At 68.3% G+C, this 113,608-nt stretch carries 102 protein-coding genes and 1 other RNA gene (1 of these 103 cut by a window edge); 50 read left to right on the forward strand and 53 right to left on the reverse strand.

Features of this window, described 5'->3' with window-relative positions; all coding sequences use genetic code 11:
• Nucleotides 1-209: 209 nt before the first annotated feature.
• Genes lptM through F2Q65_RS04095 form a run of 7 tightly spaced genes read left to right on the forward strand, consistent with a single transcriptional unit; the run spans nt 210 to nt 4,682 of the window.
• The gene (lptM, locus tag F2Q65_RS04070) at nt 210-473 is read left to right on the forward strand and encodes an LPS translocon maturation chaperone LptM (RefSeq protein WP_150090705.1); all 264 of its coding nucleotides are present in this window, start codon (nt 210-212) and stop codon (nt 471-473) included.
• Between the two features lie 11 nt (nt 474-484).
• Nucleotides 485-1,732 (forward strand): diaminopimelate decarboxylase, encoded by a 1,248-nt coding sequence (gene lysA / locus F2Q65_RS04075; protein ID WP_150090707.1) that lies wholly within the window; start codon nt 485-487, stop codon nt 1,730-1,732.
• Complete coding sequence (locus tag F2Q65_RS19395; RefSeq protein WP_170265506.1) at nt 1,729-1,875, forward strand: hypothetical protein; 147 nt, start codon at nt 1,729-1,731, stop codon at nt 1,873-1,875. Before lysA ends, F2Q65_RS19395 begins: the two co-directional genes overlap by 4 nt.
• On the forward strand, nt 1,875-2,705 hold the full coding sequence (dapF, locus tag F2Q65_RS04080; protein ID WP_150090709.1) for a diaminopimelate epimerase: 831 nt from the start codon (nt 1,875-1,877) through the stop codon (nt 2,703-2,705). Before F2Q65_RS19395 ends, dapF begins: the two co-directional genes overlap by 1 nt.
• Entirely contained in the window at nt 2,702-3,442 is a 741-nt protein-coding gene (locus F2Q65_RS04085; protein WP_150090711.1) for a DUF484 family protein, read from the forward strand. Before dapF ends, F2Q65_RS04085 begins: the two co-directional genes overlap by 4 nt.
• 9 nt (nt 3,443-3,451) lie before the next feature.
• On the forward strand, nt 3,452-4,417 hold the full coding sequence (gene xerC / locus F2Q65_RS04090) for a tyrosine recombinase XerC (protein WP_150090712.1): 966 nt from the start codon (nt 3,452-3,454) through the stop codon (nt 4,415-4,417).
• Nucleotides 4,418-4,424: 7 nt separating this feature from the next.
• Nucleotides 4,425-4,682 (forward strand): glutaredoxin family protein, encoded by a 258-nt coding sequence (locus F2Q65_RS04095; protein WP_170265508.1) that lies wholly within the window; start codon nt 4,425-4,427, stop codon nt 4,680-4,682.
• Between the two features lie 3 nt (nt 4,683-4,685).
• Here F2Q65_RS04095 and F2Q65_RS04100 read toward each other — a convergent pair whose 3' ends face one another.
• A complete protein-coding gene (locus F2Q65_RS04100; RefSeq protein ID WP_150090716.1) occupies nt 4,686-5,645 on the reverse strand; it encodes an MBL fold metallo-hydrolase in 960 nt (319 codons plus the stop codon).
• A 323-nt stretch (nt 5,646-5,968) separates the two neighbouring features.
• Between F2Q65_RS04100 and hslV the strand changes: the two genes are divergently transcribed.
• The gene (hslV, locus tag F2Q65_RS04105; protein ID WP_150090718.1) at nt 5,969-6,511 is read left to right on the forward strand and encodes an ATP-dependent protease subunit HslV; all 543 of its coding nucleotides are present in this window, start codon (nt 5,969-5,971) and stop codon (nt 6,509-6,511) included.
• A gap of 50 nt (nt 6,512-6,561) precedes the next feature.
• On the forward strand, nt 6,562-7,899 hold the full coding sequence (hslU, locus tag F2Q65_RS04110; protein WP_150090720.1) for an ATP-dependent protease ATPase subunit HslU: 1,338 nt from the start codon (nt 6,562-6,564) through the stop codon (nt 7,897-7,899).
• A gap of 40 nt (nt 7,900-7,939) precedes the next feature.
• Here hslU and F2Q65_RS04115 read toward each other — a convergent pair whose 3' ends face one another.
• Both F2Q65_RS04115 and F2Q65_RS04120 read right to left on the reverse strand, forming a co-directional pair.
• Nucleotides 7,940-8,191, reverse strand: coding sequence for a DUF6489 family protein (locus tag F2Q65_RS04115; protein ID WP_150090722.1), 252 nt, complete (start codon nt 8,189-8,191; stop codon nt 7,940-7,942).
• 81 nt (nt 8,192-8,272) lie between these two features.
• Nucleotides 8,273-8,755 carry a hypothetical protein gene (locus F2Q65_RS04120; RefSeq protein ID WP_150090724.1) on the reverse strand — a complete coding sequence of 161 codons (483 nt, stop codon included), beginning with the start codon at nt 8,753-8,755 and terminating at the stop codon, nt 8,273-8,275.
• A 152-nt stretch (nt 8,756-8,907) separates the two neighbouring features.
• Between F2Q65_RS04120 and F2Q65_RS04125 the strand changes: the two genes are divergently transcribed.
• The 10 genes from F2Q65_RS04125 (at nt 8,908) to speD (ending at nt 17,935) form a co-directional block, all read left to right on the forward strand.
• Nucleotides 8,908-9,747: a metallophosphoesterase family protein gene (locus F2Q65_RS04125; protein WP_150090726.1), complete on the forward strand. Its 840-nt coding sequence runs from the start codon at nt 8,908-8,910 to the stop codon at nt 9,745-9,747.
• Nucleotides 9,748-9,810: 63 nt separating this feature from the next.
• A complete protein-coding gene (hslO, locus tag F2Q65_RS04130; RefSeq protein WP_150090728.1) occupies nt 9,811-10,686 on the forward strand; it encodes an Hsp33 family molecular chaperone HslO in 876 nt (291 codons plus the stop codon).
• Nucleotides 10,687-10,770: 84 nt separating this feature from the next.
• On the forward strand, nt 10,771-11,379 hold the full coding sequence (gene wrbA, locus F2Q65_RS04135) for an NAD(P)H:quinone oxidoreductase (RefSeq protein ID WP_150090730.1): 609 nt from the start codon (nt 10,771-10,773) through the stop codon (nt 11,377-11,379).
• Between the two features lie 40 nt (nt 11,380-11,419).
• On the forward strand, nt 11,420-12,247 hold the full coding sequence (gene hda, locus F2Q65_RS04140; protein WP_170265510.1) for a DnaA regulatory inactivator Hda: 828 nt from the start codon (nt 11,420-11,422) through the stop codon (nt 12,245-12,247).
• 62 nt (nt 12,248-12,309) lie between these two features.
• Nucleotides 12,310-12,894, forward strand: a complete 585-nt coding sequence (locus tag F2Q65_RS04145) for an anthranilate synthase component II (RefSeq protein ID WP_150090734.1) — start codon at nt 12,310-12,312, stop codon at nt 12,892-12,894.
• A gap of 78 nt (nt 12,895-12,972) precedes the next feature.
• Nucleotides 12,973-13,992, forward strand: coding sequence for an anthranilate phosphoribosyltransferase (trpD, locus tag F2Q65_RS04150; protein ID WP_150090736.1), 1,020 nt, complete (start codon nt 12,973-12,975; stop codon nt 13,990-13,992).
• A gap of 71 nt (nt 13,993-14,063) precedes the next feature.
• Nucleotides 14,064-14,867: an indole-3-glycerol phosphate synthase TrpC gene (trpC, locus tag F2Q65_RS04155; protein ID WP_211353945.1), complete on the forward strand. Its 804-nt coding sequence runs from the start codon at nt 14,064-14,066 to the stop codon at nt 14,865-14,867.
• A gap of 70 nt (nt 14,868-14,937) precedes the next feature.
• Entirely contained in the window at nt 14,938-15,354 is a 417-nt protein-coding gene (locus tag F2Q65_RS04160; protein WP_150090740.1) for an OsmC family protein, read from the forward strand.
• Complete coding sequence (locus F2Q65_RS04165; protein ID WP_150090742.1) at nt 15,347-16,933, forward strand: DUF885 family protein; 1,587 nt, start codon at nt 15,347-15,349, stop codon at nt 16,931-16,933. Before F2Q65_RS04160 ends, F2Q65_RS04165 begins: the two co-directional genes overlap by 8 nt.
• A 162-nt stretch (nt 16,934-17,095) precedes the next feature.
• A complete protein-coding gene (speD, locus tag F2Q65_RS04170; RefSeq protein WP_150090744.1) occupies nt 17,096-17,935 on the forward strand; it encodes an adenosylmethionine decarboxylase in 840 nt (279 codons plus the stop codon).
• A 33-nt stretch (nt 17,936-17,968) separates the two neighbouring features.
• Here speD and coq7 read toward each other — a convergent pair whose 3' ends face one another.
• Both coq7 and F2Q65_RS04180 read right to left on the reverse strand, forming a co-directional pair.
• Nucleotides 17,969-18,613 (reverse strand): 2-polyprenyl-3-methyl-6-methoxy-1,4-benzoquinone monooxygenase, encoded by a 645-nt coding sequence (coq7, locus tag F2Q65_RS04175; protein WP_150090746.1) that lies wholly within the window; start codon nt 18,611-18,613, stop codon nt 17,969-17,971.
• Between the two features lie 28 nt (nt 18,614-18,641).
• Entirely contained in the window at nt 18,642-19,943 is a 1,302-nt protein-coding gene (locus tag F2Q65_RS04180; protein WP_246155960.1) for a (Fe-S)-binding protein, read from the reverse strand.
• Between the two features lie 176 nt (nt 19,944-20,119).
• On the opposite strand from F2Q65_RS04180, the gene F2Q65_RS04185 reads away from it, so the two are divergent.
• Nucleotides 20,120-20,443, forward strand: a complete 324-nt coding sequence (locus tag F2Q65_RS04185; protein ID WP_150090749.1) for a (2Fe-2S) ferredoxin domain-containing protein — start codon at nt 20,120-20,122, stop codon at nt 20,441-20,443.
• Nucleotides 20,444-20,602: 159 nt separating this feature from the next.
• On the opposite strand, the gene F2Q65_RS04190 is transcribed toward F2Q65_RS04185, so the two are convergent.
• The gene (locus F2Q65_RS04190; RefSeq protein ID WP_150090751.1) at nt 20,603-21,643 is read right to left on the reverse strand and encodes an esterase/lipase family protein; all 1,041 of its coding nucleotides are present in this window, start codon (nt 21,641-21,643) and stop codon (nt 20,603-20,605) included.
• A gap of 592 nt (nt 21,644-22,235) precedes the next feature.
• Nucleotides 22,236-22,391: a hypothetical protein gene (locus F2Q65_RS19400; protein ID WP_170265512.1), complete on the reverse strand. Its 156-nt coding sequence runs from the start codon at nt 22,389-22,391 to the stop codon at nt 22,236-22,238.
• 337 nt (nt 22,392-22,728) lie between these two features.
• Between F2Q65_RS19400 and F2Q65_RS04195 the strand changes: the two genes are divergently transcribed.
• From F2Q65_RS04195 to speE, 8 genes are all read left to right on the forward strand, one after another.
• Nucleotides 22,729-23,451 (forward strand): response regulator, encoded by a 723-nt coding sequence (locus F2Q65_RS04195; protein ID WP_150090752.1) that lies wholly within the window; start codon nt 22,729-22,731, stop codon nt 23,449-23,451.
• A gap of 5 nt (nt 23,452-23,456) precedes the next feature.
• Nucleotides 23,457-24,794, forward strand: a complete 1,338-nt coding sequence (locus F2Q65_RS04200; protein ID WP_246155961.1) for an ATP-binding protein — start codon at nt 23,457-23,459, stop codon at nt 24,792-24,794.
• A 128-nt stretch (nt 24,795-24,922) separates the two neighbouring features.
• On the forward strand, nt 24,923-25,405 hold the full coding sequence (locus tag F2Q65_RS04205; protein WP_150090756.1) for a peroxiredoxin: 483 nt from the start codon (nt 24,923-24,925) through the stop codon (nt 25,403-25,405).
• Nucleotides 25,406-25,660: 255 nt separating this feature from the next.
• Nucleotides 25,661-26,278, forward strand: coding sequence for an OmpA family protein (locus F2Q65_RS04210; protein WP_150090758.1), 618 nt, complete (start codon nt 25,661-25,663; stop codon nt 26,276-26,278).
• 140 nt (nt 26,279-26,418) lie between these two features.
• Entirely contained in the window at nt 26,419-28,863 is a 2,445-nt protein-coding gene (locus tag F2Q65_RS04215) for an ATP-binding response regulator (protein ID WP_150090760.1), read from the forward strand.
• Complete coding sequence (locus F2Q65_RS04220; protein ID WP_150090762.1) at nt 28,860-29,735, forward strand: ATP-binding response regulator; 876 nt, start codon at nt 28,860-28,862, stop codon at nt 29,733-29,735. The genes F2Q65_RS04215 and F2Q65_RS04220 overlap by 4 nt, the downstream gene beginning before the upstream one ends.
• The gene (locus tag F2Q65_RS04225) at nt 29,735-30,067 is read left to right on the forward strand and encodes an ArsR/SmtB family transcription factor (protein ID WP_150090764.1); all 333 of its coding nucleotides are present in this window, start codon (nt 29,735-29,737) and stop codon (nt 30,065-30,067) included. Before F2Q65_RS04220 ends, F2Q65_RS04225 begins: the two co-directional genes overlap by 1 nt.
• A 58-nt stretch (nt 30,068-30,125) precedes the next feature.
• Nucleotides 30,126-30,992, forward strand: coding sequence for a polyamine aminopropyltransferase (gene speE, locus F2Q65_RS04230; protein WP_150090766.1), 867 nt, complete (start codon nt 30,126-30,128; stop codon nt 30,990-30,992).
• Between the two features lie 27 nt (nt 30,993-31,019).
• Here the strand turns inward: speE and F2Q65_RS04235 are convergent, their stop codons facing one another.
• Entirely contained in the window at nt 31,020-31,466 is a 447-nt protein-coding gene (locus F2Q65_RS04235) for a hypothetical protein (RefSeq protein WP_150090768.1), read from the reverse strand.
• Nucleotides 31,467-31,771: 305 nt separating this feature from the next.
• On the reverse strand, nt 31,772-33,517 hold the full coding sequence (ilvB, locus tag F2Q65_RS04240; RefSeq protein ID WP_150090770.1) for a biosynthetic-type acetolactate synthase large subunit: 1,746 nt from the start codon (nt 33,515-33,517) through the stop codon (nt 31,772-31,774).
• A gap of 173 nt (nt 33,518-33,690) precedes the next feature.
• Here ilvB and F2Q65_RS04245 point away from each other — a divergent pair, with 173 nt between their 5' ends.
• Nucleotides 33,691-34,563 (forward strand): M90 family metallopeptidase, encoded by an 873-nt coding sequence (locus F2Q65_RS04245; RefSeq protein ID WP_150090772.1) that lies wholly within the window; start codon nt 33,691-33,693, stop codon nt 34,561-34,563.
• Between the two features lie 23 nt (nt 34,564-34,586).
• Here F2Q65_RS04245 and F2Q65_RS04250 read toward each other — a convergent pair whose 3' ends face one another.
• Complete coding sequence (locus tag F2Q65_RS04250) at nt 34,587-35,303, reverse strand: retropepsin-like aspartic protease family protein (protein ID WP_170265513.1); 717 nt, start codon at nt 35,301-35,303, stop codon at nt 34,587-34,589.
• A 503-nt stretch (nt 35,304-35,806) separates the two neighbouring features.
• Here F2Q65_RS04250 and F2Q65_RS04255 point away from each other — a divergent pair.
• The gene (locus F2Q65_RS04255) at nt 35,807-36,982 is read left to right on the forward strand and encodes an aspartate aminotransferase family protein (protein ID WP_150090776.1); all 1,176 of its coding nucleotides are present in this window, start codon (nt 35,807-35,809) and stop codon (nt 36,980-36,982) included.
• Between the two features lie 46 nt (nt 36,983-37,028).
• Nucleotides 37,029-37,949, forward strand: a complete 921-nt coding sequence (gene argF, locus F2Q65_RS04260; protein WP_150090778.1) for an ornithine carbamoyltransferase — start codon at nt 37,029-37,031, stop codon at nt 37,947-37,949.
• Between the two features lie 33 nt (nt 37,950-37,982).
• Here argF and F2Q65_RS04265 read toward each other — a convergent pair whose 3' ends face one another.
• The 4 genes from F2Q65_RS04265 to F2Q65_RS04280 form a co-directional block, all read right to left on the reverse strand.
• Nucleotides 37,983-39,215, reverse strand: a complete 1,233-nt coding sequence (locus F2Q65_RS04265; protein ID WP_150090780.1) for an SUMF1/EgtB/PvdO family nonheme iron enzyme — start codon at nt 39,213-39,215, stop codon at nt 37,983-37,985.
• Between the two features lie 31 nt (nt 39,216-39,246).
• Nucleotides 39,247-39,588 (reverse strand): chaperone modulator CbpM, encoded by a 342-nt coding sequence (locus F2Q65_RS04270; protein ID WP_150090782.1) that lies wholly within the window; start codon nt 39,586-39,588, stop codon nt 39,247-39,249.
• Nucleotides 39,589-39,591: 3 nt separating this feature from the next.
• Nucleotides 39,592-40,551: a DnaJ C-terminal domain-containing protein gene (locus tag F2Q65_RS04275; RefSeq protein WP_150090784.1), complete on the reverse strand. Its 960-nt coding sequence runs from the start codon at nt 40,549-40,551 to the stop codon at nt 39,592-39,594.
• A gap of 110 nt (nt 40,552-40,661) precedes the next feature.
• Nucleotides 40,662-42,173 (reverse strand): AAA family ATPase, encoded by a 1,512-nt coding sequence (locus tag F2Q65_RS04280; protein WP_150090786.1) that lies wholly within the window; start codon nt 42,171-42,173, stop codon nt 40,662-40,664.
• 72 nt (nt 42,174-42,245) lie between these two features.
• On the opposite strand from F2Q65_RS04280, the gene F2Q65_RS04285 reads away from it, so the two are divergent.
• On the forward strand, nt 42,246-43,439 hold the full coding sequence (locus tag F2Q65_RS04285; protein WP_150090788.1) for a class I SAM-dependent rRNA methyltransferase: 1,194 nt from the start codon (nt 42,246-42,248) through the stop codon (nt 43,437-43,439).
• Between the two features lie 9 nt (nt 43,440-43,448).
• Here F2Q65_RS04285 and sat read toward each other — a convergent pair whose 3' ends face one another.
• Nucleotides 43,449-44,660: a sulfate adenylyltransferase gene (gene sat / locus F2Q65_RS04290; protein WP_150090790.1), complete on the reverse strand. Its 1,212-nt coding sequence runs from the start codon at nt 44,658-44,660 to the stop codon at nt 43,449-43,451.
• A gap of 384 nt (nt 44,661-45,044) precedes the next feature.
• Between sat and F2Q65_RS04295 the strand changes: the two genes are divergently transcribed.
• Both F2Q65_RS04295 and F2Q65_RS04300 read left to right on the forward strand, forming a co-directional pair.
• Nucleotides 45,045-45,263, forward strand: coding sequence for a hypothetical protein (locus F2Q65_RS04295; RefSeq protein ID WP_150090792.1), 219 nt, complete (start codon nt 45,045-45,047; stop codon nt 45,261-45,263).
• Between the two features lie 9 nt (nt 45,264-45,272).
• Nucleotides 45,273-46,292 carry a glycosyltransferase gene (locus F2Q65_RS04300; protein WP_150090794.1) on the forward strand — a complete coding sequence of 340 codons (1,020 nt, stop codon included), beginning with the start codon at nt 45,273-45,275 and terminating at the stop codon, nt 46,290-46,292.
• 127 nt (nt 46,293-46,419) lie between these two features.
• On the opposite strand, the gene F2Q65_RS04305 is transcribed toward F2Q65_RS04300, so the two are convergent.
• Entirely contained in the window at nt 46,420-47,142 is a 723-nt protein-coding gene (locus tag F2Q65_RS04305; protein WP_150090796.1) for a transglycosylase SLT domain-containing protein, read from the reverse strand.
• Nucleotides 47,143-47,808: 666 nt separating this feature from the next.
• Here F2Q65_RS04305 and mepK point away from each other — a divergent pair.
• Nucleotides 47,809-48,345, forward strand: coding sequence for a peptidoglycan L,D-endopeptidase MepK (mepK, locus tag F2Q65_RS04310; RefSeq protein ID WP_150090798.1), 537 nt, complete (start codon nt 47,809-47,811; stop codon nt 48,343-48,345).
• Between the two features lie 69 nt (nt 48,346-48,414).
• On the opposite strand, the gene gltX is transcribed toward mepK, so the two are convergent.
• Nucleotides 48,415-49,830, reverse strand: a complete 1,416-nt coding sequence (gltX, locus tag F2Q65_RS04315; protein WP_150090800.1) for a glutamate--tRNA ligase — start codon at nt 49,828-49,830, stop codon at nt 48,415-48,417.
• A 267-nt stretch (nt 49,831-50,097) separates the two neighbouring features.
• On the opposite strand from gltX, the gene F2Q65_RS04320 reads away from it, so the two are divergent.
• The 4 genes from F2Q65_RS04320 to F2Q65_RS04335 all read left to right on the forward strand — a co-directional run bounded on the left by F2Q65_RS04320 (nt 50,098) and on the right by F2Q65_RS04335 (nt 52,971).
• Entirely contained in the window at nt 50,098-51,192 is a 1,095-nt protein-coding gene (locus tag F2Q65_RS04320; protein ID WP_150090802.1) for a ligand-binding sensor domain-containing protein, read from the forward strand.
• On the forward strand, nt 51,189-52,007 hold the full coding sequence (locus tag F2Q65_RS04325; RefSeq protein WP_150090804.1) for a sirohydrochlorin chelatase: 819 nt from the start codon (nt 51,189-51,191) through the stop codon (nt 52,005-52,007). Before F2Q65_RS04320 ends, F2Q65_RS04325 begins: the two co-directional genes overlap by 4 nt.
• A gap of 233 nt (nt 52,008-52,240) precedes the next feature.
• The gene (locus F2Q65_RS04330) at nt 52,241-52,435 is read left to right on the forward strand and encodes a hypothetical protein (protein ID WP_150090806.1); all 195 of its coding nucleotides are present in this window, start codon (nt 52,241-52,243) and stop codon (nt 52,433-52,435) included.
• 116 nt (nt 52,436-52,551) lie between these two features.
• The gene (locus F2Q65_RS04335; RefSeq protein ID WP_150090808.1) at nt 52,552-52,971 is read left to right on the forward strand and encodes a hypothetical protein; all 420 of its coding nucleotides are present in this window, start codon (nt 52,552-52,554) and stop codon (nt 52,969-52,971) included.
• A 29-nt stretch (nt 52,972-53,000) separates the two neighbouring features.
• On the opposite strand, the gene F2Q65_RS04340 is transcribed toward F2Q65_RS04335, so the two are convergent.
• From F2Q65_RS04340 to F2Q65_RS04355, 4 genes are all read right to left on the reverse strand, one after another.
• Nucleotides 53,001-54,014 (reverse strand): Nudix family hydrolase, encoded by a 1,014-nt coding sequence (locus tag F2Q65_RS04340; protein WP_150090811.1) that lies wholly within the window; start codon nt 54,012-54,014, stop codon nt 53,001-53,003.
• Nucleotides 54,015-54,027: 13 nt separating this feature from the next.
• Nucleotides 54,028-55,257 carry a bifunctional glutamate N-acetyltransferase/amino-acid acetyltransferase ArgJ gene (argJ, locus tag F2Q65_RS04345; RefSeq protein ID WP_150090813.1) on the reverse strand — a complete coding sequence of 410 codons (1,230 nt, stop codon included), beginning with the start codon at nt 55,255-55,257 and terminating at the stop codon, nt 54,028-54,030.
• Nucleotides 55,236-58,070: a preprotein translocase subunit SecA gene (gene secA, locus F2Q65_RS04350; protein WP_150090815.1), complete on the reverse strand. Its 2,835-nt coding sequence runs from the start codon at nt 58,068-58,070 to the stop codon at nt 55,236-55,238. Before secA ends, argJ begins: the two co-directional genes overlap by 22 nt.
• 144 nt (nt 58,071-58,214) lie before the next feature.
• The gene (locus tag F2Q65_RS04355; RefSeq protein WP_246155962.1) at nt 58,215-59,168 is read right to left on the reverse strand and encodes a M23 family metallopeptidase; all 954 of its coding nucleotides are present in this window, start codon (nt 59,166-59,168) and stop codon (nt 58,215-58,217) included.
• A gap of 121 nt (nt 59,169-59,289) precedes the next feature.
• On the opposite strand from F2Q65_RS04355, the gene F2Q65_RS04360 reads away from it, so the two are divergent.
• The gene (locus F2Q65_RS04360; protein WP_170265515.1) at nt 59,290-59,766 is read left to right on the forward strand and encodes a DciA family protein; all 477 of its coding nucleotides are present in this window, start codon (nt 59,290-59,292) and stop codon (nt 59,764-59,766) included.
• Between the two features lie 31 nt (nt 59,767-59,797).
• Here the strand turns inward: F2Q65_RS04360 and lpxC are convergent, their stop codons facing one another.
• The 17 genes from lpxC to mraZ all read right to left on the reverse strand — a co-directional run bounded on the left by lpxC (nt 59,798) and on the right by mraZ (nt 78,988).
• Nucleotides 59,798-60,709, reverse strand: a complete 912-nt coding sequence (gene lpxC, locus F2Q65_RS04365; RefSeq protein ID WP_150090819.1) for a UDP-3-O-acyl-N-acetylglucosamine deacetylase — start codon at nt 60,707-60,709, stop codon at nt 59,798-59,800.
• 266 nt (nt 60,710-60,975) lie between these two features.
• On the reverse strand, nt 60,976-62,133 hold the full coding sequence (gene ftsZ, locus F2Q65_RS04370) for a cell division protein FtsZ (protein WP_150090821.1): 1,158 nt from the start codon (nt 62,131-62,133) through the stop codon (nt 60,976-60,978).
• A gap of 74 nt (nt 62,134-62,207) precedes the next feature.
• Nucleotides 62,208-63,431: a cell division protein FtsA gene (gene ftsA, locus F2Q65_RS04375; RefSeq protein ID WP_150090823.1), complete on the reverse strand. Its 1,224-nt coding sequence runs from the start codon at nt 63,429-63,431 to the stop codon at nt 62,208-62,210.
• 5 nt (nt 63,432-63,436) lie between these two features.
• A complete protein-coding gene (locus tag F2Q65_RS04380) occupies nt 63,437-64,261 on the reverse strand; it encodes a cell division protein FtsQ/DivIB (RefSeq protein ID WP_150090825.1) in 825 nt (274 codons plus the stop codon).
• Nucleotides 64,261-65,205 carry a D-alanine--D-alanine ligase gene (locus F2Q65_RS04385; RefSeq protein WP_150090827.1) on the reverse strand — a complete coding sequence of 315 codons (945 nt, stop codon included), beginning with the start codon at nt 65,203-65,205 and terminating at the stop codon, nt 64,261-64,263. The genes F2Q65_RS04380 and F2Q65_RS04385 overlap by 1 nt, the downstream gene beginning before the upstream one ends.
• Nucleotides 65,195-66,121 carry a UDP-N-acetylmuramate dehydrogenase gene (gene murB, locus F2Q65_RS04390; protein ID WP_246155964.1) on the reverse strand — a complete coding sequence of 309 codons (927 nt, stop codon included), beginning with the start codon at nt 66,119-66,121 and terminating at the stop codon, nt 65,195-65,197. The genes F2Q65_RS04385 and murB overlap by 11 nt, the downstream gene beginning before the upstream one ends.
• Nucleotides 66,118-67,548, reverse strand: coding sequence for a UDP-N-acetylmuramate--L-alanine ligase (gene murC / locus F2Q65_RS04395; protein WP_150090829.1), 1,431 nt, complete (start codon nt 67,546-67,548; stop codon nt 66,118-66,120). The genes murB and murC overlap by 4 nt, the downstream gene beginning before the upstream one ends.
• On the reverse strand, nt 67,545-68,708 hold the full coding sequence (gene murG, locus F2Q65_RS04400; RefSeq protein ID WP_150090831.1) for an undecaprenyldiphospho-muramoylpentapeptide beta-N-acetylglucosaminyltransferase: 1,164 nt from the start codon (nt 68,706-68,708) through the stop codon (nt 67,545-67,547). The genes murC and murG overlap by 4 nt, the downstream gene beginning before the upstream one ends.
• On the reverse strand, nt 68,693-69,946 hold the full coding sequence (gene ftsW / locus F2Q65_RS04405) for a putative lipid II flippase FtsW (RefSeq protein WP_150090833.1): 1,254 nt from the start codon (nt 69,944-69,946) through the stop codon (nt 68,693-68,695). Before ftsW ends, murG begins: the two co-directional genes overlap by 16 nt.
• Nucleotides 69,943-71,349 carry a UDP-N-acetylmuramoyl-L-alanine--D-glutamate ligase gene (gene murD, locus F2Q65_RS04410; protein ID WP_150090835.1) on the reverse strand — a complete coding sequence of 469 codons (1,407 nt, stop codon included), beginning with the start codon at nt 71,347-71,349 and terminating at the stop codon, nt 69,943-69,945. Before murD ends, ftsW begins: the two co-directional genes overlap by 4 nt.
• The gene (gene mraY / locus F2Q65_RS04415; protein ID WP_150090837.1) at nt 71,346-72,428 is read right to left on the reverse strand and encodes a phospho-N-acetylmuramoyl-pentapeptide-transferase; all 1,083 of its coding nucleotides are present in this window, start codon (nt 72,426-72,428) and stop codon (nt 71,346-71,348) included. Before mraY ends, murD begins: the two co-directional genes overlap by 4 nt.
• Nucleotide 72,429: 1 nt before the next feature.
• A complete protein-coding gene (locus F2Q65_RS04420) occupies nt 72,430-73,824 on the reverse strand; it encodes a UDP-N-acetylmuramoyl-tripeptide--D-alanyl-D-alanine ligase (RefSeq protein WP_150091082.1) in 1,395 nt (464 codons plus the stop codon).
• Complete coding sequence (locus F2Q65_RS04425; protein WP_150090839.1) at nt 73,824-75,386, reverse strand: UDP-N-acetylmuramoyl-L-alanyl-D-glutamate--2,6-diaminopimelate ligase; 1,563 nt, start codon at nt 75,384-75,386, stop codon at nt 73,824-73,826. The genes F2Q65_RS04420 and F2Q65_RS04425 overlap by 1 nt, the downstream gene beginning before the upstream one ends.
• Nucleotides 75,383-77,140, reverse strand: a complete 1,758-nt coding sequence (locus F2Q65_RS04430) for a peptidoglycan D,D-transpeptidase FtsI family protein (RefSeq protein WP_150090841.1) — start codon at nt 77,138-77,140, stop codon at nt 75,383-75,385. The genes F2Q65_RS04425 and F2Q65_RS04430 overlap by 4 nt, the downstream gene beginning before the upstream one ends.
• A gap of 22 nt (nt 77,141-77,162) precedes the next feature.
• Nucleotides 77,163-77,540, reverse strand: a complete 378-nt coding sequence (gene ftsL, locus F2Q65_RS04435; protein ID WP_342782215.1) for a cell division protein FtsL — start codon at nt 77,538-77,540, stop codon at nt 77,163-77,165.
• Nucleotides 77,537-78,481, reverse strand: a complete 945-nt coding sequence (rsmH, locus tag F2Q65_RS04440; protein ID WP_150090843.1) for a 16S rRNA (cytosine(1402)-N(4))-methyltransferase RsmH — start codon at nt 78,479-78,481, stop codon at nt 77,537-77,539. Before rsmH ends, ftsL begins: the two co-directional genes overlap by 4 nt.
• A gap of 54 nt (nt 78,482-78,535) precedes the next feature.
• A complete protein-coding gene (mraZ, locus tag F2Q65_RS04445) occupies nt 78,536-78,988 on the reverse strand; it encodes a division/cell wall cluster transcriptional repressor MraZ (protein WP_150090845.1) in 453 nt (150 codons plus the stop codon).
• Between the two features lie 462 nt (nt 78,989-79,450).
• Here mraZ and F2Q65_RS04450 point away from each other — a divergent pair, with 462 nt between their 5' ends.
• Entirely contained in the window at nt 79,451-81,532 is a 2,082-nt protein-coding gene (locus F2Q65_RS04450) for an AMP-dependent synthetase/ligase (protein ID WP_150090847.1), read from the forward strand.
• Nucleotides 81,529-84,426 carry an AMP-binding protein gene (locus F2Q65_RS04455; RefSeq protein ID WP_150090849.1) on the forward strand — a complete coding sequence of 966 codons (2,898 nt, stop codon included), beginning with the start codon at nt 81,529-81,531 and terminating at the stop codon, nt 84,424-84,426. Before F2Q65_RS04450 ends, F2Q65_RS04455 begins: the two co-directional genes overlap by 4 nt.
• Before the next feature lie 6 nt (nt 84,427-84,432).
• On the opposite strand, the gene F2Q65_RS04460 is transcribed toward F2Q65_RS04455, so the two are convergent.
• From F2Q65_RS04460 to rsmI, 3 genes are all read right to left on the reverse strand, one after another.
• Nucleotides 84,433-85,674: a site-2 protease family protein gene (locus F2Q65_RS04460; protein WP_246155967.1), complete on the reverse strand. Its 1,242-nt coding sequence runs from the start codon at nt 85,672-85,674 to the stop codon at nt 84,433-84,435.
• Between the two features lie 5 nt (nt 85,675-85,679).
• An RNA gene (gene rnpB, locus F2Q65_RS04465) (RNase P RNA component class A) lies at nt 85,680-86,060 on the reverse strand.
• A gap of 58 nt (nt 86,061-86,118) precedes the next feature.
• Nucleotides 86,119-87,009 (reverse strand): 16S rRNA (cytidine(1402)-2'-O)-methyltransferase, encoded by an 891-nt coding sequence (gene rsmI, locus F2Q65_RS04470; protein ID WP_246155968.1) that lies wholly within the window; start codon nt 87,007-87,009, stop codon nt 86,119-86,121.
• Nucleotides 87,010-87,164: 155 nt separating this feature from the next.
• Here rsmI and F2Q65_RS04475 point away from each other — a divergent pair, with 155 nt between their 5' ends.
• The 4 genes from F2Q65_RS04475 to F2Q65_RS04490 are packed head-to-tail and all read left to right on the forward strand — an operon-like array spanning nt 87,165 to nt 91,489.
• Nucleotides 87,165-89,060 carry a penicillin-binding protein activator gene (locus F2Q65_RS04475; protein WP_170265516.1) on the forward strand — a complete coding sequence of 632 codons (1,896 nt, stop codon included), beginning with the start codon at nt 87,165-87,167 and terminating at the stop codon, nt 89,058-89,060.
• Nucleotides 89,057-89,428, forward strand: a complete 372-nt coding sequence (locus tag F2Q65_RS04480; RefSeq protein WP_150090855.1) for a YraN family protein — start codon at nt 89,057-89,059, stop codon at nt 89,426-89,428. The genes F2Q65_RS04475 and F2Q65_RS04480 overlap by 4 nt, the downstream gene beginning before the upstream one ends.
• Nucleotides 89,425-90,093 carry a BON domain-containing protein gene (locus F2Q65_RS04485; protein WP_246155970.1) on the forward strand — a complete coding sequence of 223 codons (669 nt, stop codon included), beginning with the start codon at nt 89,425-89,427 and terminating at the stop codon, nt 90,091-90,093. The genes F2Q65_RS04480 and F2Q65_RS04485 overlap by 4 nt, the downstream gene beginning before the upstream one ends.
• Nucleotides 90,086-91,489 (forward strand): FAD-binding oxidoreductase, encoded by a 1,404-nt coding sequence (locus tag F2Q65_RS04490; RefSeq protein ID WP_425473412.1) that lies wholly within the window; start codon nt 90,086-90,088, stop codon nt 91,487-91,489. Before F2Q65_RS04485 ends, F2Q65_RS04490 begins: the two co-directional genes overlap by 8 nt.
• Here F2Q65_RS04490 and feoB read toward each other — a convergent pair.
• From feoB to F2Q65_RS04505, 3 genes are all read right to left on the reverse strand, one after another.
• Entirely contained in the window at nt 91,452-93,815 is a 2,364-nt protein-coding gene (feoB, locus tag F2Q65_RS04495) for a Fe(2+) transporter permease subunit FeoB (RefSeq protein ID WP_150090857.1), read from the reverse strand. The genes F2Q65_RS04490 and feoB overlap by 38 nt on opposite strands.
• Nucleotides 93,812-94,156 carry a FeoA domain-containing protein gene (locus tag F2Q65_RS04500; RefSeq protein WP_150090859.1) on the reverse strand — a complete coding sequence of 115 codons (345 nt, stop codon included), beginning with the start codon at nt 94,154-94,156 and terminating at the stop codon, nt 93,812-93,814. The genes feoB and F2Q65_RS04500 overlap by 4 nt, the downstream gene beginning before the upstream one ends.
• Nucleotides 94,157-94,234: 78 nt before the next feature.
• Nucleotides 94,235-94,660, reverse strand: a complete 426-nt coding sequence (locus F2Q65_RS04505; protein WP_150090861.1) for a globin domain-containing protein — start codon at nt 94,658-94,660, stop codon at nt 94,235-94,237.
• Nucleotides 94,661-94,981: 321 nt separating this feature from the next.
• On the opposite strand from F2Q65_RS04505, the gene F2Q65_RS04510 reads away from it, so the two are divergent.
• Nucleotides 94,982-96,940, forward strand: coding sequence for an SLC13 family permease (locus tag F2Q65_RS04510; protein ID WP_150090863.1), 1,959 nt, complete (start codon nt 94,982-94,984; stop codon nt 96,938-96,940).
• Here F2Q65_RS04510 and F2Q65_RS04515 read toward each other — a convergent pair.
• The gene (locus tag F2Q65_RS04515) at nt 96,865-97,485 is read right to left on the reverse strand and encodes a hypothetical protein (RefSeq protein WP_150090865.1); all 621 of its coding nucleotides are present in this window, start codon (nt 97,483-97,485) and stop codon (nt 96,865-96,867) included. The genes F2Q65_RS04510 and F2Q65_RS04515 overlap by 76 nt on opposite strands.
• 152 nt (nt 97,486-97,637) lie before the next feature.
• Complete coding sequence (locus tag F2Q65_RS04520; protein ID WP_150090867.1) at nt 97,638-98,687, reverse strand: SAM-dependent methyltransferase; 1,050 nt, start codon at nt 98,685-98,687, stop codon at nt 97,638-97,640.
• Nucleotides 98,688-99,040: 353 nt separating this feature from the next.
• Between F2Q65_RS04520 and idi the strand changes: the two genes are divergently transcribed.
• The gene (gene idi / locus F2Q65_RS04525) at nt 99,041-99,634 is read left to right on the forward strand and encodes an isopentenyl-diphosphate Delta-isomerase (RefSeq protein ID WP_150090869.1); all 594 of its coding nucleotides are present in this window, start codon (nt 99,041-99,043) and stop codon (nt 99,632-99,634) included.
• Nucleotides 99,635-99,729: 95 nt separating this feature from the next.
• Nucleotides 99,730-100,287: a ubiquinone anaerobic biosynthesis accessory factor UbiT gene (ubiT, locus tag F2Q65_RS04530; RefSeq protein WP_150090871.1), complete on the forward strand. Its 558-nt coding sequence runs from the start codon at nt 99,730-99,732 to the stop codon at nt 100,285-100,287.
• Here ubiT and F2Q65_RS04535 read toward each other — a convergent pair.
• From F2Q65_RS04535 to F2Q65_RS04545, 3 genes are all read right to left on the reverse strand, one after another.
• Nucleotides 100,284-101,663, reverse strand: a complete 1,380-nt coding sequence (locus F2Q65_RS04535; RefSeq protein WP_150090873.1) for a c-type cytochrome — start codon at nt 101,661-101,663, stop codon at nt 100,284-100,286. The two genes, ubiT and F2Q65_RS04535, sit on opposite strands and share 4 nt — an antisense overlap.
• A 72-nt stretch (nt 101,664-101,735) precedes the next feature.
• Nucleotides 101,736-102,950: a BPSS1780 family membrane protein gene (locus tag F2Q65_RS04540; protein WP_170265518.1), complete on the reverse strand. Its 1,215-nt coding sequence runs from the start codon at nt 102,948-102,950 to the stop codon at nt 101,736-101,738.
• 40 nt (nt 102,951-102,990) lie between these two features.
• Nucleotides 102,991-104,850 carry an SEC-C domain-containing protein gene (locus tag F2Q65_RS04545; protein ID WP_150090877.1) on the reverse strand — a complete coding sequence of 620 codons (1,860 nt, stop codon included), beginning with the start codon at nt 104,848-104,850 and terminating at the stop codon, nt 102,991-102,993.
• 155 nt (nt 104,851-105,005) lie between these two features.
• Between F2Q65_RS04545 and F2Q65_RS04550 the strand changes: the two genes are divergently transcribed.
• Nucleotides 105,006-110,141, forward strand: coding sequence for an nSTAND1 domain-containing NTPase (locus F2Q65_RS04550; RefSeq protein ID WP_150090879.1), 5,136 nt, complete (start codon nt 105,006-105,008; stop codon nt 110,139-110,141).
• 104 nt (nt 110,142-110,245) lie between these two features.
• Here F2Q65_RS04550 and F2Q65_RS04555 read toward each other — a convergent pair whose 3' ends face one another.
• From F2Q65_RS04555 to F2Q65_RS04570, 4 genes are all read right to left on the reverse strand, one after another.
• Entirely contained in the window at nt 110,246-110,617 is a 372-nt protein-coding gene (locus F2Q65_RS04555) for a hypothetical protein (protein WP_150090881.1), read from the reverse strand.
• Nucleotides 110,618-110,620: 3 nt separating this feature from the next.
• The gene (locus F2Q65_RS04560) at nt 110,621-111,745 is read right to left on the reverse strand and encodes a phytoene/squalene synthase family protein (RefSeq protein WP_150090883.1); all 1,125 of its coding nucleotides are present in this window, start codon (nt 111,743-111,745) and stop codon (nt 110,621-110,623) included.
• Nucleotides 111,723-113,264: a phytoene desaturase gene (locus F2Q65_RS04565; RefSeq protein ID WP_150090885.1), complete on the reverse strand. Its 1,542-nt coding sequence runs from the start codon at nt 113,262-113,264 to the stop codon at nt 111,723-111,725. The genes F2Q65_RS04560 and F2Q65_RS04565 overlap by 23 nt, the downstream gene beginning before the upstream one ends.
• Before the next feature lie 169 nt (nt 113,265-113,433).
• Nucleotides 113,434-113,608, reverse strand: partial view of a GTPase/DUF3482 domain-containing protein gene (locus F2Q65_RS04570; protein ID WP_150090887.1) — the 3' portion only. Its footprint extends 1,277 nt past the window's final position; 175 of the gene's 1,452 nt are visible here — the last part of the coding sequence; the start codon falls outside the window, past its right edge; its stop codon occupies nt 113,434-113,436.

The raw sequence follows: 113,608 nt of genomic DNA on the forward strand, positions 1-113,608 counted from the left end.
CGCCACAGGCCACAACGGCGGATGCGCTTCGCTTATCCGCCCTACAGTGTTCACCTTGTTTTGGGCGCGTTCCTAAGCCAGCCCTGAGCCAGCCGTCCGATCCCTGGGCGCGCTATACTGTCGTGCAGTCGCGCGCTTCCGGTACGCGATATCGGCAAGACAGCCAGACGCTTCATCCGCGGCCTCGCCGCCCCAACCAGACCGACGCCATGCACTGCTGGGCCCGTACCCTGTTCTATTCCATCGTTGCCGTCCTCGCCATCGGTCAGATGGTGGTCGCCTGCGGCCAGAAGGGCGACCTCTACCTGCCAGAACGCCCGCCCGCCACGCAGGCGGACGCCAGCCAGTCTCGCACTGGCCAGGCCGACACCCCCGTGCCGGCGCCGGACGCCAGCGGCGACGCCCTCGAGGCCCTGGACGATGTGCCGTCCACCAACCTGCCGATGCTGCCGACGGACGCGGCAGGCCTGTAGCGGATAGCGCCATGGATCACTTCAACTACCGCGGCGACACACTGTACGCCGAGGATGTGCCCGTCGCGGACATCGCCGAGCGCTTCGGCACCCCCTGCTACATCTACTCCCGCGCCACCCTGGAGCGCCACTGGCACGCCTTCGACCACGCCTTCCGCGGGCGGCCGCATCTCATCGGCTTCGCCGTCAAGGCCAACTCCAACCTGGCCGTGCTCGACGTGCTGGCCCGGCTGGGCTCCGGCTTCGACATCGTCTCGGTGGGCGAGCTTGAGCGCGTGATCAGCGCTGGCGGCGATCCGGGCCGCATCATCTTCTCCGGCGTCGGCAAGCGCGCCGACGAGATCCGCCGCGCCCTGACGGTGGGCATCCGCTGCTTCAACGTGGAGTCCGAGCCCGAGCTGGAGCGCATCGCCCGCATTGCCGCCGAGGCCGGCGTGCAGGCGCCGGTGTCACTGCGGGTCAACCCGGACGTGGACGCCCGCTCGCATCCCTACATCTCCACCGGCCTGCGCGAGAACAAGTTCGGCATCGACATCCATGCCGCAGAGGCCGTGTACCGGCGCGCGGCGTCGCTGCCGCAGATCCGCGTCGCCGGTATCGACTGTCACATCGGCTCGCAACTGACCAGCCTGTCGCCCTTCCTCGACGCGCTGGAGCGGGTACTGGCCCTGGCGGACCGGCTGCACGCCCAGGGCATCGACATCGGTCACCTCGACCTTGGCGGCGGACTCGGCATCCGTTACACCACCGAGCAGCCGCCGGAGCCGGCGGACTATGCCGAGGCACTGGAACACCGCCTGGCGGACCGGCCGTACGAGATCATCCTGGAGCCCGGCCGCGCCATCGCCGGCAATGCCGGCATCCTGCTGACGCGGGTGGAATACCTGAAGCCCACGGCAACGCACCACTTCGCCATCGTCGATGCGGCCATGAACGACCTGCTACGTCCGGCGCTGTACCAGGCGGAGCAGGAGATCGTGCCGGCGCGGCGCGACAGCGGCGGCGAGTCGCGGGACTGGGACATCGTCGGCCCGGTCTGCGAGACCGGCGACTTCCTGGGCAAACGGCGACGCCTGACGCTGGCGGAGGGCGACCTGCTGGCCATCCGCTCCAGCGGCGCCTACGGCTTCACCATGAGTTCCAACTACAACAGCCGCCCCCGCGCCGCCGAGGTCATGGTGGACGGCGAGCGCATGCACCTGGTGCGCCGCCGCGAGACTCCGCGAGAGCTGTTCGCCGACGAGATGGTGCTGCCATGAAACGCGACTTTCTCAACCCGCTGCATGCCGCCTTCGAACCCGCCAAGCTCCAGGCCCAGCTGCATAACGCGGGCCTGGACGACCGGCTCGGCGTCAACCTGGTCAGCGACCGCCATGTCGCGGTCCGAGGAGGGCTCCACTGATGCGGCTGCACTTCACCAAGATGCACGGCCTGGGCAACGACTTCGTGGTCATCGATGCCATCTCCCAGCGCCTGGACATGACCCCGGAGCTCAGCCGCCGGCTGGCGGACCGCCGCTTCGGCATCGGCTGCGACCAGGTGCTGCTGGTGGAGGCCGCCCGCCTGCCGGGCACGGAGTTCCATTACCGCATCTTCAACGCCGACGGCTCCGAGGTGGAACAATGCGGCAACGGCGCGCGCTGTTTCGCCCGCTTCGTCCGTGACCAGGGGCTGACCCGCAGCGACGACATCGCCGTCGGCACGGCGGCCGGCCCGATCCGGCTGAAAGCGCAGCCGGACGGCCAGATCAGCGTCGACATGGGCGTGCCGCAACTGGACCCGGCGGCGATCCCGTTCCAGGCCCGACGGCGGGCCGCCGCTTACGACCTGTGGCAGGGCTGCAGCGCCCTGCGCATCGGTGCGGTGTCCATGGGCAATCCCCATGCGGTGCTGCATGTGGAAGACATCGCGCAGGCGCCGGTGGCGGAACTCGGGCCCCGAATCGAGTGCGACCCGCGCTTTCCGCGGCGGGTCAATGTCGGCTTCATGCAGATCATCGATGCCGCCCACATCCGGCTGCGGGTGTGGGAGCGTGGCGTCGGCGAGACCCTGGCCTGCGGCACCGGGGCCTGCGCCGCGGTGGTCATCGGGCGGCTGTGGGGCGAACTGGACGAGGCCGTCGAGGTGACATTGCCCGGCGGTGCCTTGCAGATCCAGTGGGCCGGCGAGGGCGCGTCGGTGACCATGACCGGCCCCGCCGCCCGTGTCTTCGAAGGAGACATCGAGCTGTGAGCGCCTCCCCGGAGGCCGGTCCCGTGGTCGACGCGCTGCAGGATCAGGCGGTGGCGGACTATCTGCGCCAGCACCCGGATTTTCTGCAGCGCCACCCGGACGTGCTGGCCGCGCTGTCCCTGGTCCACGGCGTCGATGGCGCGGTATCGCTGCTCGAGCGTCAGGTGCGGGTGCTGCGGGAGCAGCTCAGCGCGGAACAGGCCCGGCTCGACCAGCTGGTGGCCCGCGCCCACGACAACCAGCGGCTGGCCAACCGGCTGCACGAGCTCACCCTCAGGCTCATTCTTGCCCGCGACCTGCCCCAGGCCCATGCCGCGCTGGAGGAGTCCCTGCGGGCGGAGTTCAGCGCCGACGCTGTGGTGTTGAAGCTGTTTCCAGTGGATCTCGCGCAACATGCCGGCGACCCGCTGGTCAGCGCCTTTCTCGACTTCATCGACCAGGACCGCTGCCTGTGCGGACCGCTGCAGGGGCCGCAGTTCGAGCAGCTGTTCGGCGATGCGCCCGCCCCCATCCAGTCCGCCGCGCTGATCCCCCTCAGGGGGCGCGGCCAGAGCGGCGTGCTCGCCATCGGCAGCCGCGACCCGGCGCATTTCAGCCACGACATGGGCACTGACTTGCTGGAGCGCCTGGGCGCCATCGCCAGTGCCCGGCTGGCGGCTTTGGTCGAGGACGACACCGGAACCCGGGGCGGGCCGGAGACGCAACCGGCGGTGGCGCCCGGGGCCGCAGACAACTAGACCCGCGTCATGGACAGCTCCCCCCCATGCCCCGAAACCGCCAGCGCAGCGCAAGCTGACCCGGCGCTGGAGGCGTTCTTGCGCCACATCGCCCACGAGCGGCGCCTGTCGCCCCACACCGTCAGCAATTACCGCCGCGATCTGCAACGCCTGCTGGCCTGGCGGCGGGACCAGCGCATCGCCGACTGGACCGACCTGCGGGACGGCGACCTGCGCCGCTACATCGCCTGGCGGCATCGCCGCGGCATCGGCGGCCGCACCCTGAGCCGGGAGCTGTCGGCGCTGCGCCGGTTGTTCGACTACCTGCAACGCGAGGGGCAGGCGCGGCAGAATCCCGCCCGCGGGGTGCGCCCGCCGAAGAGCCCGCGACCGCTGCCCGACACCCTGGATGCCGACCGGCTCAGCGCCCTGCTCGACGCCGACGCCGCCCAGGGGGCGGAGACCGACCCGCTGGGGTTGCGGGATACCGCCATGGTGGAGCTGTTCTACTCGTCCGGGCTGCGCCTGGCGGAACTGGCGGCGGTCGACCTGCACCAGGTGCAGGGTCTGGATCCCGCCGACGCCACGCTGACCGTCATCGGCAAGGGGGCCAAGACACGGCGCGTGCCGGTGGGCTCGGCGGCACTGTCGGCCATCCGCGCCTGGATGCAGGTCCGCGGCCTGCTGGCGTCGGACGATGAGCCGGCCCTGTTCGTCAGCCAGCGGGGCCGACGCATCCACCCGCGCACGGTGCAGCAACGCCTCGCGCGCTGGGCCCGGGTCCGCGGCGCCACGGATCACCTGCATCCGCACCAGTTGCGGCATTCCTTTGCCAGCCACCTGCTGGAGTCCTCCGGCGATCTGCGGGCGGTGCAGGAGCTGCTGGGGCACAATGACATCAGCACCACCCAGATCTACACCCATCTGGACTTCCAGCACCTGGCCCAGGTCTACGACCAGACCCATCCACGCGCCCAGCGCAAGCGCAAGGAGTGACAGGCAGATGCCCGGTGCCGGACAAAGACAACGCAAACAGGTCACGCTCTACAGCGCACCGTCCTGCGCCCACTGTCGCCGCGCCAAGGCCTTCATGCGCGCCCGCGGCATCGCGTTTCGCGAGCTGGACGTCAGCCGCAGCAGCCGTGCGCGCAAGGAGCTGGAGCGCATGGGCGCCCGCGGCGTGCCGGTGATCCTGATCGGCGGCGAGCGCCTGGAGGGCTTCTCGGAGCAGCGCTTCCTGCGGCTGTACGGCGCCGGCTAGGGACTAGTGGCCGCGCGCGCGCCGCTGCAGCCAGACCTCCAGCCCCTGGGCATTCAGCTCCAGGTCCACCTGCAGCAGGTCGAGCATCTCGGCCTCGGACAGATCGCAGCCGTGGCGACGCGCGTCCGCCAGCAGCAGATCGGTAACCGCCTGCTTGATGCGCGCCTTGCGGCCCTCCGTTTGCGCCTCCTCGGCCAGGGCGATGGCGGCCAGATCGCGGATGCTCTGCCGCAGGCCGTCCACCAGGCGCTCGGGGGCGTCGACCCGGCAGTAATGGGTCAGGAACATGGCCTCGGGGGCATAGGCCATCATCCGCTCCAGGCTGTTCAGCCAGACCTCCGGGTCGAAGGCCACCGGCGTGGTGGGTGCAAACAGCCAAGGCCCGGCGGCGGTGTCAAAGGCGCGGTAGGAGATACCGAAGGTGTCGCCGGTGAACATGCCGCGGCTGCCCGCGTCGAAGATGCAGCCGTGGTGGTTGGCGTGCCCGGGCGTGTCGATGAAGGTCAGGCCCCGCCCGGCGAGGTCGAAGCGCTGGCCGTCCTCGGCCACCACCACGCGCTCCTCGGGCACCGGCGTCAACGCACCGAAGGAGCGCGCGAACTCCGCCTCGCCGTAGACTGCGGTGGCCCCGGCGGTCAGTCGGGCCGGGTCGATCAGGTGCGGCGCCCCCTTGGCATGGGCCACCAGCGTGGCGTTCGGGCAGGCGGCCATCAGCGCCCCGGCGCCGCCGGCGTGGTCCAGGTGCACATGCGTGGGGATGACGTAGTCTACATGGCCCGGCGTCAGGCCCAGCGCGTCGATGACACCGAGCAGGCTGGGCACGGTATTGGTGGGGCCGGTATCGACAAAGGCCAGCCGGTCACCGGAGCGGACCAGGTAACAGGCGGCGAGCCCGGTGCGGTAGAGCCCGGTCTCGATGCAATGGACGCCGTCGGCGACGACTTGGTAAGGGGCAGCAGACATGGTGATCGGGGTCCGTTGAACTGAAGGGCCGGCATCTATACCGCAGCCGGCAAGCGCCTCGCAAGCCGAAGCCGCGGCGATCAGCATTTTCAAATTTGCCGCTTTGCCGCAGCTCGATTAACCGCAGAGCCACAGAGAACGCAAAGCGCACGCAGAGAAGCTGACGAAAATGCTGACTGGTCTCTGCGTTCTCTGGGCCTCTGCGGTTTGAATTTGGAACTGCTGTGCGGCGACGGGATTCGGGTCCGGGACGGGCCGGGACTGCGTAAGCAGCGGCTAAGGGCGTAGAATGGGGGTCCGACAATCAAGCTCACGGGTACGCGATGGAACAGTTTCACGGCACCACCATCCTCTCCGTCCGCCGCAACGGCGCAGTGGTCATCGGCGGCGACGGCCAGGTGTCCCTCGGCCAGACGGTGATGAAGGGCAATGCGCGCAAGGTGCGGCGCCTGTACCAGGGGCGAGTCATCGCCGGCTTTGCCGGCGCCACCGCGGACGCCTTCACGCTGTTCGAGCGCTTCGAGGCCAAGCTGGAGAAGCACCAGGGCCATCTCACCCGCAGTGCCGTGGAACTGGCCAAGGACTGGCGTACCGACCGCATGTTGCGCCGGCTGGAGGCCATGCTCTGCGTCGCCGACCATGAGGCCTCATTGATCATCTCCGGCACCGGCGACGTGCTGGAGCCCGAGCGCGATCTCATGGCCATCGGCTCCGGCGGCGCCTTCGCCCAGTCCGCAGCGCGCGCGCTGCTGGAGAACACCGAGCTGGGCGCGCGCGACATCGTCGAACGGGCCCTGGGCATCGCCGCGGACATCTGCGTCTACACCAATCACAATCTGGTGATCGAGTCCCTCGACGCCGGCTGAGCCGGCCGTCCGACCACCAGCCACTCACATTCGACCAGCACAGAGACACCATGTCCGAGATCACCCCCCAGCGCATCGTCGCCGAGCTCGACAAGCACATCATCGGCCAGCATGCAGCCAAGCGCGCCGTGGCCATCGCCCTGCGCAACCGCTGGCGACGGGCGCAGATCCCCGAGCCCATGCGCTCGGAGATCACCCCCAAGAACATCCTCATGATCGGCCCCACCGGCGTCGGCAAGACCGAGATCGCCCGTCGGCTGGCACGGCTGGCGGAGGCCCCGTTCCTCAAGGTGGAGGCCACCAAGTTCACCGAGGTGGGCTATGTCGGCCGGGATGTGGAGTCCATCGTCCGCGATCTGTCGGACATCGCCGTGAAGATGGAGCGCGAGAAGGAGATGGCGCGCAATGCCGAGCGCGCCGAGGGGGCGGCAGAGGAGCGCATCCTCGACGCCCTGCTGCCGCCGCCGTCCGGCTTCGACGAGGACAGCCGCGGTGCCGGCGCCTCGTCGGCCACGCGGGAGAAGTTCCGTCAGAAGCTGCGCGCCGGCGAGCTGGACGAGCGCGAGATCGAGGTACAGGTGAGCCAGTCGCCGCTGGGCGTGGAGATCATGGCCCCCCCGGGCATGGAGGAGATGACCAGCCAGTTGCAGGGCCTGTTCCAGAACCTGGGCTCTGGCCGCAGCAAGCCGCGCAAGCTGCGCATCCGCGAGGCGCGCAAGGTGCTGCGCGACGAGGAGGCGGCAAAGCTGGTCAACGAGGAGGAAATGAAGCTCCGCGCCATGACCAACGTGGAGCAGAACGGCATCGTGTTCCTGGACGAGCTCGACAAGGTCACCCGCCGCGCTGAGCACGGCGGCAGCGGCGCGGATGTGTCGCGCGAGGGCGTGCAGCGCGATCTGCTGCCGCTGGTGGAGGGCAGCACGGTGTCGACCAAGCACGGCATGGTCAAGACCGACCACATTCTGTTCATCGCCTCCGGTGCCTTCCATCTGGCCAAGCCATCGGACCTGATCCCGGAACTGCAGGGGCGGCTGCCGATCCGCGTCGAGCTGCAGGCGCTGACCACGGACGATTTCGTGCGCATCCTCACCGAGCCGGACGAGTCACTGACCGACCAGTACCGGGCCCTGCTGGCCACCGAAGGGGTCAGGCTGGAGTTCACCGACGACGGCATCCGGCGGCTGGCGGAGATCGCCTACCAGGTGAACGAGCGCACCGAGAACATCGGCGCCCGGCGCCTGCACACCGTCATGGAGCGGCTGCTGGAAGACGTCTCGTTCAACGCCTCGGAGCTGGACCGGGTGCCCATCACCATCGACGCCAATTACGTCGACCAGAACCTCGGCCAGCTGGCGGCGGACGAGGATCTGTCGCAGTACATCCTGTAGGCCGGTGCCGCCTGGTTCAGCCGGGCGGCACCGGGCGGCCTCAGTCGCCGGCGGACTTCTTCGCCCCGCCGCCGAGGCCCGCGGTCATCAGCTTCTGGATCATCTCCATGCCCGCCAGGCTGCTGCTCAGGTAGGGCTGGAACAGCTTGAGCGGGTCATACCCCTCGACGCCCTGATTCATACGCTCGCGAATGTCGTCCATCAGCTGACGCTGGAAGGCCTCCACGTCCGGCAGCCCCATGAGCTTGCGCATCTCGTCCGGCGTGATGTCGATGTCGATCCTGATGTTCATGCAGTCCGCCTCCGGTAGGTTATGGGTCGTAGGCTGTGTTTTTCTTCGGAATTTTGCGGCATGGGTGCCGGCGGGTTAGCGTCAGTGCCGGCTGGCCCGGGGCGGCAGTTCCCGCGGCATCGGCTCCTCCACGACCAGGCCGCGGCGCACCCGCCGGCCCAGCAGGATGCAGGCGCGCTCGAACGCGCGCTCGGCCTCGCGCGCGTGCCACTCCCAGTCCAGCGGCGCCGAGCTGGCCCGCAGCGAGTAATGCGCGGTGGTCACGACCCGGCCGATGCGGACCTCCAGGGTCCAGTCGTGCCAGATCTGATCCGCCTCGTCCTCGTCGGCAAATTCCTGCTCCACCAGGCGCACGGCGTTGTTGCCGGCGTCGTCCATCACCACCAGTTGCGACAGCACCGCGGTCTCGTCGATGCAGCTCTCCCAGCCGGTGTGCACGGCGGAGGCGTTGCCCATCAGCGCATGCACGATGAGTTCGGGCGTGAGCTTCAGCGTCAGCGGCATGTCCCAGTCCGGATCGGTTGCGTCGTCGGCAAATCCACTGAGCGCGATATCGTCGGTCATGATGCGGCAAACGGCCTCGATGGTTAATCTTTGTGCGTCAGGCTTCTGCCTAGCTTACCCTCTCGCCTTGCCCCGAGGAACCATGACATCCATATTAGGCGTCAGCAACCGACTCACAGGCATCTCCTAATGCAGGCTCACAGGCATCTCCGATGAAGGTCGCCGTCTTTTCCGACGTCCAGGCCAATCTGCCCGCCATGGAAGAGGCCCTGGCCCATATCGACGCCTGGGGCCCGGACATGGTGGTCATGGCCGGCGACCTGGTCAATCGTGGCCCGGACAGCCTCGGCTGCCTGATGCTGTTCGATCAGCGCCGTCGCGCCAGCGGCTGGCTGCCCGTCAACGGCAATCACGAGGTCTGGGTGCTGCGCTGCGGTGTCGAGCCACCGGTCTCCGTCGGCGAGCGCGACATCCGCCGCTTCACCGACTTTGCCTGGCGCCAGGTGGCCGAGCACGCCGACCTGCTGCGCGACTGGCCGGACCATCTCTGCCTGCATCCGCCCGGAGCCGCGGCCTGGCTGCATGTGACCCATGGCACCATGGCCGGCAACCGCGACGGCATCACCCCCAACACCAGCGACGAGTCCCTGGCCGGCAAGCTGCCCGAGGGGGTGGCCCTGTTCGTCTCCGGGCACACCCATCGGCCGCACCAGCGTCGCACCCAGGACATGGACGTGGTCAACGTCGGCTCGGTGGGCTCGCCCTTCGACGGTGACCCCCGCGGCAGCTACGGCCAGTTCACCTGGCAGGGCGGGCGCTGGCACAGCCGCATCGTGCGCTTCGCCTACGACCGCGCACGCGCGGAGCGCGACTTCGAGGACTCCGGTTTCCTCGACGAAGGCGGCCCACTGGCACACCTGATCTTCAGGGAGTGGCGCGACGCTCGACTGCTGATGGGGGGCTGGCGCCGGCAATACGAGCGCCTGGTCTACGCCGGCGAGATCGGCCTGCAGGACTCCATCGACCGCTACCTGCGCGCCGTCGAAGGCTGAGCAGATGCACGCATCGGCCCGCGAAGCGCGGAATGCCGCTCGCAACGGGTATACTGTGACCGCATGACGATTCAACACGACAATCTCCACCGCTTCGTCTTCGAGCGCCTGGGCGTGCGCGGTGAACTGGCCTATCTGGACGCCACCTGGCAGGCGGTGCTGGAGCGACACCCCTACCCCGCCCCGGTGCAGCGCCCCCTGGGCGAGGCGCTGGCAGGAACGCTGCTGCTCACCGCCACGCTGAAATTCGAGGGCTCGCTGATCCTGCAGATCCAGGGTGACGGCCCCATCCGCTCGCTGGTGGCCCAGGCCACCCATGGTCGCACTGTGCGTGGTCTGGCGCGCTGGCACGACCCGGTCACCGAAGGCACCCTGGCACAGCAATTCGGCGACGGCCGTCTGGTGCTGACCCTGGATCCCCTGCAAGGCGAGCGTTACCAGGGCATCGTGCCGCTGGAAGGCGACGGCATCGGCGCCGCCATCGAGGCCTATTTCGCCGGCTCCGAGCAACTGCCCACACGGCTCTGGCTGGCCGTCGACGGACAGCGGGCGGTGGGGCTGATGTTGCAACAGATGCCTGGCCCCCACGCCGACGAGGATGGCTGGAACCGCACCACCCTGCTGGCCGACACCGTGGAGGAACGCGAACTGCTGCAATTGCCGGTGACGGACCTGTTGCGTCGACTGTTCCACGAGGAAGACGTCCGGCTGTTCGAGCCGGAGCCCGTGGCCTTTCGCTGCAGCTGCTCCCGCACCCGCATCGCCGACACCCTGCGTGCCCTCGGCCCGGGCGAGGTGGACGCCATCATCGCCGAACGGGGCCATGTGAACGTGACCTGCGAATTCTGCAACCGCGACTATAGCTTCGACCCGGTCGACGCCCGCGAGCTGTTCACCAATGCCGTGGTGCCGTCGGACGCCAGCACCCTGCAGCACTGAACGGACCAGCCGGCACACGCCAGGGCCACCCAAGACGCCTGCTACGCCGACACAACCCAGCCACACACAGCGACACCACCCCACATGACAGCCGCAACTGCCCCCCCCTATGTTCTCGTGCTCTTCTACAGCCGCCACGGCGCCACCGCGGAGATGGCGCACCAGATCGCCCGCGGCGTGGAGGAAGGTGGCCTGGAGGCACGCCTGCGCACCGTTCCCGCCGTCTCCGCCGTCTGCGAGGCCGTGGAGGACAGCATCCCGGACCAGGGCGCACCCTACGCCAGCGCGGACGACCTGGCGCACTGCGCCGCGCTGGCCCTGGGCAGCCCGACGCGCTTCGGCAACATGGCCGCCGCGCTGAAGCATTTCCTTGATGGCACCTCCCAGCTCTGGCTCAAGGGCGCCCTGGCCGGCAAGCCCGCGGGGGTGTTCACCTCCACGTCCAGCATGCACGGCGGCCAGGAGACCACCCTGCTGTCGATGATGCTGCCCCTGCTGCATCACGGCATGCTGCTGCTCGGCCTGCCCTACAGCGAGACCGACCTGGTGCATACCGACGCCGGCGGCACCCCCTATGGCCCCACCCACCTGGCGGGGCTCAACAACGACCGCCCGCTCACCGACGCCGAGCGGCGCCTGTGCCTGGCGCTGGGGCGACGCCTGGCCACCACGGCCATCGCGTTGCAGGCATGAGCCCCGCACACCACAGGGCGGACCCGGGCGTTAACAAATCGTGAACCAATTGGCACTGGCGCTGCGGCTGCCTGAGCCCGGGGGCTTCGAGCGCTTCGTCGCCGACGGCAACGCCGAGCCCCTCGCCGCGCTACAGGCCTGGGCCGCCGCCGAGGGCCAGCGCTACCTCTACCTGCACGGCCCTGCCGGCAGCGGTAAGAGTCACCTGTTGCAGGCTGCTTGCCGTGCCGTCGCAGACCGCGGCGGCAGCACCATCTATCTACCGCTGGACCAGCCCGACCTGTTGCCGGCCATCCTCGAAGACCTGGAACAATGCAGCGCGGTGGTCATCGACGCCATCGACCAGAAGGCCGGCGATGCCGTCTGGGAGCGCGGCCTGTTCGACCTGTACAACCGCCTGCAGGAACGCAACCGCCGGCTGCTGGTGGCGGCCCGGGTGCCGCCAACCAATCTAGGGCTGGGCCTGCCGGACCTCAGATCGCGACTGAGCGCGGGCGCCGCCTATGCCCTGCGCGCGCTGGACGAGACCGGCTGCGCCCGCCTGCTGCAGCGTGGCGCCCGCCAGCACGGCCTGCTGCTGGATGACGCGGCGGTGAGCTACATCCTCAACCGCTGCCCGCGGAACCCGGCGGCGCTGTGGCGGCTGCTGGCGGATCTGGACCGCCTGTCGCTGGAACGACAGCGGGCCCTGACCGTCCGCGCCATCGGCGATCTGCTCGGTCTGCGCCCACCCGCCGCCGGGCGTACCACCGACGGGATAGGCAGCGCCCCCGATCTGGGCGACAATAGTGCCGGCGGGCAAGGCCAGCCCCAGAACCAGAACGACAGCCGTCTCGAAAACCAGCGCGACAGCCAGGTCAACGCCTGATCCGCTCACCCGCCAGACCCGCCCCAGCGATCCACAGAGGCCCCGTACAGGACACGCATCCCATGGTGTTGATGATCGACAACTACGACTCCTTCACCTACAACCTGGTGCAATATCTGGGCGAACTGGGGGCCGAGGTGCTGGTGCGGCGCAATGACGAGCTCACCGTGGACGAGGCGCTGGCCCTGCACCCGCAGCGGCTGGTCATCTCGCCGGGGCCCTGCACACCCAACGAGGCAGGCATCTCGGTGGCGCTGATCCGGGCCGCCGCCGGACGGCTGCCGATCCTGGGGGTCTGTCTGGGCCACCAGTCCATCGGTCAGGCCTTCGGCGCCAACATCGTCAAGGCGCATGCGGTGATGCACGGCAAGACCTCGCCGATTCATCATGCCGGCGTCGGCGTCTTCGCCGGGCTGGAAAACCCGTTCCAGGCGACGCGCTACCATTCGCTGGTGATCGACGCAGACACCCTGCCGCCGACGCTGGAGGTCACCGCCTGGACCCTGACCGCCGATGGCCGGCGCGACGCGATCATGGGCATTCGCCACCGCGAATTGCCGATCCAGGGCATGCAGTTTCACCCGGAGTCCATCCTCACCCGCCACGGCCACGCGCTGCTGAAGAACTTCCTGGCCGACGCGCCCTGAATCCAGACGGCCCCGATCGGCGCCCGACTCGGCCCCCCGTTCGACATCGCTCACTCGCTATTTCCCATTCGATACCAAATGGACATCAAGCAAGCCATCAACCACGCTATCGCGGGCCACGATCTCGACAGCGACGACATGACCGCGGTCATGCAGAGCATCATGACCGGCGGCGCCACATCGGCCCAGATCGCCGGCTTTCTGGTGGCGCTGCGGCTCAAGGGCGAGACCGTGACCGAGATCGCCGCTGCGGCGGGCGTCATGCGCCAACTGGCCACTGGCGTCAATATCGCCGGACTGGCCCACGCCGTGGACATCGTCGGCACCGGCGGCGACTGCTCAGGCACCTTCAATATCTCCACCACCAGCATGTTCGTCGCCGCCGCGGCGGGCTGCCATGTGGCCAAACACGGCAACCGCTCGGTGTCATCGAAGTCCGGCAGCGCCGACGTGCTGGATGCTGCCGGCATCCGCCTGGACCTGACGCCGGACCAGGTAGAGCGCTGTGTGCGCGAGGTCGGCGTGGGCTTCATGTTCGCGCCGGCGCACCACAGCGCCATGAAGCATGCCATCGGCCCCCGGCGGGAACTGGGCGTGCGTACCATCTTCAACGTGCTCGGGCCGCTGACCAATCCCGCCGGCGTGCCGAACATGGTGCTCGGCGTCTTCAGTCGCGAACTGCTGCGGCCGCTGGCGGAGGTGCTGCAACGGCTGGGCGCCCGCCATGTGCTGGTGGTGCACGCCCGCGACGGCCTGGACGAGATCAGCATCAGCGAGCGCACCGACGTGGCGGAACTCAAGGACGGGCGCATCGACCTCTACAGCATCGCCCCCGAGGACTTCGGCCTGCAGCGCGCCGACCTCGACACGATCCGCGTGGACGGCCCGGAACAGAGCCTGCGACTGCTGCAGGGCGTGCTCGACAACCAGCCCGGGCCGGCGCGGGACGTCGTGGTGCTGAATGCCGGGGCCGCCATCCATGCCGCCGGCATCACCGCCAACCTGGCCGAAGGCGTCGCCCGGGCCGGCGATGTCATCGCCAATGGTCAGGCCCGGGAACGCTTCGATGCCCTGGTGCGACTGACCCAGAACCTGTGACCCAATTCGCAGACTCTTCTCCAAACCAGTGCGCAGACAGCCGAGTCAGCCAAGTTAGCCGAGTGGACAGCATGAGCGACACCCCGGACATCCTGCAGAAGATCGTGCGACGCAAGCGCGAGGAGATCGCGGAACGGGCCGAACACCGCCCCCTGGCGGCACTGGCCGACGGCCTGGCGCAGGCGCCAGCCACCCGCGGTTTTGCCGATGCCCTGCAGGCAAAGGTGCAGGCGGGGCTGCCGGCGGTCATCGCCGAGATCAAGAAGGCCAGCCCGAGCAAAGGGCTGCTGCGGCCGGACTTCCGTCCGGCGGAGATCGCCCGATCCTACGCCCGTAGCGGTGCCGCCTGCCTGTCGGTGCTGACCGACGTGGACTTCTTCCAGGGGGCCGACGCCTATCTGGCACAGGCCCGGGAGGCCTGCGCGCTGCCGGTGATCCGCAAGGACTTCATCATCGACCCGTACCAGGTCTACGAGGCCCGCGCCATCGGCGCCGACTGCATCCTGCTCATCGTCGCCTGCCTCGACGACGCCGAACTCAAGGCGCTGAACACGCTGGCGCGGCAGCTGGGGCTCGATGTACTGATGGAGGTGCACGACGGCGCCGAACTGGAGCGCGCCCTGGCCCTGCCCGGTCGGCTCATCGGCATCAACAACCGCAATCTGCGCACCTTCGAGGTCAGCCTGGACACCACGCTAGATCTGCTGGCGCGCATCCCGGATGACCGTCTGCTGGTGACCGAAAGCGGCATTCACAGCCGCCACGATGTCGCCCGCATGCGCAGCCATGGGGTCAATGCCTTCCTGGTCGGCGAGGCCTTCATGGTCGCGCCGGACCCCGGGGAGGCGCTCGCCCGCCTGTTCGGCGAGACCTGAACCGACCAACCCGGCCTGACCTGATCAGCCGCAGCACCATTCACAGCATCCGCACACCACCCGAGCGATCATGAAAGCACGCATCAAATGGATCGAAGGCACCGCCATGCTGGGCGAATCCGGCAGCGGCCACGGGGTGGTCATGGATGGGCCACCAGACCTGGGCGGCCGCAACCTGGGCGTCCGCCCGATGGAGATGCTGCTGCTCGGCATGGGCGGCTGCACCCAGTTCGACGTGCTGCTGATACTGCGGCGGGCCAGACAGCAGGTGACGGACTGCGTGGTGGAACTAGAGGCGGAACGCGCCGATACCGATCCCAAGGTGTTCACCCGCATCCATGCCCATTTCATCGTCACCGGCCACGCGCTCAACGAACGCCAGGTGGCCCGGGCCATCCAGCTCAGCGCGGAAAAGTACTGCTCCGCCTCCATCATGCTCGGCGCCAGCGCCACGGTCACCCACGACTACGAAATTCGCGATGTCTGAGGCCGCCGCCTTCGACGCCCTGGTCGAGGAATTCTTTTCCGTCTGGTTCCGCTTCCATCCGCTGGCGGCGGTACACAGCGGCCGCGGCACGGCCGGCTCGCTGCTGCCCCTGCACACCGACGACGATCAAGCGGCGCTGGCGGGCTGGCTGGAGACCCTGATCGTCGCCCTGGAGGAACTGGACTTCAACGCCCTGGACCAGGACCGGCAACTGGACCTGGAACTGCTGTTTGCGCTGGCCACCGTCGAGCACCGCGAACTGCTCGAGCGGGACTGGCGCCACCGCGACCCCGCGCGCTTCCTGCCGCTGGCCGCAATCCACCGCCTGACGCTGCTGCGCCCGCCCGACCTGCGCGCGGCCCTGGGTACCCTGCTGGCCGATCTGCCGGACTACCTGCTGCAGGCCATGGCCCAGCTCAGGCCTATGGCTGCGCTGGTCTCGCCGGTACTGGCCCGGGCCGCCATGGCCGCCGCCGAGGATGGTCGTCTCTACCTGCGGGCGCTGGGCAATAGCCGCTGGCTCAAGGACCAGTGCGGCACCGGCTGCGCGCTGGCGGCGCAGGCCGAGATCGCTGGCGAGGCGCTGGCGCACTATGCCGACGCCATCCGCCACGATCTGCTACCGCAGGCCGTGGGCAGCGCCGCCTGCGGCGCGGCGCACCTGCGCCTGCGGCTGCAGCGGCGCCACCAGCTGGACCTGGATCCCATGACCTGCGCCCCCTGGCTGGACGACCTGGCGCAGCAGTGCGAGCAGACCGATCCCGCTCCGGCGGCGGGACAATCCCACACCCAGGCCAGCCGGCTGCGCGATGCCCTGGGCGCGGAGAACCGCGGCTGGCTGGCGCACCTGCGACAGCGCGGGCTGTTCCACCTGCCGGCCGCACCGCTGCACGTGGCCGGCGGTCCGGTGTGTCCCCGATCCGCCGGTTACACCATCGACTACGTGGCAAACCCCGCCAAGGCCGAGGGCTGGCTCTATGTGCCGGACACCCTGAACGGCTGCGCCGTGCCGCCGACACCCGGCGAGGTCCGCGCCCGCGCGCTGCATCTGGGCTGGGGCGGCACCCATGCCCTGGCCTTCAGTGGTGGCGACGCGGCGCGGTCGCTGCCGCGCCGGCATGCCGACGGCCACAGCCTGTCCGGCGGCTGGAGCCTGTACCTGGACCGGCTCCTGTTCGAGACCGCCGACGCCCGGCCGGACGACCGCGCAGCGGCCCTGCAGCGGCGTCGGCTGGCAGTAGCGCTGGCGCGCATCGACCTGGAATTGCACTGCGACATCATCGACGCGGACAAGGCCGCCCATCGGCTGCAGCGCTTCATGCCGGATACCGACCGCGCGCTGCGGCAGCTGGCGCGGCTGATCCAGCAGCCGGGAGAGGCCCTGGCCGCGGTGCTCGGCTGGCGTCTGATCGAGGCTGCCGCCGACAGCCGCGCGGACGACAGCGCGCTGTCACCGCGACAACTGCATGATGGCCTGCTCGGACAGGGTCCGATCCCGCTGCCCCTGGCCATGCGACGCGCCTTCGGCGATGCGCACTGGAAGCGGATCTTCGAACGGCTGCAACCGACGCCGACCTAAGACGCCGAACCAGGACGCCGAACCAGGGACCACCGGACGCCCTGCGCGCGCGCATCGGAAAAAAAGTTGTCCCGGACGCGCAAACAACCCTGTTTTCTGGTTGAAAATTCCTCCAGCTCGGCGTAGCGTGCGCAGCCTAATGTTAGGAGGTACCGCACCAGAATGCCTACGCCGTCCAAGCGACTGAAGCTGCATGGCTTCAACAATCTCACCAAGTCGCTGAGCTTCAATATCTACGACATCTGCTACACGGATTCACCGGAGCAGCGCGCCGCCTACATCGAGTACATCGACGAGGCCTACAATGCCGAGCGCCTGACCGGGATCCTGACCGATGTGGCCAACATCATCGGCGCCAACATCCTGAACATCGCACGTCAGGACTACGACCCACAGGGCGCGTCGGTGACCATGCTGATCGCCGAGGAACACCCGGCCGAGGATGTGTCGAATACGCCGACGCCGGGGCCACTGCCGGATGCGGTGGTCGGCCACCTGGACAAGAGCCACATCACGGTACACACCTATCCGGAGAGCCACCCCGACAGCGGCATCAGCACCTTCCGGGCGGACATCGATGTCTCCACCTGCGGCCTGATCTCGCCGCTGAAGGCGCTCAATTATCTGATCCATGCGCTGGAATCGGACATCGTGATCATGGATTACCGGGTACGCGGCTTCACCCGCGACATCCGTGGCCGCAAGCACTTCATCGACCACAACATCAGCTCGATCCAGAATTATCTGTCGCGGGACACGAAAAACCGCTTCCAGATGATCGACGTGAACGTCTACCAGGAGAACATCTTCCACACCAAGATGGTGGTGGACGATTTCAACCTCGACGACTACCTGTTCTGCGTCAAGTCGTCCGACCTGTCGGACAAGGAGTACCGGCGCATCCATCGCCTGGTGCGCCGCGAGATGATGGAGATCTTCTACGGCCGCAACCTGGGCCGGGACATCGCCGGCTGGAACCTGAAGGCGGGTCGCCGGGGCTGACCGGTCGGCTCAGCCAGTCGACTATCCGGGATCTCAGAGCCAGTAGACACCCCGGGTCATCACCTTCGCCACCGCCTTCATCGCCAGCTTGACCGGCGCCGGCAAGGGGGCGCCACCGGCGTCGTGGGCGACGTCCGCGTGGTGCATCTCGTCGGCCTTCATCTGCTCCAGGATCGCGCGGGTGCGCTGGTCGTCCGCGGGGACCTGGGCGATGTGCTCATCCAGGTGGTCCTCCACCTGACGCTCGGTTTCCACCACGAAGCCAAGACTCCAGTGATCGCCGGCGAGACCAGCGGCCGTGCCCATGGCAAAGGAGCCGGCATACCAGAACGGATTGAGCAGGCTCTTGCGCCCGCCCAGTTCCTCGATGCGCTGCTCGCACCAGGCCAGGTGGTCGTTTTCCTCCCGCGCGGAACGCTCCAGGCGCTCGCGCACCTGCGGATCCCGCGCCGTCAGCGCCTGGGCCTGGTACAGGGCCTGGGCGCAGATCTCGCCGGTGTGGTTGATGCGCATCAGCCGCCCGATGTGGCGGCGCTCGTCATCGCTGAGATCCACCTCCTCGAAATGCGCCGCGGGATTGCGCCGCTCGGTAACCATAGGCCGGCCGAACAGGGTGCGCACGGCCTGGTCCAGGTTGACGAGAGCTCGGTCTGCCAGCGAATAGTGACGTTCGGACATGATCTTCTCTTCCCTTTCCTCAGCGAAATCATGGGCGAGCTCGTGCGGAATCCGACACGGCGCCCGATGTTGCAAGCGTGTGATCCGGCTCCTGTGCCGGTGGCGCCGGCGGGTCTGCCGCAACCAGATGTCGTGCCAGCAACTCCACCGGATGCAGTACCTCGATGTCAAGACCGGCGGCGCGGATCCGGCTGGCCAGATGCACGGCGCAGCCGCTGTTGGTGGTGACCAGCACCGACGGCACACGGCGGGCATCCGGGGCTTCGGCGATCAGGCGGCGAATGTGGCGCACCTTCTCGTCGCCCAGCTCCAGCGCCGTGGCGGGATGCCGCAGCATGTAACTGCCGGCCGCCCCGCAGCACTGGTCGTTGCCCGGCAAGGGCAGGACCCGCAGGCCGGGGATGCGTTGCAGCAGCGCCGGCACCGCGGCCGTATCGCGCAACCGGTTGCGGTGCGAACAGGACGCGTGCACCAGCACGGTCTGCGAAGACCGGCGCAGGGTCAGGTCCTCAGGCCAGGGCGCATCCAGCAGAAACCGGCACAGTTCCACCGCATCCAGAGTCGGCCCCAGTTCCGCCACACAGGCGCTCACGACACCGACCACGCGCCGGTCGCCGAAGGCCGCCGCATTGCGAGCAAGCAGCCGGTCCGCCTGGTCGACAAGACCTTCGTGCCGATGCAGCGCGCCGCAACAGCCCTGATCCGACGGCATGGTGACCGGGATGCGCAGGGCCGACAGCAGCTGGACGGTCGCATCCAGCACCTGCGGCTGCAGCGCCCGCGACACGCAGCCCAGGAACAGTCCGACCGGCGCCTCGCTGGCGGCGCCAGCGGCCGGCCCACTGGGCAACGGGCGCTGCCAGGGCCACTGCAGATGCGTGATCAGCCCGTCCAGTACCTGGAGCCGCGGCTGCCGCCACCGGGCCACCAGCCGCGACAGCCGCAGTTGCCGATACAGGCCGGCCAGGGCAGCCAGCAGCGCGATGCCGTCGGGACGGCTGAACAGTGCCAGCCGCAGACGCGGCAGTGCTCGCCGCCACCCTGGCATGCGCGCCGCGCGCCAGGCGCGGACGCCGTCCATGAGCTGGCCATATTGCACCAGTGACGGACAGGCCGGCTCACAGGCGCGGCATTGCAGGCAGTGATCCAGGTGCGCCTGCAGACGGTCGCTCTGGGCAAGCTCGCCGGACAACAGGCCCTGCATCAGCGCGATGCGCCCGCGGGGCGACTCCCCCTCATCACGGTAGAGGCGGAAGGTAGGGCAATGGGGCAGGCAGTATCCGCACTTGACACATTGATCCGCCAGCCGTAACAGATCTGAAGACTGCAAGAGTGAGGCTCGTCCCGAGAAAAAGGCAAACATTGCATTGTAGCGAAAGGCCGGCGGACACCAGCAATGATAAAGTTTGAATTCGCCGGCACCAGCCGATGCCTGCCGTGAGAGGCAGACCGCCCCGCCCTGTGCCACAATGTCGCACCGTTTCCCCGCATCCTTCGGGAGCCGCCATGTCCGACGCCCCCTACTACAAGTACCACGTCTTCCTGTGCACCAATCAGCGTGAAGACGGTCGCGCCTGCTGCGGCCAGTGCAACGCCCAGGCTGCCCGCGACTATCTCAAGCAGCGCACCAAGGCCCTCGGCATCGCGGGCAAGGGGGGCGTTCGCGTCAACAACGCCGGTTGTCTCGACCGCTGTGCAGAGGGCCCGGTGGCCGTGGTCTATCCGGAAGGCGTCTGGTACACCTACGTGGACAACGAGGATCTGGAAGAGATCCTGCAACAGCACCTGATACGCGGCCAGCCCGTCGCCCGCCTGCGCCTGCCGGGCTGATCCGATACCGGACCATCACGCCGCAGCAGGCGGCGCGGGGCCCTGTTCTTCATCTGCTCCGAAATCAGCCCTGACTCAGCCGCAGGCGCCCGTGCAGCGCACTTCGCCCTGGTATCAGCAGTCCGCGCGCCGGTCCGTCTGCCAGTCCGCATCAAGGTTTCACGGCGATTGGCTCCAGCGCTGCAGCTGGGCGATGATGGGGCGGATCGCCGGGGGCTCCGGATCGTCCGGGCCCAGGCGCCTAAGCATGGTCCGGTGGGTTGCATTGACGATCACCGGCGGTGGCGCATCTTCCAGCCGTAGCGAGGCGACACTGACGGCGCCGTCGCCCAGGCCGTTGGTCAGGGTCTGCCACCAGGCGTGAAGGTGCTCGCGCAGCGCCTCGGAGCCCACCTCCGCCGCCGCTGCATCCAGCCCCTCGGTGAGGCTGGAGGGGGTGCTGAGCAGCTGGGCGCCGATCAGGAAGCGTGGCACCGCATCGGGCCACGGGCGGGCGTTCAGGGCCTTCAGGAAGTTGCTCCCGGGGCGCAGATCAACCTTCGCCTCACCGACCCCGTCGCGCAATCCGGCAAACAGCGTGAAGCGCCGCTGTCGGGCATCCTCGAAGTGCTCGCGCAATTCCAGCCAGATCCGCAACCGCGCCCAGGGCGAGCCGTGGTTGGGCGTGCCGATCATGACCAGGCCGCCCACCGGGGCGCCCTCCAACTGCGGCGCGGGTCCCGGCGGATACCGCAGGCGCGTGACGAACTCCCGGGCCACCAGTCCGCCCATGCTGTGGCCGATGAGGATGACCGGCTGTTCCGCCGGCAGCGCCGCCCAATGCCGGGCCAGGAAGTCTGCGCTGCGGTCGATGCCCTGGTCGTTGGGGTAGCGCAGCTCCCACACATCGAAGCCGGCGTCGGCAAGGGCGACCACCAGGTCATCCCAGATGATGCCGGGCTCGTCGAGTCCGTGGATCAGAAGGACCGGCGGCTGCATGGCCCCCTGCTCGGCGGCTTGGCGCAACGCGACGCCGAAGCCGTCGCCGGGGGCGGACATCAGCTCCGGAAACCAGTTGTCCAGTTGATCGTGCACCAGCATGCGCAGCGCACGCTCCTCGGTGGGATGCAGTTCGGCCCAGAGGGTCCAGGCCGCGGCCATGGCCAGCGACAGGGCGACCCCCTTCAGCAGCAGTCGTCGCGGTCTGTTCGCCCAGTTCATCCGGAGTCCTCGTTTTGCAGCAGACCGTCCTTATACTCGAAGCGCATCCGCTATGGGGACAAGCCTTGGCGACACTATTTATGACTTCCGCAGAGCGCCGACGTGCCATTAGGGAAACGCTGATTTATTCTGCATTTCCCGTGCGGGGCAGAAGGCCACGCCATTGTTAGCGGCGCCTCCTTGGTCCATTCGTTACGTTACGCTGCGATGGAATGCGATGAAGCGTCAGCGCATTGCATACACCGTCCCGTTAATGCAGAAATCCTCGATTCCTATCAGCCCGGCAGCCGTGTCCATGCGCTGATCCACAACCCCTCCACCGAGGGGATCGACGCGGGCTGACCCCAAACCCGTTGCCGGATTGTCCGGGCGGGCACTTGCCAAACCCAGCCTGCGTCGGGTTTGCGACGCGGGTTGTACCCCTTGAAAGGAGGCACAAAAAAGCCGCCGCGACAGGGTGTGTAGCTGTCGTGGCGGCCAACTGGCTTGCTGCCCAGAAATCTGGCACTCTGAGGGACGCTCGCGATGCGAGCAGGCGCCCCGGAGTGCATGCACCAGGCGCTGTATTTACGGCGCCCGGCTGGTAGGTTGGTCAGCCCACGTGACGTGCGCTGTGCGCGTCGCCATCATGCATGCCGAGGGTACGCTGCTGCTTGATGCTGTCGTTGTTCCTGACCAGGCCGATGAGGAAGGCGCCGCTGATGATGGCCAGCAGGAGACCACCAATTGTCAAAGCGTCGAAACTCATTGTGTACTACCTCCGATTCGGACGCCGTCGATGGCCCTCTGCCATCGCGTCGTCGGTGCAAAGCGGATTCACCGGATCAGCAGCCTGCCACTGGCAGCGGCGTTGCCGTCCGCGATTACCGCGGGATTGCTGGGCATTATCCAAGGTGCGGGATGATTTTTTATTTCGGTAAATACTAATATTGTTACACTTTGTGACGGGCTGAGTATCCGCAACGGACCGTGCCGCAACCACGACGCGCCCGCAATGCCTCGGCAATGCCAAAACAGACACGTTTCCGTGACACCCGATTCGGGGCTCGATCAGCCACAATGCCTCAAAAACCAGGATATCCGCCATGCGTGCAGCCACCTCCGAGTCCACCCATCGCATCCTGGTGGTGGACGATGATGCATCCCTGCGGGACCTGCTGACCCACTACCTGCGTCGGGAAGGCTACGAGGTCAGCGGCGTTGAGGAAGGCGGCGCCATGTTCGCCTGGCTGGAAGATCACCAGGCGGACCTGCTGATCCTGGACCTGATGCTCCCGGGGGACGACGGGCTGACCCTGGCACGACGCCTGCGGGCGCAGTCCGATATCCCGATCATCATGCTCTCGGCCCGGGGCGACGACGTCGACCGCATCGTTGGCCTGGAGGTGGGCGCGGACGACTACCTGGCCAAGCCGTTCAATCCGCGCGAACTGCTGGCCCGCATCCGCGCCGTGCTGCGCCGTCGCGCCAAGGCCGCGGAGCCGCACGGCAACGGGCAGCAGCTGGACTTCGGCCCCTACCGCCTGGACCTGGCCGCGCACCGGCTGACGCAGCACGGAAAACCGGTGCCGCTAACGGCCAACGAATTCGACCTGCTGCGCATTTTCGCAGAACACCCCAATCAGTTGCTCGACCGGGACCGCCTGCTGGACCTGCTCAAGGGCTATGAACGCAGCCCGTTCGACCGCAGCATCGACGTGCAGGTGGCGCGCCTGCGTGCCAAGATCGAGCCCGACAAGAAGCAGCCGCTCTACATCCGCACGGTCTGGGGCCGCGGTTACATGTTCACGCCCCAGCCGGAGGCCTGACCCGCTTGTTCCGGCCGCTCCCGAAAACCATCTTCGGCCGGGTGTTGCTGACCCTGGTGCTGTCCTTCGGGGCCTTCGCCGTCACGACTGTCGCCGCCATAGTCCACTACGCACTGATTCCGGTGGTGCAGCGCTCGACCGAAGACTTGGCGGCCCTGATGGAGCTCTCCGCACACACCCTGGTCCAGCTGCCGCCGGACATCCGCGAGGAGTACCGCGCCAGGCTGCTGGACGAGTACCAGCTGCGCCTGCGAACGGAAGACCAGCCGCCGCAGGAGCTGCGCTATTACTTCTTTCCTTACGTGACGCGCCTGAGCCAGTCCTTGGGCGAACGGCTGCGCCGCCCGGTGCGCATGACCAGCAACGTCATCGACAACACCCGCTGGTTCTGGGTCGACATCGACACCGCACAGGGCACCGTCTGGGCCGGCTTTCCGCGCAACCGCATCAATACCAAGCCCATGGCGGGCCTGCTGGTGATCTCGGGTGCGGCGCTCTGGCTGCTGATCGTGACCTCGGCAGTGCTGGCGCGGCGCATGACCTTGCCGCTGACCCGCCTGTCACAGGCCGCGGAGGCGGTGGCCAAGGGACGCTCGCCGGATCCCCTGCCGGAAAACGGCGCGCGGGAAATCGCCAGCCTGGCCCGGCAGTTCAACCGGACCAGCCAGCAAGTGCGCGAACTGCTGGCGGACCGCACGGTGCTGCTGGCCGGCATCTCGCACGACCTGCGCACGCCCCTGACCCGGCTGCGGCTGGCGCTGGAGATGCTGCCCGAGCAGACCGCTCCGGCGCTGGCGACGCGCATGGAGCAGGACATCGAGGAGATGAATCAGCAGATCGCCCAGGCGGTGGAACTGGGTCGCACCCTTGGCACGGGCGATCGGCACGACGTGGAACTCACCAGGCTCATCGGCGAGGTGGTCGGCAACCGGCCCCGGCTGCGCTGGCAGCCCCAGGGCGCCTGCGTACGCGCGGTGAATGTGATGGCCCTGCGACGCATCCTGGGCAACCTGCTGGAGAACGCACTGCGCTACAGCGCCGGGATGGTGGAGATCCGGCTGGATTGCACCCCGGACGGCGGCGCCATCTTTGTCCTCGACCGCGGACCCGGCATCCCCGCAAGCGAGCGCAAAGCCGTCTTCCGGCCGTTTTACCGCCTGGAGGGATCGCGCAACCGCCGCACCGGCGGCTCCGGTCTGGGGCTGGCGGTGGCGCGCCAGCTGGCCGTCGCCAACGGCATGGAGATCCGCCTGGGCAACCGTATCGGTGGCGGCACCGTGGCCAGTGTGCATCTGGCCCAACCGGAACCGACCGCGGAATTCACGGACGATTCCGGGAGTTGACGAGCGACCCGGGCCGCTCTACATTCCGGGGCCAAAAAGAGGCGCACGTCGTCCGGCGCACAGGGCGCCTGCACAGGCCGTGCAGCCGACCGAACGCCAACGCACCCGCTCACCGCCGAGGACCTCCGATGCTGCAACCAGGCGATCAAGCCCCGTCCTTCTCATTGCCCGATGCAGACATGGAGCGCGTCAGCTCAGACCAGTTGCTGGCCACGGGCAATCTGGTGCTGTGCTTCTACCCCAAGGACGACACCCCCGGCTGCACCATGGAGGCCCTCGAATTCACCGACCTGCATGACGACTTCGTCGCCGCCGGCGCCGATCTGGCCGGCATCAGCTGCGACACCTGCGCCAGCCACGGCGCCTTCCGCGACAAGCACGGGCTGAGCGTGCGACTACTGGCCGACACCGATGGCGAGGTCTGCCGTCGCTACGGCGTCTGGCAGGAGAAGGAGAAGAACGGCGAAAAACGCCAGGGCATTCGCCGCTCCACCTTCATCATCGGACGCGACGGAACCATTCACCACGCGCTCTACGACGTAAAGCCGAAGGGGCATGCCGCGGCGGTGCTGGAATTGACCCGCGGACTCGGGACCGACAGCGTATCATAATTACCACAACGAAAAAATCAGCCGGTTTTTGGCGGATCGCACGTTGTCAAAACCGCAAAACTGCGGATTTTCCGTATTTTTTTGTTTCATTTTTCCGACAGTGCGCTATCATTTAGCCACGGCAGCAGCCGGGCGCGATGGCTGTGGCCGTCGTCGCCCGCTGCACGACGCCATTTCTGCCGGACTGAACTGCGCAAACTCAACCGCAAACCCAAACACCCGTAAACCAACACGCGTGAACCCAAGGAGCCACTCATGAAGACGATCGCATCCGCCCGCGCCACCGCGCTGGCCGTTTCTGCGGCATTCGCCCTGTCCATCGGCAGCACCGCTGCCGTCGCCAACGGCCTTGCCGGTCCTGTCGTCGCCTCCGTCGACACCCAAGAATCCTACTGGTACGCCGCCGGCGATGTCAGCCTGCCGAACGGCCAGCTGTGGGCCAACAGCGCCGGCGAATGCTGGCAGAGCGCCTATCCTGACGGCCCGAACAACCTGCCGCCCTGCGAGATGGCCGTTCCGCAGTCCGTCACCATCGCGCTGAACTTCGAGTTCGACAAGTATGTGGTGCCTGACTATGTGGTCAACCGCGAGGTCCTCGCCGACATCGACGACTACATCGCCCGCGTCAAGGCCACCCCCGAGAACGAGTACATCACCATCGTCGGCCACACCGACGCCAAGGGCTCCGACGAGTACAACATGGGTCTGGGCTATCGCCGGGCGGATGCCGTGCGCGATCACTTCATCGCCCAGGGCTACCCGGAAGAGCACCTGGCCCCCGCCCAGAGCATGGGCAAGCGTGACCTGCTCCCCGGCGTCGATCCGTTCTCGGTCGAGCAGCGCCGCGTAGTCATCACCAAGAGCGACGGCTAAACCGTACGCTGCAGAGGCGGTCGGACTGATCGGTCCACCCTGGGCTCACCGTCAGGAATGATCGTCCAGCCATCCGCCTGCGGGATCACCGCACACACCGACCGGTCGGGCCCGCCCCGGCCGGTCTTTTTTTGGGCGCCATGAGGCTCCGCTACTACATCCTGCTGCTGCTGCTGTTGTTCGGCCTGACGCCGCTGCTGCTGGCCGTGGTCATCAACCTGCCCCTGGTGCTCGACCGCACGGCACTGTTCTATCAGAAGGCCTATCTGCAAAACCTGCGCGCGGACTTTCGCGATCTGGACCAGCATCTGGCCAGCCGTGACGAGATGATCCGCATGCTGGCCAAGCTGCCCGAGCCCGGCATCATCCTCGGCGACGCGGTCGGCGAACTCCAGATCGATCTGGCCCGGGCCCGCTATACCGGCTGGATCAACCAGATGCTGGCCGACCAGGTCGACATCATCCAGATCCTGTTCATCGATGCCGACGGCAACGAGCGCTTCTGGCTGCGGCGCGACCCGCAGACCCGGGAGTGGCATCCCACCGAGCAGCCGCCGGAGCCGCCCAGCCAGGGCTTCGTCGACGCCGGCCTCAAGCTGCAGCCGGGCGAGGTGATCTTCAGCCGCATCCGCATCAATCCGCACGCGGCCAGCGCCGATCCGCGGCAGATGATGACCTTGCAGCTGGCCAGCCCCATCGGCGGCGAGCCGGACAGCAGGCCCCGCGGCCTGCTGCTGATGACCATCGACGTGGCCGGTCTGGCCCAGTTCTACCGCGACACCTTGTGGGTGAACGACGCCGGCAGCTACCTGCGTCCGGGCAAGCCCATCAGCAACCAGTCACGCGCGTTCACCGACTTTCCGGGCCTGGAGCAGATCTTCGCCGAGGACAAGCTCGCCCTGTGGCGTGGGGGCGAGGGCCCGCCCCTGCTCTGGGTGCCGATGTTCATGACCGAGGACGCAGCGCCGCTCTGGGTGGGACGGCCGGTGGACCCGTCGCCGCTGGAGGATTTTCGCGACGCCCTGATCCTGCGCGTGCTGTCCATCGTGCTGATCCTGGTACTGACGGTCATGGGCATCGCCCACTGGCTAGCCAGCCGCGCCGAACGCCTCGGCCAGGAACTGACCAGCGGCATCGAGACCATCCTGCGCAATACCGACACGCGCCGCTTCGACTGGGGTGGCCCGCGCGAGGTCCGCGCCCTCGCGTCGCAGCTGAACGCCCTGGCCCGCACCCATGCAGAGCATGTGGCCAGCGAGCGCCAGCACACCCGCCAGCTGGAGCAGTCCAATCGCTACAAGTCCGAGTTCCTGGCCAACGTCAGCCACGAGCTGCGCACGCCGCTCAATGCCATCCTGCTGCTGTCGAAGATGCTCGCGGCGGAAGAGTCCGGCCTCGACGGCGAGCAGCGCCGGCAGGCCCGGGTCATCAACGAGGCAGGGCGCGACCTGCGGGCCATGATCGACAACATCCTGGACATCTCGCGGATCGAGGCCGGCGCCGTCACGGTCAGCCTGGAATGGGTGGAACTGGCCCCGATGCTGGCGGAACTGGCGCGTCTGGTCCGGCCGCTGTTTGGCGACAAGGGACTGGCGTTCCGCGTCGAGCATGATCCACAGGCGCCGACACGGGTCTACACCGATCGCGGCAAGCTCGGCCAGATACTGAAGAATTTCCTGTCCAATGCGGTCAAGTTCACCGAGCACGGCAGCGTCGTCGTCACCGTCTCGCCGGACCGGCCGCCCTATGCCGTCGCCATCTCGGTCACCGACACCGGCATCGGCATCCCGCCGGGCAAGGAACAGATCATCTTCGATGCCTTCCAGCAGGCCGACGGCTCCACCCGCCGCCGCTACGGCGGCACCGGGCTCGGCCTGTCCATCAGTCGCGAGTTGACGCAACTGCTGGGCGGGCGCATCGACGTCGACAGCACCCTGGGCCAGGGTTCCCGCTTCACGCTGCGGTTGCCGTTGTCCGTCGACACCCGGGGGCTGGAGTCGGTGGAGATCATCCAGGTCATGCACGGCGGCGCATCGCCGTCGCAGGACACGCAAGCGCCCGCTGTGCCCGCGCCGCAGCCATTGCCGGTGGATCAAGGCCAACACTGGGTGTTGCTGGTGGAGCGGGACGTGCAGAGCCTGGTGGCCGTGGCCTCGCAGCTGGAAACCCTGGGGGTGCGGGTGCAGACGGCGGCCGACGGCGAGGAGGCCCTGGAAACCCTGGCGGAGGAACGCGACTGCGCCTTGCTACTGCTGGCGGCGCAGGAGATGCCTGAACACCCGGCGCAGGGCCGCACCCCCAACGCGACCCCGAACACAACCCAGGACGCAATCCCGGCCCCGACCCCGGACACCACACGGAAGACCTGTGATACGATCCGACACATTCGTGATGACATGGGCCTGAGCGAATTGCCCATCGTCATCCTCGGCAGCCTCGATCAGGAACAGCGCCGGCGGTGCCTGGAAGCCGGTGCCCACGGCTTCCTGCAAAAGCCCATCGCCGACGATGCCTTGGCGGGGCTGGTTACCGAAGTCCTCGACACAGCCACGGGATCCACAGCGACGCCGCAGCCATCCGCATGAGCGCAGCCGAATACAAGATCTTGATCGTCGACGATCATGCGCACAACCTGTACACACTGAGGACGCTGATCGAGAAGCACCTCGCCGCAGAGGTGCTGGAGGCCGCCTCAGGACGCGAGGCAATCGATCTCAGCCTCGAACACCGCGACATCGACCTGATCATCCTGGACGTGCAGATGCCGGAGATGGACGGCTTCCAGACCGCGTCGATGCTCAAGCTGCGCAAGCGCACCCGCGACGTGCCCATCATCTTTCTCACCGCGGCATTCAAGTCCGAGGAGTTCCAGCAACGCGGCTTCGCCGTCGGCGCGGTCGACTACCTGCTCAAGCCCATCGACGACAACCTTCTGATCAACAAGATCAGCACCTATTTCCGCCTGATCAGCAAGGAACGCTCGCTCAACCGCGAGCTGGAACGGCTGGTGGCGGAACGCACTGCCGAGCTGGAACAGGCACGACAGTATCTGCAGAACATCCTCACCCATATGGGCGAGGCGCTGCTGGTGCTGACGCCGGAGGGGATCATCAAGACGGCCAATCCGGCCGCCTGCCGCATGCTCGACTATGCCGAGGCGGACCTGATCGGTCTGGCCATCGGCGACGTGTTCGAAGAGGAAGGCGATGCCGAGGCCGGGGCCTTCATGGGCACCTGGCTGGAGGCGCTGATCCGTACCGGCGCCCTGGCCAAGATCGACGCCCGCTTCATCGCCCAGGACGGCAGACGGGTGTCGATCCTGTTCTCGCGCACGGCGGTGAAGGACAGCGACGGACGGATCAGCGACATCATCTGCATTGCCAAGGACATGACCGGTTACGTGCGCATCGACCCAGACGACGAACACGCCAACCCCAAGGAGACGGAGCAACCGTGATGACCGAACAGACGCCCGCCGACCCCCCCGAGGAAGACACCGCCCTCACCGCGATGGCGCTGAAGGCCATGGCGCACCCCCTGCGCTGGAAGATCCTCTGTTCCCTGGGCGACCGGGAGCTATCAGTGGGCGAGATCGTCGAACGCACCGGCACCTCACAGAGCAACATCTCGCAGCACCTGGAACAGCTCCGCAACAAGAACATCGTCGTCGCCCGCAAGGAGGCGAACCGCATCTTCTATCGCATTCGCAACCACCAGTTGCTGGAACTGATCGGCATCATGCGCGACGTGCTTTGCCCGGCCAACCTCGACGACCGTTATCCGCGTTGACGCGCGGCCCGCACGGCGCCACACTTGCGCGCCTGATCAACCTGCGCCGAATAGAGTCATGCTGGACGATAAAGAGTGGTTTACCGAGGTGGTGGATGCCGCCGGCAGTGCCTTCTCCCTGCGGGTGCGCCGCAAGCTGCACGAGGAGCGCAGCCCCTACCAGACCATCGCCGTATACGAGACCGAACACTTCGGCAACCTGATGGTCATCGACGGCTTCACCATGCTCAGCAGCCGCGAGAACTTCCTGTATCACGAGATGCTGGCCCACCCGGTGCTCTTCACCCATCCGGCGCCGGAACGGGTGTGCATCATCGGTGGCGGCGATTGCGGCACCCTGCGCGAGGTGCTGAAGCACCCGGAGGTCACCGCCGCCACCCAGATCGACATCGACGAGCGCGTGACCCGCATCGCCGAGACCTGGTTTCCGGAACTGACTGCATCGAACCAGGACCCACGCGCGAATCTGCTGTTCGACGACGGCATCCGCTGGATCCGCGAAGCGGAGGCCGGCAGCCTCGATGTCATCATCATCGACAGCACGGATCCGGTCGGGCCGGCCGAGGGCCTGTTCACCGAGGAGTTCTACCGGCATTGCCTGCGCGCCTTGGCCGACGGCGGCCTGCTGGTGCAGCAGAGCGAGTCACCGCTGTATCACATGGACATCATCGGCGGCATGCGCGCAGACCTGCAGGCGGCGGGCTTTGCCGACCTGCGCACGCTGTTCTTCCCGCAGACCATCTATCCGTCCGGCTGGTGGAGCGCCACCATGGCCCGCAAGGACGCGCGCATCGACGGCTTCCGCCGCGCGGACGTAGATGCGCGGCGCTTCGACACCACCTACTACAACGCCGATATCCACACCGCGTCTATGGCGCAGCCGGAGTTCTTTCGCCGCCGGTTCCAGGGCGACACCACCGGCTGAGAGACTGGCCTAGCTGCCGCGGCCCGCTCAGGCCGCGGCGGCGTCCTTTTCCTCGATCTTGCGCACCAGCGGGTAGAGATGCTCGGTCTCGCGCTGGATGCGGTCGAGCACCAGCCGGAACATGTGCTCGGTCTCTTCCAGAAACTCCTGATGGTCACGAATGGTGAGGTGACGGTGGGTCTCGTTGCACCATTCCTTCAGGTAGTCATTGAAGATACGCTTGATCTCGGTGGAGCCGGACAGGAACCGGTCAGCGGTGTTCTTCATGCTCTGATCCGGATACGAGATCAGCTTGCCGCACAACTCGCGGTCCACCAGTTCCATGTGCTCACGGACCTTGGAACTGTACTCGAAAAAGACGTCGCATGCGGTCTCGGTATCGCACATCTCGCGACTCTGCACCAAGTACAGAAAGACATTGGACAGTTCGGTGATCTTGTGGTTCTGCGCGTGCAGTTTCGAGAAGGCAGTCATGGACGGTACATCCCCTTGTGTCAATTCATGCTGGTCGTTGCAGACGCGCCCGAGTCAGACCCGCCAGACCGGGCGTTTCCCAAGGTAGGCACTGAGCTGTCGGCCTCTCTGATCCGGTCCAGGATCAGAATCAGTGCGGGATCCGAAGCGGTTGCGGCAACCGACGAATATTGGATTGGTATCTTGCGCGGCTAGTATGGTACGCGCAAATCGGCAACACAACCATCACCGCCATGCGCACCGGAGGCCGGGGCCGGCACAGGGGTCCGCGAGCCTGCAGCGCAGGCGTTGCGTCAAGCGTTGCATCAGGATTCGATCATGGCGTCGAGCTGCTGCCCCGGCGGCACCATCGGCAGCACGTTCTCCGCCTTGTCCACCCAGACATCCACCAGCACCGGCCCGGCATGGGCCACGGCCTCCGCCAGTACATCGCGCAGTTCCTGCGGCCGCCGCACGCGCAGGGTCTTCAGTCCCGGGTACACCATCCGCAGTGCCGTCAGATTGGGTAACTGACGGCGACAGTTGTGGTCCATGTCGGTGCAGTCGGGGTCGCAGTCGTGCTGCCGGGCGAGGCAGGTCTCGTGATGATGGCCATCGTCCATCATGTCTTCCCACTGGCGCACCATGCCGAGAAAGCTGTTGTTCAGCACGAACATCTTCAGTGGGATGCGGTTGGCAACCACGGTGGCCAGCTCCTGCAGGTTCATCTGGAAACTGCCGTCGCCATCCACCAGCAGCAGCGGATGATTGGGATTGCCGTACCAGGCGCCCAGGGCTGCAGGCAGCCCGAACCCCATGGTGCCGAGCCCGCCGGAACTGATCCACTGCCGCGGCCGGCGGAAGGCGTAGTACTGCGCGGCCCACATCTGATGCTGTCCGACCCCGGTGGCAAGGGTGGCGTCGCCGCCGGTCAGCTCCGACAGCAGCTCGATGACCGCCTGCGGCTTGATGTAGGCGCCGCCCGCATAGGGCAGCGGCATCTGCGTGCGCCAGCCCTGCACCTGCACCATCCACTCGGCATGGCTCGCCTGGCGCCCGGTTTCCAGTGCGTGGGCCAGGAACCGGTCCGCCGAGGCCACCAGTGACAGATGTGCCTTGATGGTCTTGTCGATCTCGCTGGCGTCGATGTCCACATGGGCGATGCGCTTGCCGTCGGCAAAGCCCTTCATCGCCACCCGGTCGTCGAAGCGACCGCCCAGGGTCAGGATCAGATCCGCATCGCGCAGGGCGTAGTTGGCCGGAATGCTGCCATGCATGCCGGGCATGCCCAGGTTGTGCGGCGACTCAGCCGGCACCGCGCCGAGGGCATTGAAGGTGGTGGTGACCGGCACGTCGAAGCGTTGCACGAAATGCAGCAGCGCAGCCGCGGCCCCGGCATGGATAACGCCGCCCCCGGCCTTGACCACGGGTCGCCGAGCCGCTGCCAGCGCGTCCAGGATGGCATCCGCCGCGGCGGGATCGAACGGGACCGCGGCCCGATGCCGGCGACGCGGCGGGTTGGCCCGAGTCAGGCGGGCCAGCTGGACGTCTTTGCAGATATCCACCACCACCGGGCCAGGACGGCCATGGCTCGCCAGGGCAAAGGCCTCGCGCAGGGTCGACGCCAGATCCGCCACGTCCCGGACCAGGTAGTTGTGCTTGGCGATGGGCCGGGTAATGCCGACCGTATCCACCTCCTGGAAGGCGTCGCTGCCGATGGCGCCGCTCGGTACCTGTCCGGTGATGAACAGGGTCGGTACCGAGTCCTTGTAGGCATCGGCGATGGGGGTGACGAGGTTGGTCGCACCAGGCCCGGATGTGGCCAGCGCCACGCCGACGCGGCCGCTGGCCCGGGCATAGCCCTCGGCGGCATGGCCCGCGCCGCCTTCCTGGCGGCACATGACGAAGCGCGGCACCGGCTCGCCGCGGCGCATGCGCTTGTTCAGCTCCACATGCAGCGGGATCACCGCGCCGCCGGTATGGCCGAAGATGACCTCGACGCCGAGGTCGCGCAGGACATCGAACAGGATGGCGGCGCCCGTGGGCGGCGCAACGGTGGGCGTATCGGACATGGCGCAGCAGTCGGACCGGAACGACAGGAAGCCGTCAATATACCGGTTGCCGGGAAAATGCGGAAATGATCCGCGCCAACAAGCCCGCCTGGCGGCCGGGCCATCTGGCCTGCACGGGCCCAAACCCCACAGTAGAATGTACCGGCAACACCGATAACCGCTTTGCGATGGTCATGACGAAGACCCGATTCGCGCCGACGTCCCCCACCGTCAATCCCGTCACGCGCTGGTGGCAGGCGCGCCGTCTGCGGCGTGCGCTGGCAGGCGTCGACGCGGCGCTCTGGCCCCGAATCATCGCCGAGTTACCGCTGCTGCAGGGACTTGACGACACCGAACTGGCGCGGCTGTGCGACCTGGCGGCGCTGTTCCTGCAGGACAAGTCCCTGGAGCCCGCCCGCGGCGCATGCCTTAGCATTCCCATGCGACAGGGCCTGGCCCTGCAGGCCTGTCTTCCGGTGCTGGCGCTGGGCCTGGGCCGCTACCGTGGCTGGCACGCACTGATCCTGTATCCAGACGAGTTCGTGCCTGCCCGCGAGGTCATCGACGAAGACGGCATCGTCTGGATCGACGACGCACCCAAGAGCGGCGAGGCCTGGGAGCAGGGACCGGTCATCCTGTCGCTGGCGGATGTGGCCGCCGGCCAGCAGCGCGACGGCTACAACGTCGTCATCCACGAACTGGCGCACAAGCTCGACATGGACAACGGTGTCGCCAACGGCCATCCGGCATTGCACGCGGACATGAGCAACCGGCAGTGGGCCAGCGACCTTGGCGCGGCCTACGACGACCTGTGCCGCCGCGTCGACGCCGCCGATCAGGGCCGGGGCCCGGAACCTGCCATCGACCCCTACGCCAGCGAATCGCCGGCGGAGTTCTTTGCCGTCTGCAGCGAGGCCTTCTTCGAACTGCCGCACCTGCTGCAGGGCGTCTATCCCGACGTCTACCGCCAGTTCCGGGCCTTCTATCGACAGGACCCCGCCGCCCGGCTACCCCCCGTCGATCCGCCGCCCGGTCGGGTGGAACAGACGCAGCCTTTTCACCAATAGGCAGGCGCGCAACCACGCCAAGACTAGCGCCGGATCAGCGTCAAGGTCCCCTGCGCGTCGTCGATGGTCATCTGATAACGGCCCAGCACGCTCATGCCCAGCAGGCCGCCGTTACCGATCCTGTCGTCGTCGAGAAAGGCCACCGCGACGTCCTCCACCCGCTGCTCGCCCAGCCACAGGCCCGCCAGCGAGCCCACCCGGGCAGAGGTCCGCCCGTTGGCCGTCTGCACCTCCCGCTCGCTGAGACCTGCCTCATCCAGCCCGAGCAGCGCGATCATGGAGCGCGGCAGCACCAGGGTGTCGGCGCCGGTGTCGATCAGCAGCACCTGCTCCAGGCGCTTGCCGCCGGGACCCTCCAGGGAAACGTGAACGGAATGCTGACTGCCGCTGCGCACGGTCGGCAAGGTGATGCTGGCTCCGTCAGCCGACTCCGCCCCGGTCTCACCGATCTCCACCAGCGTCTTGGGCAGCGCATTGCCCGGCATCGCCGGCCCGAGCACGATGACGCGTTCGATGCCGCCATCCGGACCCTGCAGGATGATGTGGTCGAAACGCTCGAGCAGCTGTCGCACCCGCCGGTAGACATCGTCACCCTCGGCCCGACCACGATGGTCCACCACATGGGCTGCCCCAGTCACACCAAAGCCATGGACGGACGCCAGCCGCGCCAGCTCGTCGCCCACATCCACCTGCGCCGCCCTGGCCGATGGCACGGCGATGCCCAGCCAGAGCAGAGGCACCAGCCAAGGCCGGATCTGCAGCCGTAGCCGGCACCGAAGCCCTCCGGCAAGGCGCCAATCCCGGACAGGTCCGCCCAGAGAATCTCGCGTCATCATCTTCGACCTCTCAAATTTCCGAGCCATCGACGGCCATGCCGCTGTCCATTGCCTGCCACCTCGCTGCCTGCGCGCCGGCTCAGCGGCCCGGCAGCCATCCGACTGCCCGACAGGGCAGGCAAAATCGCGCGGAGACGACCGCGCGAGCACAATTTGCCCCGGCAGGCCTTTTGCTGATATTCTAGCCCGCTTTATTCAGCTCACAGGGCGGATCACCGGCGCGGCCGATCCGCCCTTTGCAGTTTCTGGGGCGGCAGATTTCGGTCCATCATGCCTGCCCACAAGTTGAGCAAGCGCTGAACTGGCCCTGAATTGGCCCTGAATTGGCCCTGAGCTGGCGCTGAACTGGCCGCCGAACAAATCCTGACAACCCGCACACGCACGTACGCTGCAGTGAGTTAAGCCCTATGGCTGAGCATCTCATGGCAACCTATGGTCGCCTGCCCGTCGCCTTCACCCATGGCGAGGGCCCCTGGCTGTGGGACAGCAATGGTAAACCCTATCTGGATGCGCTGTCCGGCATCGCGGTCTGCGGTCTCGGCCATGCGCATCCCAAGGTGACGCAGGCGCTGTGCGAACAGGCCGGCACCCTGCTGCACACCTCCAACCTGTATCGCATCCCGGTGCAAGAAGAACTCGGCGAGCGGCTCTGCGCCCTGGCCGGCATGGATCGCGCGTTCTTCGCCAACTCAGGTGCCGAGGCGAACGAGGCCGCCATCAAGCTCGCCCGGCTGCATGCCCATCGCCGGGGCATCGAGCGGCCGGAGATCCTAGTCATGGAGGGCAGCTTCCACGGCCGCACCCTGGCCACGCTGTCCGCCACCGGCAATCGCAAGGCACAGGCCGGCTTCGAGCCCCTGGTACAGGGGTTCGTGCGGGTGCCCTACAACGATGTCGCGGCGGTGGAAACCGCCGCCGCCAATCGCGGCAACATCGTCGCGATCCTGGTGGAACCCATCCAGGGTGAAGGCGGCATCGTCATCCCGGACGCCGACTACCTCGCCGCCCTGCGCCGCATCTGCGACCGGCAAGACTGGCTGCTGATGTTCGACGAGGTGCAGACAGGCATGGGCCGCACCGGCACCCTGTTCGCCTGCCAGCAAGCGTCCGTGCTGCCGGACGTGATGACCCTGGCCAAGGGCCTGGGCAACGGCGTGCCCATCGGCGCCTGCCTGGCCCAAGGCGCCGCTGCCGAGGTGTTTGCCCCTGGCAGCCACGGCTCCACCTTCGGCGGCAATCCATTGGCCTGCCGCGTCGCCGGCGCGGTGCTGGACGTGCTCGAAGGCGACCGGCTGGCGGAGCACGCCGGCGTACTGGGAGAACGCATGCTGAACGGGCTGCGGCAGGCACTGGACGGCGTCGACGGCGTCGAGCAGGTCCGTGGCCGCGGCCTGATGCTGGGCATCGCGCTGGACCGGCCCTGCGGCGAACTCGTGGGTCGGGCCCTGACCGAGGGCCTGCTGATCAATGTCACCGCCGAGCGCGTGGTACGACTGCTCCCGCCCCTGATCATCGACGAGCAGCTGGCCGACAGCATCGTCGACACCGTGTCGAACCTGATCCGCGACCTTCTCGCGCCATAGGCTCGTTGCCGCGCGTGGTCGCGGCCGGCCTCAGGAGTTGCATGCCATGACGCAATCCCCCCGTCACTTTCTCACCCTGCTGGATCTGGAACCGGACGAGGCGATGTCACTGCTCCGGCGCGCGATCGAACTCAAGCGCCTGCGCGCCGAGGGCGCCGACTATCTGCCCCTGGCGCACCGCACCCTGGCCATGGTGTTCGAGAAATCGTCAACGCGCACCCGGGTGTCCTTCGAGGCCGGTATGGCCCAGCTCGGCGGCCATGCGCTGTTCCTGTCTCCCCGCGACACCCAGCTCGGCCGCGGCGAGCCCATCGAGGACAGCGCCCGGGTGCTGTCGCGCATGGTCGACGCGGTGATGATCCGCACCTTCGACCAGGGCCTGGTAGAGCGCTTCGCCGCCCACTCCCGGGTCCCGGTCATCAACGGCCTCACCGACCGCTTCCATCCCTGCCAGTTGCTGGCGGACATGCAGACCTTCCTGGAACACCGGGGCAGCATTCGCGGGCGGCGCGTCGCCTATGTGGGCGACGGCAACAACATGTGCCACTCCTACATCAATGCCGCCCGGCTGTTCGACTTCGAACTGCGCATCGCCTGCCCCGCGGACTTCGAGCCGGATGCCGACGTACTGCAAGCGGCCGCGGACCGCTGCGACATCGTCCGCGATCCGCGGGTGGCGGCGAAGGACGCAGACCTGGTGGTGACCGACGTCTGGGCCAGCATGGGACAGGAGAGCGAGCAGGACGCCCGCGCCGCGGTGTTCGAGCCATTTCGGGTGGACGCCGCCGTGATGGCCGCGGCCCGGCCCGATGCCCTGTTCATGCACTGCCTGCCGGCCCATCGCGGTGAGGAAGTCAGCGCCGAGGTCATCGACGGCCCGCAGTCTGTGGTCTGGGATGAGGCGGAGAACCGCCTGCATGCCCAGAAGGCCCTGCTGGAATTGCTGATCCTCGGCGGGCCGCGCTGATCGAGCAGGCGCGGATACCCGCGGCAGAACCGGTCAATCCGGCGGCAGCACAAGCCGCAGGCCGGCGCCGGCAAAGCGGTCATCGGGCATCGCCCAGTGACGGAAACTGGCGCGACGCAACGCCGGCAAGGTGTGCAGACCAGCACCTTTCAGGGTGACGGCCCCCGCCGCAAACGCCGCCACCGACGGGCTCTCCGGCCCCGGAAACGGCATGAACTCCGGATAAGCATGCAGCGGGCCCGCGCACCACTCCCAGACGCTGCCCGCAACCTCCAACTGTCCGGCTCGGGCGGCCACCTCCCATTGATACTCGTGCGGCAGCACCGCGCCGGCGCAGGCACCGCCCAGGCGCGCTGCCCAGCGGGCGAACGCCCAGGCCTCGGCCTGGTCCAGCCCCGATACCGGGGCATCCGCCGGCAGATCCGCCGGGCCGTTGAGGCTCACATCGAACCAGCGACCGGCGGCATCCTGGCGCCATTGCAACGGATGCGGCATGCGCGCTGCCGTCGACTCACCAGCCTCCGGCCAGAGGGCGGCATCCTGGTAACCACCGGCCTGCATGAATGCCAGATACTGGGCGTTGGACACCGGCGCGCGGGTGATCCGATAGGCCGACAGGGGCACCGCCTGCGGCGGCAGCTCGTTGTCGTAGGCGAAGGCGTCGCCGCGGGCACCGACGCGATAGTGCCCCTGCTCCACCATCGCCGCCGGGGCCGCCATCACGTCCGCCAACGAGGCCGCACGCAACGGGGTGGCGACACGGTAGTCGGCACTGGCATCGCCCTGTTCCTGCGCCGACACCGGTGCCAAGACCAGCGCCAGCCGCTGGGCCAGCATGCGCTCGTAATCCTTGGCATGCTCCTGCAGCAGCCACCAGGGCAGGCGGTCGTGCTCCAGCAGCGGGTGGGGCGGCAGCGCCCCCGGGGTCGCGAGCCGACGCAGGTGTTCGTCCTGTATCTCCACGGCCCAGGCCAGCAGGTGCGGCGGCGGCGGCAGGCCCGCGCATTGCCGGTCCAGGGTCAACCCACCGGCTGCGGTGTCGCGGATGAAGAAGACGCGCGCCCGGGCGGTCAGATCCTGATCCTGGTCCAGACGCTCGCGCAGCCAGTAGGCCTCACGGTAGACCGCATTGGCAAACAGCCAGGCCAGCGACGGACGCTCCGGCGACAGCTGGCACATGGCCGCCTCCGCCGGCACCTGGCGCAGCGTCTCGCGCAGCAGCTCCTGCACCGACGCCAGGCCGGAAAGCAGCGCCGGGGCAATCATGACCGGCACCCCCGGGTGCGGCCCAAGCCCATCAATCCACCTCGCAGATCACGCCGTGCTGCTGCTCCAGCGCGCGCACACGACGACGCAACTGCTCCACCTCTTCGAGCAGTTCCAGGGCCAGCGCAGCGCCGGCCAGGTTCAACTCCAGGTCGTGCTGCAGTCGCAATGCGCGACGGGCGCGCCGCACCTCGACGCCGCTGAACGACCAGTTGTCCGGCCCGGCCCCGCCGCCAGGCTGCAACAGGCCCTCGCCCACCATCAGGCGCACCTGCTCGACGCTGACGCCGCAGACCCGCGTCATCTCGGTGATGCTGACCCTGGTCTGCTCGTCGAGCAGGACACCCTCGATGCCGGTCTCGTGCTGTGCCATGGTTCAGACCCCCAGCCTGGCGCGCGGATTGAATCCGGCGAAATGCTTCGACAGTTCCTCGAACGCCGACCGCGCCGCATCGGCGTCGGCCGGCGGATTGACGATCTCCAGCTCGATGAAGGCATCGCCGGGCGTCTTGCCCGGCAGCCCGCGCCCCCGCAGCCGCAACCGCTGGTTGCTCTGGGAATTGGGCGGGATCTTCAGGCTGACGGTGCCGCCCAGGGTCGGCACCGGCACCGTCGCCCCCAGTGCCGCCTCCCAGGGCGTGATCGGCAGCCGCAAATGGATATTCCGGCCCTCGCTGCGGTAGATGGGGTGCGGCATGAGTTCGATCTCCAGGTACAGGTCGCCGTTGTCACCGCCCATGCCGGGCCCGCCCTGACCGGCCAGGCGGATCTGCTGTCCCTCGGTCACGCCGGCGGGGATGCGCACATTGAGGGTGCGCGTGCGGGTTTGCAGGCGTCCGTCCTTGTCGAACTCCGGCATTTCCAGGCTCAACTGACGACTGCTGCCGTGGTAGGCGTCCTCCAGCGAGATGCGCAGACGGGCGGTCTGGTCGGCGCCGCGGCGGGCGAAACCGCGATCGCGCGCGCCGGGGGGCACATCGCCGAAGCCGGCCCCTCTGCCGGCGCCGCCAAAGATACTGGCGAAGAAGTCGCTGAACCGGGCCGCCTCTTCGGGCGAGAATTCATATTCCCGCCGACCGCCGCCGCTCCCGGGTGGTGGGCGGAATTCGTCTCCGGCATGCCAGCCGCTGCCGAGGGCGTCGTACTGGGCCCGTTTGTCCGGATCCTTCAGCACCTCGTTGGCCTCATTGACCTCCTTGAAGCGGGTCTCGGCATCCGGCTCCTTGCTGACGTCCGGGTGGTACTTGCGCGCCAGCTTGCGGTACGCACGCTTGATCTCGTCGGCGGACGCATCGCGGGCGACGCCGAGGATCTTGTAGTAGTCCTTGTACTCCATGGGCATGTCTCGCTGGGGGCGTGTCGGGATAGGGCATGTCTCGGCGGTGGAAGGCCTGACCGCGAGCGGAATTCAAGACCGGAATTCTAGCGCAAACGGAACCGCCGCCCTCAAGCGGGAACCGTGCGCCCCCGCGCCCACTGGCGCAGCCGGGCGATCTGCTCACCCATGACGACGGACAGGGGCTGCGTCGCCGCCAGCTCCGCCAGTATCCGTTGCGTATCGGGGGCCGCGTCGGAGGCGCTGCTGTCGGCGCGGGCCGCGTACAGCGCTGCCACCACGGCCTGCTCGATGCCGGCACCAGAAAAGCCGGCGCTGGCCTCGGCGAGGCCGTCCAGGTCGTAGCCGGCGGGATCCAGTCCGCGCCGCGCCAGGTGAATGCGGAAGATCTCCCGACGCACGGCCGCATCTGGCAGATCGACGAAGAACAGCTCGTCCAGCCGACCCTTGCGGATCAGCTCCGGGGGCAGGCGCGAGATGTCGTTGGAGGTGGCGACCAGAAAGACGCTGCTGCGGCGCTCGGCCATCCAGGTCAGCAGCGACCCGAGCATGCGCCCGGCCGGCCCATCATCGCCCGACCCAACGGCCAGCCCCTTCTCGATCTCGTCCAGCCAGAGCACGCAGGGCGACATGACATCGGCGGTTCTCAGGGCATGGCGCAGGTTGCGCTCGCTCTCGCCGATGTATTTGTTGTAGAGGGCGCCGAAATCCAGCCGCAGCAGGGCCACGCCAAGATGGCCCGCCACCGCCTTGGCGGCAAGGCTCTTGCCGCTGCCCTGCACCCCCAGCAGCAGCATGCCCTTGGGGCGGTCGGCGGGACTGCCGTGCGGCCGCCCCGGATGATCTGCGGACGCGGCCTGCAGCAAGGCGTCGCGGCGGCGGTCGAGCCAGGCCTTGAGGTTGTCCAGCCCGGCAACATCGCCGAAATTGGCGGTATCATGCTCGAATGACAGGGCCCCGCTCGGGCTCAGCAGCTCGTACTTGGCCAGACTGACGGCGGCGACGTCCGTCTCGGTGATGGCACCGTCGTGGACGATGGCGTTGCGGATCAGCCGGCGGGCGTCGGATTCGGTGACGCCGAGCAGGTTGCGCGAGAGTTGTTCCACCGCCTCGCGATTGGCACGAAAGCTGCGGTCCGGCCGCGCCTGCTGCCAGCGCTGGGCCTCGTCGCGGATCAGCGCCAGGATCCGGTTGCGATCCGGCAGCCGCAGACTGAACCGCGCACTCAGATGACGCAGCTCTGGCGGGGTCTCCAGGGCATGACTGACCAGCACCAGCCGGCGCCGGACGTCATCGAAGGACTGCGCGATCTCCTTGATCAGACGCACATGCAGCGGGTCTGCCAGAAAGGGATGCAGATCCAGCAGCAGGTAGACGCCGGAGCGCGCGCTGGCCTTGATGTGGCGCAGCGCCTCCGCAGGCTCCGTCAGATCGGCCTGGGCCGCGGTCGCGTATTCGACCCGACGCAGGCCGTCGGTCAGGGTCCAGCAGAACACCGGCTCGGCCAGCTGCAGGCCGAGCCGGGTGAATAGCTGCAGCAGACGCCGCTCCTCCAGCGATTCGATGAGCAGGATGGGGGTCTCGGAGTGGAGCATCAGCTCCAGGTCGTGCAGATCGGTCACGATGGCACAGGTCTGGCCGAAGATCAGCGATCGTCGAGTATATAATCAATTGCCCCAAGACCGGAGACTGCCATGAAGCCCGCCCCACTGCGACTGAAGAAAGACCAGGAGCGCCGACTGCTCGCCGGACATGCCTGGATCTACAGCAACGAGGTGGACACCGCCGCGACACCGCTGAAGGGGCTGGAGCCGGGCCAGGCGGTGGAGGTGTTCAGCCAGCGCGGACGCTGGCTCGGCCACGGCTATGTGAATCCGCACTCGCTGCTCTGCGCCCGCCTGCTGAGCCGGGACCGGGCACACCCGCTTGGCCCGAGCCTGCTGGTGCAGCGGATCCAGGCCGCGCTGGGGTTGCGCCGGCGGATCTACCCGCAGCCCTTCTACCGGCTGGTTCACGGCGAAGGCGACGGCCTGCCCGGCCTGGTGGTGGACCGCTACGGTGACCTGCTGGCCGTACAGGTCACCACCGCGGGCATGCAGCGGGCGTTGCCTGCGGTGATCGCGGCACTGGAACAGGTGGTGCGACCGCAGCGGATCGTGCTGCGCAATGACACCGCCGTTCGCGCACAGGAGGGGCTGGAGCAGGGCATCGACTGGGTGCTCGGCGAGGATCCCGGCGAGATCGAGCTGACGGAGGACGGCCTGCGCTTCGGCGTCGCCCCGGGCAGCGGCCAGAAGACCGGCTGGTTTTTCGATCAGGCGGACAACCGGCTCGCCCTGAAACGTCTTGCGGCGCCCCGCCGCGCGCTGGACGTCTGCTGCTATCTCGGCGCTTGGGGCCTGCGGGCGGCAGACGCAGGGGCAGAGTCGGTCACCTTTGTCGACAGCTCCGCCGCGGCACTGGACCAGGTCCGCGCAAACGCCGCGCGCAACGGCCTGGAACAACGCATCCAGTGCCGCCAGGGCGACGCCTTCGAGACCTTGCGCGCGCTGCGTGAGGAGGAGGCCCGGTTCGATCTGGTGATCCTGGACCCGCCGGCCTTCATCAAGCGCCGCAAGGACGAGGCCGAGGGCACCCGCGCCTACCAGCGACTCAATCGGCTTGGGCTCGCGCTGCTGGAGCCCGGCGGCATGCTGGTGACCGCATCATGTTCGTTCCACATGGAGCGCAATGTCTTCCTGCACACGGTGCAGGGGGCGGCCCAGCGCACCGGCCACACGCTGCAGTTACTGCTGGCCGGCACCCAGGGGCCGGACCATCCGGTGCACCCGGCCATCGTCGAGACGGCCTACCTGAAGACCTTTTTCCTGCGTTCCCTGCCCGTCTGAACGCGTCGGTCAGCCCCGGGTCTGGGTCTGGGTCTGGGTCTGGGTCTGGTAGTAGTCCATCAGGATCTGCGCCACCTCGGGCCGGGAGAATTCCGGCGGCGGCGCGATGCCCTGGGACAGCATCTCGCGCACCCGGGTGCCGGACAGCAGCACGAAGTCCTCCTTGGTGTGGTCCGGCGCCTCGCACATCATCACCACCTTGTTCAGCTTCCTGGAGTAGGCGGTGTGGTCGGCCTTGAAGATCTCGATGTCCAGCGCACCTTCGGGCACCTCGGTGTCGAAGATGGTCTGGGCATCGAAGGCGCCGTAGTAGTCGCCGACACCGGCATGGTCACGACCGATGATGAAATGGGACGCTCCCATGTTCTGCCGGAAGTAGGCGTGTAGCACCGCCTCGCGGGGTCCGGCGTAGAGCATGTCGAAGCCGTAACCTGTGACCATGGCGCTGTTGGGCGGGAAGTACAGCTCCACCATCTTGCGGATGGCGGCGTCGCGCACCGGCGCCGGGATGTCGCCGGGCTTGAGCTTGCCGAGCAGCATGTGGATGACCAGGCCGTCGCAGTCCAGCCGCTCCATGGCCATGTGGCACAGCTCCTCGTGCGCCAGATGCATGGGATTGCGCGTCTGGAACGCGACCACGCGCTTCCAGCCGCGTTCGACGATCTCGTTGCGGATCTCCACTGCGGTGCGGAAGGTGTCGGGGAAGTCGTCCTGGAAGTAGGAGAAGTGCAGCACCTGGATCGGCCCCGCCAGCGCCGTGCGACCCTGGGCGTTGAAGGCGGCCACACCCGGGTGCTCCGGATCCTGGGTGCCGTAGACCCGCTCGGTCATCAGCGCCATCTGCGCGTCGCTGACCTGCTCCACCGCCTCGACATCCAGGATGGCCAAGACCGGGTTGCCCTCCATGTTGGGATCACGCAGGGCCACGCGCCGGGCGTCGCCGATGGCGGCGGCATCCGGGATCAGGCACAGGATCGGCACCGGGAAGAACAGCCCGTCGGTGGTCCGCATGTCCTCGGCCACGCTGATGGCATCCGCCACACGCATGAAACCGGTCAGTGGCGTGAAGTAACCGCCGCCCATCATCACGGCATTGCCAGCGGCCTGCGAGCTGACGACCACGGACGGCAGGCCTTCCGCCTCGCGCATCAGCGCGTGGTGTTGCTCGGAGTCGTAGACGAACAGGGGCTTGAGCTCATCGGAGCCAACGGGTCTGATCATGGCTTGCCTCTTCAGTGCGCTCGCCGGCGTCGGCACGGCAGCCGCGTCGTCGCCAGAGCGACCGCGGGCGTCACCGGGTGCAGCGGCGAGCTGCATGGTATCGATCGGAGTGGTGCCGGTCGAAAAATGATTTTGGTCGAAACGGGTATTAGTCGAAACGGGTATTGGTCGGGTCAGGTATCGAGCGGATCGGTGGTGGGTCGGATTCTGGAAACGACGCCACATCGGCCGCATCTGGTTGCCGTACGCGCCAAGGCGGCACCGCGAACCGCCCTGGAACATACCATAGCCGGTCCCGGGGACTTCCCAGGTTCTCCTTATGACCGGAGCAAATGCTTTTGCTTGTTGCTCAACCGATACCCACGCCACACAGGGATCGATCCCATGCCCTATTTTGTGTACAAAGTCACGCCATCCCTTCAACTGACTTACGTCGACACCAAGGAACGCTATCAGGAAGCCCGGGCCATCGTGCGCGGCCTGCGCGAACAGCGCCAGGACGGCGACGACGCGGACTACCGCCTGATCTTCGCCCGGCAACAGGGGGAGGCCGAACGGCTGCTGTCGACACCCCGGGATGAACGGGTCATCGGGGAGGATTAGCGGACCTCCATGACCGCCGCACAGGTCAGCGTGCTGCTGCCGTACCGGGATGCGGCACAGACCCTGCCGGCGTGTATCGCCTCGATCCGGGCGCAGACCCTGGAGCACTTCGAACTCCTGTGCATCGACGATCACTCCAGCGACGGCGGCGCCGAACTGGTGGCAGAGATCGCCCGCGAGGATCCTCGCATCCGGCCCGTCACGGCGCCCGGCCACGGCCTGGTGCAGGCACTCAACTTCGGCCTGCAGACCGCGCGCGGCGGCCTGGTGGCACGCATGGACGCCGACGACATCATGCATCCGCGGCGGCTGGAACTGCAGCAACGGGCCATGGCCGAAGACGCCGGACTGACGGTCCTGGCCAGTTGCGTCGAGGCCTTCGCCGACGGGCCGCTGACGGATGGCTTTCGCGCCTACATCGACTGGCAGAACAGCTGCGTCAGTGCCGAGGCCATGGCTGCCGACATCTACCTGGAGGCGCCGGTGGCGCACCCCTCGGTGATGTTGCGCAAGGCGCGCATTCTGGCCCATGGCGGCTACCGCGACGGCGACTTTCCCGAAGATTATGAGCTGTGGCTGCGCCTGCACCAGCGCGGCGAGGGCTTCGGCAAGTTGCCGAAACGGCTGTTGCGCTGGCGTGACCATGGCCAACGCTTGTCACGCCGGGATCCCCGCTATGCGCGCGCGGCCTTCGACCGGTTGCGGGCGGACTATCTGGCCAGGGATGCGCGCCTGCTGGCCGCCCGGGATCGACTCGTCATCTGGGGCGCCGGACGCAAGACCCGCTCCCGGGTCGGCTGGCTGCTGCGCCAGGGCTACCGGCCCCGGGCCTGGATCGACATTGACCCGCGCAAGATCGGCAACCGCCTGGACGGTGTGCCCGTAGTCAACCCTGACTGGCTGCGACGGCGCTCACCACGCCCGTTCGTGCTCAGCTATGTCGCCGCCCACGGCGCGCGCCCGTGCATCGAGGCCGAGCTGGGCCGGCTGGGCTATCGCAAGGGCACAGATTACCTGCACGTTGGATAAGCGTCGGGGTTGAGAGCCGCTTGAAGGCTGGGTTGCAGCCTGGGCTGAAGGCCGGCGTCGGGCCGTTGTTGGCAGCCGGCGTTGAGAGCCGGTATCAAGGGTCGGTGCCAAGGGCCGGCGCGGGCGATCATGACGGACGCGCCCCCTGCTCCGCCGACAGATGCCTGAGCACCTTGCGCACATAGTCCAGGGTCTCGGGATAGGGGGGGATCCGGTCGCCGTGGCGCCGGACGGCATTCTCCCCGGCATTGTAGGCCGCCAGGGCCAGTGTCAGATCACCGTCGAACAAGTCGAGCAGGAAGCGCAGATAGGCGGCGCCGCCGCGGATGTTCTCCGCCGGATCCCAGATGTCGGCAACGCTGAAACGCTCGGCCGTGGCCGGCATCAACTGCATCAGGCCGCAGGCCCCGGCGTGGGACTGCGCATCCGACCGGTAGGCCGATTCCGCGCGGATCACGGCGTGCAGCAGATCGGCGCTCAGGCCGAAGCGTCGGGCATTCTCGTCGATCAGATGCCTGACCTGCGCCCGCCGCAGGGACATGGCCCCGCTCACCGGCCGCGACTGGCCGTGGCCGTGCACTGTCACGGAGGCCGCCGTCAACCGCCCCTGGATCAGCGCTTCAGCGCGGGCCGTCTCCTCGGCCTGGGCCACCTGCTCCGCCCGCTGGCGATTCTCCGCCACCAGCCGTTTGGCGGTGCGCTTCCACTCCAGCCGCAACCCCCGGGAGACCAGCGGCTTGTCGGAAAAATAGACATTTCCGGCGGTGTCCACGTACTTGTAGACATCGGCCACGGCCACCACCGGCAGCGCCAGCCCGCACAGCAGCAACCAGGCACCGAAAGCGACCATGCCGGCACCGGTCCGGCGAACATCGGCTGCGGATGCCAAACAGCATGCAGTGGAACGCCCAAGGCACAGCCCGGGGCGCAGTGTGCGACAGCGCATCGATGCATGTGGCGAAGACATCGGTCTCTGGTCAATCTGGAACGGACAGACAAATCGAAGTGCGTGCCGGTTTTGGCCAATAAACCGACATATCCCAAGCCGGGCTTCAGGTATCCAAGAAGGTCGACGTCCGCCGAGTATAGAACGCATCGCCCGAAGGTCAACACCACAGCCCGGGGGCACAGTCGCCGCGCCGGGTTCAGACCCCGGATTCCGATCAAGGCACGCCACAGGAGGCTTGAAGAGGACGCTCATCAACAGGACTTTATCCAATCAAGCTACTGATTTATAGAGCCTTTACCGCGTTTAGCGGGAGACGTGCCGAGTGTTGGCCTGGAATGAATCAGGGAGGCCAATCAATCGGTGCCTCCCTGACGGATTTGTCCCGTTTGAATCCGCACGCCCCGGGCAAACAGCCAGGGCGTTGCGTTTCACCCCCCGCTGGTTATACTGCTGACCGGGCCGAGTAATCGGGCCGGGCATCCGCCCCGCGCTCACCACCGGCAACGCTGACATGAACAGCGTGTCCTCGGCCCGTTCGAACGACATCCGACCAGGGGGAAATCCGACATGAACCGACGCCATTTCCTTGGCGCTGGGCTTGCCTTGTGCTCAGCGCCAGCCTTCGCAAAGGGGACGACCGCTACCGACAAGCAGCCGCGCGTGCTGTCACTGCACCATCTGCACACCGATGAGCGTCTGACGCTGACCTACCGCATCGGCGCTCGCTACCAGCCCGGCGCGCTGCGGCGGCTGAACCACTTCCTGCGGGACTTTCGCACCGGCGACAGCATCGAGATCGATCCCCAGCTGTTCGATCTGCTGCACGACGTCAAGGCCCGCCTCGGGCAGGACGACGGGGTGTTCGAGATCATCAGCGGCTACCGCTCACCCAAGACCAACGCCAACCTGCGCCGCACCTCCTCGGGCGTCGCCAAGAAGAGCCTGCACATGAGCGGCCAGGCGCTGGACGTGCGGCTCAGCCGGACATCTACCCGAAGCGTCCGCGATACCGCCCTGGCCCTGGGCCGGGGGGGCGTCGGCTACTACCCGAAATCCGATTTCGTCCACGTCGACACCGGCCGCGTGCGGCGCTGGGGGGCCTAGCACCCTGCCGTGTCCCGGGATCTGGTGCGTATCCGGCACCAGGTCCCGGCTAGCAGCAGCCGGCGCCCCTCAGGCGGCCGCCTCGCGCTCGGCGATGAACGCCAGGGCCTTGTCGATGCGCCGCAACGTGGCGGCCTTGCCCACCAGCTGCAGGGTCAGGTCGATGCCCGGTGATGCGGCGCGACCGACCACGGCCACGCGCAGCGGCTGCGCCACCTTGCCCATGTTGATGTCGAGTTCCGCCGCGACCTGCTCCACGACGTGGTGCAAGGTCTCCGGCTGCCAGTCCTGCAGCGCCAGCATCTCCAGTCCGGCGCGCACGCGGGTGAGCGGCTCCCGCGCCACCGGCCGCAGATGCTTCTTCGCCGCGGCCTCGTCGTAGGCGTCGAAGTCGCGGTAGCAGAAGGCGCTGATCTCCGCCAGTTCCACCAGCGTCTTGGCGCGGGCGCCCTGGGCGGCCACCACGTCCACCAGATCCGGCCCCTGGCTCGGGTCGATGCCCAGATGCCCCATGTGCGGGCTCAGCAAGCGGGCGATGTGCCGGGGATCGCCCTGCTGGATGTAATGCTGATTGAGCCAGTCCAGCTTGTCCGTGTTGAACGCGGCGGCGGACTTGTTCACGTCGGCGATGTCAAACAGCGCGATCATCTCCTCCAGCGAGAACACCTCCTGATCGCCATGCGACCAGCCCAGTCGCACCAGATAGTTGAGCAGGGCCTCGGGCAGGTAGCCCTGCTCCCGATAGGCCACCACGCTGACCGCGCCATGGCGCTTCGACAGGCGCGCGCCGTCGGCGCCCAGGATCATGGGCACATGGGCGTAGCGCGGCGGCTCCTGGCCCAGGGCGCGCAGGATGTTCATCTGCCGCGGCGTGTTGTTGACGTGGTCGTCCCCGCGGATGACGTGGGTGATGCCCATGTCCGCATCGTCCACGACAACAGTCAGGTTGTAGGTGGGCGAGCCGTCGCTGCGACGGATGATCAGGTCATCGAGCTCGGCGTTGGCAAAGGCGATGCGCCCGCGGATCAGGTCGTCCACCACCACGGCGCCGTCCACCGGATTCTTGAAGCGGATCACATGGGGTTTGTCCGGGTCCACCTCGCGCCCGCGGCAATGGCCGTCGTAGCGCGGCTTGACCTTGGCGGCCATCTGGGTGTCGCGCAGGCGATCCAGTCGCTCCCTGGGGCAGTCGCAGCGATAGGCCAGCCCCTTCTCCAGCAGTTCGTCGATGACCTGGCTGTAGCGCTCGAAGCGCTCGGTCTGGAAGAAGGGGCCCTCGTCATAGTCCAGCCCCAGCCAGGTCATGCCCTCCATGATGGCGTTGACCGATTCCACCGTGGAGCGCTCCAGGTCCGTGTCCTCGATGCGGAGCACGAAGGCGCCGCCATGCTTGCGGGCGAACAGGTAGCTGAACAGGGCGGTGCGGGCGCCCCCGACGTGCAGATAGCCGGTCGGCGAGGGCGCGAAACGGGTGCGGACGGTCATCGGTGAAGGATTCCTGGCTAACGCTGGGCTGTACGGAAGGGGCGCAGTGCCGGCTGGCCCGGCCCGCGCGGATGCCCGGCCGGTCGCCGTTGCGCGACGGTCGGGCAGTATAGCAGAGGGTCCGGCACTTGCCTTCTGCCGTCGTCACCGATACATCCGCAGGGTAACAAGCTCAACCGGAGACGAGGTTCAGGTTGTCGCGGGTCAGGTGGGCGTCACCGAAACTCGATCACCGTTACGCAAAACGAATGACACGGGAGGCTGAAGATGCAGATGTCGAGGACGGGGGCGCTGGCAATCGCCGGGCTGGGACTGGCATTGCTCATTGCCGGCCCGCTTCTGCCGGGCGGTGAACGACTGATCAGAAACGGACCACCCCAGGGCGGCCATGTGACGGACCTGGCCCGGGCCGCCGACGGCTCGGTGCTGGCCGGCACCCAGGACGGAGCGCTCTGGCGTCTTGCCGAGGGGCGCTGGTCCAGGATCAATCTGGATCTGGGCGGACAGCCCGTGACTGCGCTGCCGGCGGGCGTGGCGAATGATCTCATGCGGGCGCCGATCGGCACTGCGGGCGGACTGATCAACGGCCCGCCCGGGCTGCCGCCGCTGCGCGATCGCGTCAGCGATCAGGCCGTGACAGATGCCGGCCTGGTGGTCGCCACTGGCGACGGCCTGCAGGTTGCCGGCGACGGCCGCTGGCAGACGGCGCTGCCGGGGGTGCAGGTCTACCGGCTCGGGGTGCAGCCGGCGAACGGCAGCGATTATCTGCATGCGGGAACCATCGGCCAGGGCGTATTCAGCGCACGGGTCGAGGACCTGCGCGACTGGATCGCCAACGCAGACGGGCTGCCCGCGGCATCCCGCGTGTACAGCTTCGCTGTCACCGCCGGTGGTCGCCTGATCGCCGGCACCGATCACGGCCTGTACTGGCAAACGGCGCCGCAGCAGCCCTGGCGCATGCTCCGGGTCGGTCTGGAGGACAGCCGCATCCTGTCGCTGCTGCTGGAGCCCGCCGTGGACGCAGGCACGCAGCCGTTGTGGATCGGCAGCGATTCCGGGCTCTACCGCGTCGACCTGACCGAACACCAGGAGCGCGTCGCAGCCGCCGCCTACGCCGTCCTGGTGGACGCCCCGCCTGAACACCTGCGCTACGGCATCAGCTGGATCCTGCCCCAGGACGATGGCGTGCTGTTCAGTGCCGGCGACGTCTATCAGTACGGCGAGTTCGGCCTGAAGGGCTGGTACTGGATCTCCCTGGCCGGCCTGCTCCTGGTGCTCGCCGGCGGCTGGCTGTTCCCGGCCCGCGCGGCTGCCGCCCAAGACGAGACCGGTTCCGCAAGCGGCTCCAGGGCTGGCGCATGATCATCCTGCTTGACAATGGGTCGACGCGACCCGAGGCCACCAGGAACCTGCGACGGCTGGCGGCCGCGCTGAGCGCACGCACGGGCCGAACGATCCACCCGGTGTCACTGCTGCATGCATCCAGGATCGACCCGGCGGACCTCGACGGGGTGCGGGCCGACATCCTGGAACCCTTTCTGCTGCATCAGTGCGAACAGGGCCAGCGCGACTTCACCATCCTGCCGCTGTTCTTCGGACCAAGCCGCGCCCTGGAGCAGTTCATCCCCGATCTGGTGGAACGCATGGCGCAACAGATCGGCCCGTTGCGGGTCAAGGTCGCCGATGTCCTCTGCCCGCTGCCCGCCGGCGAACCGGGGCTGGTGGACATCCTGGCCGACCATGTGACGGCCACCGTTGCCCGCCACGGGCTGCAGGCCCCCCGGGTGGTGCTGGTGGACCACGGCTCGCCGGTACCTGCGGTCACCGCAGTGCGCCACTGGTTGGCCGCACGGCTGGCGGAGCGTCTGCATGGGGTGCAGGGGGTGTCCGAGGCGGTGATGGAGCGCCGGCCGGGTGCCGAATACGACTTCAACGGTGCATTGCTGGCGGACTGGCTGGCGCAGATCGGGTCCGGATCACCGGTGACGGAGGTGGTGCTGGCCATGCAGTTCATCTCCCCAGGTCGGCATGCCGGCGTCGGCGGCGACATCGAGAGCATCAGCCAGGAGGCCATGGCACAGCAGCCGGGATTACGCGTGCTGCCGTCCCCCTTGCTCGGGGAACACCCACGGCTGCTGGACATCCTGACGCAGCGCCTCGTGACCGTCGACGCCTGACGGCATGGGTACTGAGGGATCCGCGACACGAAAGTCCGCAACCCCCGGGTCGTCAACAGGCAGACCGGTGCTCGCCTGGATCACTGTCGGGCATTTGCCGACATTTTCCATGGTAACTACCAATTGCGCGTGACCGGCAGCGCGCTAAGCTAGCTTGTGGTAGAACCAAGCAGTACAGCGGCACCGGCGCCTGCACGGGCGCGCTGCCGCAGGACCGACCCGACGAGGGCATCATGACACCGAACCAGAACAAAGCCGTGTGGGAATTGTGTCGTCAGGGCTTGCATAGCATCGCCGAGGCCGCTGAAATGGCATGGACCCGGGGCGAGCCCTACCGGCCACAACAGCATGCCCATCTGCCCCGCGAGACTGCGCACCTCATCACCTACTGCAATTTCGAGATCACGCCGCAGACCGCCGTCGCCTGAGCCTGCTTCGGTGGGTGCCTGCAGATTGCCGATAGCGCCTGAAGCGGCCGGGCAGCGAACCATCGGCCGGTTGCGTGGTCAGGATCGTCAATCGAACTGATACGGAACCAGCGACCGTGCGAGCCGGCTATCTCATCCTGCGAACGGACCCCGCCCAACCCGGCATGGTGACGGTGCGGGGTGCCGACCATCCGCCCGACACGGCCGGCAAGGACGCAGAAAATCTGATCTTCATCGCGCGCTTCTCCAGCCTGGACATTGCCCTGATGCATTTCCACACCGGGCTGCGACGTCGCTTGGTGGATCTGAACCGGCACCTGTACCGGGCGACCCCGGCCGAGGCGGTGGCGGTGGCCGAGGCCATCGAGTTATCGCATCGGCCGGTCTACATCGCGCCAGACCTGGCGGAGAACCGCGAAGTCACCGCGCGGGTGGAGACCCTGCATCGACGCCACCAGATGACCGACCGGCTGTTCAACGGCATCGGCATTGCCGCGGTGATCCTGCTGCTGGTGCTCATGGCGCTCGGGATCTAGTCCCGAGTCGAGCACCCGCAGCCGGCGCCCTAGCCCCCGACCGCGCCAACGCCGCCCTCGGCATCGGCCGACCAGAGCCCGCTGATGGCAGCGATGCCCTGGGCGCCGGACGCATGGCTGATGGCCAGATGCTGCGGGCCGAGGCCACCCAGGGCATACACCGGCAGCCCCACCGGCTCGACCAGCGCACTGAATCCGGCCCAGCCCAGTGTCGCTGCGCCGGGATGGCTGCGGGTGGGCAACACCGGCGACAGCAGCGCGTAATCCAGTTGCAGTCGCTGCGCCAACGCCAGTTCTGCCGCACTGTGGCACGAGGCCCCGACCAGGCGATCCGCCGCAACCGGCCGCGTCTGCAGCCGTTGCAGCATGCGGGCGGATAGATGCACCCCGTCTCCCGGCAGCGTGGCGGCCAGCGCGGGATCCCGGCTCCAATCCCGGTTCAGCAGCAGGCGCGCCCCGGCGGCCCGACAGATCGGATACAGCCGCTCCGCCAGACGTCCGTAGTCGCGGTCCGACAGGGCGTGGGCGCGCAATTGCACGATCCGGATGCCTGCGGCCAGGGCCCGGTCCAGCCGCGCTGCGAAGGCCGCCGGATCCCGCGGATCGTCTCCGGTGATCAGATAGCGGCTGGGCAGCCGCAAGGCACTAATGATGGGCCGGTCTGCAGCAGGAAAGCCGGCCGCGTCCATGTCGTCCGGTCGCACCCAGGCCAGCGGTTGGCCCTCGCGACCGACCGGATCTCCCTCGAAGGCGTCGACGCGGTAGACGTCCAGCCGCACATGCCGGTCTCCGTAGTCGTGATGGACGCGTATCAGGGGCCGGAACCGGCGAACCTGGATGCCCAGTTCTTCATGCAGTTCCCTGGCCAGCCCCTGCGACGGGGCCTCTCCCGGCTCCAGCTTGCCGCCGGGGAATTCCCACAGCCCCCCCTGATGGACCCCCGGCGGCCGCCGGGCGATCAGCACCCGGCCGTCCGGATCGACCAGGGCGCCGGCGGCCACGTGGATGATCTGCCGGTCCGGGGTGGCGGACGTGGAGGACATCCGGGCAGCGGCCTCAGCTGCGGTAGTCGGCGTTGATGCGGACGTATTCGCAGGACAGGTCACAGGTCAGCACCCGGGCCTGCGCATCGCCACGGCCCAGATGCACGCGGATGGCAAAGCTGTCGCGGGCCATCACCTGCTGGCCGTCCGCCTCCCGGTAGCCGGGATCGCGACCGCCGCTGGACACGATCAGGCAATCGTCCAGCCAGATGCGGACCGCCTCGATGTCCAGCCCGTCGACGCCGGCGCGACCGACGGCGGCGAGGATGCGCCCCCAGTTCGGATCGCCGGCGAACAGGGCCGTCTTCACCAGAGGCGAATGGGCGATGGCGTCCGCCACCGCCCGCGCCTCGTGCGCGCTGGCGGCCGTGGTCACCTCGACGCTGACCAGCTTGGTGGCACCCTCGCCATCGCGCACGATGGCCGTGGCCAGGTCCGCACAGATGGCGTCCACCGCCTCGCACAAGGCCTGCCAGGCATCGCCGCCGGCACTGTCGATGACGGCGTTGCCCAGGCTGCCGGTGGCGGTGAGCACGCAGGCGTCGTTGGTGGAGGTGTCGCCGTCGATGCTGATGCAGTTGAACGATTGCGCCACAGCGTGCTCCAGACATTGCTGCAGCAGCGGGGCCGCCACGGCGGCGTCCGTGGCGATGAACGCCAGCATGGTGGCCATGTCCGGACGGATCATGCCGGCGCCCTTGGCCATGCCCACCAGCGTCGCCTCGGGACCATCGGCCCCCAGCCGGAACCGACGGCTCGCCAGCTTGGGTACCGTGTCGGTGGTCATGATTGCCCGCGCCGCCTGCGCCCAGCCGTCCTCACGCAGCCCCGACAGCGCCGCCGGCAGCGCGTCGCGCATGCGCGCCACCGGCAGGTCCTCGCCGATGACGCCGGTGGAGAAAGGCAGCACCTGGCCGGCAACGCAACCGGCCAGGTCCGCCAGCGCCTGACAGGTGGCGCGGGCGTCCGCCAGGCCACGCGCACCGGTGCCGGCATTGGCATTGCCGGCATTGATGAGCAGGAAGCGGGCGTCCGCCCGGGCCAGATGCTCACGGGCCACCGTCACTGGCGCGGCGCAGAAGGCGTTGCGGGTGAAGGTGGCGGCGGTGGCCGCCCCCGGCGGCAAGGCCATCAGCACCAGATCGTCACGGTCGCGGTAGCGGATGCCCGCGGCGACGCTGGCAAGCCGAATCCCGCCAATGGCAAGCGTCTCCATCGGACTCAGGAGACCCGCCCGTGACATTGCTTGTACTTCTTGCCAGAGCCGCAGGGGCAGGGTTCGTTCCGACCAACCTTGCGACCGTCGCGCACGAACGGCTGGTGCTCCGGTCGCTGGCCTGGCTGCTGGCCGGGACCGGCACCGCCTGCCGCCGCCGGCTCGCCCGCCGCATCCGCCGCGGCACCGAGACCGGTGAATTCCTCGTGCTTGAACTCGAACTCCCGGGGCCGCGGCGCCATGGCCGGCACCTCGTCCGGGGTCTGCACCTGCATCCGCAGCAGGGTCTTGACCGCCTCCTGCTTGATGCTCGCCAGCATGGCGGAGAACATCTCGAAGGCCTCGCGCTTGTATTCCTGCTTCGGGTTCTTCTGCGCATACCCGCGCAGGTGGATGCCCTGGCGCAGATAGTCCATCTGCGCCAGATGATCCTTCCATTGGGTGTCGAGGGTCTGCAGCATCACGGCCTTCTCGATCTGACGCATGGTGTCCGCCCCGACCATCTGTTCCTTGTCGGCGTAGTGGCGGTCGATCTCGTCGGCGATGCGCTGCCGCAGGGTCTCTTCATGCAGGCTGTGGTCCGCGTCGAGCCATTGCTGGATCGGCCATTCGCCGCCAAAGGCATCCACCAGCGCCGCCTCCAGGCCGGGCACGTCCCATTGCTCCTCCAGGCTCTGCGGCGGGATGTGCGCATCGATGATCTCATTGAGCACGTCGGCGCGCATGGCCTTGACGGTCTCGGCGATACCGTCGCCGTCCATCAGTTCGCGGCGCTGCTGGTAGATGACCTTGCGCTGGTCGTTGGCGACATCGTCGTAGTCGAGCAATTGCTTGCGGATGTCGAAGTTGCGTCCCTCCACCTTGCGCTGGGCGTTCTCGATGGCGCGGGTGACCCAGGGATGCTCGATGGCCTCGCCTTCCTGCATGCCGAGCTTCTGCATCATGGCCGCAACCCGCTCGGAGGCGAAAATGCGCATCAGGTTGTCCTGCAGCGACAGGTAGAAGCGGCTGGAGCCCGGATCGCCCTGGCGTCCGGAACGGCCCCGGAGCTGGTTGTCGATGCGCCGGGACTCGTGGCGCTCGGTGCCGATCACGTGCAGCCCGCCGGCGGCGATGACCTGGGCATGACGCGCCTTCCAGTCGGCGCGGATACGCTCGCCATCGGCCTCGTCCGCGGCCGCCTCCAGCTCGGCATCCAGATTGCCGCCGAGCACGATGTCGGTGCCGCGACCGGCCATGTTGGTGGCGATGGTCACGGCGCCGGGCTCGCCGGCACGCGCGACGATGCCCGCCTCGCGCTCATGCTGCTTGGCGTTGAGCACCTCGTGCGCGATACCGGCCTCGTCGAGCATCTTCGACACCAACTCCGAGGTCTCGATGGACGCGGTACCCACCAGCACCGGCTGCTTGCGCTGGACGCAGTCCTGCACGTCCTCGGTGATGGCCTGGTACTTCTCCTTCTGCGTCAGATAGACCAGGTCGCCGCGGTCGTCGCGGACCATCGGCATGTTGGTGGGGATGACCGCCACCTCCAGGCCGTAGATCTGCTGGAACTCATAGGCCTCGGTGTCGGCGGTGCCGGTCATGCCCGCCAGCTTCGGATATAGCCGGAACAGGTTCTGGAAGGTGATGGAGGCCAGCGTCTGGTTTTCCTGCTGGATCGGCACGCCCTCCTTGGCCTCCACCGCCTGGTGCAGACCCTCGGACCAGCGCCGGCCGGGCATGGTGCGGCCGGTGAACTCGTCGACGATGATGATCTGGCCGTCGCGGACGATGTAGTCCACGTTTTTCTGGAACAGGACATGGGCGCGCAGGGCCGCATAGACATGATGCATCAGCATGATGTTGGCGGCGTCGTACAGGCTCTCGCCCTCCGCCAGCAGGCCGAGGTCCATGAGCATGGCCTCGACCTTCTCGTGGCCGTCCTCACTCAGGTACACCTGGCGGCCCTTCTCGTCCACCGAGAAGTCGCCGGGGCCGAAGTCCGGCTTGCCCTCGTCGTTGGTGATGGGGTCCTGGCGGGTCAAGCCCGGGATGATCCGGTCGATCTTCTGGTAGAGATCGGTGTTGCCCTCCGACGGCCCGGAGATGATCAGCGGCGTGCGCGCCTCGTCGATGAGGATGGAGTCCACCTCGTCGACAATGGCGAAATGGGGATCGCGCTGCACCCGCTGCTCCGGCGTGAACGCCATATTGTCGCGCAGGTAGTCGAAGCCGAACTCGTTGTTGGTGCCGTAGGTGATGTCGGCGTGGTAGGCATCGCGCCGCGTCGCCGGTCGCAGATGGCGGTAGCCGAGGTCGTCGGTGGGCTCGAACTCCGGTGCATAGACATAGGAGGCGGCATCCGGCCCCAGTCCGCCGGAGGAGTTGATGACACCGACGCTGAGGCCCAGGAAGTGATACACCTGCCCCATCCAGGCCGCGTCGCGACGGGCCAGGTAGTCGTTGACGGTGACCACGTGCACGCCCTTGCCGGGCAGCGCGTTCAGATAGGCCGCCAGCGTGGCAACCAGGGTCTTGCCTTCACCGGTGCGCATCTCGGCGATGCGGCCGGAATTGAGCACCATGCCGCCAACCAGCTGGACATCGAAATGGCGCATGCCCAGTGCCCGCTTGCCCGCCTCGCGCACGACGGCGAAGGTCTCAGGCAACAGATCGTCCAGCTTCGCCCCGGCGGCGAGGCGCTCGCGGAACTCGGCCGTGCGGGCCCGCAGTGCATCATCGGATAGCGCGGCGAGATCGGCCTCCAGGGTGTTGATCGAGTCGACGCTCTTCAGCAGACGCTTGACCAGGCGTTCGTTGCGACTGCCAAAAATCTTCTTGAATGGATTGAAAGCCATGACATCCTGCCCAGACGGGCGCCCCCTGGGACGATAAAAAATCGACGGTGAAAAAATCCGCTCAGTGTAACCTAAAGCCCGCCCAAACGCAGGGCCCGGACGGGCAACAAGAGCGTTCGCGCTTCCCCGCGCATCGACTGGAGACTACAGACGCGCGAGACGGGAGGGCTGGGTCAGGTCGAGATACTGCTCGGGATCGATGGCCTCTCCGTTGCGGCGCACCTCGAAGTGGACATGGGGTCCCGTGGACCGCCCGGTGGAGCCGAGCTTGGCGATCACCTGGCCCTTGCGCACCAGATCCCCTTCCTTGGCCACGTTGGCCAGGTTGTGGGCATAGCGGGTCTCGAGCCCGTTGGCATGGCGGACCTCGACGATGTTGCCGTACCCGCTCTTGCGCCCGGAGAAGGTCACCAGGCCGTCCGCCATGGCAACGATGTCCGCGCCTGTGCGCCCGGCGATGTCGATGCCCAGGTGCATGCTGCGACGACCGGTGATGGGGTGTCGGCGGAAGCCAAACTTCGAGGTCACGACACCGCCGGTCTTCAGCGGCCAGCCCTCCGGCACCGTATGGCCACGCAGGTCGCGATCCATGATCAGGGTCTCGAGCAGCGCCAGCTTGCTGCGGCGGTCGTCCAGTTCTGCCAGCACCTTCGCCAGGTCCTGCGCCACCTCGTCCATGCGGTTGCCGCGGGCGCGCAGGTCATCCGGGCCGCCCGCCGGGGGCGGGTTGTCGAAATCGAATTCGTCCGCGTTCAGGCCGGCCATCTCCACCAGTCGTCGGCCGAGGGCGTTCATCCGCAGGATCTCCGCCTGCATCTCGGCGACACGGACGGCCAGGACGTCGATGGAGGTGTTGAGGGATCCGCCGCTGTCCGAGGGCGAGCCCGGGTCCGGATCCGGCTGCGGATAGGCGCGCATGAGGGCCGGTGCCTGCAGCGCGAAGTCGCCGCCTGCGGCCGGTTGCGCCAGCCGGACCTTGCCCAGCCAGAAGCCGAGACCGCCCGCCGCCAGCGCGATGCCGACCATCACCAGCAGGATCACGGAACTGTAGCCTCGCTGCTTCTGCAGCGGGATCTGTCGTCGATTCAGTCGTCGCATTGGTGAACGCCGTATCATGTCGTTTCGTTCTTCATCAGGACCCCGCGAACCAGGGGCCCTCCCCACATGTCGTCTTCGTTATCTTTGTCACACCAAACCGACGGTAGAACGCATCCGAGCCATGACCCTGCGCACGCAACACATCCGCGGCTTCCTTCGCCAGAGCGACGCCGTCTCGGCGCTGCTCGACGAGATCCAGCGACGCGAGCGCCTGCTGCTCGCGCTGCGTGCACACCTACCCCGCGAGTTGCAGGGGCATTGTCGCCAGGCCACGCTGGTGGCCGGGCGCCTGATCGTGTCGGTTGATTCCCCCGTCTGGGCGGGACGACTGAGGTTTCTGTCGCCTCAGTTCTGTGCAGCCCTGGAAACCGAAGGCTGGGTGGTGCGGGATTGCCAGGTGCGCGTTGCGCCCCTGCCGTCGGGGCCGGCGACCGGCACGCGCCGGTCTGCGCCGCAACCTCCCGGACCGGAAGCGGCGGAATTGCTCCGCCAGGCCGCCGACTGCCTCGGCGATTCAGTGCTCTCCGACAGCCTCAGGCGACTGGCGGGGCATGTCCGCCAGTCGGGCCAGTCGGAGCGGCCGGAGTCGCAGGACTGAGGCCGCCGACTCTCCAGCGTCGCCACACACATCAGCCGATCAGCACCGGATTGGCATAGTTGATCGGCAACTGGGCCGGATCGTCGAACGTGACCTCTTCCCAGGCGCTGCGATCGGCAAGCAATGCGCGCAGCAGGCGGTTGTTCAAGGCATGGCCGGACTTGTGGCCATGGAACGAACCGATCAGGGAGTGGCCCAGCAGATACAGGTCGCCGATGGCGTCGAGGATCTTGTGCCGGACGAATTCGTCCTCGTAGCGCAGGCCGTCGTCGTTCAGCACGCGGAAGTCATCGACGACAACGGCATTGTCCAGGCTCCCGCCCAGAGCCAGGTTCTGCTGGCGCAGGGCCTCGATGTCACGCAGGAAGCCGAAGGTGCGTGCGCGGCTGACCTCCTTGACGAACGAGGTGCTGGAGAAGTCCACCGCCGCCATCTGCGTGCGCGACGTGAAGGCCGGATGGTCAAAGTCGATGGAAAAACTGACCTTGAACCCCTCGAAGGGCTCGAAGCGGGCGAACTTGTCGCCGTCTTCCACCCGGATCTCCCGCTTGATCCGGATGAATCGCTTGGCCCGGTTCTGCTCCTCGATGCCGGCGGACTGGATCAGGAACACGAATGGCCCCGCGCTGCCGTCCATGATCGGCACCTCCGCGGCGCTGACATCGACAAAGGCGTTGTCGATGCCCAGACCGGCGAAGGCTGACAACAGGTGCTCCACCGTGGAGATGCGCGCGTCGCCATTGATCAGCGTGGTCGACAGCCGGGTATCACCCACATGCAGCGGACAGGCGGGGATGTCCACTGGCGGCTCCAGATCCAGACGACGGAACACGATCCCCGTGTCGGCCGCTGCTGGCCGCAGGGTCAGGTAGACCTTGTTGCCGGTATGCAGTCCGACCCCAGTGGCCCGGATCACGTTCTTAAGCGTTCTTTGGCGGATCATGCTTTTTCTCCCTGCGGGACCGGTTCCGGGCGCAATGTCGCCGTGGCGGGTCAGATTCCCGCCCCGGCGCCCGCTGACGGCAGTCATCAGGGCACCCGGACGGCATTACTGCGCATGTTAGGGTTTTCCCGAACCCTGATCAAGCACCAATTTGCTCATCGCCCAAAGCCGCTGACTTTGCTCGGTGGTTCCGCAGACTGATCACCTTGAGCAGGGGCCGGCGGATATCCCGGACAGGCCGGGTATCCCCGCTTCCGGCCCCGTCGTCAGTCCGCCTGCCGACGCAGGAACGCCGGGATGTCCAGATAGTCCAGATCCGCCGCCGCGGACTCGCTCTGCGCCGCAGCCGCGGGCTTGTTGCGAACATAGGCAGGCTTTTCCATGTCGTGGTAGTCCGGCGCCAGGGCCTCCTCGTCGCGGGTCGCGGTGTTTACCAGACGCATCTTCGGCGTGCTGCGCTGGGCCAGGCGGTCGCCCAGACCTGTCGCCACCACGGTCACCCGCAATTCGTTCTCCAGTTCCGGATCGATGACCGTGCCGACCACGACAGTGGCATCCTCGTCGGCGAAGTCGCGCACCGTGTTGCCCACCTCGTCGAACTCGCCGATGGACAGGTTCAGGCCCGCGGTGATGTTGACCAGGATGCCCTTGGCGCCGGCAAGGTCGATGTCCTCCAGCAGCGGGCTGTTGATCGCGGCCTCGGCGGCCTCCCGCGCGCGGTTCTCGCCACTGGCAGCACCTGTGCCCATCATGGACACGCCCATCTCCGACATCACGGTCTTGACGTCGGCGAAGTCGACATTGATCAGTCCGGGACGCGTGATCAGCTCGGCGATGCCCTGGGTCGCGTTCAGCAGGACGTCGTTTGCGGAGCTGAAGGCGCTGAGCAGGGTCATGTCCTTGCCAAGCACCTGCAGCAGCTTCTCGTTGGGGATGGTGATCAGCGAATCGACGTACTTGGCCAGCTCCGAGACCCCCTGCGCCGCCACCTTGCTGCGCTTGCCGCCCTCGAACGGGAACGGCTTGGTCACCACGGCCACGGTCAGGATGCCCAGCTCGCGCGCCACTTCGGCCACCACCGGCGCCGCCCCGGTACCGGTGCCACCGCCCATGCCGGCCGTGATGAAGACCATGTCGGAGCCCTCGAGGACCTCCTTGATGCGGTCACGATCCTCTTCCGCCGCCTTGCGTCCGATCTCCGGATCGGCGCCGGCGCCGAGCCCCTTGGTGATGCCCGAGCCGAGTTGCAGGATGGTCTTGACGGTGACGTTCTCGAGCGCCTGCGCATCCGTGTTCGCGCAGATGAACTCGACGCCCTCGATGTTTGCGGCCGCCATGTGGTTCACCGCATTGCCGCCACCGCCGCCGACGCCGATGACCTTGATGACCGCCGCCTGGGTCTGGGTATCCATGAGCTGAAACATAAATCTCTCCTCTATAGCCTTGTTCTACCAGAATGTTGATGGAAGCGATGCGTGTCGACTCGCTTGTCGATACGTCAGCCCTCCCCGCCGAACCACCGTCGCAGCCGCGCCCACAGGCCGGCCTGCTCGGCAAGGTCTGCGCCGGCCGCAAAGCGATGCTGCTGGGCGTAGAGCAACAGGCCGACTCCGGCGGAGTAGATCGGATCCGCGATGGTCTCTTCCAGGCCGGTGACGTACTGGGGCAGACCGAGGCGGACCGGCGTGTGGAACACCTGCTCGGCCAGTTCCAGCACACCGTTCATCTTGGCGCTGCCGCCAGTGAGCACGATGCCGCCGGCCACGCGATCCTCGAACCCGCTGCGACGCAGTTCGTTGCGCACCAGACTGAACAGTTCCTCGTAGCGAGGCTCGACCACCTCCGCCAGGGTCTGCCGCGACAGCTGACGCGCGGGTCGCTCGCCGATGCTCGGCACTTCGATGTTCTCGCTCACGCCCTCGGATGACAGGGCGCAGGCGTGCTGGATCTTGATCTCCTCGGCATGCTGGCGCGGTGTGCGCAGGGCCGCGGCGATATCGTTGGTGACCTGGTCGCCGGCGATGGGGATCACCTTGGTGTGGCGGATGGCGCTGTCGGTGAATACGGCGATGTCGGTGGTGCCGCCGCCGATGTCGATGACGCACACCCCCAGTTCCTTCTCGTCATCGCCAAGCACCGAGTAGCTCGACGACAGCTGCCCCACCACCAGATCCTCCACCTCGAGACCGCAGCGGCGGATGCACTTGATCATGTTCTCCGCCGCGCTGACGGCGCCGGTGATCATGTGCACCCGCGCCTCCAGGCGCACGCCGGACATGCCGATAGGCTCCCGGATCCCCTCCTGATTGTCGATGATGAATTCCTGCGGCAGGATGTGCAGGATCTTCTGATCCGCCGGGATGGCCACCGCCCGCGCCGCGTCGATCACACGGTCCACGTCGGCCTGCGCCACCTCGTGTTCCTTGATGGCGGTGATGCCATGGGAGTCCAGGCTGCGGATGTGGCTGCCGGCAAGGCTGGCGTAGACCGAGTGGATCTCGCAGCCGGCCATCAGCTCGGCCTCTTCCACTGCGCGCTGGATAGACTGCACGGTGGACTCGATATCCACCACCACGCCCTTTTTCAGGCCCCTGGAGGGATGGGTGCCGATGCCCACGATCTCGATGGTGTCATCGGCCTTGATCTCCCCCACCAGTGCGGCGACCTTGGAGGTGCCGACATCGAGTCCCACGACGAGATTTTTTTCGTTTCTTCTGGCCATGCCAGTCAACTCCGGGTCCGTATAGTGATTGAGGCCATGCGCTCCGAGCCGACCCCGACATTGGCACGGGGCAACCAGCGAACGGCGAATCCATTGCTGTAGCGCAGATCGATGCGGATCGGCATGCCGATCGCCTCCACCTGCGGATAGGCGGCGAGCAATCGCTCGAAGCGGGCCTCCAGATCATCCGTGCCGAGGTACAACTCGGTACCCCCCAACAGCTCGATGCTCCAGTCGCCACGGGCGTCCCGGGTCAGGCTGTCGATGATCAGGCCCAGCTCCGCCAGACGCCCATGCCAGCGCTGGAAACGACGAACGACCTCCGGCGCCATCTGGTCGGCGCCGTCCAGACGCGGTAACCCCGCCGGCAACAGGCCATCACGGGGCCGGAACACGACGCCGTCGGCGGTGACCAGGCCATTCTCGCCCCAGCGCGCCATGGCCTCGTGCTCGCGCACCGTGAACACGATGCGATCAGGCCAGACCCGCCGCACGCTCGCCTGCTCGATCCAGGGCAGATCCCGCACCTGATCGCGCAACGCCTGCAGATCCTGTGTCAGGATGCCACCCGAGATGTTGTCGACAATGGTCTGCTGCAGCGATTCCCGCGACAGGCCCCGCATCGTGCCCTCCACCTTGACGCCGCGGATGGGCAGCAATCGTGGCTCCCACTGCCAGGCGATGAAGCCGGCCGAGGCCAGGGTACCGAGGAGCACGACGGCGGTGACCAGCCGCGCCAGCAGCGCCCAGCGGCCCGGCAGCGACTCGGCGCCCGCCGACTCCGGCAGCAGCTCTGGCAATCCGCGCATGGCCACGGACGACAGCGGCATCACCGCGGCTCGCTCCCGCGCGGCGACGGTCGCAGACTGGTCTGCAGGATGCGCCCGCACAGGGTGTCGAAGTCGATGCCGGCGGCCTTGGCCGCCATCGGCACCAGGCTGTGGTCGGTCATGCCGGGCACGGTATTGACCTCCAGCAACTGCGCCGTCCCGTCTGCGTCCAGCATCAGATCCACCCGCCCCCAGCCGCTGCCGCCGACCAGGTCGAAGGCCCGCAGGCACAGGGCCTGCAGCGCGCGCTCATGCGCCGGTTCCAGACCGCAGGGACAGAGATAGCGCGTCGAGTCGGCCTGATATTTGGCGTCGAAGTCGTAGAACGCATGCGGCGTCTCCAGCCGGATCAGCGGAAGGGCCTCGCCCTGCAGGATGGCGCAGGTGTACTCCGGCCCCTGCACCCAGCGTTCCGCCAGCACCGCCTCGTCATACCGCGCCGCCTCGGCCCAGGCCGAGGCCAATGAGTCGGCATCGTCGGCCCGGGCCATGCCGATGCTGGAACCCTCGTTGGCCGGCTTGATCATCAGCGGAAACCCCAGGGCCTGCGCCCGCGGCAAATCTGCCGAACCATACAGCAAAGCAAACTCCGGCGTCGACAGGCCAGCACCATGCCAGATCAGCTTGCTGCGGTACTTGTCCATGCCGATGGCGGAGCCGAGCACGCCGGATCCGGTGTAGGGCAGACCGATGGTCTCCAGGGCGCCCTGGACCTGGCCGTCCTCGCCGCCGCGCCCGTGCAGGATGATGAAGGCGCGCTGGAAGCCCTCGCGATGCAACACCTCCAGCAGGTCCGCGCCCGGGTCGATGGGGTGCACGTCGATGCCGAGCCGCGTCAGCGCGGCCAGCACGGCATGTCCGCTTTTCAGCGAAATGGCGCGCTCGGCAGCCTGCCCTCCCATCAGCAGGGCCACCTTGCCAAAGGCATTCGGATCAAGTTTCATCGGCAAAGACCCCGACCCGATGCACCTCGGGTATCAGTTGGACACCGCAGCAACGCTCTACCTCGGTCTGTACGAGGCGGATCAGCCGGGAGATATCCCCGGCACTGGCGTCACCGGTGTTGATAATGAAATTGGCGTGCTTGGGCGAGACCTGGGCGCCGCCGATGCGCCGGCCCTTGAGCCCGGCCGCTTCGATCAGCCGCGCGGCATGGTCCCCCGGCGGGTTGCGAAATACCGAGCCACAACTGGGCAGGCCCGTGGGCTGGGTGGCGGCACGGCGTTCGAGCAGCGCCCGCACGGTGGCCTGGGCGGCGGCGGCATTGCCGGGCTCGAGCACCAGCTCCGCCTCCAGAAACCACTCTCCCGGCGGCATGGAGACCTGCCGGTAACCGATCTCGAACGCCTCCGGCAGGCGCTCGCGCACCTGGCCATGGCGGTCGAGGGTACGCACCAACGCCACCCGTGGCCAGGTCTCGCCGCCCCAGGCGCCGGCGTTCATGGCCAGCGCGCCGCCGATGGTACCCGGGATGCCGGCGAGAAATTCGATGCCCACCAGGCCATGACGCCCGGCCAGGCGTGCCGCCTGCGCACAGGCGACGCCTGCCTCCGCACGCAGTCGGTCCGGTGCAATCAGTTCCAGCGTCGTCAGGCATCCACGGGTCTGGATCACCGTGCCGGCGAAGCCCGCGTCGCTGACCAGCAGATTGCTCCCAAGCCCGAGCCAGAACAACGGCTCATCCTCATCCAGAGCGCGCAGAAAGCGGATGAGGTCGTCACGATCGGCGGGCCGGTACAGGCGCGCCGCCGGACCGCCGACCCGCCAGCTGGTGTGTCTGGCAAGGGGCTCCGCCAGGCGCAGTTCACCGCGCAAGGCCGCGCCCGACAGGTCGCCACCGAAGGTGCGCAGGGACATCATGCGCCGCCCCCCCAGCCCCAGCGCCGGGCCAGCCCCGCCGCCAGGACGCCGATGTCGCCGGCACCGGAGAACAGCACCAGGTCATCCTCCTGCACCAGCCGCTGCAGGACCTCGGGCACATCGTCAAGGGCCTCGACGAACACCGGCTCGACCCCACCGCGCTGACGCACCGCCCGCGCCAGGCTGCGGCCGTCGGCCCCCGGACGGGGCTGTTCGCCAGCCGGATAGACCTCGCACAACACCAGTACGTCGGTATCGGACAGCACCCGGGCAAAGTCGTCGAACTGCTCCTGGGTGCGCGAGTAGCGATGCGGCTGGAACACCAGCACCAGGCGCCGGCCGGGCCAGCTGCCGCGGGCTGCCGCCATGGTGGCGGCCACCTCGCGCGGGTGATGGCCGTAGTCGTCGATCAGCTGCAGCGATCGACCCTGCTCGGTGCGGGCCGCGGTGACGACGAAGCGCCGGCCGATGCCCTGAAAACGCGACAGCGCGCGCTGGATGGCCGTCGGCTCGACGCCCAGTTCCAGGGCGACCGCGATCGCCGCCAGGGCGTTGAGCATGTTGTGCCGACCCGGCAGATTCAGTTCCACGGACAGCGGCGCGCTGCCGTCCGCCCGGACGTCGAACAGCATCCGCGTGCCCTGCTGCCGGATATTGTCGGCGCGGATGTCCGCGTCCGCACGCGTGCCGTAGGTGCGCACCGGTCGCGCCAGGGTAGGCACCAGCGACGCCACCTCGTCGTCGTCCACGCACAGCACCGCCAGGCCATAGAACGGCAGATGGTGCAGGAACTCCACGAAGGTGTTTCGCAGCCGGTCGAAATCGTTGCCGTAGGTCTGCATGTGGTCGGCATCGATATTGGTGACCACTGCCATCACCGGCTGCAGGAACAGGAACGAGGCATCGCTCTCGTCCGCCTCCGCGATCAGGTATTTGCTGCTGCCGAGACGGGCATTGGTACCGGCGCTGTTGAGCAGCCCGCCGATGACGAAGGTCGGGTCCAGGCCGCCCTCCGCCAGCACGCTGGCGATCAGGCTGGTGGTGGTGGTCTTGCCGTGGGTGCCGGCCACCGCGACGCCGTAGTGGAAGCGCATCAGCTCGGCGAGCATCTCGGCGCGACGCACCACCGGGATGCGCGCCGCCCGGGCTGCGCGGATCTCGGGGTTGGCCTCGTCGATGGCGGTGGAGACCACCACGGCATCCACATCCCGCACCTGGCCGGCGCGATGGCCGATGAACACCTCGATGCCGAGCCGGCGCAACCGCTCCACCACCGTGCCGTCGCGCTGGTCGGAGCCTTGCACCTGGTAGCCGAGATTGGCCATCAGTTCGGCGACCCCGCTCATGCCGGCACCGCCGACGCCGACGAAATGCAGTCGGCGGATCCGCCCCATGTGGCTGGCGCTGTGGGTCAGGTGCGCCGTCATGACCGGCGCTCTCCGGCCTTGCCGGACCAGGTCGCATGACCCGGCATCGCGTCGCCCGACGCCCCGGCATCAGATACATCGTCTGCGCCAGCGAAACGCAGGCAGGCGTCGGCGATCACCGCCGCCGCATCCGTCGATGCCCGCGCCCGCGCAGCCTCGGCCATGGCCAGGCGCCGGGCCGGATCGGCCAGCAGCGCCGACAGCGACCCGGCGAGCCCCTCCGGGGTCAGGTCCCGTTCGATGATCAACTCGGCGGCGCCGGCGTCGCTCAGGAAGCGGGCATTGCCTACCTGATGATCGTCGACGGCATAAGGGAAGGGCACGAAGATGGCAGGCAGCCCCACCGCCGCCAGTTCCGACACCGTCAGGGCGCCGGCACGGCAGACGCAGAGGTCGGCCCAGGCATAGGCCTCGGCCATGTCGTCGATGAACGCGGTGACCTCCGCTGCGACGCCGGCATCCGCGTAGGCGCGCTCGGCCTCGTCCAGGGTCCGGACACCGGCCTGGTGCCGGACCAGGGGCCGCTGCGCCGCCGGCAACCGCCCAAGCGCGCAGGGGACCATCCGGTTCAGGGCCCGGGCGCCGAGGGAACCACCGATGACCAGCAGCCGGGGAGGCCCCGAACGGGCGGCGAACCGTTCCGCCGGCGGCGCCAGTGCCGCAATGCCGGCGCGAACCGGGTTGCCGCAGGCCAGCGCCCGCCGGCCCGGGGGAAAGCTGCCGGGAAAGGCCTCGAAGACGCCTGCAGCCAGCCTTGACAACCACTGGTTGGTCATGCCGGGCACGCTGTTCTGTTCCTGGATCACCAGGGGTCGCCCCTGAATGCGCGCCGCCAGCCCGCCGGGGCCGGAGACGAAACCGCCCATGCCGAGCACCACCTCCGGTGCACGGCGCCGGAACAGGGCCGTCGCCTGCAGCAGCGCCCTCGTCAGCTTCCAGGGGGCGGCCAGCGCCTGCCGCAGGCCCTTGCCGCGGATGCCTTCGATATCGATCCACTCGATGTCGAAGCCGTGCTGCGGCACCAGGTGCGCCTCCATGCCGGAGCGGGTACCGACCCAGAACACCTGGGCGCCCCGATCACGCAGGGCCTCGGCCACGGCCAGCGCCGGAAACACATGGCCGCCGGTCCCACCGGCCATCACGGCTATGCGCGCGACCATCGCCTGCTCCGCAACACCGGCTGCACGCGGCCGTTCGGGATGGGCTCGCCCTTGCGGCGGCGCAGTTCGAAATCGATCCGCAGCAGCACCGCCGCCATCATCACGGCGACGATCAGGGCATTGCTGCCGTAGCTCATGAACGGCAGCGGCAGGCCCTTGGTGGGCAACAGCCCGGTATTGACACCGACGTTGATGAAGACCTGCATGCCCAGCAGCAGACCGAAGCCGTGGGCCAGATAGCAGGAGAACAGTGCCCCTCGGGCATGGGCGCGGGCGCCGATGTCGAAGGCCCGCCAGACGATGAAGGCAAACAGCGCGATGATCAGCAGCACGCCGAGCAGGCCGAACTCCTCGCCGATGACCGCGAGCAGAAAATCGGTATGCGCCTCCGGCAGGTAGAACTGCTTCTGGATGCCATTGCCCAGACCGACGCCGAGCCATTCGCCGCGGCCGAAGGCGATCAGCGCCTGGCTCAACTGGTAGCCGGTGTTGTACGGGTCATCGAAGGGGCGCAGGAAAGAGGTCACGCGGGTCAGCCGGTACGGCTCCACCAGGATCAGCATCACCAGCAACCCCGCCACCGCCGGCACCAGCAACCCCAGGTAGCGCAGGTTGACGCCGCCGAGGAACAGCAGCCCCATCACCGTCATCAGGATCACCGCCGCAGTACCGAAGTCGGGCTGGGCCATGATCAGGGCGCAGGCGATGCCGATGGACACCATCGGCCGCAAGAAACCGGAGAAGCTGGTCTGCACCTCGAGCCGGCGTCGCACCATGTAGTCGCTGACGTACAGCGTGGCGAAGAACTTCAGCAATTCAGATGGTTGCAGACTGAACACCCCCAGCGGCACCCAGCGGGTTGCGCCGTTCACGGTCCGGCCCACCCCCGGCAGCAATAGCAGCACCAGCAGCGCGATGCCCAGCGCCAGCAGCCAGGGGGCGGCACGCTGCCAGGCATGCAGTGGCACAGCAAAACACAACGCCCCGCAGATCAACGCCAGGCCCAGGGCAAAGCCGTGCCGCAGCACATAGAAGAACGGATCGCCGTAATTGCGATCGGCAATCGGCATGGATGCCGAGGTGACCATGACGAAGCCGAGACCGAGCAGGAAGGCGACGCAGATCAGCAGACCCAGATCGAGCCCCGCCCCCAGCCCGTCCAGGCGTGGCTGATGGGGCGACTGGTGCCCTCGCGGCACGGCCCTTGCCGCTGGCCTGGTCGCCAGGATGGATGTCATGTCAGCCACCGCTCCACGGCGGCGGCGAAGAGCCGTCCGCGCTGTTGGTAGTCGTCGAACATATCGAAGCTGGCACAGGCGGGGGACAGCAGCACGCAATCCCCCGGCCGCGCCTGCGCCGCGGCGAGCCGGACCGCGTCGTCCATGTCGCGCGCATGCAGCAAGGGTACGGTTCCGGCCAGGGCGGCCTCAAGCCGCGGCGCGTCCCGACCGATCAGCACCACGGCGCGGGCGCTGCGGGCGACCACGACCGCCAATGCACCGAAGTCGGCCCCCTTGCAATCGCCACCGGCGATCAGCACCGCCCGGCCCTGCTCTGAGTGCGGAGCCGGACTCGGCTCCGGAGCCGGCACCAGCCCGTCAAGCGCGGCGGCGGTCGCCCCGGGATTGGTGCCCTTGGAATCATTGATCCAGCGCACGCCGTTTGCCTCCGCCACCAGTTCTCCCCGATGGGGCAGGCCGCGAAACCGCCGCAGCACCCGGCACATCGCCGCCGGGTCCAGGCCGCACAGGCCACCCAGCGCCAGCGCCGCCAGGGCGTTGGCCAGATTGTGCCGGCCGCACAGACGCAGTTCATCCACCGGCAGCAGCGGCGCGTGGCCGTCGTGGCCGGCGCGTACGATCCAGGGCCGGCCGTCGTGCACCGCGACACCATAGTCGCCAATCCGCTGCGGCGCCTCCAGTGTGAATCCCAGCTGGTCGGCCACGTCGTCCGCCAGCGCGGCCGCGACCGGATCATCGCGGTTGACCACGGCGGTCTTGGCGTGGGTGAAGATCCGTCGCTTGGCCGCGGCATAGCCGGCCAGGTCTCCGTGACGATCCAGATGATCCGGCGACAGGTTCAGCACCGTCGCCGCGCGCAGGGCCAGGCTGTGCGTGGTCTCGAGCTGGAAGCTGGATAGCTCCAGCACATAGAGTTCAACCCCGGCGTCCAGCAGGTCCAGTGCCGGCGCACCGAGATTGCCGCCCACGGCGACCCGTCGACCGGACTCGTCAGCCATCAGCCCCAGCAGCGTCGTTACCGTGCTCTTGCCGTTGGAGCCGGTGATACCCACCACCGGCGCCGTCGCGGCCCGCGCGAACAGCTCGATGTCGCCGATCACCGGCCGCCCGTCCGCAAGGGCCTGCGCCACCGGCGGCTCCGCCAGCGAAACCCCGGGGCTGAGTACGATCAGGTCCGCCGCGGCGAATGCCGTCGGGTCCAGGCCGCCGGGCATCACCGCGGCATCGGGCAGCTCGGCCCGCAATGTCTCAAGGCCCGGGGGGGCGTCGCGGCTGTCCGTCACCGCCACCCGATAACCCCTCGCCAGCAGCCAGCGGGCGCAGGACAGCCCGGTCTTGCCCAGACCGACCACCAGGACCCGGGAGCCCGCGGGAGGCAACGCTGTGGCATCAAGGCTCATCGGATCTTCAGACTGGCCAGGCCGATCAGCACCAGCACCACCGTGACGATCCAGAAGCGCACGATCACCCTTGGCTCCGGCCATCCCTTCAGCTCGAAATGGTGATGCAGCGGCGCCATGCGCAACAGTCGTTTGCCGGTGAGCTTGAACGAGGCCACCTGCAGCATCACCGACAGGGTCTCGAGCACGAAGACCCCGCCCATCACCATCAGGATCAGCTCCTGCTTGGCCACCACGGCAACCACACCCAGGGCAGCGCCGAGGGCCAGCGCGCCGACATCGCCCATGAACACCTGGGCGGGATAGGTGTTGAACCAGAGAAAGCCCAGACCGGCGCCGGCGATGGCACCGCAAAAGATCACCACCTCACCCACATCGGACACATAGGGGATCTTCAGGTAATCGGCGATGCCGACGTGCCCGGCGGCATACACCATGATGCCCAGCCCGCCGGCGACCATCACCGTCGGCAGCACGGCGAGGCCGTCCAGGCCATCGGTCAGGTTCACCGCATTGCTGCTGCCGACGATGACCAGGTAGGCGAACAGGATGAACAGCGGGCCCAGCTGCAGGCTCACGTCCTTCAGATAGGGCACCAGCAATGCCGTCTCGCCGGGGGTGGTGGCGGAGGCATACAGATAGATGGCTGCGGCCAGGCCGGCCACCGTCTGCCAGAAGTACTTCCAGCGCGCGGCCAGGCCCTTGGGATCGCGCAGCACCAGTTTCTTGTAGTCATCCACCAGGCCGATGACACCGAAGGCCATGGTGGTGATGAGCACCACCCAGACGAACCGGTTGCCCAGATCCGCCCACAGCAGCGTGCTGACGGCGATGGCCACCAGGATCAGCGTGCCTCCCATGGTTGGCGTGCCGGCCTTGGAGAAGTGGCTCCTGGGGCCGTCATCACGGACCGTCTGGCCGATCTTGTAGCTGCTGAGCCAGCGAATCAGCGGCCGGCCGATCACCAGCGAGATGACCAGCGCGGTGAGGACCCCGAGGATGGCGCGCAGGGTCAGGTAGCGGAAGACGTAGAAGCCGCTGTTGTACTCGCCCAGCCAGTCTGTCAGCCACAGCAACATGTCAGCCTGTCTCGCGCTCGCACAGGGCATCGGTGACGCGGTCCATGCCCGAGGCCCGCGACCCCTTCACCAGCAGCACATCCTCCGGTCCTGCGGCAGCCCGCAGCGCCGTCACCAGCGCCGCCTGGTCCTGAAATGCCCGGCCGCCGTCACCGAAGCCGGCGGCAGCCGCCGCAGCCAGTGCGCCGACGGCGAACAGGGCATCGACGCCGGCGGCGCGCGCGGCCGCCCCCATGTCGCGATGCAGGGCCTCGCTGTCCGGCCCCAGTTCGCCGAAGTCGCCCATCGCCAGCAGGCCACGGGCGTTCGGCGCGGTGGACGAGCGGCACAGGTCCGTGAGCACGTCGATGGCCGCCCCCAGGGAGTCCGGGTTGGCGTTATAGCTGTCGTCGATGATCCGTAGCCGGGTGCCGGCGGGCGTCTGACACTGGCGTGGCTGCAATCGGCGCGACACCGGGCGCAGACTGGCGAGCCCCTCCTGCATGGCGCGACTCGGGATGCCCAGGGCACGCGCCACCGCCATCGCCCCCAGCGCATTGCGCACGTTGTGCCTGCCGGCCAGGGCCAGGTCGACAGCGACCACCTCGTCGTCGATATCGGCCTGGAAGCGGGTGCGGAAACCGTCGTCGTCCCACTGAGTGCGGACGCTGTCCGCATCGGCGCGGATGCGCGCATCGGTTCCGCCGCCGAAGGTCAGGCTGCTGCGGCCGTCGGCCAGGGCGAGCCAGAGCGCCGTCCAGGGTGCATCGGCGGGGAAGACGAAGGTGCCGTCGGGGCGCAGGCCGCTGGCGATCTCGCCCTTGGCCCGGGCCACCCCCTCGACGCTGCCGAAGCCCTCCAGATGGGCACGGCCGGCATTGGTGATCAGGGCCGCGTCCGGCTGCGCGATCGCCGACAGATAGCCGATCTCACCGGGGTGGTTGGCGCCCATCTCGAGCACCAGATAATCCTCGTCGCGCGCCGACAGCAGGGTCAGCGGCATGCCGATGTCGTTGTTCAGGTTGCCTCGGGTAGCGCGAGTGCGGCCGATCCGCGACAGGATCGCCGCGACCATCTCCTTCACCGTCGTCTTGCCGTTGCTGCCGGTGATGGCCACCACTCGAGCCGGAATCCGCTCACGCCAGCCTGCGGCCAGCCGTCCCAACCCACGCCGCGTATCCTGCACCACGCACTGCGGCAGGTCGCTTTGCAGCGGATGCTCCACCAGTGCCGCCACGGCGCCGTTCTCCTGAGCTCTGGCGACGTGGTCGTGGCCATCGTGGCGCTCCCCCCGAAGCGCCACGAACAACTGGCCCCGACAGTCACCACGGCTGTCCGTGACCACACCGTCGTAGACGGCATCATGGCCGGTCAGCCTTCCCCCGATCATGGCGGCCGACTCGCTAAGCGACAGCATCATGTCCGCCGCCCCTCCCGCTCGGCCAGGGCCTGGACCACCTGGGCGCGGTCGCTGAAGCGGATCTTCAGTGCACCCATGTCCTGCACCGTCTCATGGCCCTTGCCGGCGACCAGCACAGCGTCGGCACGGCCAGCCAGCGCGATGGCCCGACGAATCGCCAGGGCCCGTTGTCGCCGCACCAGCACCGCCTCCGGTGCGTGCATGCCGGCAAGGATCTCGGCGCAGATGGCGTCACCGTCCTCATTGCGGGGATTGTCATCGGTCACGATGACACTGTCGCTCAGTCGCTCGGCGATCTCGCCCATGAGCGGACGCTTGCCGCGGTCGCGCTCTCCGCCGCAGCCGAAGACCGTGCACAGCTTGCCCGAGCAATGCCGGCGCAGGTCACCGATGGCCTTCTCCAGGGCCTCCGGCGTATGCGCATAGTCCACCACCACCAGGGGACCGGAGTCGCCGCCAAAGCACTCCATCCGGCCCGGTACCCCGTGCAGACCGGCGAGCCGTTTCAGCGCCGAAGTCAGATCCATGCCCATGGTCAGCAGCACCGCCAGCACAGCCAGCAGGTTCGCGACATTGAAGCGACCGATCAGCCCCACGGTAAGTTCACCGTCGCCGAGGCTGGTCTGCACGCCGATGCGCAGCCCGCGCGGTAGGGGTTCGATGGCGCTGGCACGCACCCAGAGCCTGGTCTCCGACGCAAATCCTGCACCGGCCTCGACGCTGAAGGCAGCGCGCTGCACCGTCGGCGGCAACACCGCCAGCAGCGTCCGGCCGACGGCGTCGTCCTGATTTATCACCGCCCACTGCAGACCGGGCATCCGGAACAGTCGACCCTTGGCGGCGGCATAGGACGCCATGTCGCCGTGGTAGTCCAGGTGATCGCGGCTCAGGTTGGTGAACACGGCATGGCTGAAGTGCACGGCGTCAACGCGCCCCTGGTCCAGCGCATGGGACGACACCTCCATGGCGACCGTTCCTGCGCCGCGCTTGAGCAGGTCGGCCAGTGCCGCCTGCACGGTGATGGGGTCCGGGGTGGTCATGCCGGTGGCAGAGAGCTCACCGGGAAAGCCGTTGCCCAGGGTGCCGATGATGCCGCAGCGCTGGTCCGACGCGAGGGCGGCCGCGATGAAGTGACTGACGCTGGTCTTGCCGTTGGTGCCGGTGATGCCGATCACCTGCAGCGCTCGGCTCGGCTCGAAGTGGAAACGCGCGGCGATCTCCGCGGCACGACGGGACAGATTCGCCAGCGGCACCACCGGCAGGCCCAGTCGCGTGGACAGTCGCTCGATCGCCGGCCGGTCCCAGGCCGCGTCAGGCTCGGCGACAATGGCCGTGCAGCCATTGTCGGCGGCCTTTTGCGCATAATCCAGTCCGTGCCCGGCGGTGCCGCGACAGGCCAGGAACAGGGCACCCGGACCGGTCGAGCGGCTGTCCATGGTCAGGCGCTCGACGCGCAGATCGGGATCGACCGACGCGGCCACGAAGCCGTGCAGCAGGGCCGACAGACTCCAGCTGCCAGACGCGCCCAGACCGCGACAATCCACCGCGGCTACCGTCATTGCTCGGCCCGTCCGTGGGCCGATGCCAGCAACAGCTTGCCGGCGGGGTCATCCGGCGGCACGTTGTACAGACGCAAGGCCGCCTGCATCACCGTGGCGAAGGTCGGCGCGGCCACGATTCCGCCGTAGTAGTCCTTGCCGCGGGGCTCGTCGATCATCACGACCATGACGAAGCGCGGCTGATCCACCGGTGCCAGCCCGGCAAACACCGACTGATATTTCCCCTGCACATAGCCCTGACCGGTGGCCTTCTTTGAGGTCCCGGTCTTGCCGGCGACGCGATAGCCGGCCACAGCGGCCCGGCGGGCGGTCCCGGTGTTGGACACCACGGTTTCCATCATGCGCCGGACCTGGTGCGCGGTCTGCGCCGAGAAGACGCGCTGCCCGGCCGGCACCGTGTCGACCCGCAGCAGGCTGGCCGGTCGCAGCAGGCCGTCGTTGGCCAGCACGGCATAGGCCTGGGCCAGCTGCAGCGTGGTCACGTTGAGGCCGTAGCCGAAGGCCACCGTGGCGTGTTCGAATTGAGACCAGCCGTCGTAGTGAGGCAGGTAGCCGCTGCGCTCACCCGGGAACTGCACCGCCGTCGGGCGCCCGAAACCCGCCTGCTGCAGGGTCTTCCAGAGCAGCGCCGGCTCCATCTGCTGGGCGATCTTGACCACGCCGACGTTGCTGGACTTGGTGATGACACCGGTTGCCGTCAGCCGGCCGAAGTTGCGGATGTCCCGCACCCGGTTCCGACCGACGGTGAGAAAGCCCGGCGAGGTGTCCACCGGGGTGTTCGGATGGATTCGCCCGGACTCCAGGGCGGCGGCCAGCACCAGCGGCTTGATGGTGGAGCCGGGTTCGAAGACATCCGTCAGCGCCCGGTTGCGCCGCGCCTCGACCGGCTCGGTGCGGCCCGCGTTCGGGTTGAACGAGGGCTGGTTGACCATGGCCAGCACCTCGCCGCTGTGGGCGTCCATCAGTACGGCTGAGCCGGAGACCGCCCGATGTTCCGCGACGGCGCGCTTCAGTTCCCGGTAGGCCAGGAACTGCAGCCGGCGATCCAGACTCAGCGCCAGGTCCCGGCCATGCGTCGGCGGCCGGATCTGCTCCACCTCTTCCAGCACACGGCCGCGACCGTCCTGGATCACTCGCCGCTTGCCCGGGGTGGCATTGAGCCAGTCGTTGTAGACGAGTTCGATACCTTCCTGTCCGGCGTCGTCCACATTGGTAAAGCCCACCACCTGGCCGAACATCTCGCCGCCGGGATAGAAGCGGCGATACTCGGTGTCCATGTCGATGCCGGAGAGGCCGTACTGGTCAATCACCGCGGCCACAGCGTCGGCGGACTGCGGCTCCACCCGCCGTCGCAGGAACATGAACCGCTTGTCGTCGCGGATGTAGGTGTCCAGGCGGGCCTGCAGGGACTCCGGCGGCACCTCCAGCGCCGCGGCCAGGGACGGCACCGCCTCCATGTGCCCGGCGAGCCGCTGGGGATCCGCCCACACCGTCGACATCGAGGTGCTGATGGCCAGCGGTTCGCCATTGCGGTCTGTCACCATGCCCCGACGGGCGGCGATCTCGCGCTCCCGCAGGAACCGCTTTTCACCCTCATTCTTCAGGAACTCGTGCTCCAGCACCTGCCGATAGAAGGAGGCACCCACCACGGACAGGAATGCCGCCCCGAGCATCAGCCCCAAGGCCGCCCGTCGGGCGGCGAAGTTCGGTGGCCGGCGTTCTGCCTCGTCGGCTCGACGCAGACGCTCCTTCATGCGCTCACGACTCGTCCCGTGCTTACCGAACATCGCTTTGCCCCCAGCCTTGTTCTGATCCTGACGCCCGGACCTCCACCACGCGGACCTCGCCGCTGCCGGGCAGGTACATGTCCAGCTTGGTCCGGGCGTTGTCTTCTATACGCGTGTGCGACGTCAGCGCCGCCTCTTCGATCTGCAGACGCCCCCATTCCACATCCAACGCGTCACGCTCGGCGCGCACCTGTTGCAGCACACCGAATTCGCCCCGTGTCAGATACTTGACATGCACCACCGCCATCGCCGAGCCAATCACCGCCAGCCCCAGCGTCAGCAGGCCCAGCACCCGCGCCCGGGTCAGGGACGCGCCGGCGCCCCGCAAGCGCCGTCTGGGCATGCGCCGGTTGCCGGGACTGCTCACGAGCCGGCTCCTCCAAGGCGCTCCGCCGCCCGCAATACGGCGCTTCGCGCCCGCGGATTGGCGTCGACCTCGGCCGCAGAGGCACGCACCGGCCCCACCACCGGCCGCAGCCGCCGCAGGATCTGTGCGTCGCGCACCGGCAGTCCCTTGGGCAGGGGCCTGCCGCGGGACTCGTCGCGGATGAAGCGCTTGACGATGCGGTCCTCCAGCGAATGGAAACTGATGACCACCAGGCGCCCGCCGACGGCGAGCAACTCGCAGACGCGCCCCAGCAGGTCATGCAGCTGATCGAGTTCGCCATTGACCTGGATGCGCAGGGCCTGGAAGGTGCGGGTCGCCGGATGCTTGCCGGGCTCGCGCGTGGGCACAGCGCGCTCGCACAGACGCGCCAGTGCGCCGGTGGTCGCGATGGGCTGGGCCTGGCGAGTCTCGCAAATGGCACGAGCGATGCGTCGGGCAAAGCGCTCTTCGCCGAAGTCCTGCAACACCCGGGCGATGTCGCCTTCGCTTGCTCGGGCGAGCCACTGCGCCGCGCTTTCGCCGGACTGCGGATCCATGCGCATGTCCAGCGGACCATCGGCGCTAAAGCTGAACCCCCGCTCGGCCCGGTCTAGTTGCGGAGAGGAAACACCCAGATCCAGCAGCAGTCCGTTGATGCGACCCGCCAGACCTTCTGCCCGGGCCAACTCCGGCAGGTGGGAGAACGGCGCCTGGAAGATGCGCAGGCGCGGATCGGCCTCCGCAAGGCGCCGGCCCTCGGCGACCGCATCCGGATCGCGATCGCAGGCCAGCAGGCGGCCGTCGGACCCCAGGCGCTCGAGGATCGCCCGCGCATGGCCGCCGCGGCCAAAGGTGCCGTCGACGTAGATGCCATCTGCAATGATCCCCAACGCCTGCATGCTTTCCCCCAACAGGACTGGAATGTGTTCGCGCTGATCCATAGCGTTCGCTTTTTATCCCTTTTACCGCCGTTCGGTGTTGTTGTACTGGTCGCTCTAGAGCGAGAAGCCCGCCATGGCGGGATCCTCCGCCAGGCTCTTCAGATCGAATGCCTCCGCCTCGCCCAGCTTTTCACGCCAGCAGGCCTCGTCCCACAGTTCGTAGCGGTTGCCGACCCCCACCAGCGCAACCTGCTTGTTCAAGCCGGCAAAGTCCCGTTGCGAGGGCGCCAGCAGGATCCGGCCCTGGGAATCCGGCTGCACGGATGTGGCGTAACCGATGATGATGCGCTGCAGGACGCGGGTGGCCTCGGCAAAGGCGGGCATTGCGCTCAGCTTGCGCTCCACCTCGACGAAGTGCGGCTCCGGGTAGACGATGAGGCAACGCTGCGGGTCGGCAGTGACGATGAGCCGGGACTCGCAATACTCAGCCAGCAGGGTGCGCTGACCTGCCGGTATGGCAAGGCGCCCCTTGACGTCGAGATTCAGGTAGTGCGTTCCCCGGAACAAGGTCGCCTCCCGAGCAATCAGCGGTTGCGCTCATTTGGCGTGGCGCCCCATTTTTCCCCACTTTCCCCCACTAAGCTCCATCTTAGGAAAGGATCCGACATCGGTCAAGGCGCACGGAGAACGAATTTTCTTGTTGCTCAGAAGCTTAAAGAGACCAGTCCACGCCGATCGGATGCTAGGGCAATCACTGTCATTTCATGGGCCTAGCAACGCTAGATCCTGTATCTTCGACTTTGCCGGTGAGCGGGGTGCTGGCGCGTCTGCCGGATGCACGATGGCGGCTGCACGCAGGACGTATCGGGACATCCGGCTGTCTGCTCTTCCCTTGACGGGGGTGCCGCAGGCTGTGCGGGGGCCGCCCCCGCCGTGCGCCGGCATCCTGTGCAAGGGGCCGATCGCACCTATACTGTTGGTGTGAACCACTCATCGGCGTTTTCTCCATCACGGTCTACGGGGCGGGCGATGCACACTACGCGCAAACAACCGGGCGAGCGCGCCTCGACCGGGTCCCACGCGGAGGCGCCCGTCATCGGTGCGAACGTCATCGGCGCGACCAAGGCGGGGACCCTGCCCGGGCTGCTGCACCAGCGGGTGGCCCGGACACCGCAGCAGATCGCCTACCGAGCGTTCCATCGGGGCGCCTGGCGCGATTACAGCTGGCAGGAGATCGCCGAGCGGGTTGCGCGCTGGCGGCATGCCCTCGCTGCGGAAGGGCTGAGACCCGGCGAGCGCGTGGCCCTGTGCCTGCCCAATGGCGTCGACTGGGTGTGCTTCGATCAGGCCGCGCAGGGCCTGGGGCTGGTCACGGTGCCGCTCTACAGCACCGACAGCCCCGGCAACCTGCGGCATATCCTCACGGACTCCGGCGCCAGTCTGGTGCTGTTCGATCGCGATGCCCAATGGCAGGCGGTGGCGGCATTGGACGAAGCATCGGCCGACATGGCACCCGAGGCGCCACCGAAAAACCAATCCGACACCCTTTCCGATCCGCCGCCGAATCGGCAGCCGCTTCCGCAGCTGCGCCGGATCCTGTACCGGAACAGGTGCAAAAACGGGGGCCGACAGGTTCTCGCCGGCGACAACGATGACCGGATGCGCCGCCTCGACGACTGGTTGCCGCAGGGCGCGGCAACCCCGAACCAACCCGTCGTCGACGATCCGGACGCGCTGGCCACGCTGATCTACACCTCCGGCACCACCGGGCCGCCCAAGGGCGTCATGCTGTCCCACCGGAACATCCTCAGCAATGCCGAGGCGGTGTTGCAACGCATCCCGGCATTGCCGTCGGACGAATTCCTGTCATTCCTGCCCCTGGCCCATGCCTTCGAGCGCACCGTCGGCTATTACCTGCCGATGATGGCCGGCTGCCGGGTCAGCTACGCACGCTCCATCGCCGATCTGCGCGATGACCTGCTCGACCTGCGCCCCACGGTGATGCTGTCGGTGCCCCGTATCTACGACAAGATCTACCTGGCCCTGCAGGCCCGGCTGGGCACCAGCGGCCTGAAGCGTCGCCTGTTCGACCGGACCGTCGCCCTTGGCTGGCAACGCTTCGAGGCGGAGCAGGGCCGCGCCGCCCCCCTCGGCCGCGCCGACCGTATGCTCTGGGCGCTGTTGCGTCCTCTGGTGGCGCGCCCGGTGCTGCGGCGCCTCGGTGGTCGCCTGCGGGTGGCCGTCAGCGGCGGCGCGCCCCTGTCGCCGACAGTGGCGCGCCTGTTCATCGGTCTGGGATTGCCCCTGACCGAGGGCTACGGCCTCACCGAGGCGGCCCCGGTGGTCAGCGCAACCGAGCCGGCGGACTGCATCCCCGGGCTGGTTGGCCGGCCGCTGCCGGGCGTCGAGATCCGGATCGCCGCAGAGAACGAACTGCTGGTCCGTTCCGCCGGCGTCATGCAGGGCTACTGGGGGCAGCCGCAGGCCACGGCCGAGGCCATCGACACCGACGGCTGGCTGCATACCGGCGACCAGGTGGCCCTGCGCGACGGCTATGTGCAGGTCCGCGGCCGGCTCAAGGAGATCCTGGTGACCTCCACCGGCGAGAAGGTGCCGCCCACGGACATGGAACTGGCCCTGACCATGGACCCGCTGTTCGAGCAGGCCATGGTGGTGGGCGAAGGGCGCCCCTTCCTGAGTGCGCTGCTGGTGCTCTCGGACAGCCACTGGAGGACGCTGGCGGCGCAACTGTCGGCACAACCGGCGGCGCAGCGGGAGCCACAACAGGCCGCGCAACAGGAGATCGACGCCGACGACCCCGACGCCCTGCAGCATCCGGCGGTGATCAATGCCGTCCGGACGCGTGTCGATCACTGCCTCCGCCACTTTCCAGGCTACGCGCAGGTGCGCGCGCTGCATCTGGAGCGCACCCCCTGGAGCACAGAAAACGGCCTGCTGACACCCACGCTGAAACTGAAACGCGCTGAACTCGAGACGCACTATGCCGCGGTGATCGAGGCACTGTACCAACGGCCCGGACATGCCCGGAGACAAACCGGGGAACAGGCCGGGGAACAGGCCGAAAGCGACCCCTCCGGGAGTCCGTATTGACCGTCGCCCGCCGATCTGTCGCAGAACCCCTGCTGGCGGTGCTGCGCGAGCTGGCGCAGGACTCGGCCCTGGGGCTGGATCCGGACCGCATCACGCTGGATACCCGGCTTGAGACCGACCTCGGCCTCGACAGCCTGGGCCGTACGGAGCTGATCGCCCGGCTGGAGCAGGCCCTGGGTGTCCGGCTCCCGGACGAGGCCGTGCTCGCCGCCACCGGACGCGACCTGCTGGCCCTGGCCGAGCTCGCCCGCCCAACGGCCGATTCCACCAGCATCGCCGAAGCGGAAGCCGGCGCCGGGCTCGAAGACGGCATCCAAGCCGATGCCGCAGCGGAATCAGCGTCGGCGTCAGCCGCCTCAGGCTTCGCACCTGACCTCGCCCCGAATCGCGTGCGACACAGCGACGCGGGCACGCTCGCCCAGGCCACCACCTTGCCGGAGGTGCTCGACTGGCACCTCGAGCGTCACCCCGAGCGCACCCACATCCTGCTGTACGGGTCCGATGACGCCGTCAGGCCCATCAGTTACGCCCGGCTCGCCCAGGGCGCCGCTGCCGTGGCTGCGCAGCTGCAGGCCGCAGGCCTGACCAGCGGCGGCGCCGTGGCGCTGATGCTGCCCACCGGCAGCGACTATTTCTTCGGCTTCTTCGGCATCCTGCACGCCGGCGGCATCCCGGTGCCGATCTATCCGCCGGCCCGTCCGGAACAACTGGAGGACCACCTGCGTCGTCATGCCGGTATCCTCGACAATGCCGGCGCACAGATCCTGATCACGGTCCCTGAGGCCCGCACCGTGGCCCGGCTGTTGCGCACCTGGGTACCCTCGCTGCGCACCGTGCTGACGCTGGCGGCCGGGCCCGACTCCGGCCAGGTCCCCGCTGCCGGCCGCGCCCGCAGCTGCGCCGATTCCGTCGCGCTGCTGCAGTACACCTCCGGCAGCACCGGACAGCCCAAGGGGGTGATCCTGTCCCACGCGGACCTGCTGGCGAACATCCGCGCCATGGGGGCAGCGGTGGCGGTGCGCCCGGACGACTGCTTCGTCAGCTGGCTCCCGCTCTACCACGACATGGGGCTCATCGGCGCCTGGCTCGGCAGCCTGTATTTCGGCGTGCCACTGGTATCGCTGTCGCCGCTGGCCTTCCTGGCCCGCCCCCGGCGCTGGCTGCAGGCCATTCATGACCACCGCGGCACCCTGTCGGCGGCCCCCAACTTTGCCTACGAGCTTTGCCTGAAACGCATCCGCGACGACGAGCTGACGGCGCTCGACCTGAGTTGCTGGCGCCGCGCACTGAACGGGGCCGAGCCGGTCAGCGCCGACACCCTGGCGCGCTTCGCCACCCGCTTCGCCGCCTGCGGCCTGCGTGCAGAGGCCATGGCGCCGGTCTATGGCCTGGCCGAGGCCGCAGTCGGCCTGACCTTTCCGCCGCCGCAACGGGGGCCGCGCATCGACTGCATCGACCGCTACCACCTCGGTCGGGCCGGGCGGGCGCGTCCGCTGGCCTGCGACGACGCCGACGCCATGCAGATGGTCAGTTGCGGCAGCCCGCTGCCCGGCTACCGGCTGCGCGTGGTGGACCAGCACGGCCACGCCCTGCCGGAACGCACCGAGGGTCGGCTGCTGTTCCAGGGGCCCTCGGCAACGCGCGGCTACTACCGCAACGCCGAGGCGACGTCAAAGCTGCTGCGTGATGGCTGGCACGACACCGGCGACCGCGCCTATCTGGCCGACGGAGAGCTCTACCTGACCGGTCGGGTCAAGGACATGATCATCCGCGGCGGCCGCAACCTCTACCCCTACGAGCTGGAGCAGGCCGTGGGCAACCTGCCCGGCGTGCGCAAGGGCTGCGTGGTCGCCTTCGCCGCCACCGATCCGCGCCACGGCAGCGAGCGGCTGATACTGGTGGCCGAGACCCGCGAACGCGAACCGGCCCGGCGCGAAACCCTGCAGCACACCGTGCGCGAACGGGCCACCGACATCCTCGGCTTGCCGCCGGACGAGATCGTGCTGGCGCCGCCGCGCGCCATACCCAAGACCTCCAGCGGCAAGCTGCGGCGGGGCAGCACCCGCGAACGCTGGCTCGCCGGTCAGCTGGCCAGCGCGCCGGCGCCGCCGGCCTGGCAATTCCTGCGGGTGGCGGCGGCCGGCCTGGCTGCCCGCGCGGGTGGATGGATCCGGGGCCTCCCGTCCCGGCTCTACGCCGGCTATGCCTGGGGCGTCTTCCTGCTGCTGGCCCCCGGCGTCTGGCTGGGCATCCTGCTGCTGCCCCGCCCGGCCTGGGTCTGGGCGCTGATCCGGGCCGGCATCCGCCTGCTGCGGGCGCTGACGCTGGTACCGCTTGAGGTCAGCGGACGCGCGCACCTGCCGGCGCCCGGGGCCAGCTTCGTCGTCGCCGCCAACCATCAGTCCTATCTCGACGCCATGGCGCTGGCGGAGGCGCTCGCACAGCCCATCGCCTTCGTCGCCAAGCGCGAACTCGCGACCCGGCCGCTGCTACGGCTGCCCCTGCAACGCCTGGGCACGGTGTTCGTCGAGCGCTTCGACCTGCTGCGCAGTGCTGCCGATGCCGGACGCTTCGAGGCCGCCCTGCAGCAGACCCGGGTGCTGGGCTTTTTCCCGGAAGGCACCTTCCGCGAACAACCCGGCCTGCTGCCGTTTCGCATGGGTGCGTTCCTGGCCGCCGCCAATGCCGGCGTGCCCGTCCTGCCGGTCGCCATCCGCGGCACGCGGGAACTGATGTGCGGCAGCCGTTTCTTTCCCCGTCCGGGGCGCGCCTCGGTGATCATCGGCCCGCCGCTGCAGCCCAGGGGCCGGGACTGGAAGGCGGCGATCGACCTGCGCGACCGCACCCGGGCCTTCATCGAAGCGGCCAGCGGGGAACCCCCGTCCACCCGCTGAGGGGCATCAGGACTCCAGGCGCGAGCCGGTGCCGAGAAACATCCACTTGAGCACATCCTCGCGGGTCACCAGGCCCAGCAGCCGACCCGCCTCGACCACCGGCAGCTGGTTCACGCCCTGCTCCCCCAGCACGGCCAGGGCCCGGGTCGCAGGCGCCGACGGCGCCACGCCGTGCAGCCGCTCCAGCGGCGTCATGACCGCGGCAACCGGCTGCAACGGCCATTGGTCTCGCGGCAACCGGCGAATGTCCCCGAGACTGACCATTCCCCGCAGCTGTTCCCCGTCCACCACCGGGTAGGCGTGCTGGCTGTGCGTCAGGAAGCCCTCGTCGACCAGGGTCTGCACCGTCGCATCCGGTGCCGCCACCCGATAGTCCCGATGCATCACGCGTTGCACCGTCAGCGCCCCCAGACGATCCTCGATCAGCCGGAACTGGTAACTCTGCCGGGCGGCATTCGCCAGGAACCAGCCGATCAGCGCCAGCCACAGGCCGCCAACGAGACCGCTACCGAACAGGGGCACACGGGCCCCCAGGATCATTGCCAGCCCCAGCGCCATCAGCGTCCAGCCGAACGCCTGCCCCACCGAGGCCGCCAGCAGGGTGGAGCGATTGAGATCCCCGGTCAGGCCCCACAGCAGGGCGCGCAACACCCGCCCGCCGTCCAGCGGAAAGCCCGGCACCAGGTTGAACAGACCGAGGATGATGTTGATCGGACCCAGCCACACCAGGATGGTGGCCAGCGGCCCCAGCCGAGACAGCCCCTCGGCGGGGTGCTCCGGATCCAGCACGATGGGGCCGGCGATCCAGCCTGCCGCCGACAGGCACAGCAGTCCAAGCAGCAGGCTGGCCACCGGGCCGGCCAGGGCCATCCAGAGTTCCGCCCGCCAGTGTTCCGGCTCGCCCTCCATGTGCGCCATGCCGCCGAACACGAACAGGGTGATGCGCGAGATCCGCACCCCCAGGCGCCGGCCGACCACCGCATGGGCCAGCTCGTGCAACAGGATCGATGCCACGAACAGCACCGCCGCGACCAGCGCCGTGAGCAGCACAAGCCCGGGACCCCAGTCCGGATGCCAGTCCGGCAGCAGACCGCCGGCCAGCGCCAGCGTGATCAGCGCAACGACGATCAGCAGGCTCCAGTCCAGGGCGATCTCCACCCCGAAGACGCGACCCAGACGCAGCCCCTGACGCACGCCGTGCGTGCGCTCGGGAAGCCGTTGCTGTGGATCCGGTGGCTGTGCTGACATTGTTAAATGGGAGTCGGCCGATAAGCCGGGTTCTGTCGCGGACAGTCATTCATCTGGGACCCACGTCACCGTGGGCCTCGAGCGACCTACCCGGAAGCACCCGCGGGCCGCGGGCCGCGGTCCGTGGACCGCATGCTCCCCTATTTGGTCTTGCTCCGGGTGGGGTTTACCCTGCCGCCGCGTGTTGCCACCGGCGCGGTGCGCTCTTACCGCACCTTTTCACCCTTGCCGCCCGCTCGCGCGGGGTAGGCGGTGTCTTTTCTGTGGCACTTTCCGTAGGCTCGCGCCCCCCAGGCGTTACCTGGCACCCTGCCCTGTGGAGCCCGGACTTTCCTCCCCCCGTGCGGACAGGTCCGCGACCGGAGAGCGACTGCCTGGCCGACTCCCTACCTGTAGTGTAGCCGAAGCGGCGCCGCGGAGGCATGGCCAATGGCCGTTGCTGCCTCAGGCGCCTGCGTCCCGGTCGCCGGCCTCGCGCCCATCGTCACGCGCGTCATCGCGCGCGTTAAGGGCCTGCCGGTAGAGGGCATTGCGATTTCCACCGGTGATGCGGGCGGCAAGCGCCACCGCCTGCTTCAGAGGCAGTGCATCGGCCAAGATGCGTAGCACCCGCTGCTGTTCGGCCATATCGCGCTCGGCCCGGGTGCGGCGATCCCCCTCCACCAGCAGCACCAGTTCGCCGAGCTGCTGCTCGGGGTCGGCCTCCAGCCGATCCGCCAAGGCCGCCGGATCGCCGCTGAGAAAGGACTCGAAATGCTTGGTCAGCTCCCGCGCGACCACCGCCGGCCGGGGACCGAGCACCGCCGCCATCGTGCGTAGCGTGGCGATGGCCCGCCGGCCACTCTCGTAGCAGATCAGGGTGCCGGGCTCGCCGGCCAGGGATTCGATCCAGGCGTGTCGGGCGCTGTCACCCCGGGGCGGGAAACCCACGAACAGGAACCTGTCACTCGGCAGCCCTGCGGCAGACAGGGCGCAGATGGCGGCGCTGGCACCCGGCACCGGCACCACCCGCAGCCCCTGCTCGCGGGCGGCGCGCACCAGCACGAAGCCGGGGTCACTGATCAGCGGCGTACCAGCGTCACTGATCAGGGCCACCGACTTGCCCGCCTGCAAGGCTGCCAGCACCCGCGCCGTCGCCTCCGGCTCGTTGTGTTCGTGCAGCGACAGCAAGGGCGTGTCGATGCCCAGATGGTGCAACAGCGGGCGACTGTGCCGGGTATCCTCGCAGGCGATGAGGTCCGCCTCCGCCAGGATGCGGGATGCCCGCGACGACAGATCCGCAAGATTGCCGATGGGTGTGGCCACCACGTATAGTACCGACGAGTCTGCTGTCACACTCCCTCCTAAGCCGTGCCACGCTGCCGTACGGTGGCGCCTTCGAACCGGAGACGGCCATGCTGCGCAAGTCCTGCAACAGAGACGCGCCCACAGCGCCCGGGAAGGCGCCCAAAAAGACCCCCAGCGCCGCCATCCCATGGGGACCTGGGCGATTGCTGTGGCCCGTCCGGCGCGCCAGTCAGTGCCTCGAGCCGCGCTTCGCTCGCCGCTCGGCCCGCCATCCCGAGCGGCTGCTCGCGCGGGGCTGCCTCAAGCTTGGCCAAGCGCTCGGTCCGGTCCTCGGACTCGCCCTCGCCGTCGCGCTGCAGGCCGGCTGTGCCAGCGATCCGGCCCGGGATCCCCGGCGCGCCCTCGCCACGGTGCCCGCCGACGCGCTGGCCGCGGCCGAGGCCCTGCAACAGGACGGCAAGCCCGCTGCGGCCGCCGCGGCCTACCTGGAACTGGCCGCCGCCGCGCAGGCGCCGGCCCGCGGGCAACTGCAGCTCGCCGCCGTGGCGTCCCTGCTCGACGCCGCTAACGCGGCCGAGGCCGGCGCCGTACTGGCCGACATCCACCAGCCTGAACTCACCGGCACGCAACGTCAATCCGCGCGGCTGTTCTCCGCCGAACTGGCCCTGCGGCGCGGCAACAGCCAGCAGGCCCGAACCGCCCTGAAACGGGTCAATCAGGGCGCGTTGCCGAAGCACCTGCGGGTGCGCTCGCTTCGCCTGCAGGCAGCCGTGGATGGTCTCGACGGACAGCCCCTGCAGGCGGCCCGGAGCCTGGAAGCCCTGGACCGCCTGCTGCGGGACGACCACGCGGCCCGCCTCGACAACCAGGTGGCCCTGCTACTGACGCTGTCGTCCCTGGGCCCCGAGGACCTGCGTGAAGCCGCTGCCGGCCAGCGCGGATCGCTGCGCGGCTGGGTGGAACTGGCCGCCCTGTTTGCGCAACACCCCGCCCCCGGCCCGGGCGTGACCGCCGACTACCAGCGCTGGCGTGCGCGCAACGGCGGGCATCCGGCCCTGGCGAACCTGTCCGAGGGCTACTTCGCGGCCCTGGCCGGCGGCTATCCGGCCGGCACCGACCTGCTGGTGTGGCTGCCGGAGGACGGGCGCTATGGCGGTGCAGGCGCGATGATCCGGGCCGGCATCCGTGCGGCCCGCGACGCCGACCCCGGCGCCGACCGGCCGCGCCTGCGGTTTACCAGCGGAGCTGCGGAAACCGGCGCGGACCTCGTCATCGGACCGCTGGACAAGCAGGCGGTGACGGAGCTGGCAGGGCGCGCCGCGCTGGCGGTGCCGACGCTGGCCCTCAACCGCAGCAGTGATCACAGCCCCACCAGTAACCTGTTCCAGTTCGCGCTGGCGCCGGAAGACGAATCCCGCAATGCGGCGGACTACGCCTGGGCCGCAGGCACACGACGGGCGGCGCTGATCTATCCCGATGACGGCTTCGGCGAGCGGCTGACGGCGCCGTTCCGGCGCCAGTGGCGGATATTGGGTGGCGAGATCGCCGACGAAAGGCCCTACGCCCCCGGAGGGCCGTCCGCGGATGCCATGGCGGCCGCCGCGCTGGTGCCGCCGGCGCCGAGCGCCGACGTGATCTTTCTGGTGGCCGGGAGCGCAGACGCCGGGGCCATCCTTGACCAGTTGCGGCAGGCGGGCAGCAGACTCCCTGTCATCGCCACCTCGCACGTCTACAACGGTGACCAGGCGCCGGAACGGGATCGCGCCCTGGCCGGGCTGTACTTCGTCGACATCCCCTGGATGCTGGACCAGGAACGCACCGACGCCCTGTCGCGCAACGCCCTGCGTCGCACACAACCAAAGGTGCAGGGATCCCTGGCTCGGCTCTACGCCATGGGCATCGACAGCTACCGGCTGGCACCACGCATCGCCGGCATGGCGCGGCTCCCGGGCAGCGTCTTCCCCGGCGCCACCGGTGGCCTGACGGTGGATGCCGGCGGCCTGGTCCAGCGCCGGCTGCAACTGGCGCAGTTCACGCCCCGGGGCCCGGTCCTGCGACAGGCCATGGCGCCGGCCGCCGGGCAGACATCCGCCCCATGACCGCGCCCCGCAGGACCACTCCCGGCCAGACCGGCGACGCCAAGGAGGCCCTGGCCCGGCGTTTCCTGGAGCAGCAAGGCCTGCAGCATGTGGCGCATAATGTGCGCTGTCGCCTGGGTGAGATCGACCTGGTCATGCGCGACGCGCAGACATTGGTGTTCGTCGAGGTCCGCTACCGCCGCAGCGAGCGGTTCGGCGGCGCCGCCGCCAGCGTCGACTGGCGCAAGCAGCGCAAGCTGAGTGCCGCGGCGCGCTACTTTCTGCAACGCCGGCAGATCGACCTGCCCTGCCGGTTCGACGTCGTGGCCATCACCGCCGGCGACCACATCGACTGGATCAAGCACGCCTTCGAAGGAGCCGTTACATGACATTGCAGCCTTCCCTGAAACCGGCCCTGTCCGGCCTGGCCTCGGTGACCCTGCTGGCCGGCATCGTCGGCAGCGCGGCCCTGTTGCATGGCTGCGGACCCATGATCGTGGCCGGCGCCACCTATGGCGCCGCGGTGGCCTACGACCGCCGCGACGAGAAGACCGTGCTGGACGACGAGATGATCGAACTGCAGGCCCGCAATGCCTACCTGAGCAACCCCGACCTCAGCGGTCACAGCCAGCTGAAGGTGACCAGCTACGACTACACCGCGCTGATCACCGGGCAGGCGGAGACCCGGGACATCAGCGACCGCTACGCCAGGGTGGTCAGCCAGCTGCCGAAGGTCAGGCAGGTCTACAACGAGGCCGAGATCGGACCAATGATCCCCCTCTCCCAGCTGACCAAGGATGCCTACCTGACGTCGCGGGCGAAGCTGGCCATCCAGTCCGTCGACATCCCCGGTTTCGACATGCTGCGGGTCAAGGTGGTCACCGATAACGGCGTTGTCTACCTGATGGGGCTGGTCTCTCCCGCAGAGGGTGACGCCACCGCAGAGAAGGTCCGGCGCGTGCCCGGTGTGAAGCGGGTGGTGAAGCTGTTCAAGTACGTCGCCACGGCAAGCGACAAGGCGGGTGCGCCCAGTGCCACGACCACCGGTGCCTGAAGCCATCGATCTCAGCGTCGACCTTGCCAACGCCCTGGGCGCCATCGTCGGGGCACAGTCGGTACTGACCGACCCGGCGGACTGCTGGCCCTATGGCTACGACAACAGCCGGCGACACGCGCCGCCCCTGGCGGTGGTCTTCGTCACCGAGGCCCGCCAGGTCGAAGCCGTGGTCGCCCTCTGCCACGAACACCGCATCCCGGTCACCGCCCGCGGCCGGGGCACCGGCACCACCGGGGCGACGGTCCCTGAACGCAACGGCATCGTCATCGCCTTCGAGCGCATGAACCGGATCCTGCGCATCGATCCGGCGAACCGTCTGGTGGTGGTGGAACCCGGTGTGACCAACCAGGACCTGCAGCAGGCGCTCGCCCGGCACGGCTTCTTCTGGCCGCCGGACCCCACCAGCGCCGCCGTCTGCACCATCGGTGGCAATCTCGCCTACAATTCCGCGGGCCCGCGGGCGGTCAAGTACGGCACCCCTCGCGAGAACGCGCTGGGGCTCACCGCCGTCACCGGCCGCGGCGAATCCCTCCGTACCGGCGTGCACACCACCAAGGGCGTGGTCGGCTATGACCTGACCCGTCTGATTATCGGCTCGGAGGGCACCCTGGCCCTGATCACCAGCGCCACGCTGAAGCTGACCCCGCGGGCAGCGGCCAGCCGCACCCTGCGTGCCACCTACCGCGACATCCATGCCGCTGCGCGGGCGGTCGCCGCCATCATGGCGCAGCCGGTCACCCCATGCGCGCTGGAGTTCATGGACGCCGCCGCGCTGGACATGGTGCGCCGGTTCTCGGACCTCGGCCTGCCGGCGGACACCGGCGCCCTGCTGATGATCGAGGTGGACGGCCCGGCGGACTGTGTGACCGCCGCCGCGGAGGCGGTCAGCGCCGCTGCTCGCGACCCCGGTCTGCTGGAGCTGCGCATCGCCGCCGACCGCGACGAGATCGCCGCGCTGTGGCGCACGCGCAAGGCCCTGTCGCCGGCCCTGCGGCATGTGGCGCCGAAGAAGATCAACGAAGATGTGGTGGTCCCGGTGTCGCGCATGGCCGAATTCATCGACGGCCTGGAACGGCTGTCCCGCGACAGCGCCATCCGCATCGTCAATTTTGGTCATGCCGGCAACGGCAACATCCATGTCAACCTGCTGGTCAACCCCGACGATGCCGACGAGATGCGCCGCGCCGCATCCTGTCTCGAGGCCGTGTTCGATCTGGTGGTGCGCCTGGACGGCACCTTGTCCGGCGAGCACGGCGTGGGCCTCGAGAAGCGGGATTTCGTCGACCGCGAACTCGATCCCGTGGCACTACGGCTGATGCGCGACATCAAGCGCCAGTTTGATCCCCACGGCATCCTCAATCCGGGAAAGGGGCTGCCTCCCGAGGCAGGCTGACGGGTTTGCGCCGGGCCCAGATGCGCAGCCCGCCGAACACCGCCACCAGCACCAGCAGCAACGCCGCGATCCAGGCCGTTGAGACCAGCGGATGGCGCTCGAACACCGCGACCTGGTAGAACAGGGTCGCGGCGATGTAGGCGATGCCGGTGGTCCAGGCGGCAACGAACGTGGCCCAGGCCGCCCCGGCCTCACGCACGATGGCCGCAATGGTCGCCACGCAGGGGAAGTACAGCAGCACGAACAGCAGGTAGGCAAAGGCACCGGCACGACCATCGAAGCGCGCCTCCATGGCGCCGAAGGTGCCGCTGGCGATCGCCTGCTCGGCGGCTTGGGCCTCGCGGTCGGACAGGTCACCGACACCCAGCCCGAGGGGGTCGGTCAGACCATCCACCACCGCGGCGAGATTGGCCGGGACCGTGGCCACCGCAGCGGCCAGCGCCGCGCCCAGATCATGGGCTGCCGGCGGAGCCTCGGCGCCCGCGTCCACCGCACTCCGGGCGAGCCGCCCATAAACGGTATCCAGGGTGCCGACGATGACCTCTTTCGCCAGCACCCCCGAGACGATGCCGAGCACCGCCGGCCAGTTGTCCTGACCTATCCCCATGGGCGCGAACAGCGGCGTCACCAGGCGGCTGGCGGCGGCCAGGATGGAGGCGTCGCTGTCGTCGGCATCCAGCCGCCCGTCGGTGCCGATGGCGCCGAGCAGGTTCAGGGCCAGCACCATCACGATGATGATGCGCCCCGCCTCGCGCAGGAACAGCAGCACGCGGTCCCAGGTCCGCAGCAACACGCCGCGCAGGGTCGGCAGGTGATAGGGCGGCAACTCCATGACAAAACCGGTGCTGCTGCCGGCCAGCAGGGTGCGTTTCATGACCAGGCCGGTGAGCAGCGCCACACCGATGCCGGTGAGATACAGGGCGAACACCACGTTCTGCCCCGAATTGGGGAAGAAGGCGGCCGCGAACAGCACGTACACCGGCAGCCGCGCGCCGCAGGACATGAACGGATTCATCAGGATGGTGAGCTTGCGCTCGCGCTCGTTCTCCAGCGTGCGCGTGGCCATCACCGCCGGCACGTTGCAGCCGAAGCCGACGATCAGCGGCACGAAGGCCTTGCCGGGCAGACCGATGGCGCGCATGAAGCGGTCCATGACGAAGGCCGCGCGCGCCATGTAGCCGGAGTCTTCCAGCGCGGACAGGAAGATGTAGAGCGTGGCGATGATGGGGATGAAGGTCGCCACCACGCTGAGGCCGCCGCCGATGCCGTCGGCAAGCAGCAGCCGCGCCAGTTCCGGCGCCCCGACCCGGCTCAGCCAGTGGCCGAAACCGTCGACGAACAAGGCGGTGGCGACGCCGTCGAAGAAATCGATGAAGGCGCCACCGACATTGATGGTGAACACGAACATCAGGTACATCACCGCCAGAAACAGCGGGATGCCCCAGACCCGGCTCAGCACCACGCGATCGATGGCATCGGACCAGGTGCGGCCGGTGTGGCGGGATTGCGCGACCACGCCCCGGGCAAGGGCATGCGCATGGCTGAAGCGGCTGTCCGCGATATGCGCCTCCACGTCCTTGCCGGATCGCTCGGCGATGGCCTCGCGCCAGTGCGCCAGCTGCGCCGGCAGGTCACCCGCCGGCGATGCATCCAGCAGCACCTCTGCATCGGCATCGCGTTCCAGCAGTTTCAGCGCCAGCCAGCGCGCGTTGCCATCCATGCCCCGGGCGGCCAGCAGCGGCGCCAGCGCAGTCACCGCCTGATCCACGCACTCCTCGTGCGCCAGCGCGAAGCCGCCGCGCTCGTGGCCAAGCGCCACCGCCAGGGCCCGGGCGTTGAGTTCCGTCACGCCCTGCTTCGCCACCGCCACCACCGGAACCACCGGGCAACCGAGCTGCTCGGCCAGGCGAGCGGCGTCGATCCGGATGCCGCGCTTCTGCGCCACATCCATCATGTTCAGCGCCAGCACGACGGGAACGCCCATCTCGAGCAACTGTACGGTCAGGTACAGGTTGCGTTCGAGGTTGGTCGCATCCACCACGTTGACGATCAGATCGGCCTCGCGCGACAGCAGATAATCGCGCGCGACGCGCTCATCCAGCGAGCCGGCGTCCAGGGAATAGATGCCCGGCAGGTCGATCACCCGCACCGGGCGGGCGTCCAGTTCGAAACGGCCCTCCTTGCGCTCCACCGTGACCCCTGGCCAGTTGCCGGTCACCTGACGGATGCCGGTCAGCGCGTTGAACAGGGCCGATTTGCCGCAGTTGGGATTGCCGGCCAGGGCAAAGGTCAGCGGCCGGCCGGCGGAGGACAGGCTCCCGCTCATGGGGAAACGCCCGGCTCCGAGGACTCGCCGGCGGGCAACTCTTCGCTGGGCAAATCGACGGCGGTCATCGTAGCGGCAGTCGGCGCATCCGGCCCCGCATCCAGCGGCATCACCAGGAGCTTTTCCACGATGCCACCGCCAAGGGCGATGCGGGTGCTGCCGGCGGAGACCACCAGGCCGCGTCCGCGGTGCTGTTCGACACGGATCTCGCTGCCGAGACGCAGCCCCAGCCCGAGCAATGTGCGAATCAGGCCGCGACCGCCGCGGATTTCGATGACGCGCCCCAGGGCGCCGACAGGGAGCCGATCAAGGGGCAAAGGATGGCGAACGGGCTGCTGCATGGCCGCGACAGGACGAAAAGGTAATGCGAATAATTGGCAAGAAGACTAGCACAACGACATCAACCACGCAGCCGTGACTCAGGGCCGACCGATGCGGAGCTCCTCAGCCCCCTGCTGCATGGTGCGCGCCAGCTCGGCGTAGGCCTCTGTCCAGGCGGTCCGGACCTGCGGCGTGAAGTCGGCACCCAGGGCCTCCGCGAAGCTGGCAAGCAGCGCCTCGCGAAACTTGCCGTAGTGCTCCGGCGCCACGCCGTAGTCCGCATGGCGGGCGCCGGCCATCCTGACCAGCGGGACCACCGGGTCCGGGTTGTCCAGCGCGCTGACCACGGTGTTCATCATGGTCGTGAACAGGCTCGCCTGGCGCTCCATGTCACCCTTGAACAGCGGGCGCAGCTCGGGGTGGCGTTGAAACAGACGCTGATAGAAGTCGGCGCATACCTGCTTGCGCATGGGCAGGAGCCGCGCCCAGGATTCCCGCACCAGCGTCGCGTCGGCCGGGGTCATGAGTGACCGTGGCCGCCTGGCCGCACGGCGGCGCGCTGTCGCGCATCCGGACTTCGTTGCCAGGGCCTTCCCCACAAGGGCCTTCGCTGCAAGGTTTGGCTCTGCCAACGCATTCTGTGACGAAATGGCAAGGATGCACCCTCGTATCGGACCCGCATGGTCGTTGTGCGCGGCCCACTGCCGCGTGCAACATTTATACTAGGCGAGGGTCGCGCCACGTTCAATGGCAGGGAGCACCGCGCTGCGGTCCAACAATTCGACACATCAGCAATTCATTAAGTTACTATATTTACGCACAACGACGATTGACGAGGAGCGCGCATGGGCAGCCTGTTCAAACATCTGACGGTCCGCGACATCGCGGCGGCCGGTTTCGCCGTGGTCGCCATCTGGCTCGCGGGGATGGTGCCGTCCGTGGAGATCGCCTGGGTCATGGGCATTCTGGTGCTGACCATCTTCCTGTTCGCGTTCGAGGTGGTCGGCGTCGACGTGGCCGCCGTCAGCATCATGGTGCTGCTCGGGCTCACCAGCCTGTTCGCTCCGATCATGGGCCTGGAGACCGGCCTGGTCCCGGTAGCCCAGTTGTTCGACGGCTTTGCCTCCAACGCGGTCATCTCCATCATCGCCGTCATGATCATCGGTGCCGGCTTGGACAAGACCGGCATCATGAGCCAGGTGGCCGCCTTCATCATGCGCATCGGCGGCAACACCGAGGCACGCATCATCCCGCTGATCTCCAGCACCGTCGGCGGTATCTCCTCGTTCATGCAGAACGTCGGCGCCGCCGCCCTGTTCCTGCCCGTGGTCAGCCGCATCTCGGCGCGCACCAGGCTGCCCATGTCGCGACTGCTGATGCCCATGGGTTTCTGCGCCATCCTCGGCGGCACCATCACCATGGTGGGTTCCAGCCCGCTGATCCTGCTCAACGATCTGATCCTGACCTCGAACAAGGCCTTGCCCGAGGGCATGGCGCCGATGTCCACCTTCGCGCTGTTCGACGTCACCCCCATCGGCCTGGCGCTGCTGGCCACCGGCATCATCTACTTCGTGCTGGCGGGCCGCTTCGTGCTGCCGTCGCGCGAAAGCGGCAAACTGGAGCCCACGGACCCGACGCAGTACTACGGCGAAACCTACGGCTGCAGCGACTTCAACATCCGCGAGGTGCGGGTGCCCGAGGACAGCGCCCTGGTGGGCACCAGTGTCGACGACATGGAGCGACGCTGGCGCGTGCGCGTGGCCGCCGTGGACAAGGGCGACGGCGTGCGCCTGGGCGCCTCCGGCGTCGACCGCAGCCTGGGCATCGAAAGCGGCACCTTCCTCGCCCTGCTCGGCGCCCAGGACCTGTTCGATACCTTTGTCGCCGAGACCGGCGTCGAGGTCAAGCCCACCGCCGAGGTCTTCGCCGAGGCGCTGTCCGCGAACAAGGCCGGCATTGCCGAGATCGTCATTCCCCCGAGCTCGGGCCTGATCGGCAAGTCGGCCCGCGATGTCTGGATGCGCAAGGTCTACGGCCTGTCCGTGCTGGCCATCCGCCGCGGCGACGAGACCTTCACCTTCGAGCACGGCGGGGTTCGCGACATGCCCTTCAAGCCCGGTGACACCCTGGTGGTGCACACCACCTGGGTGGACCTGGCACGGCTGGAGAAGGACCGCGACTTCGTCGTCGTCACCACCGAGTATCCGCATGAGGAACTGCGTCCGCACAAGGTGCCCATGGCGCTGCTGTTCTTCGCCATCACCCTGAGCATGGTCCTGTTCACCGACCTGATGCTGTCGGTGGCCCTGCTGACCGGCGCCCTGGGCATGATCCTCAGCGGCGTGCTGTCCATCGACGAGGCCTACGAGGCAGTGAGCTGGAAGACTGTGTTCCTGCTGGCCTCGCTGATCCCCCTCGGCCTGGCCGTGGAGAGCACCGGCACCGCCGCCTGGATCGCCGACCAGACCCTGACCGCCCTGGGCGACGTGCCCATCTGGGTGATCCAGGCAGCCCTGGCCACGCTGGCGACCTTCTTCACCCTGGTGATGTCCAACGTCGGCGCCACGGTGCTGCTGGTGCCGCTGGCGGTGAACATGGCGATCGGCGCCGGGGCCAATCCGGCGGTGTTCGCCCTCACCGTCGCCATCGCCACGTCCAACTCGTTCCTGATCCCGACCCACCAGGTCAACGCACTGATCATGGGGCCTGGCGGCTATCGGGTGGCGGACTACATGCGCGCCGGCGGCATCATGACGGTGCTGTTCCTGGTGGTCTCCCTGACCATGCTCAACCTGGTGTTCTGAGCCCCTCCAGCGAGCCCTACCCCAGGGAGCCCTTCAAGCGCGGGGCCGAAGACGATATCGGCGCGGCTGCCATCATCCAGCGTCAGCGCGCCGATACCGTCCCGACCGCGGGTATCCAGCACCAGCCTGGCGGTACCGCGGACGCCGTCATCGCAGGTCACCCGATAGACTGGTTCGGCATCGCCGGCAAAGGCGCTGTAGCGTCCGCGACAGACCCGGCGGCCGTTATCGATGGTGAAGCGCCCGGTGAACAGCGTGGTGCGGTAACGGCCGCTGTACCGATCCTCGCCGAGGATGGCCACCAGGGGCCCCTCTCCGTGGTTGCCGGTAGAGCTGGAATCTTGGTCCCGATCCCGCCGGCCCCGATCCTGGCGCACCGCCCGATAGTGCGCCATCAACTGATTCAGGCAGGTGTGCAGGTACTGCAGGTCGACGCTCGCGCAGAGGATGCGCGCGTACTCGATGGGCTCGACCCGCGCATACAGCAGGCTGAGGTCATGGCGACCGGCTGTGCCGGAACAGCCCGGCAACGCCGTCAATACCAAGCCCGCTGCCAGACCCGCCGCCAGACCCCGTGCGACTCCGGCTGCCAGGCCCGGTGCCGACCCCGGTGCCGACCCCACTACCGATCCCGGCTCCAATCCGGCGGCCCGCTGACCGGCAGACCCCGCACGGCATCCGGCCCGGCCCCGGAACTTCATGTGGCCGGGCGCTCGAACAGGTAATGGCCGATCCACCATTCCTGCCCCTTGCGAAGCCCGAAGAACTCGGCACTCCCCATCAGGAACAGACGCCAGCGCATCCACCAGAGGGCAGCCTGGTCGCGGCCGTAGGTCTGCTCCAGCACCGGCCAGACGGTTTCGCGCCGGGCATCCATGCGCGCCAGCCAGGCGTTCAGCGTGCGTTCGTAGTGGCGGCCGCTCCAGCGCCAGCGCTGCAGCAGCCGCAGCCGGTCCTGGAAGTGCAGCGGCAGGTCGTCGCTGGGCATGATGCCGCCGGCGAAGAAGTAGTGACTCATCCAGTCGTCAGGACCGGTGTCCTCGTACGGGAACGGGTGGGCGCGATGGCAGAACACATGCATGAAGAAGCGCCCGCCCGGTCGCAACCAGTGGTGCACCCGCCCGAACAGCTGCCGCCAGTTGCGCATGTGCTCGAACATCTCCACGGAGACGATGCGGTCGAAGCGCGCGTCGATGTCGAAGCTGTTCATGTCGGCAGTGATCACGGTCAGATTGCCGAGCCCAAGCCGCTGCGCTTCGGTCTCGATGAAACGCCGCTGGGAGTTCGAGTTCGACACCGCGGTAAACCGGCTGCCGGGAAAGCGACCCGCCGCCCACAGGCTGAACGAGCCCCAGCCGCAGCCGAGTTCGAGCACGTCCATGTCCGAGGCGATGCCAGCGCGCTCGGCGGTGACCGCCAGCGCCGCCTCCTCCGCCTGCTCCAGGCTGTTGCTGCCGGGCGACCACAGGCAGCAGCTGTATTTCCGCCAGGGCCCCAGCACCAGTTCGAAAAAGGCCGCCGGCACCTCGTAATGCTGCTCGTTGGCCCGTTCCGGCAGCGCCGCCACCGGTGCCGCATCCATCATCGCAATAAAGGCCTGCTTGTGCTCGGCCGCCTTCTCGCAGTCGCTGGTCGGCAGGTCCGCCAGCATGCGGCGTACCCGATGGCGAATACCCATTCGCACCAGGGGGTCCGGCACCCGGCCGCGCTCGACCCAGTCGACGATCTTGGCTTCCAGCAGAGACATCACTTCCTCCAGGACAAGACAAATGTTACGGCGATGGTCGTTGACAGGTCGGTCTTCGCGGGTCCGTGAACCAGTATTTGATGCTCGCCGGACAGATTCAACGTGTTCGCGAACCGGTTCGGAAATCCGGGCTTGCAACCGCCTGTCCGACGCCGAAGCGGGTTGCCTTGTGCCTGGTCAACGCCGATTGACAAAGGCATTGTCAATCTTGCTTGTCGCCAGCTGGCCTTTATGCCAGCATTTCCGGCACACCAGCAAGCGCCCGGACCAGAGTCCCGGGCGGCGACCTGCGCCGCCACCCGCCACGACGGCCGGGGCATGCGGCCAAGGGGTTCCGGCATGGAGATCGACGATTGAGCAAGCACAAGACCGTTTCCTTCGACAACGAGCCGTTGATTCTCGTCGATGGCGAAGACAATGTCACCGGCTACGAGACCAAGGTCAACGCGCATCTCGGCAACGGCCTCCTGCACCGCGCGTTCTCGATCTTCCTGTTCACCGACGACAACAAGGTGCTGCTGCAACAACGCAGCGGGACCAAGCCCCTGTGGCCCCTGTACTGGTCCAACAGCTGCTGCAGCCACCCACGCAAGGGCGAGACCTACGACACGGCCGTGCATCGGCGCCTGCGCGAGGAACTCACCATCGACGCGGACCTGGTCTATCTGTACCGGTTTCGCTATCAGGCAAAGTTCGCCGAGATCGGCTCCGAGCACGAACTCTGCTCGGTCTATGTCGGCAAGATCCCGGCGCCGGTGCGGGTGGACGTCAATCCCAGCGAGATTGCCGCCTGGCAATGGATGGACTGCGATGCCGTGGACCGGCTGATCGAACAGCAGCCCGACCAGGTCACCCCCTGGTTCGTGATGGAGTGGCAACGGTTGCGCAGCGAATACCGCGACACCATCGCCACGCTGCCGTCACAGAGCATGATTTCCGCCGCCTGAGGCCGCTGCCTGAAGCCCCCGATAGAAGGCTGCCTTCAGGGATCGCCTGGCCGCCTGCAACGCCCATCTCCAGCCCGCCTGACGCTCAAACAGCTATGTCGCCTGCCAGCCAAGACCTCTCTCGCTCACCCACCCTGCCGCGGTTGCTGACGCTGCCGCTCGGTTTCGTGCCGTCGCGCCTCAACAGTGCGGTGCTGGCGCAGATCCTGAACCGCGTGTTCAAGGCCGAACTGGCCGACGGCGAACTGGACTTCCTGGACCAGCGGATCATGCTGATCCGGGTGCTGGACGCCAGGCTCAGCTACCGACTCACGCTGCGCAACGGTCGGCTACAGGCCGCGGCCCCGGTCCATCGGCCGGCCGGTCATCCGGCCGCGGGTGGTCCCGTGCGTGATGAGGATCTCAGCATCGAGGGCAATACCTACGAATTCCTGCTGCTGGCCACCCGTCGCGAAGACCCCGACACCCTGTTCTTCAACCGCCGGCTTCGCCTGGGCGGCGACACCGAGCTCGGGCTCTACACGAAAAACTTCCTCGACGGGCTGGAACTGGAGCAACGCCTGGGCCCCCTGCTGAACGTGCTGAACCAGATGACGGACATGCTCGGCCGGCTGGGCAGCGGCCCCATCGGCCGACCAGCCCGGCGGGGCTAGGGCCCCGACGACGCAGCCGCGGCGCGGATGTCGGCAACGGCGTCGGCGGTCACCGGCGGCGCATCGTTGCCCCAGCTTGCGCGCAGGTAGCTCACCAGCGCGGCCACCTGATGGTCGTTCAGCAGCTCGGCGAATGACGGCATCACCACATGGGCCGAGTAGGCAGCTGCGGACGCCGCCGGTGCCCCGAGCAGGATCGCCCGTATCGCCTCATCAGGCGAGGCTGCGATGACCGCGGCATTGCCCCGCATGGGTGGCACATAGGGACCGAGGCCCTGGCCATAGGGCCGATGACAGGCGCTGCAGTAATCGGCGTAGAGTCGCCAGCCCCGGTCCGTGATATCGGCATCGGCAGCGGTCGACCGCGCGGTGCCGACGTCCCCGGGTGCAGGTGCCTTCAGATAGACGGCGATGGCGCGCAGGTCGGACCGCGCCAGCCACGCGAGCCCGGCGTGGGTCGTACGTCCGATCTCTGCCGGCGTCATGATGACAGCGGCTGCCGCCGGGTCGGAGTGCATACGGGCGTCCTGATCAGCAGTATCCTGATCAGCGGCACCCGGGCCGGCACCCAGAACGGCGGCCAGGGCGTCGACGGACAAGCCTTCCACGACCTCGGCCAATGCCGGGGCTGACCCGGCGCCGAACCAGTCCGCCAGGGCGCCGTCGGCATCCGATGGCAGCATCTCCGCCGCGCGCTCGCCCATGTCCTCGCCGGCGGCCGTGGGCGCACCGTGACAGGCCGCGCACCGGCCCGGTCCCTGCACCAGATAGGCGCCGCGGTTCCATTCGTCGCTCATGGCCGGATCGGCGCGCCATGGGCGGCTGTCGAGATGCAACGCCTGCCAGCCGAACAGCGTCTCACGCTGGTCGAGGGGCCAGCGCAGCCGCGTCGGCGGGGCGTGGTACGACGCCGGCGGCAGCGAAAACAGGTAGTCCTTGATGGCCAGCACGGCGTCCTGGGGCATGCGCGCATAGAAGGCGTAGGGAAAGACCGGAGAGTACGGCAGGCCGTTGGGGGCCACGCCGTCGTGCATCGCCCGCAGGAAGTCCTGATCGGAGAAGCGACCGATGCCGGCCTCCCGCGACGGGGTGATGTTGGGCGTGTAGACGATACCCGCAGGCGTCTGCAGACCCAGGCCCCCGGCGAAGGGCTCGCCGCCCGGTCGGGTATGGCAGTCGGCGCAGCCACCCGCCCGGGCCAGATAGGCACCGTAGGCCAGCCGGGCCTCGGAGACCCGAGGTGCCGTTGACGGCGCGCTTGGGGACACTGTCGGCAGCGGTGAGGATGCCGGCGCCTCGGCAGTCGCGATGGTGGTCGGCACCAGGCAGTGGATGCCCAGCAGCATCCCGGCGGTCAGGGTCGGACGAAGCCCCATGATCATGATCTCCGGCAGATGGGTTGATGCGCACCCTGCGTCTGGATCGCGCAGCGGTCAGTGGGTCCGGCGTCAGACCGGGCGCGACGGCGTCGGCAGACCACCATAGAAAATGTCCCGGTAACCGACATAGATCGAGGCCAACAGGATCGGCAGCACCACCAGCAGCCCGAGAAACATGGGGATCGAGCCCAGCACCACCAGGGCCATCAGGACCAGGCCGTACAGCACGAACGGCATCACGTTGCGCCAGCAGGCGGTGAAGCTCAGCTGCATGGCCGCCAGCGGCGCCATGCGCTCCAGCACCACCAGCGCCGGTGCAAACCAGTAGGCCATGATCACCGGTACCAGCAACAGCATGATCAGCAGCAGCGCCGACAGCAGCAGCGGCCCCATGGTGGCCATCAGCAGTTCAGGGTCCTGCTGCTCCAGCACCGCCGCATCCATGCCGCCCGCCAGGGCCCCGATGATGCCGACGCCGACCCCGGCGACGATGGCGACCACGAACACCCCGACCAGATACAGCGCACCGACGGTGACCAGACGTCCGGCATGACCGCTGGAGAAGCCGTCGAACAGGGCGTTCATGCGAAAGCCGCCGCCACTGGCCTGGGCATGGGCGCCCAGCATCAGACCACCGAGGAACACCGGCCCGATCAGGGTGCTGACCAGGCCGCCGATCATGGGCACCAGGCTGATCAGACTGGACAGGACGAACAGCGCCGCGGCGGCCCCGATCCAGGGGATGGGCGCCCGCCGGAACAGCTCGAATCCGCCGACGATCCACTGCCAGCCATTGCCCAGGGGCACCGCGCGGACGCCGCCCCTGTGGGTCCCCGGCCCGGCACCCGCTCCGGCATCTCCGGCGCTAACGCCAGCCCCGACGCCAGATCCAATCCCCGGCTCGCTCCCAGCTGGTCGCGACGGGGCGGGTGGCGGCTCGGCACCATGACGACCGGGCTCGGCACTGGTCGCGCCGCTGAATGCACCGGCGGATCCGCTGGCGGACGAGGCGATGGATGGGCTGGCTGCATGCGGATCGACCGGCGTGCCGCTGGGTTCCACCCGCACCTCCAGTCCGATCTCCTCCAGGATCTCGCGATAGCGCGCGGCATTGGCCTGGTCGATCTCCTGTTTCAGCACCCGCGCGCCCCCGCCCAGCAGCAGTTCACGCGCCTTGTCTTCCGCGACCTTGAAGATGGCGGCGAAATCACGCACCGTCTGCTCCGCGCTCGCCTGCGGCTGCAACGCGCCGGTATAGACCACCTGATACAGCATGCCCATCATCTGCCTCCCATCGCTCCCGCACCGCCTCCGGCCTGCGCCGTCAGGCCGTCTGCCGTTTCATCCACGCCAGCAAACCCGGCTCTTCTTCCCAGACATCGCGCATGGCCTGCCGGTAGAGCCAGGCCTGGTCTTCCGTGCCGGGGGGCTGATCGCCCGTGCCGGCGGACTGGTCGTCCAAACCCGGGGACGGGCGGCCATCGGCCCGGGCCGGGCGCTTGATGCGCTTGCGCAACAGAAAGCGCGGAATCTGCGGCAGACGCCCCACGGCATCGCGTAGCGCCCTGGCGGCGCGCTCCTCGCGGCCCAGGCGGTACAGCGCCAGCACCTCGCCGTAGGCCAGATCGGCCAGTCGATCCGCCGGGAATTGCCGCGCCAGCGCCAGGGCCTTTTCGTCTTCGTGCCGACGCAGATAGTGATTCATCAACTCGGCGCGCACGCCATGATTATCCGCCGGATTGAGCTCGAGCAACAGTTCCAGCACCGCCGCGGCCTGCGCCTGTTCCGCCGCCTCGGCATACTGCAGGTAGAGACGGAACAGCAGACGCAGCGTCGCGCGGTGCTGAGCATCCTGCCAGCACAATGGCATCGGGCCGGAACCGGAACCAGTCAGGCTGTGCCGAATCAGCGCCATGGCCCGTTCCAGCAGCGGCCGGTAGAGCACCCGGGCCACCCAGGGCAGGCTGCTCTCCGGATGCCCGTAGATGGCGGTGGCGACATCGTCCAGCACGTCGAGGCTGTCCGCCGCCTGTGGCTGCTGCTCCAGCAGCCGCAGCCAGGCATCATCCTGCCAGGCCATGTCCAGACCGGCGACCGTCAACTGCGTCGACAGGGGCTTGCCGACAGGGTACAGCGCGCGCCAGCGCTGCTCCAGATGGTGCAGCGACGCGGCTGCATCCAGGGGCGGGAGCGGGCGCCCGGCCATGTCCGCGACCCACTCCCGCAGGCGCAGCAGCAGCGGGTCCATGAATGCCAGCTGGCTCTCCACCAGGGCCTCCTGCGGGTCGACCCGGACCTGCTCCAGGAACAGCAGCACCGGGCTGTCGGCCTGACCCGCGCGTCGCAGCTTGTGTTGCCAGAACAGCGCGCGGGCGCGTGCGTGATCATCGCGATGCTGCGCGGCCAGCAAGGTGATCTCCAGCAGGGCTGTGCCGGGGTTGTCGGGGCCATGGCGTTGCGCCAGCCGAAAGGCCTCGAATGCGGTGTCGAAATCGCCCTCGTCCATGGACTGGGTGCTGAGCCGCTGCCAGGCCGCGGACTTGAGCGGCGCGCAGCCTTCCTCCGCGACGCGCCGCAGGAACGCCGGCTTCTTCTTGTGATGGTCCAGCGCGTCATAGGCATCGCACAGGGCGTCCAGCGCCGGCTCGTAGCGCGCATCGAGCCGCCGGAGATCGCCCGCGAACAGCGGCTCCAGCAGGGCCGGGACGCGGCCGGGGTGGTCCGCCTCCAGCCAGCGGTCGGCCACTCTGGCCAACAACGGGCCCGGTACCACACGCGCCTGCAGCGCGCGCCGCAGCTGTGCGTCGGACAGCGCCTCCAGCAGCGCCTCCCACACCAGGTCTGCCGGCAGTTCGAACGCCTGCTGATCGGGCCCGCAACAGTCGCCGTAGCGCGCCCCTGAGCCGCAGGGACAGGGGGCCGCATCCACCAGCCGGGGCACCGGCATGGGTCTGAACCCATGTTCCGGCCGGGGTAGCAGGCGCCAGATGGCAACGGCCAGCAGGACGCCCAGGCGGCGCAGATCCTCCGCGGCCAGTTCATCGTCCGGATCGGCCACCGCGGGCAGGGTCTGCTGCACCCAGTCCAGGAAGCGATCGAAGTCGCGATGCCTCAGGATATGCCGCACCGCAGCGCCGATGAGCTGATCCATGCTCAGCGGTGCGGACTGCTCGTGCAGGTTCATGCCGACCCCCGTCTCTGTGACCTCCCGACATGCGGGATTCGGGGATTTTACCCCGAGCGACCGGCCGACTGTCGAGCCGACTGCGCTATAGTCCGCACATCAGTCGCTTCAGCCGTTGCCATCGAGACTTCGGTCCTCGCGGGTCGCCAGAGTCCATGCCAGACAACCGGGTACGCATCTTCGTTTCATCCCCCGCCGACGTGGAGCACGAGCGCGCCACCGTCAAGGCCGTGGTCGAACGCCTGGCGCAGGAATACATCCCCTACTTCACCCTGCAGACCGTGCTGTGGGAAGAGGAGGCACTCACCGCCGATCGCACCTTCCAGGCCGGGCTGACGCACCCGTCCGACTGCGACATCGTCCTCGTCATCCTGTGGACACGGCTCGGCTCACCGTTGCCACAGCAGCCCTACCGCGGCATGACCGGCACCGAGTGGGAGTTTCTCAGTGCCGTTGAGGCCTCGTCCCGCGACGGGCGCCCGGAGGTACTGGTGTACAAGAAGACGGCGGCGAAGCTGGTGGACATCACCGACGCCGCCGCGGCGCAAGAGGCGATGGAGGACCGACGCCGGCTGGAGACCTTCTTCCGCGAACACTTCTTCAACCCGGACAACACCTTTCGCCGCGCCTTCCGCACCTTCGACAACGACGCCGCATTCCGCGAGCTGGTGGAGGTGCAGCTGCGCAAGCTGCTCAACCGCCGCATCAGCGCCGAGCGGCGGGCCGCCGCCGGCCCGGCCCACTGGCAGGGGAGCCCGTTCCGACCGGACCGGCCCTTCGAGGTGGCGGACGAGCGGGTCTTCACCGGCCGCGAGCGCGAGATCCGCGAACTGCTCGGCCGGCTCGAGGCCCGCCGCGCGGACGAACCCGGCTTTCTGCTGCTCAGCGGCCCCGGCGCCGCCGGCAGGACCTCGCTGCTGCGCGCGGGACTGGCGGCACGGCTGGCGCGGCCGTTCCTGTTCGAGCGGATCGCCGGCGTGCGCTGCGTGCTGACGGATCCCCTGGCCGATGCGCCGACGCCGCTGGGCGCCCTGGCCGCCGGCCTGTGTCGCACCGAGGCCCTGGGCGATCCGCTGTCGCGCTTCGGGCTGTCGGTGGCGCAGTTCGAGCGCCTGCTCGCCGGCGAACCGGAGCTGGCGGCGCGCCAGATCGAAAGCGCACTGCACCAGCTCACCCCCGCCAGCGCCGACCCGGATGCCTCGATCCGGCTCGCCCTGATCCTGGACCCGCTCGAAGATCTGCTCGAAGCCAACGAACCGGACACCTTGCAGCCCTTCGCCAGGGCCTTACGCGCCCTCGCCGAGATCCCCGCCATCTGGGTCGTCGCATCCTTGCGCAGCGACGCCCTGCCCCGCCTCGCGGCGCTGGACAGACTGCTGGAGCTGGTGACGCCGGCGCGCTGGATCGAGCTCGAGCCCCTGCCGACGGCGCGGATCCGGCAGGTGGTCGAGATCCCGCTGCGCATCGCCGGCATCGAGCCGGAGTCGGGGCCGGAACCAGAACCTGAACCGGAACGCGAGCGGGAAACCGAAGCGGCCCCTGAGCAACGCGCGGTGCCGGGCCGGGGGTCGCGCCGACGGTCCGTCGGGGAGGCCCGCGGACCGGGTCTGGTCGAACAGATCGAAGCCGAGGCGTCGCGGCTCCGGCTCTGGGCGCCCCCGGTGCAGGGCCTGCTGGACCGGTTCTATCGCGAGGCACTGGGCCAGGCCGCCCCGGACGCCGACCCGAGCCTGCCGATCCCCATCTCGACCCCCAGCCCAACGCGGACCCCAGCGCTGGGCGACGCGCTGGCGGGCCAGGTATTGCAACGGGCACAGCGGCTCTGGAGCGGGCTCGACGACCGCCAGCGCGCGGCCCTGCCGCGGCTGTGTCGGGCCCTGATCGGCCTGGATGCCGACGGTCTGCGGCCCGTCATCCGGCAGGGCGATCTGCGGGCGCTGCGCGCCGATGCCGACTGCGCTGCCCTGCTCCGGGCGATGATCCGCGCGCACCTGGTCATCGCCGAGGGCGTGCCGGATCCGACCCGGCTGGTGCCCTGCGAGCAACCGGACGAGCGCCTGCTGGGCATCCTGCAGGGGGCCTGGCGTCAATGGTGGCGCGACTGGACCGCGCACTGGCGCCCACCACAGGAGCGGCCGGCGGCCGCGCAGGACCCGAGTGCGCAGCCAGGCGCCCGGCCGGAGCGGACGCTCGCGGCGGCCGCAGACGGCCCCGCCGAGGCGCCGGCAGTGGACCTGGCCGCCTACCATCCGGTGGCCAGCTTCAGCCATCCGGCCCTGATCCGGCACTGGCCGCCGGTGCGCGACTGGCTGCGCGATGCCGACAACCGCCGGCTGTTGCAGGTTCGCGGTCAGCTCACCCGGCAGGCGCTGTTGTGGAAGCGCACCGACTGCAACCGCGAGTATCTCTACGGCGAACTCAGCCATGCGGCGGCCCGGCGCTTCGCCGACCCCTTTGCCGGAGAACTGGAGCCGGTGGAGCAGGAGTTCCTGCAGCGCTCCGCCGCCCAGATCGGCTTCGTGCGTCGCCGCAACCGGCTGGTGCGCGCCTTCGGCGTCATGTTGCTGGCGCTGCTGGTTGGCGCCACCGGCGCGGCGGGCCTGGCCTGGCAGGCGTCGCGGGATGCCCGGATCAACCTGCACCGCGGCCAGCTCAAGGAGGCGGACCTGCACATCACCCGCGGTAACACGCCGCAGGCGGTGATCCAGGCCATCGCCGCCGGCGAGGATCTACCGCACCAGGCGGTGCAGACCCTGAGCCTGGCCTTCAGCCGCAATCGGCTGCTGGCCATGGCCAGGTCCGGTGACGCCGACCCCGGTGATCCGCACCGGCCCGCCTTCGACGCCGACGGTACCTTGCTGGCCACCATCACGCCGCAACAGGGCGCGCAACTGTGGCGCCTCACCGATGGACGCTATGTGCCCGACCAGGCGCTGCATGGCGACGGACTTGGCCTGCACAGCCTGGTCATCGCCACCGACGGCACGGTGTTCGGCATCGGTCCCGCGGGCATCTGGGCACTACCGGCAGAGGCCGAAGCCCCGCCGCGCTATCCCTGTGGCAGCCCGCCCGGGACCGCCCTTCGGCTGGATGCCGCGCGTCGCTACCTGGCCCTGGGTAGCGCGGATGGCGCGGTCTGCGTGGTCGACCTGCAGCAGCCCGGCCGCGTGCTGCTGCAGCGGACATTCGACGAAGGCGAGATCCGCGGCCTGAGCTTTTCGCCCCAGGGCGACCGGCTACTGACCGCATCTGCTCTTGGCCGGACCCATATCATCGACCTGCGCAGCGGCGACATCCTGCACTCGCTGCCCGCCGACGGCCCCCTCGGGCGCCCGTTCAACAGCGCCGTGTTCGACGCGGCTGGCGAGCGCATCGCCATCGCCGCCGTCGATGAACGCGTGCGCCTGTATCACGGCGACGGCAGGCCCCTCGACGAGCTCGCCGAAAGCGACATCGGCGGTGAGCCGTTCAAGATCCACCGCACCGCGGTGCGCGAGGTGGCCTTTGCCCCCAATGGCGCCTTCCTGGTGGCGGCGGACGACCAGGGTCAGGTGGTGCGCTGGTCGCTGGACGGTTCGCGTCAAGCAGTGGTGCTGGGCAATCACGGGCTCAGCATCACCAGCCTGGCGATGGGACCAGCGCCGGTCGGCCCGTCCGAAGAGACCCTGGTACTGACCGGATCCCTGGATCAGACGGCCCGGCTGTGGGGCCTGGAGACCGGCAAGCCGCTGGCGGTACTGGGCCACGACGGCGCCCTGAGCGCCGCCGCCTTCAGCCGCGACGGCAGCCGTGTGCAGACCTTCTCGCGGCAGGACGGCAGCGCGCGCCTGTGGAGTGTGCGGCCCGGATCCCGACTGGCCTTCGAACTGCCCCACCCCGACCATGTATGGGATCTGAGCCTGGCGATCGCGCCGCCGGAGCTCGCCCATTCCGGCACCGGTGCGGATCCCGGCGAGGGCCCCGGTGAAGACCCTGGCGTGGCCAACGGCATGCAAGCTGAGACGCCGCCAGGCACAACCCTGCCGCTGCTGTTGGCCACCGCCGGCTATGATGGCGGTGTGCGCGTCTGGCGCTATCACCGCGCGACGCCGGGCGCCCTGCAGACACCCACAGCGTCGTCGCCACGACCATCGAAGGCGCAGGCGAACACCCAGACCCAGCCGCCCCCGGAGCCGTTGCTGAACCTGCAGGCCCATGCCGATCGGGTACGCCAGGTCCGCTTCTCCGGCTCGGCGCGACGGCTGGCCTCCGCCGCCTACGACGGCACGGCCCAGGTGCATGACCTGATTTCCGGCAGCACCTGCGTGCTACCGGTCACGCCGGACAACGACGCCGGGCGCGTCTACAACGCCCTGTTCGGGCCCGACGAGCGCTGGCTGCTGACCACGTCGGATGCCTCGGCAGAACCGGTGCGGCTGTTCTCCATCGCCCGCTGCGCCCCCATCGATGCCGGACCGGCGTTGACCCATGGCAATGTCGGGGTCACCGCCGCTGCCATCCGCGCCCTGGATGCGAGCACGCTGATCGCCACCGGCGACGAGGACGGCACCCTGCGGCTGCTCTCCCATGACCCGGCCGCCGGCGATGCGGCCTCCGGCTGGTCACGGCGCTGCGCCCTCGACCTCGGCATCGGCCCCGTCGGCAGCCTGACCCTGTCCGGCGACGGCCGGCTGCTCGCGGCGGCCGGCAGCGACAGCCGCGCGGCCCTGGTGCACATCGATCCGCAGACCGTCGACTGCCGCCTCGGCGCCTATCTCGAAGGCCACACGGGCCGCGTCTATAGTGTGGATATCGCGCCGGACGGGCGCCGGATACTCACCGGCTCGCTGGACAAGACGGCCCGGCTGTGGGGGCGTGACGGGACCCCCCGGGCGGTGTTGCGGGGACACGAGGACCGCATCTATCGGGCCGACTTCAGCCCCGATGGCGACTGGATGCTGACCGCCTCCCGCGACGGCAGCCTGCGACTATGGCGCGCCCCTGGTCCCGGTGGCCATGCCGGTGCCCAGTCTGATTTCCGGGATGGCTCCGAATCCGGTGACATCGAGCAGATCAGCACCTTCCTGCCACTGCGCGCAGACCTGGGCGGCGTCGCCAGCGCGGCCTTCAGCCCCGACGGCCACTACATCGCCGGGGCCTACTGGGAGAATGCAGCGCTGCTCTGGCGCATCTGGACAGAGGAGCAGACCGTGCCGCGTACCCGTATCGAACGCTGGGGCCGAGAGCGGGCGCGGCTCGCCCTCATCGACGAGGCCTACCGGTTTCGCGCCGCTAACCTGGCGTCGCCCTGAGGAAATGCTGATTTATTCAGCATTTCCCGTGCGGGGCAGGAGGCCCCCCGTTTTCGAATCGCGTGCTGATCTTTGGCCAGGATGGCCAACAAATCAGCGTCTAATCAGAGACGCGACAGGTCGAGGCCGAGCCGGCTGTAGGCGGCGCGCATGACCATAAAGACGCTGTAGGCGATGGCCAGCACCACCAGACCGAACAGGTCGAGGAGGGAGAGGTGCTCGGATAAGTCGGAGAGGAAGTAGCCGCCCACCAGCAACAGCGACGCGAAGGCGCCGTACATGGCATAGAACGGCAGCATGGCGGTGCGCATCCGCAGCAGCGACGGATCGATGTTCGACTCGCCGTCAGCGGCGCCATTCGGACCATCGCTTGCAGCCAGGGCCCGCGCCTTCAGCACGCGCCGGCGGTGATCGATGGCCCTGTAGATCAGAAAGGCGCCAAACAGCAGGCAGACGACACCCAGATAATAGCGCATGGCTCAGCCTCCGTTACGCAGGGCGGGCAGCATGTCCTCGTTGCGCGCGGCAGCGAGGCGATCGCGCTGCTCCAGGGTTTCCAGCAGATCCAGCACCCAGACCACCTTTTCGCCGATCCGCTTGCGCGGCGGGGCGGCCGCGGGCCCCGCCAAGCGCCCCCCACGGCGCAGGGCCGCGGGCACCGGGGCGGCGGCCACGGCCTCCACCAGGAACCGGTTCTCCTGCAGCGGCGGGGCGTCGCACTCGCCCCCGGGGAAGGGGGTCACAGCCACGGCCTGACTCAGCAGGCCGATCTTGCGCGCCGCCGGCACCACAGCGCGCCGGGATACCGAATCATAGCCGTTTCTGGCCACTTCGTGGCCGATCTCGGCGTAGAGCAGGCGCGCGGCATAGATGCCCGGCCGACAGCTCACGGGCAACCGGGCGATGCCGGACTCCGCCCGCTGATACAAGGTCTCGGCCAGATCCAGCGTGCGCTGGATCACTGAACCCAGGGCATCACTGAAGACCGGATCCGCCAGGAACTCCTCGGGCTCGATGCCGGCCTCACGCAACCAGTCCAGCGGCAGATAGATGCGACCGTTACGGGCGTCCTCGCCCACATCCCGGCAGATGTTGGTGAGCTGCATCGCCGAACCCAGATCGCAGGCACGGGCCAGCACCTCGGGCGAACGCACCCCCATCAGCGCCGCCATCATGGCGCCGACGGCGGCGGCCACGCGCGCGGAGTAGTCCAGCACACCGGAGATGTCGCGATAGTCGCGACCATCGGCATCCCATTCGAAGCCTTCCAGCAACGCCTCGGGAAGCTCCCGCGGCATCGCGAAGCACTCCACCGCGCCGGCAAAGGCCCGATCCACCGGATGCGCCATGGGCCTTCCAGCATAGACCCGATCCAGGCGTTCGCGCAGCTGCGCCAGGCCAGCCGCACGATCCTCCACGCAGTCGATGGCATCGTCGGCGATGCGGCAGAAGGCGTACAGCGCCGAGGCAGGCTGACGAATCCACCTCGGCAGGAAGAACGACGCGGCAAAGAACGACTTCGAGCCGTTGCTCAGCAACTGACGGCAGGCGGCGATGTCCGCCGGCTCGGCAAAGCAGGGATCAGGAGGCAAAAACAGAGGCATCGGGGACCACCGTATCGAGGACGCGCGCAGTGGAGATAACACCGGGGACACCGGCGCCCGGATGGGTGCTGGCGCCGACCATGTAGAGGTGCTCGACCTCTTCGCTCTTGTTGTGCGGCCGCAGCCAGGCACTTTGCAGCAACACCGGCTCGAGACCGAACCCGGCCCCCTTGAACGACAGCAGGCGGTGCTGGAAGTCCAGGGGCGTGGTGACGAAGGATGTGACCAGCTGATTCTCCAGATCCGGCAGCAGGGTGTCGGACAGCCGCTCGCAGATGGCCTGACGGTAGGGCTCCGCCCGCTCGACCCAGTCGGCGTCGCCGTCCAGGTGCGGCACCGGCGCCAGGGCGTAGAAGGTATCGCAGCCCGCCGGCGCCAGCGCCGGATCCGTGGCCGTGGGCCGGTGCAGATAGAGGCTGAAGTCGTCCGCCAGGTGCTTGCGGTGGAAGATGTCATCCAGCAGGCCCTTGTAGCGCGGGCCGAGCAGGATGGTGTGGTGCTTGACCTCGGGATACTGCCGCCGGGTGCCGAAGTACCACACGAACAGGCCGGTGGAGTAGCGGGCGCGATCGAGCCGACGATCGGTCCAGTGCCGGCGCTTCACGCCGGGCAGCAGGTTGCGGTAGGTCCAGGCGACATCGGCATTGGAGACGACCACATTGGCCGGGATGCGCTCGCCGTCCGCCAGACGCACGCCGGTGACGCGGCCCTTGTCGACGGTGATCTCCGCCACCTCGGCATTGAGTCGCAGCGTGTTGCCCTGGCCCTCGATCAGATCCGCCATGCCGCGGGCGATGGCGGCGGTGCCACCGATGGCCGAATGCACACCCCAGTGACGCTCAAGATAGGAGATCAGCGCATAGATGGAGGTGACCGAGAAGGGATTGCCACCGATCAGCAGCGGATGGAAGGACAGCGCGACGCGCAGATGCTCGTTCTTGACATAGGACGAGACCATGGAATAGACGCTGCGATGGCTCTTCAGCGCGACCATCTTCGGGATGATCTTGGCCATGTCCTGCCAGCGGGTGAAGGGCACATGCCCCAGCTGCTGGAAGCCGACCTGGAAGATCTTCTCGCTCTCGGCGATGTAGCGGTCGTAGCCGGCGACATCGCCGGGGGAGAACTTGGCCACCTGGCCCCGCATGAAGTCGGCGTTGCCGTTGGTGTCGAACTCCGCGCCGTCGTCGAAGCGGATGCGGTAGAAGGGATCCATCGGCCGCAGGTCGATCTCTTCGTCGAAGCGGCGACCACACATCTGCCAGAGCTCGTCCAGCAGGAAGGGGGCGGTGATGATGGTGGGGCCGGCGTCGAACTGGAAGCCGTCGCGCTCGTGCATGTAGGCGCGCCCGCCGGGCTTGTCCAGCTTCTCGAGCACGGTGACCCGGTAGCCACGATATCCGAGACGGATCGCCGCCGCCAGACCGCCGAAGCCGCTGCCGATGACCACGGCATGGGGCCTTGCGCTCCCGCCACTCTTCCCTGCGGTACCTTGCGCCGGGGCGTTTTGAGGAACCATCGTCACGAGTGTCAACTAACCTTGATGTCAAGAATGCCTGACAGTATAGCAGCAACCCCTGGGCCATGCACCACCACCAAGCACCCGTCCGCACGGGACGGCCGGCAGAGGGTTGTGCTCCGTCAACTGCGGTGTGCGGCGACGGCAGCCGGCACCGTGCCGCACCGGCTCAAAGATGCAGCCGGGCGTCCACCTCGCCGCAGGACAACTCGCGCAGCAGGCCCTTGATGATCACCCGCGCCTGCTCTTCGTGCGGCCCACGCTTGCCGGCCCGGGCGGCGGCGAAGAACTTGACCAGGGCCTTCTGGTCGACGCTGGTGAGGTCGTCGGTGTAGCCCTGCTTC

The sequence above is a fragment of the Thiohalocapsa marina genome (genome assembly GCF_008632335.1).
Classification (GTDB): Bacteria; Pseudomonadota; Gammaproteobacteria; order Chromatiales; family Chromatiaceae; genus Thiohalocapsa; species Thiohalocapsa marina.

Bases quoted from the DNA above. Each gene is read 5' to 3' on its own strand.
- lptM (WP_150090705.1), top strand. From the start codon at position 210: ATGCACTGCTGGGCCCGTACCCTGTTCTATTCCATCGTTGCCGTCCTC.
- lysA (WP_150090707.1), top strand. From the start codon at position 485: ATGGATCACTTCAACTACCGCGGCGACACACTGTACGCCGAGGATGTG.
- F2Q65_RS19395 (WP_170265506.1), top strand. From the start codon at position 1,729: ATGAAACGCGACTTTCTCAACCCGCTGCATGCCGCCTTCGAACCCGCC.
- dapF (WP_150090709.1), top strand. From the start codon at position 1,875: ATGCGGCTGCACTTCACCAAGATGCACGGCCTGGGCAACGACTTCGTG.
- xerC (WP_150090712.1), top strand. From the start codon at position 3,452: ATGGACAGCTCCCCCCCATGCCCCGAAACCGCCAGCGCAGCGCAAGCT.
- F2Q65_RS04095 (WP_170265508.1), top strand. From the start codon at position 4,425: ATGCCCGGTGCCGGACAAAGACAACGCAAACAGGTCACGCTCTACAGC.
- F2Q65_RS04100 (WP_150090716.1), bottom strand. From the start codon at position 5,645: ATGTCTGCTGCCCCTTACCAAGTCGTCGCCGACGGCGTCCATTGCATC.
- hslV (WP_150090718.1), top strand. From the start codon at position 5,969: ATGGAACAGTTTCACGGCACCACCATCCTCTCCGTCCGCCGCAACGGC.
- hslU (WP_150090720.1), top strand. From the start codon at position 6,562: ATGTCCGAGATCACCCCCCAGCGCATCGTCGCCGAGCTCGACAAGCAC.
- F2Q65_RS04115 (WP_150090722.1), bottom strand. From the start codon at position 8,191: ATGAACATCAGGATCGACATCGACATCACGCCGGACGAGATGCGCAAG.
- F2Q65_RS04120 (WP_150090724.1), bottom strand. From the start codon at position 8,755: ATGACCGACGATATCGCGCTCAGTGGATTTGCCGACGACGCAACCGAT.
- F2Q65_RS04125 (WP_150090726.1), top strand. From the start codon at position 8,908: ATGAAGGTCGCCGTCTTTTCCGACGTCCAGGCCAATCTGCCCGCCATG.
- hslO (WP_150090728.1), top strand. From the start codon at position 9,811: ATGACGATTCAACACGACAATCTCCACCGCTTCGTCTTCGAGCGCCTG.
- wrbA (WP_150090730.1), top strand. From the start codon at position 10,771: ATGACAGCCGCAACTGCCCCCCCCTATGTTCTCGTGCTCTTCTACAGC.
- F2Q65_RS04145 (WP_150090734.1), top strand. From the start codon at position 12,310: ATGGTGTTGATGATCGACAACTACGACTCCTTCACCTACAACCTGGTG.
- trpD (WP_150090736.1), top strand. From the start codon at position 12,973: ATGGACATCAAGCAAGCCATCAACCACGCTATCGCGGGCCACGATCTC.
- trpC (WP_211353945.1), top strand. From the start codon at position 14,064: ATGAGCGACACCCCGGACATCCTGCAGAAGATCGTGCGACGCAAGCGC.
- F2Q65_RS04160 (WP_150090740.1), top strand. From the start codon at position 14,938: ATGAAAGCACGCATCAAATGGATCGAAGGCACCGCCATGCTGGGCGAA.
- F2Q65_RS04165 (WP_150090742.1), top strand. From the start codon at position 15,347: ATGTCTGAGGCCGCCGCCTTCGACGCCCTGGTCGAGGAATTCTTTTCC.
- speD (WP_150090744.1), top strand. From the start codon at position 17,096: ATGCCTACGCCGTCCAAGCGACTGAAGCTGCATGGCTTCAACAATCTC.
- coq7 (WP_150090746.1), bottom strand. From the start codon at position 18,613: ATGTCCGAACGTCACTATTCGCTGGCAGACCGAGCTCTCGTCAACCTG.
- F2Q65_RS04185 (WP_150090749.1), top strand. From the start codon at position 20,120: ATGTCCGACGCCCCCTACTACAAGTACCACGTCTTCCTGTGCACCAAT.
- F2Q65_RS04190 (WP_150090751.1), bottom strand. From the start codon at position 21,643: ATGAACTGGGCGAACAGACCGCGACGACTGCTGCTGAAGGGGGTCGCC.
- F2Q65_RS19400 (WP_170265512.1), bottom strand. From the start codon at position 22,391: ATGAGTTTCGACGCTTTGACAATTGGTGGTCTCCTGCTGGCCATCATC.
- F2Q65_RS04195 (WP_150090752.1), top strand. From the start codon at position 22,729: ATGCGTGCAGCCACCTCCGAGTCCACCCATCGCATCCTGGTGGTGGAC.
- F2Q65_RS04205 (WP_150090756.1), top strand. From the start codon at position 24,923: ATGCTGCAACCAGGCGATCAAGCCCCGTCCTTCTCATTGCCCGATGCA.
- F2Q65_RS04210 (WP_150090758.1), top strand. From the start codon at position 25,661: ATGAAGACGATCGCATCCGCCCGCGCCACCGCGCTGGCCGTTTCTGCG.
- F2Q65_RS04215 (WP_150090760.1), top strand. From the start codon at position 26,419: ATGAGGCTCCGCTACTACATCCTGCTGCTGCTGCTGTTGTTCGGCCTG.
- F2Q65_RS04220 (WP_150090762.1), top strand. From the start codon at position 28,860: ATGAGCGCAGCCGAATACAAGATCTTGATCGTCGACGATCATGCGCAC.
- F2Q65_RS04225 (WP_150090764.1), top strand. From the start codon at position 29,735: ATGACCGAACAGACGCCCGCCGACCCCCCCGAGGAAGACACCGCCCTC.
- speE (WP_150090766.1), top strand. From the start codon at position 30,126: ATGCTGGACGATAAAGAGTGGTTTACCGAGGTGGTGGATGCCGCCGGC.
- F2Q65_RS04235 (WP_150090768.1), bottom strand. From the start codon at position 31,466: ATGACTGCCTTCTCGAAACTGCACGCGCAGAACCACAAGATCACCGAA.
- ilvB (WP_150090770.1), bottom strand. From the start codon at position 33,517: ATGTCCGATACGCCCACCGTTGCGCCGCCCACGGGCGCCGCCATCCTG.
- F2Q65_RS04245 (WP_150090772.1), top strand. From the start codon at position 33,691: ATGACGAAGACCCGATTCGCGCCGACGTCCCCCACCGTCAATCCCGTC.
- F2Q65_RS04255 (WP_150090776.1), top strand. From the start codon at position 35,807: ATGGCTGAGCATCTCATGGCAACCTATGGTCGCCTGCCCGTCGCCTTC.
- argF (WP_150090778.1), top strand. From the start codon at position 37,029: ATGACGCAATCCCCCCGTCACTTTCTCACCCTGCTGGATCTGGAACCG.
- F2Q65_RS04265 (WP_150090780.1), bottom strand. From the start codon at position 39,215: ATGATTGCCCCGGCGCTGCTTTCCGGCCTGGCGTCGGTGCAGGAGCTG.
- F2Q65_RS04270 (WP_150090782.1), bottom strand. From the start codon at position 39,588: ATGGCACAGCACGAGACCGGCATCGAGGGTGTCCTGCTCGACGAGCAG.
- F2Q65_RS04275 (WP_150090784.1), bottom strand. From the start codon at position 40,551: ATGGAGTACAAGGACTACTACAAGATCCTCGGCGTCGCCCGCGATGCG.
- F2Q65_RS04285 (WP_150090788.1), top strand. From the start codon at position 42,246: ATGAAGCCCGCCCCACTGCGACTGAAGAAAGACCAGGAGCGCCGACTG.
- sat (WP_150090790.1), bottom strand. From the start codon at position 44,660: ATGATCAGACCCGTTGGCTCCGATGAGCTCAAGCCCCTGTTCGTCTAC.
- F2Q65_RS04295 (WP_150090792.1), top strand. From the start codon at position 45,045: ATGCCCTATTTTGTGTACAAAGTCACGCCATCCCTTCAACTGACTTAC.
- F2Q65_RS04300 (WP_150090794.1), top strand. From the start codon at position 45,273: ATGACCGCCGCACAGGTCAGCGTGCTGCTGCCGTACCGGGATGCGGCA.
- F2Q65_RS04305 (WP_150090796.1), bottom strand. From the start codon at position 47,142: ATGGTCGCTTTCGGTGCCTGGTTGCTGCTGTGCGGGCTGGCGCTGCCG.
- mepK (WP_150090798.1), top strand. From the start codon at position 47,809: ATGAACCGACGCCATTTCCTTGGCGCTGGGCTTGCCTTGTGCTCAGCG.
- gltX (WP_150090800.1), bottom strand. From the start codon at position 49,830: ATGACCGTCCGCACCCGTTTCGCGCCCTCGCCGACCGGCTATCTGCAC.
- F2Q65_RS04320 (WP_150090802.1), top strand. From the start codon at position 50,098: ATGCAGATGTCGAGGACGGGGGCGCTGGCAATCGCCGGGCTGGGACTG.
- F2Q65_RS04325 (WP_150090804.1), top strand. From the start codon at position 51,189: ATGATCATCCTGCTTGACAATGGGTCGACGCGACCCGAGGCCACCAGG.
- F2Q65_RS04330 (WP_150090806.1), top strand. From the start codon at position 52,241: ATGACACCGAACCAGAACAAAGCCGTGTGGGAATTGTGTCGTCAGGGC.
- F2Q65_RS04340 (WP_150090811.1), bottom strand. From the start codon at position 54,014: ATGTCCTCCACGTCCGCCACCCCGGACCGGCAGATCATCCACGTGGCC.
- argJ (WP_150090813.1), bottom strand. From the start codon at position 55,257: ATGTCACGGGCGGGTCTCCTGAGTCCGATGGAGACGCTTGCCATTGGC.
- secA (WP_150090815.1), bottom strand. From the start codon at position 58,070: ATGGCTTTCAATCCATTCAAGAAGATTTTTGGCAGTCGCAACGAACGC.
- F2Q65_RS04355 (WP_246155962.1), bottom strand. From the start codon at position 59,168: ATGCGACGACTGAATCGACGACAGATCCCGCTGCAGAAGCAGCGAGGC.
- F2Q65_RS04360 (WP_170265515.1), top strand. From the start codon at position 59,290: ATGACCCTGCGCACGCAACACATCCGCGGCTTCCTTCGCCAGAGCGAC.
- lpxC (WP_150090819.1), bottom strand. From the start codon at position 60,709: ATGATCCGCCAAAGAACGCTTAAGAACGTGATCCGGGCCACTGGGGTC.
- ftsZ (WP_150090821.1), bottom strand. From the start codon at position 62,133: ATGTTTCAGCTCATGGATACCCAGACCCAGGCGGCGGTCATCAAGGTC.
- ftsA (WP_150090823.1), bottom strand. From the start codon at position 63,431: ATGGCCAGAAGAAACGAAAAAAATCTCGTCGTGGGACTCGATGTCGGC.
- F2Q65_RS04380 (WP_150090825.1), bottom strand. From the start codon at position 64,261: ATGCCGCTGTCGTCCGTGGCCATGCGCGGATTGCCAGAGCTGCTGCCG.
- F2Q65_RS04385 (WP_150090827.1), bottom strand. From the start codon at position 65,205: ATGAAACTTGATCCGAATGCCTTTGGCAAGGTGGCCCTGCTGATGGGA.
- murB (WP_246155964.1), bottom strand. From the start codon at position 66,121: ATGATGTCCCTGCGCACCTTCGGTGGCGACCTGTCGGGCGCGGCCTTG.
- murC (WP_150090829.1), bottom strand. From the start codon at position 67,548: ATGACGGCGCACCTGACCCACAGCGCCAGCCACATGGGGCGGATCCGC.
- murG (WP_150090831.1), bottom strand. From the start codon at position 68,708: ATGGTCGCGCGCATAGCCGTGATGGCCGGTGGGACCGGCGGCCATGTG.
- ftsW (WP_150090833.1), bottom strand. From the start codon at position 69,946: ATGACATCCATCCTGGCGACCAGGCCAGCGGCAAGGGCCGTGCCGCGA.
- murD (WP_150090835.1), bottom strand. From the start codon at position 71,349: ATGAGCCTTGATGCCACAGCGTTGCCTCCCGCGGGCTCCCGGGTCCTG.
- mraY (WP_150090837.1), bottom strand. From the start codon at position 72,428: ATGTTGCTGTGGCTGACAGACTGGCTGGGCGAGTACAACAGCGGCTTC.
- F2Q65_RS04420 (WP_150091082.1), bottom strand. From the start codon at position 73,824: ATGCTGTCGCTTAGCGAGTCGGCCGCCATGATCGGGGGAAGGCTGACC.
- F2Q65_RS04425 (WP_150090839.1), bottom strand. From the start codon at position 75,386: ATGACGGTAGCCGCGGTGGATTGTCGCGGTCTGGGCGCGTCTGGCAGC.
- F2Q65_RS04430 (WP_150090841.1), bottom strand. From the start codon at position 77,140: ATGAAGGAGCGTCTGCGTCGAGCCGACGAGGCAGAACGCCGGCCACCG.
- rsmH (WP_150090843.1), bottom strand. From the start codon at position 78,481: ATGGATCAGCGCGAACACATTCCAGTCCTGTTGGGGGAAAGCATGCAG.
- F2Q65_RS04450 (WP_150090847.1), top strand. From the start codon at position 79,451: ATGCACACTACGCGCAAACAACCGGGCGAGCGCGCCTCGACCGGGTCC.
- F2Q65_RS04460 (WP_246155967.1), bottom strand. From the start codon at position 85,674: ATGTCAGCACAGCCACCGGATCCACAGCAACGGCTTCCCGAGCGCACG.
- F2Q65_RS04480 (WP_150090855.1), top strand. From the start codon at position 89,057: ATGACCGCGCCCCGCAGGACCACTCCCGGCCAGACCGGCGACGCCAAG.
- F2Q65_RS04485 (WP_246155970.1), top strand. From the start codon at position 89,425: ATGACATTGCAGCCTTCCCTGAAACCGGCCCTGTCCGGCCTGGCCTCG.
- feoB (WP_150090857.1), bottom strand. From the start codon at position 93,815: ATGAGCGGGAGCCTGTCCTCCGCCGGCCGGCCGCTGACCTTTGCCCTG.
- F2Q65_RS04500 (WP_150090859.1), bottom strand. From the start codon at position 94,156: ATGCAGCAGCCCGTTCGCCATCCTTTGCCCCTTGATCGGCTCCCTGTC.
- F2Q65_RS04505 (WP_150090861.1), bottom strand. From the start codon at position 94,660: ATGACCCCGGCCGACGCGACGCTGGTGCGGGAATCCTGGGCGCGGCTC.
- F2Q65_RS04510 (WP_150090863.1), top strand. From the start codon at position 94,982: ATGGGCAGCCTGTTCAAACATCTGACGGTCCGCGACATCGCGGCGGCC.
- F2Q65_RS04520 (WP_150090867.1), bottom strand. From the start codon at position 98,687: ATGTCTCTGCTGGAAGCCAAGATCGTCGACTGGGTCGAGCGCGGCCGG.
- ubiT (WP_150090871.1), top strand. From the start codon at position 99,730: ATGTCGCCTGCCAGCCAAGACCTCTCTCGCTCACCCACCCTGCCGCGG.
- F2Q65_RS04535 (WP_150090873.1), bottom strand. From the start codon at position 101,663: ATGGGGCTTCGTCCGACCCTGACCGCCGGGATGCTGCTGGGCATCCAC.
- F2Q65_RS04540 (WP_170265518.1), bottom strand. From the start codon at position 102,950: ATGATGGGCATGCTGTATCAGGTGGTCTATACCGGCGCGTTGCAGCCG.
- F2Q65_RS04545 (WP_150090877.1), bottom strand. From the start codon at position 104,850: ATGAACCTGCACGAGCAGTCCGCACCGCTGAGCATGGATCAGCTCATC.
- F2Q65_RS04550 (WP_150090879.1), top strand. From the start codon at position 105,006: ATGCCAGACAACCGGGTACGCATCTTCGTTTCATCCCCCGCCGACGTG.
- F2Q65_RS04555 (WP_150090881.1), bottom strand. From the start codon at position 110,617: ATGCGCTATTATCTGGGTGTCGTCTGCCTGCTGTTTGGCGCCTTTCTG.
- F2Q65_RS04560 (WP_150090883.1), bottom strand. From the start codon at position 111,745: ATGCCTCTGTTTTTGCCTCCTGATCCCTGCTTTGCCGAGCCGGCGGAC.
- F2Q65_RS04565 (WP_150090885.1), bottom strand. From the start codon at position 113,264: ATGGTTCCTCAAAACGCCCCGGCGCAAGGTACCGCAGGGAAGAGTGGC.